Below are 115,343 nucleotides of genomic sequence, written 5' to 3' on the forward strand. Positions count from 1 at the left end.
CATTCGGGGCGTTAGCTCAGTTGGTAGAGCAGTTGACTTTTAATCAATTGGTCGCAGGTTCGAATCCTGCACGCCCCACCAATGTAGAAAGGCGCCCTAAAGGCGCCTTTTTGCTATGCGCGATTCGTGTAGGATTTGAACCTGCTGCAGGTTCGAGTGGAGCGCAGCGACACAGCGTTGCTTCAGCAACGACCCGAAGGGCGAAGTCATCCTGCACGCCCCACCAATGTAGAAAGGCGCCCTAAAGGCGCCTTTTTGCTATGCGCGATTTCTGTTGTCGGTGGATGACGCTATCGCTTATCCACCCAACAATTCATCTCCCCTGCATCAATCCTGGCTGTCCTCTTCCGGGTCGCTAAACAACGCATCTCCCCTGCGGGCCTCCGTTAACCGCTGCGCCTGCTGATGAATCACCTGCCAGATTGCCTCCGCCGCGCTTGAAAGCGAGCGGTTTTTCCGTCTTACCAGCATCAGCTGGCGGTCAACAACCGGCGTCAGCCGCCTGACCGTTAACAAACTCCCTTCGGGTAAAGGCAACGCCAGCGCTGGCAGCACGCTTAAACCAATGCCCGCCTCCACCATCGGGAACAGCGTTGCCGGGTGGCCAATCTGCTGCACGATGTTCGCTTTGATGCCCATTCTTTGCAGCGCGTCGTCAATCAGCGGACGGCTGCCGGAGGCATAATCCTGCAGCACGAGATCCGTCTTCTGCAAAGCCTGCCAGGGCACGCAACGTTCGGCGGCTAAAGGGTGATCCGTCCGGCAGAGCAGTAAAAAAGGCTCGGACAGCACGGCTTCGCAGTCCAGATCGCTGGCCTGAATCGGGTCAATCACGATGCCAAAATCCACCTCTCCCTGACGGATGCTTTGCAATACCCACTGCTGCGGCCTGTCGTGCAGCACAAAGCGTATGGAAGGATGCTCTTCTGTCGCCGCCGCAATGCACTGGGGGATCAGATGCGCAGAAATTGTCTGGCTGGCCGCCACCCGCACCGTGCCGCTTAGCAGATGCCCAACGCTTCGCGCATCGAGCAGCGTCGAGTTAAGCTCTTCGAGCAGGCGTTCCAGCCGCCCTGCCAGCTGCTGCCCGGCGTCGGTCAGCACGACTTCGCGGGTGGTACGGTCAAGCAGCCTGACCCCAATCTCGTTCTCCAGCTCCTTTACGCTGTGGCTTACCGCAGACTGGCTGAGGCCGATGCGCTCCCCGGCGCGGCTAAAACTTCCCGCCTGGGCGACTGCTACAAAAATTTTTAACTGACGCAGCGAATAATTCATATATTTAATTCATCAATTCATTTAATAAATCAATTTTATTTCTTAAAGCGGCAAAAGCACAATAGCCGGACTCCAGTTTGAGGAACAACGATGAAACTCTTTCGCGTGCTCGACCCGTTTACACTGATTCTGATCGCTACCGTACTGCTGGCCTCCTTTTTTCCGGCACAGGGAAGTTTTGTTGGCTTCTTTGAGGGGCTGACCACCGCCGCCATCGCCCTGCTGTTCTTTATGCACGGCGCCAAGCTTTCCCGCGAGGCTATTATTTCCGGCAGCAGCCACTGGCGGCTTCACCTGTGGGTGATGTGCAGCACCTTCGTGCTGTTCCCGGTGCTCGGCGTGCTGTTCGCCTGGTGGGCTCCCGTCAACGTCAGCCCGGAAATTTATACCGGCTTTCTGTATCTGTGTATTCTTCCCGCCACGGTCCAGTCCGCGATTGCATTCACCTCCATTGCGGGGGGGAACGTCGCCGCTGCGGTCTGTTCGGCTTCCGCATCCAGCCTGCTCGGCATTTTTCTTTCACCGCTGCTGGTGGGCATGGTGATGCACGTGCATGGGGCGAGCGGCAGCCTGCAACAGGTTGGCAGCATCATGCTGCAGCTGCTGGTGCCGTTTATCCTCGGCCACCTCTCCCGCCCGTGGATCGGTGCCTGGGTTGCACGCAACAAGAAATGGATTGGCAAAACTGACCAGACGTCCATTCTGCTGGTGGTCTATTCGGCATTCAGCGAGGCGGTAACCCACGGCATCTGGCATAAGGTTGGGGCGGGTTCGCTGCTGTTTATCGTCGTCGTGAGCCTGGTGCTGCTGGGGATTGTGATTGCGGTAAATACGTTTATGGCGCGGCGTCTTGGCTTTAATAAGGCCGATGAGATTACGATTGTTTTCTGCGGGTCGAAGAAGAGCCTCGCCAACGGCATTCCAATGGCCAACATTCTCTTCCCGGTTGCTACCGTGGGGATGATGGTGCTGCCGCTGATGATTTTCCACCAGATACAGCTGATGATCTGTGCGGTTATGGCCCGTCGCTACCAGAGCCAGACGGCAAAAGCGGCGGCCGGGAATACGACCACCGCTAAAAGCTAAGTTCTTTTCAGGGGCTTCACCAGCCCCTCCAGCCCTTCCGTTTTGATGAGCAGCGTCAGCTTCATCAGCTCGCCAAGATGCCCGTGAGGAAACTCATCCTTGCGGGCAAACCACAGGAAGTACTCCTCCGGCACGTCAATCAGCACCCGCCCTTTGTATTTGCCGAAGGGCATTTCCGTATTGGCTATCTCGATAAGCTGCTCTTTATCCATCTTACTCACCCAGCAGGCGGATCATTTCCGCTTCGTCGATGACATCAATGCCCAGCTCCTGAGCTTTAACCAGTTTAGAACCCGCTGCTTCACCGGCAATCACCAGATCCGTCTTCTTCGACACGCTGCCTGCCACCTTCGCCCCAAGCGCAATCAGACGAGCTTTGGCATCGTCACGGGACATGATGCTCAGCGATCCGGTCAGCACAACGGTTTTGCCCGCAAACGGGCTGTCGATCTCTTCAGCTTTGATGACAACGGGCGCAGGCCAGTGGACGCCAGCAACTTCGGTCAACTGGCGGATAACGTCCCGGTTGCTCTCTTCGGCAAAGAAGTTAAAGACGTGCGTAGCGACAACGATGCCCACGTCCGGCACCTTCTGCAGCTCTTCGATGGAGGCCGCAGCCAGCGCCTCAAGAGTGCCGAAATAAGCAGCAAGACCAGCGGCTGTCGCTTCACCCACTTCACGGATGCCCAGGGCATAGAGGAAGCGGGCAAAGGTAGTTTCTTTAGCCTTCGCCAGCGCATCCACCACGTTTTGCGCGGACTTCGGTCCCATACGGTCCAGCCCGGTGAGCTTGCCCGCCGTCAGTTCGAACAGATCGGCTGGCGTGTGGACGTACTCTTTTTCTACCAGCTGGTCGATGATTTTGTCGCCCATACCGTCAACGTCCAGCGCGCGGCGGGAAACGAAGTGCTTAAGGGATTCTTTGCGCTGCGCGCCGCAAATCAGGCCACCGGTACAGCGCGTTACCACCTCGCCTTCCACGCGCTCTACGTCTGAGCCGCACACCGGGCAGTGCGTCGGGAAAATAATCTCCCTGGTGTTTTCCGGGCGCTCTGACTCCACCACGCCAACGACCTGCGGGATGACATCGCCTGCACGGCGGATCACTACGCGATCGCCGATGCGTAGGCCTAGCCGGTCGATTTCATCCGCATTGTGTAAGGTCGCGTTACTGACGAGCACGCCAGCAACCTGTACAGGTTCAAGACGAGCTACGGGGGTGATTGCTCCTGTACGCCCAACCTGGAACTCCACGTCGCGTACAAAAGTCATCTGTTCCTGAGCCGGGAATTTGAAGGCTACGGCCCAACGAGGCGCACGAGCGACAAATCCTAACGTCTCCTGCAGGGCAAGCGAATCGACTTTGATCACCACGCCGTCAATATCGAAGCCAAGCTTGGGACGATCCGCCTCTACCTGATGGTAAAATGCAAGCACTTCTTCCGGCGTGCTGCACAGGCGGATACGGTCGCTCACCGGCAGTCCCCACGCTTTGAACTGCTGCAGCCGCGCCATATGGCTGGCGGGCAGCTCGCCCCCTTCCAGCAGGCCGACGCCGTAGCAGAAGAACGTAAGAGGACGTTTCGCGGTGATGCGCGGATCCAGCTGGCGTAACGATCCAGCAGCAGCGTTGCGCGGGTTGGCAAAGATCTTCCCACCTGTACGGCGAGCATCTTCGTTGATCTTTTCAAAGCCTGCCTGCGGGAGGAAAACCTCACCACGGACTTCAACACGACGCGGAATATTCTCCCCGTGCAGCTTCAGGGGAATGGAGCGGATAGTTCGCACGTTGGCGGTAATATTTTCACCCGTGGTGCCGTCCCCGCGGGTTGCGGCGCGGACCAGAACCCCCTCTTCATACAATAAGCTGACCGCCAGGCCATCCAGCTTCAGTTCGCAGCAGAACGTCAGGGCATCGGTGCTTTTCAGCCTGTCCTGTACACGCTTGTTAAACGCCAGATAGCTCGCTTCATCAAAGACGTTATCAAGGGATAACATCGGTACTTCGTGGCGCACCTGCGTAAACACGCTAAGCGGCGCGGCACCCACACGCTGGGTTGGTGAGTCCGGGGTAATTAACTCTGGATGCGCCGCTTCAAGCGCCCGCAGCTCGCCCATCAGGCGGTCATACTCCGCGTCAGGAATTTCAGGGCTGTCCTGCACGTGATAGAGGAATTCATGATGGCGAAGCGTGGTTCGCAGTTCAGTGAGTTGTTGTTCGAGAGAGTCCATATCGCACCATCAATAGAAAAAACCCCCGACAGGCGGGGGTTTGGGGGAAACTGTCCGGCAGAGCATCAGGCGTTAGCCTCAACGACCTCGCGGATTCTGTCCTGATACTCGCGCATTTTTTGCGGCGTCATCATGCGGCGCTGGTCGTCAAGCACCACGCCACCCACTTCATCTGCAATATGCTGCGCGGACTGCAGCATCAGCTTAAAGTTTTGATGCGGGTCGCCGTAGGAAGGCACCTGCATAAAGATTGTCACGCCCGGCGTTGCGAAGCTGGCCATGTTTTCCGGATCGAATGAGCCAGGCTTCACCATATTCGCAAGGCTGAAGAGCACGGGACCGCTGCCGTCAGGGCTGAGATGGCGATGGAAAATGTTCATTTCGCCAAAGATAAAGCCCGCCTGCTGAATGCTGTTGAGCAGCACATCACCGTTAATGGTGCTGCCAGCGTGGGCAGAGACGTTCATAACGATAACGGTCTCTTTCGGCGCCTGACGAACTGGTGCCGCTGGCTCTGGCGCAGGTTGATGGACAACCGGCGCTGGCTGTGGCTCAGGCTGCTGAACCGGCTGCACGTTTACCGGCTGCTGGGGTTCAGGCTGATGAATCGGCGCTGGCTGTTGAACAGGCTCCACCGGCTGTACAACCGCAGGCTGCACGACTGGCTGCTGGCGCGGCATCTCAGGCACAGGCTGATGCTGTGGCTGCTGCTGCACTGGCGCCGCACGGCGAGGTTCAGCCGAAGCGTAAGGTGGCTCATACTGGTGCTGTGGCGCTTGTGGCTGACGAGGCATTTCCGGCTCGCGAGACACAGGCTCCTGCGCAGGGGCAACCCTACGCACACGCACTTCGCCTACTCCTTCATCTTCTTCATCGTCGGCGTCATCTTCTGCTTCGTAATCGTCACGTTTAGACTTCATACGCTTCAACGGGCGATCGCGGAAAACGGAAGAACGCTCCTTACGGCTGGTCCAAAGGCCATGAACCAGTAAGGCGATTATGGCGATCGCGCCAACAATGATTAATATCAGACGCAAATCCTGCATCATTATATTCTCTGTTGTTCTAACACCTTGCCAACGCGGCAAACATTTACTCACTAAGAGTATTTGCCCATCCGCTTAAGTGCAAGTACGTGCACGGTTTTCTCAGCATAAAGATGGCCTATTAATGGTTTTTTGCTGATTTTTCGACCATTTCTTAATACGTTTTTGCCAGGCGGCTCGGTTATGATGGGCGTGCCTGTCACTGAACCGACGTAAAGGAGTCTACTAAGTCTATGGTTTCAACTTCAGCAACCGCCCCAAAAAGCGGCGTTCACTATTTTTCCCAGGGCTGGAAGCTGGTTCGTGAACCCGGCATCAAGCGCTATGTGGTTTTACCGCTGCTGGTAAATATCCTGTTGATGGGCGGCGCGTTCTGGTGGCTGTTCACCCGCCTTGATGAGTGGATCCCGGCAATGCTTTCTTATGTGCCGGACTGGCTACAGTGGCTGAGCTATCTTATCTGGCCGCTGGCGGTCGTTTCGCTGCTGCTGGTCTTTGGCTACTTCTTCTCTACCCTTGCCAACTGGATAGCCGCGCCGTTTAACGGCCTGCTGGCAGAGCAGCTTGAAGCACGCTTAACCGGCGCAACGCCTCCCGATACCGGAGTCTTTGGCGTAATGAAAGACGTGCCGCGCATTATGAAGAGAGAATGGCAGAAGCTGGCCTGGTATCTTCCGCGCGCGGTAGTGCTGCTGATTCTCTATTTTATTCCGGGTATTGGGCAGACTGTCGCGCCCGTGCTGTGGTTCCTGTTCAGCGCATGGATGCTGGCGATTCAGTACTGTGATTATCCTTTCGATAACCATAAGGTGCCGTTTCGCGACATGCGCGTAGCCCTGCGTAACAAAAAGGTGACCAATATGCAGTTTGGCTCGCTGGTCAGCCTGTTCACCCTTATCCCCTTCCTGAATCTGGTGATTATGCCGGTAGCCGTGTGTGGCGCTACCGCAATGTGGGTTGACTGCTACCGTTCAAAACACGCCATGTGGAAGTAACGTATTCAGGAGCGGCATATGTCGCTCCTTATTCCTTCTTGCAATCCCTTATTTCCCTTCTACATATAGATATACGATTTCTTTACTTCCCCATAACGCCGGAGCAGGTATGCTGGTGAGGTTTCCCAAATTTCATACAGTTAAGGACGGGCTATGAGCAAGATCTATGAAGACAACTCTCTGACAATCGGTCATACGCCGCTGGTTCGACTGAACCGCATCGGTAATGGACGCATCCTGGCGAAGGTCGAGTCGCGCAACCCAAGCTTCAGCGTCAAGTGCCGTATCGGTGCCAATATGATTTGGGATGCCGAAAAACGTGGCGTGCTCAAGCCGGGTATTGAGCTGGTTGAGCCGACCAGCGGCAATACGGGTATTGCGCTGGCCTACGTTGCCGCCGCACGTGGCTATAAGCTGACGCTGACCATGCCTGAAACCATGAGCGTCGAGCGCCGCAAGCTGCTGAAAGCTCTAGGTGCAAACCTGGTGCTGACCGAAGGCGCTAAAGGCATGAAAGGGGCAATCCAGAAAGCCGAAGAGATTGTGGCAAGCGACCCGAATAAGTATCTGCTGCTTCAGCAGTTCAGCAACCCGGCAAACCCGGAAATTCACGAGAAAACCACAGGCCCGGAAATCTGGGAAGATACGGATGGCGAAGTTGACGTATTTATCGCGGGCGTCGGGACAGGCGGCACGCTGACCGGCGTAAGCCGTTACATCAAAAATACCAAAGGCAAAACGGGGCTTATCAGCGTTGCCGTTGAACCAACGGACTCCCCGGTTATCGCTCAGGCGCTGGCGGGTGAAGAGCTGAAGCCTGGCCCACATAAAATCCAGGGCATCGGCGCCGGTTTCATTCCAGGAAACCTGGATCTGAAGCTGATTGACAAGGTTATCGCCATCTCCAACGAAGAGGCTATCTCCACCGCTCGCCGACTGATGGAAGAAGAAGGCATTCTTGCCGGGATCTCTTCCGGGGCGGCCGTGGCCGCTGCGTTAAAACTTCAGGAAGATGAAGCCTTTACCAATAAAAATATTGTGGTTATCCTACCTTCTTCCGGGGAACGGTATCTCAGTACGGCGTTGTTTGCGGATCTTTTCACTGAAAAAGAACTGCAACAGTGATGCCAGCTTGTTAAAACTGACGAAAAAAGCACCCAAAAGGGTGCTTTTTTGTGGCATTCGTCAAAGTTTTACCCTCCTCAGGATTGCTTCACCCTGTCAGAACTGGTATTTAACCAGCAAATTATTTTGATGCGCGAAATTAATCGCTGTGGAATATAGCGTTGCTGAATCGATTTTACGATTTGGTTTAAGCCCGTTTTTCACTGCATAATGGTTAAGGACGAGCGAGACGCGAGCGGCCTGGCAACAAGCCATAGCACTTTTCGTGATTCTTGATGCATCCTGTGTCGCATAGAGTTAACGCCGACGCTAACTATACAGGCTAAAGTGAAGCCACCAGGCTAGACTTTAGTTCCACAACACTAAACCTATAAGTTGGGGAAATACAATGTTCCAGCAAGAAGTTACCATTACCGCTCCTAACGGTCTGCACACCCGCCCTGCTGCTCAGTTTGTTAAAGAAGCTAAAGGCTTCACTTCTGAGATCACTGTGACCTCCAACGGCAAAAGCGCAAGTGCTAAGAGCCTGTTTAAACTGCAAACGCTGGGCCTGACTCAGGGTACTGTTGTGACCATCTCTGCTGAAGGCGAAGATGATCAGAAAGCGGTTGAGCATTTAGTAAAACTGATGGCTGAACTCGAGTAAGTTCTGGGTTCTTCGTAAAAATCAGTCACAAGTAAGGTAGGGTTATGATTTCAGGCATTTTAGCATCCCCGGGTATCGCTTTCGGCAAGGCACTTTTGCTGAAGGAAGATGAAATTGTCATCGACCGGAAGAAAATTTCTGCCGACAAAGTTGAGCAGGAAGTTGAACGTTTTCTGAGCGGACGAGCGAAAGCCTCTGCGCAGTTAGAAGCGATCAAAATTAAAGCTGGCGAGACCTTCGGTGAAGAAAAGGAAGCGATCTTCGAAGGCCACATTATGTTGCTGGAGGATGAAGAGCTTGAGCAGGAAATCATAGCCCTGATCAAAGATAAGTTAGTCACTGCGGACGCAGCGGCTCACGAAATCATTGAAGGTCAGGCTACCGCTCTCGAAGAGCTGGATGATGAATACCTGAAAGAGCGTGCGGCCGACGTACGTGATATCGGTAAGCGTCTGCTCCAGAACATCCTGGGTCTGGCTATTGTCGATCTGAGCGCTATTCAGGACGAAGTTATCCTGGTGGCTAAAGATTTGACGCCGTCTGAAACCGCACAGCTTAACCTGCAAAAGGTGCTGGGTTTCATCACCGACATCGGTGGCCGTACCTCCCACACTTCTATCATGGCGCGTTCCCTGGAACTGCCTGCGATTGTGGGCACCGGTAGCGTCACTAATGAAGTGAAAAACGACGACTATCTGATCCTCGACGCGGTTAACAACAAAGTTTACGTTAACCCGACTAACGAAGAGATCGAGTCCCTGCGTGCCGTACAGCAGCAGGTTGCCTCCGAGAAAGCTGAACTGGCAAAACTGAAAGATCTGCCGGCTATCACGCTCGACGGCCATCAGGTAGAAGTTTGCGCCAACATCGGTACCGTTCGTGACATCGACGGTGCAGAGCGCAACGGCGCTGAAGGTGTTGGTCTGTACCGTACCGAATTCCTGTTCATGGACCGCGACTCTCTGCCTACTGAAGAAGAGCAGTTTGCCGCGTACAAAGCCGTTGCTGAAGCCTGTGGCTCGCAAGCGGTTATCGTACGTACCATGGACATCGGCGGCGATAAAGAGCTGCCGTACATGAACTTCCCGAAAGAAGAGAACCCGTTCCTGGGCTGGCGTGCAGTACGTATCGCCATGGATCGCAAAGAGATCCTGCACGCTCAGGTTCGCGCTATCCTGCGTGCTTCCGCTTTCGGTAAATTACGTATCATGTTCCCAATGATCATCTCCGTTGAAGAAGTGCGTGCACTGAAAGCAGAGATCGAAATCATGAAGGCGCAGCTGCGTGAAGAAGGCAAAGCGTTCGACGAGACTATCGAAATCGGCGTCATGGTTGAGACCCCGGCAGCAGCGACTATCGCTCGCCACCTCGCCAAAGAAGTCGACTTCTTTAGTATCGGTACCAATGATTTAACTCAGTACACCCTGGCCGTTGACCGTGGTAATGATATGATCTCGCATCTGTATCAGCCAATGTCACCGTCCGTACTGACTCTGATTAAGCAAGTTATTGATGCTTCTCATGCTGAAGGTAAATGGACCGGAATGTGTGGTGAGCTTGCAGGCGACGAACGTGCTACACTTCTGTTGCTGGGGATGGGTCTGGACGAATTCAGTATGAGCGCCATCTCAATCCCGCGCATTAAGAAGATTATCCGTAACACGAACTTCGAAGATGCGAAGGTGTTAGCAGAGCAGGCTCTTGCTCAACCGACAACGGACGAGTTAATGACGCTGGTTAACAAGTTCATTGAAGAAAAAACAATCTGCTAATCCACCGGATGCGGCCCAATTTACTGCTTAGGAGAAGATCATGGGTTTGTTTGATAAACTGAAATCTCTGGTTTCTGATGATAAGAAAGACACCGGAACCATCGAGATTGTTGCCCCGCTGTCTGGCGAAATCGTTAATATTGAAGATGTGCCAGATGTGGTGTTTGCAGAGAAGATTGTAGGCGATGGCATCGCAATTAAACCGACCGGCAACAAAATGGTTGCTCCGGTTGATGGCACCATCGGCAAAATCTTTGAAACCAACCATGCCTTCTCTATCGAATCCGATAGCGGCATTGAGCTTTTCGTTCACTTCGGTATTGATACCGTTGAACTGAAAGGCGAAGGTTTCAAGCGCATCGCCGAAGAAGGCCAGCGTGTTAAGAAAGGCGACGTGGTTATCGAATTTGATCTGCCACTGCTGGAAGAGAAGGCCAAGTCTACCCTGACGCCGGTTGTTATCTCCAACATGGACGAAATCAAAGAGCTGATCAAACTGACTGGTAGCGTGACCGTGGGTGAAACCCCGGTGATCCGCATCAAGAAGTAAGTTGACTGCTTAAATGAAAAAGGCACCCGATGGGTGCCTTTTTTGTTACTCGGGAAGAACCAGTTCGTCGTAATGGTGTTCCTGAGTCCAGGACATCACCTCAAGCACGCGTCTGGCGGCATCCCCGGCAGCATTAGCCACCGCCTGCCCTTCCAGAATGCGGCTCACCAACTCTGCACAGAATAAATCTCCGGTTCCTTTCAGGTCGGTCACCACGCGTGCGTGGTCGGTAATCTCGACCGATTCAGCGCTGACCGTAACCACTGAAATAGTGCGAGGGTCTTCACCCGGCGCACTGGTAATGACCACCCATTTTAGCGTATCGGAAAGCAGGCTTTTGGCTGCTTCGACCGCTTCGCTCAGCGTGCCACAGGGCATATCCGTTAGCGTTCGCAGCTCGAACAGATTTGGGGTGATCACGTTTGCCAGCGGCAGAAGCTCAGCGCGATAGGCTTCGGGAATGCCAGCCTTCACATAGACGCCGCTGTCGATGTCGCCGATGACGGGATCGACAAGAATACAGACATCAGGATGAATCACGCGTATTTCACGCAGCCACTGCGCGAGAAGCATTATCTGGCCCGGTGTGCCCATATAGCCCGTGGTCACCGCTTTGAGTTCACGCAGCGCGCTACGCTCTTCCAGCGCCCGCAGATACCCGCTGAACCACTCCTCTGGAATAGTACCGCCATACCAGGTGTCGTAATGAGGGGTGTTGCTGAACAACACCGTAGGCACCGCCATCACGCGCCAGCCGTGCTGTTTGATAGCCGGAACGGCAATGCTGTTTCCTACGCTGCCGTACACCACCTGGGATTGTACCGCCACGATATCAGCCTGCTGCGCCCTTTTTCCGTCATGAAAGAGGATCGACTGTATATCATTTTCCTGATCCATCTACTGCCTCCAGTCTTGCCTGAACCACAGCGCTGCGGGTTCAGATACCTGCGCCCTGGGAATAGCTCTCTTCGCCAAACACGCCGGTTGATAAATAACGGTCGCCGCGGTCACAAATAATCGCCACCACCACGCTTCCCGGGTTAGCCTGCGCCACCCGAAGCGCCCCGGCAACCGCACCGCCTGAACTTACGCCGCAGAAGATACCCTCGCTAACGGCCAGCCTACGCATCGTCTGTTCCGCCTCTGGCTGGGACATATCGATGACTTCATCGACCAGCTTCGGGTCGAAGATCTTCGGCAGCCACTCCTCGGGCCAGCGGCGAATGCCTGGAATACTACTCCCCTCTTCCGGCTGCAGGCCAACAATTGTGACTTTCTTTTCCAGCTCGCGCATAAAACGGCTGACCCCGGTGATGGTGCCGGTGGTGCCCATGCTGGAAACAAAATGGGTAATGCGCCCCTGGGTTTGCTGCCAGATTTCAGGGCCGGTAGTCGCGTAGTGGGCGTAGGGGTTATCGGGGTTGTTGAACTGATCGAGCACTTTGCCCTCTCCGCGTTCACCCATCAGGCGCGCCAGCTCACGGGCACCTTCCATTCCCTGCTCTTTAGTCACCAGTAGCAGCTCGGCCCCGTACGCCTGCATGGCAGCCTTGCGTTCCATGCTCATATTGTCGGGCATCAGCAGCTTCATGCGGTAACCCTTAAGGGCGGCAATCATCGCGAGGGCAATACCGGTGTTACCGCTGGTTGCCTCGATTAGCGTGTCGCCAGGCTTGATCTCACCGCGCTTCTCAGCTTCGACGATCATCGACAGCGCGGCACGGTCTTTCACCGATCCCGCCGGGTTATTGCCTTCAAGCTTGACCCAAATTTCGCTGCCGTTTGTCAGCCCAGTACGCTGGAGTTTCACCAGCGGCGTATTGCCGATTGTGCTTTCTAAGGTTGTCACTTGCTGTCCAGAAGATAAAAAAAGCGGCCACATGGGCCGCTATTGCGATTCGTGTAGTGCCGTAAACTTATCAGGCAGACTGCGCGAGGTCTACACCCTGAATACGGTTGTTGCCGTCGTAGAGGCGGGCGTGTTGCAGGCCGACGAACAGGCGCTCGCCGCGCACGGGGACGTGATTCTCACGCAGGACTACGGTAAGCGGTTCGTCGTACCAGCCCAACGGCTGTACAACCAGCTGCATGTAGTGACCGCGAGGGCTGATTTCCAGCACCTGGACGGGCAGCGGCGAATCCAGATTCGTACGGCGGCTGACGTCGACTTCCCATGGGCGCAGGAATAAATCGACCGGCCCCTGGTGCGCTGGCGTAAAGCCCAGCGGCCAGCGGTGTGCGCCAACGTGGAACTGGCTGCCGCGAATAGTGCCTTTCATGCGGTTAACTTCGCCGAGGAATTCCAGCACGAAGCGGGTCGCTGGTTCGCGCCATACGGCTTCCGGGGTATCTACCTGCTCGATATTCCCCTGGCTCATCACTACTACCCTGTCGGCGACTTCCATCGCTTCTTCCTGGTCGTGGGTGACGAAAACGCTGGTGAACTTTAGCTCTTCATGCAGCTGACGCAGCCAGCGGCGCAGCTCTTTACGAACCTGGGCATCCAGCGCGCCGAACGGCTCATCCAGCAGCAGGATTTGTGGTTCTACGGCCAGCGCTCGGGCCAGCGCCACGCGCTGCTTCTGCCCGCCGGAAAGCTGTGCCGGATAGCGGTCCGCCAGATGGGACAGCTGTACCATCTCCAGCAGACGGGTCACTTTTTGTTTAATTTCCGCAGACGACGGACGTTCGCGTCGCGGCAGCACGGTCAGGCCAAAGGCGATATTGTCGAACACGCTCATATGGCGGAACAGCGCATAGTGCTGGAACACAAAGCCAACTTTACGGTCACGGGCATGGATGCGGCTCACGTCCGTGCCGTGGAAGCTGATGCGCCCGCTGTTCTGATGCTCAAGCCCGGCGATAATTCGCAGCAGCGTGGTTTTCCCGGAGCCGGACGGTCCCAGCAGCGCAACCATCTGACCAGAAGGGATATCAAGAGAGATATCGTTCAGCACCTGGGTGCGACCAAAAGATTTCTTAATATTGGTAATATCAATGCTCATGATTTGCCTCCTGCTGCAGACGTTTTTCCTGATTATTCAGGCGCCACTGCAGCGCACTCTTTAAGAACAAGGTAACTATCGCCATCAGGGTCAACAGCGCGGCGGCGGTAAACGAGCCGACGGTGTTGTAATCCTGCTGGAGTAATTCAATCTGTAGCGGCAGCGAGAAGGTCTCGCCGCGTATAGAGCCAGATACCACGGACACCGCGCCAAACTCACCAATCGCACGAGCGTTGGTCAGCACAACGCCGTACAGCAGCGCCCAGCGAATGTTTGGTAGCGTCACGCGCTTAAACATCTGCCAGCCCGAAGCACCGAGCAAAATAGCCGCTTCATCTTCCTGGCTGCCCTGGCTTAGCATAACCGGGACAAGCTCGCGTACCACGAACGGACAGGTGACAAAGATCGTTACCAGCACCATGCCCGGCCAGGCGAACATGATCTGAATGTTATGCTCATCCATAAAGCCAGCCAGCGGGCCGTTAGATCCGTAAAACAGCAGGTAAACCAGACCGGCAACCACCGGCGACACCGCGAACGGGATATCCAGCAGCGTCAGCAGCAGCTGGCGGCCAGGAAAGTTAAAGCGCGTCACCAGCCAGGCCAGCAGGATGCCGAACACCAGGTTAACCGGCACGGTAATCAGGGCGATCATCACCGTCAGCCAGATGGCGTGCAGCATGTCCGGGTCAGCAATGTTTTGCAGCGCGGGCATCAGCCCTTTCGAGAAGGCCTGAGCGAAAATCGACGCCACCGGCACCACCAGCAGCAGAAACGAAATCAGCATGCCGATGCTAATCAGCGCCCATTTGCCCCAGTTAAACCCGGAGCGGCGATAGCTTTTCAATTCGGTTACGTCCGTCATCAGTGACCTACCACGCGCCGACCAAAGCGACTTTGCAACGTGTTAATGGTAAACAGCAGCAGCAGCGACGCGGCCAGAATGACCGAGGCGATGGCGCTTGCCGCCGGGTAGTCGAATTCCTGGAGGCGCACGAAAATCATCAGCGAGGTCACTTCCGTTTTCCAGGCGATGTTCCCGGCGATAAAGATAACCGCGCCAAACTCGCCGAGGCTGCGGGTAAAAGAAAGCGCCACGCCGGCCATCAGCGCCGGGGACAGCTCGGGCAAAATTACGCGACGAAAGCTCTGCCAGCGCGTTGCACCCAGCGTCTCCGCCGCCTCTTCATATTCCGGGCCCAGCTCTTCCAGCACGGGCTGAATGGTACGCACCACGAACGGGATGCTGGTGAACGCCATCGCCACCGCAATGCCCAGCCAGGTGTAGGTCACCTTAATGCCGAACTGCGCCAGCCACTCGCCGTACCAGCCGTTGACGGAAAACAGACCGGCAAGCGTCAGGCCTGCAACAGCGGTTGGCAGCGCAAACGGCAAATCCATCAGCGCGTCCAGCAGGCTGCGGCCGGGGAACTGATAGCGCGTTAAAATCCACGCCATGAGCATGCCGAACAGGCCGTTGAAGACAGAGGCAACGCCCGCAGAGAGCAGCGTGACTTTATAAGCGGCCACCACCTGCGGGTTGGAAATCACCTCCCAGTACTGAGCAAGCGTCATTTCGGACAGCTGCATAACCAGCGCGCTCAGCGGCAAAAGCAGAATCAGACAAACAAACAGCAGGCTGGTGCCGAGGCTTAAGGTAAAGCCCGGCAGCACGCGCTTAGTCGAAACAGCAAACATTACTTATGCCCCGCCGCGACCAGCTTGTCGAACTCCGCGCCGCTGGCAAAATGGGTTTTCATCGCTTCTGGCCAGCCGCCGAACTCATCTTCAACGCGGAACAGCTCGGTCTGCGGGAATTTGTCTTTCAGCTTGTCCATCACTTCCGGGCTGTTCACGCGGTAGTAATAGTCGGTGATGATGGTCTGTGCCTGCGGGCTGTACAGGAAGTTCAGGTAATCTTTGGCCGCTTTTTCCGTACCGTTGGCCTTCACGTTTTTATCAACCCAGGCTACCGGGAACTCCGCCAGGATGTTGACCTTCGGCACGACAACCTCGTAGCCTTCTTTTTCGTACTGCTTACGGATGTTGTTCACTTCAGATTCGAACGTGATGAGCACATCACCCAGATTACGTTCCACAAATGTCGTCGTCGCCCCGCGGCCACCCGTATCGAACACTTCGACGTTTTTCAGGAACTGCGTCATCAACTTTTCAGTTTTGGCTTTGTCGCCGCCGTCGGCTTTGTTAAAAGCCCCCCACGCGGCCAGGTAGGTGTAACGAGCGTTACCGGAAGTTTTCGGATTCGGGAAAATCAGCTTTACATCCGGGCGCACCAGATCGTTCCAGTCGTGGATGTTTTTCGGGTTGCCCTTACGCACCAGGAAAGCCATGGTGGAGTAGAACGGCGAGCTGTTGTTTGGCAGACGGCTCTGCCAGTCCGCCGGGATCAGGTTGCCTTTGTCGTGCAGGATCTGAACGTCAGTCACCTGGTTATAAGTTACAACGTCAGCTTTTAAGCCCTGTAATATCGCCAGCGCCTGTTTTGATGACCCGGCATGAGATTGTTTTATCGTCAGCTTGTCGCCGTTGTTCTCCTGCGCCCACTTCTGCTGGAACGCCGGATTGAGGGCGGCAAAAAGCTCGCGAGACACATCATAAGAGCTGTTGAGCAGCTCCGTGGCGTGGGCAGATCCCGCCAGCAGCGCCGAAACTACCAGCGCACTCCAAACCTTTTTAACTGAGCCGATCGCCATTGTGCACCCTTATAAATGTGTCATCTGTAGGCGACCAGTTTATTTATAACGAGCGGCAAAGCTGTAACGGTTTTATATACCGTTTGGTGATTTGCAATAAGAAAGGGATATAAGACAAAAGAACGGCGCAGCGGGCGCTACGCCGTGTTTGCAGGGTGGATAAGCGCCAGCGCCATCCACCATTCAGTTCTACAGGCTTAACAGCTTATCCAGCGAAGGGGCGAAGTAGTAGCCGCCGGTCACCGGCTTGGTGAAGCGCAGCATGCCGTCGCGCTTACCGTCCGTCTCGCCAAACATGCTCAGCAGCTGCTGTTCAATGTTGTGCAGGCGGGCACAGTAGGCGATGAAATACAGGCCGTGAGTGCCGCTGGCGGTGCCGTACGGCAGGCTCTGACGCACAATCTTCAGCCCTTTGCCGTTCTCTTTGAGATCGACGCGGCTCAGGTGAGAAGTCGCCGGACGCTCGTCGCCGTCAATCTCTTCGTTGGCATCTTTCGTGCGCCCGATCAGCATTTCCTGTTCGCCCACGCTGATGCGGTTAAGCTGCTTGAGGTTATGCTCCCAGCGCTGCACGAAGACATAGCTGCCACCGGCATCCACGCCTTCGTTGATCACCGCCACTTCACGGCGCGAATCTTCGCCCTGCGGGTTTTCAGTGCCGTCGATAAAGCCGCTCAGATCGCGCTCTTCTACCCAGCGGAATCCGTGCACTTCTTCTTCGATTTTCAGCGCGTCGCCGAAGGCCGCAAGCGCCGCCTGGGCTACGGAGAAATTGACGTCGTGACGCAGGGACAGGATGTGGATCATCACGTCATGCTGGGTTGCCGGTGCCAGACCTTTGCCCATCGGCGTGAAGTTCTTCAGCTCTGCCGCGCCTTCCCCGCCGCTCAGATCGCGCCACAGATCGTAGCCAAAGGCGACGACCGCGCCCAGCTTCGCATCCGGAAACTTTTCCTGAAAGGCATTCAGCGATTGGGTAAAGGTTTTGCAGCCCTGACGAACAGCGTCAAAGTCGCCCTGAATAGTCGCTTCCAGCCAGACGGCGGCACGACAGTGTTCCGGCAGAATGCCGGTTTGAGCCCGAGACATGATTCCTCCTGAAAAAACACGCGCCGCTTTGCGCGACGCTTATCGTCCAATGATACCCGATTCAGGCAGCGCCTTCTTGAGAAGGCGCAAGCCCAGGGCGGATTTATTTACGCCAGATAATTTTGCTGACGGTCCATTTTTTTAACAGATCGTCAGCGGGCATCAGATCCTGCGGACCGTGCCATTCGCCGCTGAACAGATAGCTGATGTGCTGGCTGTTCGGTGCTTTACACTCCACGCTGTCGGCATCGTCGCCGGTAGCTTTAGTACAGGCGCCAAACGCTTTGCTGTAGAGATCGCTGAACGGCGTGCCAATCTCAACGCCGCTTTCAGCCTTAACGTCTTTATCCATAACGTCAACGCGGCTCACCGTGCCGTTTTCGCCGTTGACGACAACCATCAGGGTTTTATCGTCCAGCGCTTCGAAGTAGCGTACTACGGTGCCGTTATCGGTTTTCATGCCGCTGCGCAGACGGTAATTATCATTAAGTCCTTCACTGACGGCTTCTTCGTTCATTGGCGTGCTGGCGTTAAGCCCGCCCACACCCTGCTCGCTGACTTCCAGCGAGGAACCAAACCAGCTCATGGGCGAGAGGCTTGACCAGTGCATATTAGAAATTGTCGAACAGCCGCTCAGCAGCAGCGGAACTCCTAACAGCATCAGGCGCAATGTTTTCATCAGTTCATCCTTTGTTTTGGCGTGATTACGGGCATTGGAGTACAAACTTTCTTAAAAGTGCCCGGTTATTCACTTCGTAACGCAAAGTAATCTTTCAGGCGACGGCTGGTCAACAGCCACCACAGGGCGTAGACGTCGCCGGTGAGTAAAGCGAGGCTCAGGCCGGTCAGCTCTTCCCCCTGCCCAAGCAGCACAAGTTGCCAGGCAAGTACCGCGATCTGCGCGACGACCAGCACCCAGCGCCAGACCTTCCATAGCCGTGGCCACAAATGGCGCCGCCCGCTAATCACAAAGGCCAGCGCGGCAGGCACGCCGGGCAGCAGACCCAGCCAGAAGTTATCCCTGTCCGGGTAGAACAGGCCGAGCAGCGCATCGCCCTGCTGGCGGGAAGCCCCCGCCAGCACCAGCAAAAACCAGGTACGCGCCTGAAACAGCAGAATCAACCAGAACAGAACGGGGGCTTTAAGGTGGCCGTGCACGTCGTAGTCAGAAGGTGGATAGGCTAAAGGCATTAATATTCTTGATCTTCTATCAGCCGTTTGCCCAGCATCACCACGTCCTGCTGCTCGTATTCGAGCTTCTCGTACATGCCGATCACCAGATCGTTTTCTTCGCGCACCATAATGTGAATTTTCGGGCAGCCACGGGCGATAAGTTTTTTCTCCAGGCGGCTTAATAAAGCATTCGCGATACCGCGTCCCCGGAATTCAGGGTGCACGCCCAGATAGTAAGCCGAGCCGCGGTGCCCGTCATAGCCGCCCATCAGCGAGCCGACGATTTCGCCGCCCACCTCCGCCACCAGAAACAGATCCGCATCGTGCTGTAGCTTACGTTCGATATCCATTTCGGGATCGTTCCACGGGCGCAGGAGATCGCAGCGCTCCCAAAGGGTGATGACCTCTTCGAAATCTTCCTGCCGAAAAACGCGTATTTCCATGGTATTAGCCGCTGTTAGCCCAAAACCCTGATTATGGCGGCAACCGGCCATTAAGCCAATATCTGCCGCAAAAGCAGCTAAAAAATGGCATACTTAGGGCAAATTAATGGATTGAAACGAAATGATATACATTTCGATCAAACGCCGGTCGTTAACACCCTGGCAATACGCTATAAATGCCAGTCGAACATTCATAAGATAAATAATTAGCCGCATGAGTAAAATTAAATCACTAACGCAACTCGCTACACGTCGTCAGGTGCTGCTCACTGGTCTGGCGGCGCTAACCCTAACCGGCGCAACCAGGGCGCTGGCAAGCCAGGAAAGCAAAACCCTTAAAACAACGACTAATCACAGCAAACCTGCAAAGAAATCAGGCGCTCGCCGCGTAGTAATGTTAGATCCGGGCCATGGCGGCATTGATACCGGCGCCATCGGCCATAACGGTTCGAAAGAAAAGCACGTGGTGCTGGCCATCGCCAAAAACGTGCGCAGCATTCTGAGAAACAACGGCATTGACGCAAAGCTCACCCGCAGCAGCGACGAGTTCATTCCGCTGTACGATCGCGTTGAGATTGCCCACAAGCACGGTGCCGATCTGTTTATGTCAATTCATGCGGACGGCTTTACCAGCCCGTCCGCAGCCGGTGCCTCGGTGTTTGCCCTCTCCAATCGCGGGGCGAGTAGCGCCATGGCGAAGTATCTTTCCGATAAGGAAAACGCCGCCGATGACGTGGCGGGCAGCCGGGTTAAAAACAAAGACCACTATCTACAGCAGGTGCTGTTCGATCTGGTGCAGACCGACACCATCAAAAACAGCCTGACGCTGGGATCGCATATCCTTAAGCAAATCAAGCCGGTGCATAAGCTGCACAGCCGTAATACCGAGCAGGCGGCGTTTGTGGTGTTGAAATCCCCGTCGATACCTTCTGTACTGGTAGAAACGTCGTTTATTACGAATCCGGGCGAAGAGAAGCTGCTGGGTACGACGGCGTTTCGTCAGAAGATTGCTCACGCCATCGCATCCGGGATCATCAGTTACTTCAACTGGTTCGATAATCACAAAGCTCACACTAAGCGCTAATCATGATGAATAAGCCCGATATCCACGCCGTTAAACAGTTCCTGATGCAGCTGCAGGACACCATTTGCCAGCAGCTGGCCGCGGCCGACGGCGCAGCGTTTGAAGAAGAGAGCTGGCAGCGCGAAGGCGGCGGCGGCGGGCGCAGCCGGGTGCTGCGGGGCGGCAATATCTTCGAGCAGGCGGGCGTTAACTTTTCCCATGTCCATGGCGAGGCAATGCCAGCGTCAGCCACCGCGCATCGTCCTGAGCTTGCCGGGCGCAGCTTTGAAGCGATGGGCGTTTCGCTTGTCGTACACCCGCTGAACCCTTACGTGCCGACCAGCCACGCCAACGTGCGCTTTTTCATTGCCGAAAAAGAAGGCTGCGAGCCCGTCTGGTGGTTCGGCGGCGGCTTTGACCTGACGCCGTTCTACGGCTTCGAGGAAGATGCGGTTCACTGGCATAAGACGGCCCGTGATATCTGCCTGCCGTTCGGTGAGGACGTCTTCCCGCGTTACAAAAAGTGGTGCGACGACTATTTCTTCATCCGGCACCGCAGCGAGCAGCGCGGCATAGGCGGCCTGTTCTTTGACGATCTGAACACCCCGGATTTTGACCACTGCTTCAGCTTTATGCAGGCGGTGGGCAACGGGTATCTGGACGCGTATCTGCCCATCGTCGAGCGCCGTAAAGCGATGCCGTGGGGCGAACGAGAGAGAGAGTTCCAGCTCTACCGCCGCGGGCGCTACGTGGAGTTTAATCTGGTGTGGGATCGCGGCACGCTGTTTGGTTTGCAGACCGGCGGTCGTACGGAGTCGATTTTAATGTCGATGCCGCCGCTGGTGCGCTGGGAGTACAACTACCAGCCGGAAGAAGGCAGCCCGGAGGCTGCCTTATATCGTGATTTCCTACCCGTCAGAGAGTGGGTATAGCTTTGCTGGTCGGATGACGCGTCGCTTATCCGACCTGCGAAACCTTGCCCGGTAGGGTGGATAAGCGCAAGCGCCATCCACCACAATCCCTTAAAGCGGAACGGTCTGCGCCTCAACAACCGCCAGCGCCACCATGTTAACGATGCGACGCACGGAGGCGATCGGCGTTAACACGTGCACCGGTTTCGCAACGCCCATCAGTACCGGCCCAACGGTCACCCCTTCGGAACTTGATACGCGCAGCAGGTTGTAGCTGATGCGCGCCGCTTCCACGTTCGGCATGATCAGGATGTTCGCGGAGCCTTTCAGCGGGCTGTCCGGCATGCGGTCGTTGCGGATGCTTTCTACCAGCGCGGCGTCACCGTGCATCTCACCGTCAATTTCCAGCTCCGGCGCGCGGGCGCGGACCATCTCAAGCGTTGCGCGCATTTTGCAGGCCGCTTTCGAGTTGGAAGAGCCGTAGTTAGAGTGCGACAGCAGCGCAACTTTCGGTTCGATACCAAAGCGGCGCACCGTTTCCGCCGCCAGCAGCGTGATTTCCGTCAGCTCTTCCGGCGTCGGATCGTCGTTGACGTAGGTGTCGGCAATGAAGGTGTTGCCGCTTGGCAGCAGCAGCGCGTTCATGGCGCCAGCCGCCTTCACGCCTTCGCGGTAGCCAAACAGTTTTTCCAGCACTTCGAAATGCTCGTGGTATTCACCGATGGTGCCGCAGATCATCGCGTCCGCTTCACCACGGTGCACCATGATCGCCCCGATGACGGTGGTGTTGCTGATCACCGCACGCTGCGCCTGCTCCTGGGTAATGCCGCGGCGCTTCATGATGTTGTAGTACTCGTTCCAGTACTCTTTGAAGCGCGGATCGGATTCGTTGTTGACGATCTCGAAGTCTTTCCCGGCGCGCATCTGAAGGCCAAGCTTCTTCAGCCGCATTTCGATAACGGACGGACGGCCGATAAGAATCGGCTTCGCCAGGCCCAGGGTAATCAGCTCCTGAGTTGCATGCAGCACGCGCGCCTCTTCACCTTCCGCCAGAACAACGCGCTTCGGATCTTTACGCGCCTGGGAGAAGATCGGCTTCATAAACAGGTTAGTTTTGTAGACGAACTCGGTGAGCTTCTCTTTATAAGCTTCGAAATCCTGAATCGGGCGGGTTGCCACGCCGGTATCCATCGCCGCTTTCGCAACGGCCGGGGCGATCTGCACGATCAGACGCGGGTCGAACGGTTTCGGGATCAGGTATTCCGGGCCAAAGGTTAGCTCTTCTTCGCCGTAGGCGGAAGCAACCACGTCGCTCTGCTCTGCATGAGCAAGCTCGGCGATGGCATGTACCGCAGCCAGCTTCATCTCTTCGTTGATTGCCGTAGCGCCTACGTCCAGCGCCCCACGGAAGATGAACGGGAAGCACAGCACGTTGTTTACCTGGTTTGGGAAGTCAGAACGGCCGGTGCAGATAATCGCATCCGGACGCACTTCTTTGGCCAGCGGCGGAAGGATTTCAGGCTCCGGGTTCGCCAGCGCCAGGATCAGCGGCGCACGGGCCATTTTCTTGACCATCTCCTGGCTCATGGCTTTCGGGCCGGAGCAGCCGAGGAAGATATCCGCCCCTTCGATAACCTCGTCCAGCGTGCGTTTGCCGTTATCGTCGATGGCATAGGCCGCTTTGGTTTCGGCCATGTTCTCTTCACGGCCCTTGTAGATAACGCCCTTCGAGTCGCAGACCACGATATTGTGCTTCTGCACGCCCAGCTGCACCAGCAGGTTCATACAGGCAATGGCCGACGCGCCCGCGCCGGACACCACCAGGCGCACATCAGAAATATTCTTCTCAACCACGCGCAGGCCGTTCAGCACGGCGGCGGTACAGATGATGGCGGTGCCGTGCTGATCGTCGTGGAACACAGGGATGTTCATGCGTTCACGCAGTTTTTTCTCGATATAGAAACATTCCGGGGCTTTGATATCTTCTAAGTTGATGCCGCCGAAAGTCGGTTCCAGCGCCGCAATCACGTCGATGAGCCGGTCCGGATCCATCTCGTCCACTTCGATATCGAACACGTCGATACCGGCAAATTTCTTGAACAGCACGCCCTTGCCTTCCATTACCGGCTTGCCCGCCAGCGCGCCGATGTTCCCCAGCCCCAGCACGGCGGTACCGTTGGAAACCACGCCGACCAGATTGCCGCGCGCGGTGTATTTGTAGGCTGCAAGAGGATCTTTTTCAATCTCAAGACAAGGTGCCGCAACGCCCGGCGAATAGGCCAGCGCTAAATCACGCTGGGTTGCCAGCGGCTTAGTCGGGGAAACCTGAATTTTGCCGGGGATCGGGAATTCGTGAAAATCGAGGGCACTTTGCTTTAACTGTTCGTCCATTAGGTCGTTCCTTTTCTGCTCATTCTCAGGGGTCGTTTAGGTCACGTAGTATCACGCCTGCGCGCTCACTAAACTTTGAACATGACCATACTATCAACATCCGGGGTCAAAATTGTTAGGGAATTATAGTGGCTATGTTACCGGATCGGCGGCAACGCCATGCCCGTCTGCTATGCTTTTTAGTTATGTATTTCATAAATTCCCGTCTGGAGTGACACGGAGCACGCCAGTAAGACATTGCATTTCAAGGAGATAAGCATGAATCAGTTAGACGCCATTAAACAGTTCACCACCGTGGTTGCCGACAGCGGAGACATTGAATCTATCCGCCACTATCAGCCGATGGACGCCACCACCAACCCCTCTCTGTTACTGAAAGCCGCAGGCCTTGAGCATTTTCACGGGCTTATCGACGACGCGCTGGCCTACGGCAAAAAGCGCGGCGGCACCCGTGAAGCGCAGGTTATGGAGGCGAGCGATAAGCTGGCGGTGAATTTTGGTGCGGAAATTCTGAAAAGCATTCCGGGCCGCGTCTCCACCGAAGTGGATGCCCGCCTCTCTTACGACAAAGAGAATAGCATCGCCAAAGCCCGCCGTCTGGTTGAGCTTTATGCGGAGCAGGGAATCGATAAGTCGCGCATTCTCATCAAGCTTGCCTCCACCTGGGAAGGCATCAAAGCGGCTGAAGAGCTGCAAAAAGAAGGTATCGACTGCAACCTGACGCTGCTGTTCTCCTTAGCCCAGGCCCGCGCCTGTGCTGAAGCTGGCGTGTTCCTGATCTCGCCTTTCGTGGGCCGTATCTACGACTGGTATCAGGAGCGCAAACCGATGGACCCGTACGTGGTGGAAGAGGACCCCGGCGTCAAATCAGTGCGCAATATCTACGATTACTTCAAGCAGCATAACTACACCACCGTGGTGATGGGCGCGAGCTTCCGCCGTACCGAGCAGATCCTGGCGCTGGCGGGCTGCGACCGCCTGACCATCGCTCCAAACCTTTTACAACAGCTCCAGGAAAGCGAAGAGCCGGTGATCCGCAAGCTGGTGCCGTCCTCGCAGGGCTTCCGCCGTCCTGAGCCGCTAACGGAAGCTGAATTCCGCTGGGAGCATAATCAGGATGCGATGGCGGTCGACAAGCTGGCCGAGGGGATCCGCCTGTTCGCCATTGACCAGCGCAAACTGGAAGATTTACTCGCCGCCAAACTTTAACAACACATGGGAGTGAAACATGTCATCTCGTAAAGAGCTTGCCAACGCCATTCGTGCCCTGAGTATGGATGCGGTACAAAAAGCAAATTCGGGCCACCCCGGCGCGCCGATGGGCATGGCGGATATCGCCGAAGTGCTGTGGAACGACTTTCTCAAACATAACCCGACCAACCCGGCCTGGGCGGATCGGGACCGCTTCATTCTGTCGAACGGCCACGCGTCGATGCTGCTCTATAGCCTGCTTCATCTGAGCGGCTACGATCTGCCGATGGAGGAGTTAAAAAACTTCCGTCAGCTTCACTCCAAAACGCCGGGCCACCCGGAAAAAGGCTATACGCCGGGCGTCGAAACCACCACTGGCCCGCTGGGCCAGGGGCTGGCTAACGCAGTAGGCCTGGCCATTGCCGAACGCACCCTGGCCGCGCAGTTCAACCGCCCGGATCATGAAGTGGTCGATCACCACACCTACGTCTTTATGGGCGACGGCTGCCTGATGGAAGGCATTTCCCACGAAGTTTGTTCGCTGGCGGGGACGCTGGGGCTGGGCAAGCTCATCGGCTTCTACGACCATAACGGCATCTCCATCGACGGGGAAACCGAAGGCTGGTTCACCGACGATACGGCCAAACGCTTCGAGGCCTACCACTGGCACGTGGTGCATGAAATCGACGGCCACGATCCGGAAGCGATTAAAAAAGCGGTTCAGGAAGCGCAAAGCGTTAAGGACAAGCCTTCTCTGATTATCTGCCGCACGGTGATTGGCTTCGGCTCGCCGAACAAAGCGGGCAAAGAAGAGGCGCACGGCGCGGCGCTGGGGGAAGAAGAAGTCGCGCTGGCGCGTAAACAGCTGGGCTGGAAATACCCTGCCTTTGAGATCCCAAAAGAGATTTATCACGCCTGGGATGCCAAAGAAGAAGGCGAAAAAGCGGAAGCGGCCTGGAAGGATAAATTCGCCGCCTATGCCAAAGCCCATCCCGAGCTGGCAGCCGAATTTAAACGCCGCATGGACGGCGAGCTGCCGGACAGCTGGCAGGAGACCACCCAAAAACTGATTGAAGACCTGCAGGCCAAACCGGCTAAAATCGCCACCCGTAAGGCCTCACAAAATACGCTTAACGTGATTGGACCGATTCTGCCGGAGCTTCTCGGCGGCTCTGCGGACCTTGCGCCAAGCAACCTGACCATCTGGTCAGGCTCTAAATCCATCAAAGAGGATATCGCGGGCAACTACATCCACTACGGCGTGCGCGAGTTTGGCATGACGGCGATTGCTAACGGTATCGCCCATCACGGCGGCTTTGTACCTTATACCGCAACGTTCCTGATGTTTGTGGAGTACGCCCGTAACGCCGCGCGTATGGCGGCGCTGATGAAGGCCCGGCAGATCATGGTCTACACCCACGACTCCATAGGTCTGGGGGAAGATGGCCCGACGCACCAGGCGGTTGAACAGCTTGCCAGCCTGCGCCTGACGCCAAACTTCAGCACCTGGCGTCCGTGTGACCAGGTAGAAGCGGCGGTGGCGTGGAAAGCGGCGGTTGAACGGCACAGTGGCCCGACGGCGCTGATTCTTTCTCGTCAGAACCTGGCGCAGATGGAGCGCACCCCGGAGCAGTTGAAAGCCGTGGCTCGCGGCGGCTACATCCTTAAGGACGGCGGCGGACAACCAGATATCATCCTGATTGCAACCGGATCCGAAGTGGAAATCACAATGCTGGCGGCAGAAAAGCTCTCTGCCGAGGGACACAAGGTTCGCGTGGTCTCGCTGCCTTCTACGGACGTATTTGATGCACAGGATGAAAGCTATCGCGAGTCCGTTCTGCCTTCGGACGTCAGCGCGCGCGTAGCGGTAGAAGCGGGCATTGCGGATTACTGGTACAAGTACGTGGGCCTGAAAGGCCAGATTGTCGGCATGACCAGCTACGGCGAGTCAGCCCCGGCCGACAAGCTCTTCCCGTTCTTTGGCTTCACCGTTGAAAACGTGGTGAGCAAGGCGAAAAAGGCGCTGGGGAAATAGTACGGCCCGGCGGATGACGCTGACGCTTATCCGCCCTACGGACACCTTGAAACCGTAGGTCGGTAAGCACAACGTCATCCGACATTATTACTTGGTCACCCAAAGCGTCGGCCACGCTCCGCTGCCGTGCCAGCCGTCGCAGGTTGGCTCTTCCGCATAGCGCACCAGCCGGAAACGCTGGCCGTCAAAACGCCAGCGGCTGGTTATCCCGCAGTCTCCCAGCCCCCGCCCTTTCGAAAGCGTCGTCAGCTCTTTGTTGCTGTCGTCATACCCCGCGTTCATCAACTCAAGGTCTGTGTCACCGGTATCCGGTATAAACGGCAGCCGGAGGTGGATCTGGCGGGCCACAAACGGTTTCTGACGCGAGACAATCCACGCGAGATCCACCACGTTGTAGGCGCCCGCCTCACAGCTAATCAGCATCAGGGCTTTTTCATCGCTAAGCGCAAATACGCGTACTTCACGGCGGGCCGGGTCAAGGGAGCACTGGGTGTTGTTCATGCGCCAGCTGCCGTAATCCAGCAAATCGTTGAGTTCTGCCTGAGCGAAGGGGGTCGGGGTGGGATTGGTGATAGCAACTTCTTTAAGCGCGGGTGCCGGAGGAACGCTCAGGGGAGGATCGTCACCCTTTTTAATCCACGCGGTTTCGCTACCCACGCGCTTTTGTTGGCTATCAATAAACAACAGCGCGGCTTTAAGCCCGACAAGAGAGATCGTCCCCTGTCCGTCCGCCAGCGTGATAGCGTTGGCATCGCCGATAGTCTCCAGCAGCGCGTTAATGGTTTCGGCATCGCCCGTCACCAGATGGTGCGACGTTTCCTGCCATTTCTCTTTATTCAGCAGCAGCGCTGCGCCGTCCACCAGCAAACGGGCGGCAATGGGCGGCGCATTGCTTTCGGCGGTAGCAAGGTTGCCCAAATCAATGCGCAAATTCACATCCGGATGCGCCCCGGCGCTGCGGGTCAGGGTCATCACCAGCCCCTGGTGAAGGCCGGTATTTCTCGCGCTGCAGAAGTTCTGGTTATTACAGGTGACCTGCCAGTCGGTAAAGGATTTTTGTGCCGGAGCCGCGACGGCGGAGGTCGCAAGAAAAATGCTGAAGAGAAGAAGCGATTTCATCCGGTAACACATGAGTGGCAAATATCCTGAGAAGACGAAGAGAAAAAAACGTACAGATTTTGGCGATATCTTCGGCTTCTCAGTGCGGTGTCTCAATCAGATTTATCGGATAGATTCATGCAAAAAATGATTAATCTAACCTTTTGAAAAATAGTTACTTTATTCCATGATGCCGCGTAATTGCAGCTGTTGCAGCAAGATTACCGTTTTGCCGTCGCGAATTTCACCGCTTTTGACCATCGCCAGCGCCTGGGTAAACGGCATTTCCAGCACGTCGATGTCCTCGTCCTCCACGCCGCCGCCGTCAAATTCACGCTGCGCGTCGCTGTATTCCGCCATGTAGAAGTGGATCAGCTCGGTCACGCCGCCGGGGGACATGTAAAGCTCGAACAGCTTTTCAACTTCGCCTACCAGGTAGCCCGTCTCTTCCATTGCCTCTTTACGGGCGCAAACCTCCGGCTCGTCCGCGTCCAGCAGGCCCGCACAGGTTTCAATCAGCATCCCGTCCGGATTGCCGTTAACCCATGTCGCGACGCGGAACTGGCGGGTCAGCACCACCGTTTTCTTTTCACGGTTGTAGAGCATCATGGTCGCGCCGTTGCCGCGGTCATAGACTTCGCGCTTATGGCGGATGGCTTCGCTGTTATTGCGGGACAGGTCGTAGGTGATATTGCGCAGGATGAAGTAGTTATCTGAGAGGATTTTATCTTTGATGACTTCGATTTGTATCGACATACGGTCTCCGCAGCGGATTAAGGGAGCCGATAATCATAAGCCGGAATGTGAGGTTTGTCTCTCTTTGGAATACGTTTGCTGACCCTCTCCCTGGAAGGAAGAGGGCCGGGGGAAATTAAAAACCGTTCTTCACTTCGCTCATATCCGGCAGCTTGTGCGCGATGCCCTTATGGCAATCCACGCAGGTCTGACCGTCTTTGATCGCTTTAGTATGCATCTTCGCCGCCACGGTTTTCTGCGCGGTTAAATCCATATAATCGAAGTTGTGACAGTTGCGGCACTCCTGGGAATTGTTGTTCTTCATCCTTCGCCACTCGTTTTGCGCCATCGCCAGGCGATGGTCGTCAAACTTCTGCGGCGTATCTATCAGGCCGAACGCTTTTGCATACAGCTCTTTGCTGGCCTGGAGTTTACGGATAATCTTCGGCCCCCACTCGTGCGGGACGTGGCAGTCCGGGCAGGTTGCCCGCACGCCGCTGCGGTTGTTGTAATGCACCGTCTCCATGTACTCCTGGTAGACGTTGGCACGCATCTCGTGGCAGCCGATGCAGAACTCTTCGCGGTTGGTCATCTCCATGCCGGTGTTGAACCCGCCCCAGAAAATAATCCCGGCGGCGAAGCCAATCAGCAGCAGCGTGCCCAGCGCCAGGCGGCTCGGGCGACGCCACCACTGCCAGATGCGGCGCAGCATGCCCGGCTTACGGTTTGCTTTATCCATATTGGCCTCTAGTTCCCAAAGCCTTTAGACGGCGTGAAGGTGTTTTCCACAATCGGCGCGGCGTCGGTCTGCGGCACGTGACACTGCAGGCAGAAGTAGCGGCGCGGGGCCACGTCGGCGAGCACTTTGCCATCGCTGTCCATAAAGTGCGTTGGGCTAACGCGAGGCGCGCCGGTAGTGCGATAACTTTGCACGCCGTGGCACGCCAGGCAGCGGTTGGTGTTTTTGCTGACCTGGTAGCCGTCCACGCTGTGCGGGATCATCGGCGGCTGGTTCACATAGTTCAGCGCCATGCGGCCCTGCTGTTTAGGCATATGTACCGTGCCGAGCTTAGTGCCGGAAACCTCCGGCGACTGGCTGAGATCCACGCCGTTGGTCGCCCACAGCGCCCCGCTCACCAGCAGGGTAAGCGCCGCCATCCACTGGAATAACATTTTGTTTTTCATGATGTCCCCTTAGACCTTCGCCAGCTTCACGGCACACTTTTTGAAATCCGTCTCTTTGGAGAGCGGGTCGGTGGCATCGAGCGTCAGATTGTTGACCAGCTGCGCCGCGTCGAAGAACGGCATGTAGACCAGCCCCTGCGGCGGACGGTTGCGCCCGCGCGTTTCAACGATGGAGATAATCTCACCGCGGCGGGACATTACCTTCACTTTGTCGCCACGGCGCAGATCGCGGGATTTCGCATCCAGCGGGTGGATGAACAGCACGGCTTCAGGGAAGGCGCGATGCAGCTCCGGCACGCGACGCGTCATGGTGCCGGTATGCCAGTGCTCCAGCACGCGGCCGGTTGACAGCCACAGGTCATACTCCTGGTCCGGCGACTCCGCCGCTGGCTCAAACGGCAGCGCAAAGATCACCGCCTTGCCGTCCGGCTTGCCGTAGAATTTAAAGCCCTCGCCCGCCTTCACGTAAGGATCGTGGCCTTCGCTGTAGCGCCACAGCGTCTCTTTGCCGTTCACCACCGGCCAGCGCAGGCCACGCGCTTTGTGGTAATCGTCGAACGGAGCCAGGTCGTGCCCGTGGCCGCGACCAAAGGAAGCGTACTCTTCGAACAGCCCTTTTTGCAGATAGAAGCCCAGCTCGCGGGATTCATCGTTAAGCTGATCTTCCGCCAGCTCGCTGACCGGGAATTTGCTGACGTTTTCGCTGGCAAACAGCACGTCGAACAGCGTCTTACCTCGGTATTCCGGCTTCTGATCCGCCAGCTCCGCAGGCCACACCTCTTCCACTTTGAAACGCTTCGCAAACTCCACCAGCTGCCAGAGATCCGATTTCGCATCGCCCGGCGCCTTAACCTGCTGTCGCCAGAACTGGGTGCGACGTTCGGCGTTGCCGTAAGCGCCCTCTTTTTCCACCCACATTGCCGTTGGCAGAATGAGATCCGCCGACAGCGCGCTGATGGTGGGATAAGGATCGGAAACGATGATGAAGTTACGCGGATCGCGCCAGCCCGGCATGCGCTCTTCGTTAATGTTCGGCCCGGCCTGCATGTTGTTGTTGCACATTACCCAGTAGACGTTGAGCTTGCCGTCTTTCAGCGCTCTGTCCTGGGCGACGGCGTGCAGGCCGACTTTCGCAGGAATGGTGCCCGCAGGCAGCTGCCAGGTGTTTTCCGCGATTGCACGGTGTTTGTCGTTGGTCACGACCATATCCGCAGGCAGACGATGTGAGAAAGTCCCGACTTCGCGGGCGGTGCCGCAGGCGGAAGGCTGGCCGGTTAACGAGAACGGGCCGCAGCCGGGCTTTGAAATCTTGCCGGTTAACAGGTGCAGGTTATAAACGAGGTTGTTCGCCCACACGCCGCGCGAGTGCTGGTTAAAGCCCATCGTCCAGTAGGAGACAACTTTCTTATTTGGGTCGGCATAGAGCTTCGCCAGCGCTTCCAGCTGGTCAGCGGGTACACCGCTCATCTCTGAGGTTTTCTCCAGCGTGTACTCCGCAACAAATGCTTTGTACTCGTCGAAGGTCATCGGGTCGGATTTATCAGAACCTGGATTCTTCGCCGCCTTTTCCAGCGGATGCGTAGGGCGCAGGCCATAGCCGATATCCGTCACGCCCCGGCGCAGGTTCACGTGCTGCTTAAAGAACGCCTCGTTCACCGCGTTGTTCTGAATGATGTAGTTGGCGATGTAGTTGAGGATGACCAGATCGCTCTGCGGCGTGAACACCATGCCGTTATCCGCCAGCTCGAAGCTGCGGTGCTGGAAGGTGGAGAGCACGGCGACTTCAACGTTGTCGCCGGACAGGCGGCGGTTGGTAATGCGCGACCAGAGTACCGGGTGCATCTCCGCCATGTTGGAGCCCCACAGTACGAAGGCGTCCGCCTGCTCGATGTCGTCATAGCAGCCCATCGGCTCATCCATACCGAAGGTACGCATAAAGCCCACCACCGCCGAGGCCATGCAGTGACGCGCATTCGGGTCGATGTTATTGGTGCGGAACCCGGCTTTGAACAGCTTCGCCGCCGCGTAGCCTTCCCACACGGTCCACTGGCCGGAGCCGAACATGCCGACCGATTCTGGCCCTTTGGCTTTGAGGCTGGTTTTGAATTTTTCTTCCATGATGTCGAAGGCCTGCTCCCAGCTTACAGGTGCGAACTCGCCTTCTTTATCAAACTTGCCGTCTTTCATGCGCAGCAGCGGCTGGGTCAGACGGTCTTTGCCGTACATAATTTTCGGCAGGAAGTAGCCTTTTACGCAGTTCAGACCACGGTTAACCGGCGCTTCAGGGTCGCCCTGGCTTGCCACGATACGGCCATTCTGCGTGCCGACCAGTACGCCGCAGCCGGTGCCGCAGAAACGGCACGGAGCTTTATCCCATTTGATTGCTTCTTCTTTGCCGACTACCGCGCGGGCCACTGAGGGCACGCTCAGGCCTGCCGCCGCTGCGGCTGCCGCGACGGCGTTCGCCTTCATAAAACTACGACGACTGAGTTTCATGGTGTTTCCTCACCTTGCTCATCCTGCTGGTGATAAACCAGCGACACCGCCAGCACGTTTGCAATGTTGCGTGCCGACTCAATTTGACGAAGCAGCACGTCGCTTTGTGCCGCCTCCATGACAACCACCAGCTTGCCGTGTTCGGCATCGCTGACGGCGACTTCGCTACCGTCCAGTTCGCTCAGGGCGGCGCTGACGGTGGCGATATGCTGCGGGTGGGCCTGAACGACCAGGCCACAGACGTGCCAGCTAGTTTGCATCGGCGTGCCTCATGGTTAGTGCGGATACCGGGCATCCGGAAATACAGCCGCCGCAGGCGTTACAGGCCGAGCGGTTAAGCTGAGGCAGAGAGATCCCCTGCGAAGAAGGTATGAACGTGATGGCCTGCGTCTCACAGGCGTCCTGACAGCTGCGGCACTCCACCTGGCTGTAGGCCATGCAGGTATCGCCGATAAATAGAGTGTGTTCCCAGGGGGAAGATTCCCGCGCGCTGAAAAGCTTCTGCGGACAGGCCTCTGCGCAGGCGTAGCAGAAGGTGCATTCACCCAGGTTGAAATCCACTTCGGGATAGCCGCCCTGCCCGCGCCGTAAAATTCGGGTTTCGCAAACCGGCAGACAGTCGTTGCAGCGAAGGCATTCGAGCAGGAAATGGTGTTCATCGCCGCTCCACGGAGGACGAAAAGCCGCCGCGCCACCGCGCCAGCTACCGGTTAATAATCCACGTCGGGAGAGTTCAGCCATTTGCCCGTCCTTGCTTCAAAAACGCCGACTATCGACCTGCAGCCGGCAAAGACATCACTGTTATATCCGCAGTTTTCCACGGGTTTTTATATGAGTGGTACGTTATGTGACAAAGGGGGAGTAGCGGCATCCCCCTAAAGGGGTAAATGCCGTTGTGGGATCAAAAAGGGGTACGGTTTGCAGCAAAGGAGAACACTTTAAGCAACAGCTGAAGGGACATAGATTCGGATACGGTTGTAAAACCAATGAAACAGTTCCGATCGCCCGCCGTTAACGGCAAAGTTTAGTTTTGGAACCCGTGCCGAAATAACGCCAACAAACATTTGAGCCAGCCCGGGTTTCTGGTACGTTTCGCCCACCAGTGATTTTCAGAGACTTTCGCCTTGTGATGCTGCAACGCTCGGTCCGGGCAAGCCTTGCCCGCGCCTTTTTCTATATTGTCCTGCTCTCCATGCTCTCCACGGGCGTTGCGCTGATCACGCTTGCCAGCAGCCTGCGCGATGCCGAAGCGGTGAACGTTGCCGGGTCGCTGCGGATGCAGAGCTATCGCCTGGGGTACGATTTACAGAGCAGCAGCAGCCGTATTGAGGAACATCTGGTGATTTATAACCGGACATTAGGCTCGCAGGCGCTGATTAATCCCGGCCGTATCTGGATACCTGAAGAGGTGCTCAAACGGTATCACGCCCTGAACGTAACCTGGGCCGAAATGGAACAGCATATCCGGCACGGGGATAAAGCCTGGTACGACGCGAACATCACGGCCTACGTGCAGCAAATTGATGAGTATGTGCTGGCTCTTCAGCATTACGCCGAGCGCAAAATGATGCAGGTGGTCGCCACGTCCGTCGTAGGCTTTATGGCTATCTTCACGCTGGTCTTTTTTACCCTGCGCCGCTTCCGCCATCAGGTGGTTGCTCCGCTCAACAAGCTGATGCTGGCCAGCGAATCTATCGAACGGGGTGAGTTCAGATTCCCGCCGCTCGATGTTGCCCTTCCCAACGAGATAGGCCTGCTGGCCCAGGGCTTCACGCGTATGGCGGATGAGCTGCAGCGGCTTTATCGCTCTCTGGAAGAAAAGGTCGAACAAAAAACGGTGAGCCTGCAGGAGGCAAATCGTACACTGGAGGTGCTCTATTCGTGCTCCCAGGCGCTTAGCGCAAGCACCATCGACCAGCACTGCTTTACGCAAATTTTGCAGCTGGTGCGCCAGAAAGAACAGGTGGGCTACCTGGAGCTGCAGGTTGGCGAGAACTGGCTGCTGCGGGAGGGGACGCAGCGCAGCGACGTGCTGTGGCAGTCGGTGCCGGTCATGCAGCAGGATCATGAGCTGGGGCAGCTGTGTTGGCAGGCTGCCGCTGGCACGCCGCCGCTGGCGCTGATGCAAAGCGTGGCGAATATGCTCGGGCGCGGGCTTTACTTCAACCAGGCACAGAAACACTATCAGCAACTGCTGCTGATGCAGGAGCGCGCGACAATTGCCCGCGAGCTGCACGACTCCCTGGCCCAGGTGCTCTCCTATTTGCGCATCCAGTTGACGCTGCTCAAGCGCTCGGTGCCGGAAGAGAATCACAATGCCCGGCGCATCATCGATGATTTTTCGCAGGCGCTGAATGACGCCTACCGACAGCTTCGCGAGCTGCTGACCACGTTCCGCCTGACGCTGCAACAGGCAGACCTGCCCGCCGCGCTCAGGGAGATGATTGCCCCGCTCCGCCAGCAAACGGATGCCGCTATCCATCTGGACTGCACCATGCCGACCCAGGCGCTGGACGCCCAGCAGCAGGTGCATCTGCTGCAAATTATTCGTGAGGCCGTGCTCAACGCGATTAAACACGCCGGTGCGCAGGACATTTCCATAACCTGCGCGACCTCCCCTGAAGGCGAGCACAGGGCATCTATTCTTGATAACGGCAGCGGTATCGCCAGCCTGAACGAGCCGGAAGGCCATTACGGTTTGAATATTATGCATGAACGTGCGGCCCGGCTGGGCGGCACGCTGACAATTTCCCGCCCCGCCGAGGGCGGGACGCTGATCTCGATAACGTTTCGTTCATCGACTTCAGACAATAACGATAATTAAAACGCAGGAGCAGCAATGAGTGAGCAACATGTCTGTGAGGTACTGGTTGTTGATGACCATCCGCTGATGCGGCGGGGTATCCGCCAGCTGCTGGAAATGGACGACAGTTTTAAGGTAGTGGCCGAAGCCAGCAGCGGCACGGAGGCAATAAGCCTTGCGAATCGCCTCAGCCCTGATTTGATTCTGCTGGATCTTAATATGAAAGGCCTGAGCGGCCTGGATACGCTGAACGCTCTGCGGCGAGAAGGGATCAACGCGCGCATTATCGTACTGACCGTATCCGACTCGAAAAGCGACATCTTCACGCTGATTGATGCCGGTGCCGACGGCTACCTGCTCAAGGACAGCGATCCGGAAGTGTTACTGGATGATATCCGGCGTGGAGCAAAGGGCGGCGAAGCGTTCAGCGCTCAGGTGGCAGAGTATCTGCATAATCGCGGGACGGAAAAGCGCGGTAGCGATCCCTTTGCTGCGTTGACGGAGCGGGAGCTGGATGTACTGCAGGAAGTGGCCCGCGGCCTGTCTAACAAGCAGATAGCAGCAGGGCTGCATATCTCCGAAGAGACGGTCAAAGTGCATATCCGCAACTTACTGCGCAAGCTTCAGGTGCGTTCACGCGTGGCGGCTACCGTGCTGTATTTCGAAAGCCGCGGGGTTTAACCCGTTGAATCCCCGGCGCGATGGGCTGTGGCAGGCTAAGATCATTTACATTATCTCCTCATTTTCTCCACGTTTGGGCAGGCGGATAGGGCTAAAGTGTCAACTGCCCCCCTAACGACAGTCTGAAGTGCTTACGAGGTCCTGACCAGATGGCGAATTTCTTTATCAATCGCCCCATTTTTGCCTGGGTGCTGGCCATTATTTTATGCCTCACCGGTACGCTTGCTATCTTTTCGCTCCCCGTTGAGCAATACCCGGACCTCGCGCCGCCTAACGTGCGCATAACGGCTAATTACCCAGGGGCTTCCGCCCAGACGCTGGAAAACACCGTCACCCAGGTTATCGAACAGAACATGACCGGCCTGGACAACATGATGTATATGTCGTCCCAGAGCAGCAGCACCGGCCAGGCCACCATTACGCTCAGCTTCAAGGCGGGAACCGACCCGGATGAAGCCGTACAGCAGGTGCAGAACCAGCTCCAGTCCGCGCTGCGTAAGCTGCCGCAGGACGTGCAGACGCAGGGCGTGACGGTGCGTAAGACAGGCGACAGCAATATCCTGATGATTGCCTTCGTCTCCACCGACGGCAGCATGGACAAGCAGGATATCGCCGACTACGTGGCGAGTAACATTCAGGACCCCATCAGCCGTATTAACGGGGTCGGGGACGTTGACGCCTACGGCTCGCAGTACTCCATGCGCATCTGGCTCGATCCGACCAAACTGACCAGCTACCAGATGACGACCCAGGACGTGGTCAATGCCATCAGCTCCCAGAACGCGCAGATAGCCGTTGGCCAGCTTGGCGGCACGCCGTCGGTTGATATGCAGGCGCTGAACGCGACCGTTAACTCCCAGTCGCTGCTGCAAACCCCGCAGCAGTTCAAAGACATCACCCTGCGCGTAAATCAGGACGGTTCGCTGGTCACGCTTGGCGATGTGGCAACGGTTGAGCTGGGGGCTGAAAAATATGACTACCTGAGCCGCTATAACGGCCAGGCGGCATCCGGGCTGGGCATCAAGCTTGCCTCCGGCGCCAACGAAATGGAAACGGACAAGCTCGCCCGCGCCAAAATCGAAGAGCTTTCGCAGTACTTCCCCCACGGGCTGGAAGCAAAAATCGCCTATGAAACCACGCCGTTCGTTAAGGCCTCCATCAAAGACGTAGTGAAGACCCTGCTGGAAGCCATCCTGCTGGTGTTCCTCGTCATGTATCTGTTCTTACAGAACTTCAGGGCCACGCTGATTCCGACCATCGCCGTGCCGGTGGTGCTGCTGGGAACCTATGCCGTGCTCTACTCTTTCGGCTACAGCATTAACACCCTGACGATGTTCGCCATGGTGCTGGCTATCGGCCTGCTGGTGGATGACGCCATCGTGGTGGTGGAAAACGTCGAGCGCATCATGAGCGAAGAAGGGCTGTCCCCCAGGGAGGCAACCCGTAAATCGATGGGCCAGATCCAGGGCGCGCTGGTGGGGATTGCGATGGTGCTTTCCGCCGTGTTCGTGCCGATGGCCTTCTTTGGCGGCACCACCGGGGCTATCTACCGGCAGTTCTCTATTACGATTGTGTCGGCGATGGTGCTGTCGGTACTGGTTGCGTTAATCCTTACGCCAGCCCTCTGTGCCACCATCCTTAAACCGCTGCACAAGGGCGAACACCACGGCCAGAAAGGCTTCTTCGGCTGGTTTAACAGGATGTTCAACCGTAACGCCCTGCGCTATGAAAGCAGCGTGGGCAAAATTCTGACCCACAGCGCCCGCTGGATGCTGATTTACGTGGTGCTGCTGGGCGGCATGGTCTTCTTATTCCTGCGCCTGCCAACGTCTTTTTTGCCGCTGGAAGACCGCGGCGTATTCACCACGTCGGTTCAGCTGCCGAGCGGCTCTACCCAGCAGCAGACGGCAAAAATAGTGGCGAAGATCGAGCAGTACTATCTCACTAAAGAGAAGGATAACGTGCTGTCCGTATTCTCGACCATCGGCGCAGGCCCCGGCGGGAACGGCCAGAACGTGGCGCGTATGTTCGTGCGCCTGAAAGACTGGGACGATCGCGACCCGGATAACGGCAGCTCATTCGCCATTATCGAGCGGGCCACCAAAGCCTTTAGTAAAATCAAAGAAGCACGAGTGATTGCCAGCAGCCCTCCGGCTATCAGCGGGCTGGGCAACGCCGCGGGCTTCGATATGGAGCTGCAGGACCACGGCGGCGCCGGGCATGACGCGCTGATGGCCGCCCGCGACCAGCTGCTGAACATGGCCGACAGCGAAAAGCTCCTGACCCGCGTGCGCCATAACGGCCTGGACGACAGCCCGCAAATGCAGATCGATATCGATCAGCGTAAGGCCCAGGCGCTGGGCGTTTCCATCGACGACATCAACGACACGCTGCAAACCGCCTGGGGGTCGAGCTATGTTAACGACTTTATGGATCGCGGCCGCGTGAAGAAGGTCTACGTGCAGGCCGCCGCCAAATTCCGCATGCTCCCTGATGACATCAACCAGTGGTACGTTCGCAATAAAGACGGCGGTATGGTGCCCTTCTCCGCCTTTGCCAGCATGCACTGGGAAACGGGGTCACCGCGGCTGGAGCGCTATAACGGCTATTCCGCGCTTGAGATCGTCGGGGAATCTGCGCCGGGCGTCAGTACCGGTACGGCGATGGACATCATGGAACAGCTGGTGAAAAAACTGCCGAACGGCTTTGGCCTGGAGTGGACGGGAATGTCGTATCAGGAACGCCTGTCCGGCGCTCAGGCTCCTGCTCTGTATGCGATTTCTCTGCTGGTGGTCTTCCTGTGCCTGGCCGCGCTCTATGAGAGCTGGTCGGTGCCGTTCTCGGTCATGCTGGTGGTGCCGCTGGGTGTTATCGGGGCGCTGCTCGCTACCTGGATGCGGGGGCTGGAAAACGACGTTTATTTCCAGGTGGGCCTGCTGACGGTCATCGGGCTTTCGGCCAAAAATGCCATCCTGATCGTCGAGTTTGCCAACGACCTGAATGCCCAGGGCCGCGAACTGGTCTCCGCCACGCTTGACGCCTGCCGCCAGCGTTTGCGCCCGATCCTGATGACCTCGCTGGCCTTTATCTTCGGCGTACTGCCAATGGCGACCAGCAGCGGTGCGGGCTCCGGCAGCCAGCACGCCGTGGGGACGGGCGTGATGGGCGGCATGATTTCCGCGACCGTGCTGGCTATTTTCTTTGTGCCGCTGTTCTTTGTGCTGGTGCGTCGCCGCTTCCCGCTCAAAGAGCCGCACAACGACTAGCCCGTCAGCTAACAGCAACAAAAAAGGCGGCCCTTTTCGGTCGCCTTTTTGCCGGTACATCTTCGAAATTTGCTGGTGTCTCTTACAGAAGTATTTCAATAAGAACATCCTGCTGTTGCTCGTCTGGTCAGATCATTTACGAAGCATATCTTCAATGAAATCTTTCCAGTTCCCTAGTTCATGCTCAATCATAACGGCCTCTCTTATAATTGCTTTAATTATACGCAATCTATTTTACGGTTGGAAGCCATTGTGAATAGCTGCTTTTATGACCGCCATCGCATATTAACGACTTTACGTATACCCCTAATCTTAACCCGTACTTTGGCGAATAATGTGACGCAGCACCTGAAACAAAATGTTGCTGTCAATTTCAGAATTTTTATAGAGAAATGTGGAAGCGCGTGCCAGCCAGAGTCTAAGCGGGACGGGGGACGTGAGCAGCCGAGTCAAAGAATGCAGAAGCTATTTAACTATGCAGTATTGGTTTATGTCGAAACTCATTAACGTGATGCTTTTCAATTACTGAAGAAGGATGCCGGATGCATAATTGATGAAATATTATTCGAAATGCAGCGCAACGGTTATATTATCTGAGGAAAAGAGTAGTAATCAGGTTATATTTTTCCCTGGCACTTTTTTATCATTTTTTAATCATGCTAATTATCTGATTAAAAATTCAGAATTTCGACATAAGGACTGAATCCCCGTGATCACCCTCTACGGCATTAAAAATTGCGACACCATCAAAAAAGCGCGCCGCTGGCTGGAATCTAAGGGCGTGGAGTACCAGTTTCATGACTACCGCACGGACGGCCTTGATGCTGAGCTGCTGAACAGTTTTATTGCGGAGCTGGGCTGGGAAGCGCTGCTCAATACCCGTGGCACCACCTGGCGCAAGCTGGACGAAGCGCGCCGCGAATCCATTAAAGACGCGGCAGGCGCCGCCGCATTAATGTTGGAAATGCCCGCAATGATTAAACGACCATTGCTCTGCGCGCCCGGGCAGCCTATGCTGCTGGGTTTCAACGAATCAAACTATCAGCAGTTTATCAACGAGGTATAGTGCTATGTCCTGCCCGGTTATCGAGCTGACGCAACAGCTTATCCGCCGCCCTTCCCTTAGCCCAGACGATGCAGGCTGCCAGGCGCTGCTGATTGAGCGGCTGCGCGCGATTGGTTTTACCGTCGAGCATATGGATTTTGGCGACACGCAAAACTTCTGGGCATGGCGAGGACAAGGGGAAACGCTGGCGTTTGCTGGTCACACCGACGTCGTGCCGTCCGGCGATGCGGACCGCTGGATAAACCCACCGTTTGAGCCCACTATCCGCGACGGCATGCTGTTTGGCCGCGGTGCCGCCGACATGAAAGGGTCGCTGGCGGCGATGGTTGTCGCAGCCGAACGTTTTGTCGCTCAGCACCCGAATCACCGTGGCCGCCTGGCCTTTCTGATCACCTCAGACGAAGAGGCCAGCGCTAAGAACGGTACCGTTAAGGTGGTTGAAACGCTGATGGAACGCCGCGAACGCCTGGACTACTGTCTGGTGGGTGAGCCTTCCAGTACCGAAGTCGTTGGGGACGTGGTGAAAAATGGTCGCCGCGGCTCGCTGACCTGCAACCTGACCATTCATGGTGTTCAGGGCCACGTCGCCTACCCGCATCTGGCGGACAACCCGGTGCATCGCGCCGCGCCAATGCTCAACGAGCTGGTCGGTATCGAGTGGGACAAGGGCAACGAATTCTTCCCGGCCACCAGCATGCAGATTGCCAACGTGCAGGCAGGGACCGGCAGCAACAACGTCATCCCGGGCGACATGTTTGTGCAGTTCAACTTCCGCTTCAGCACCGAGCTGACGGATGCCGACATCAAGCAGCGCGTCATTGCCCTGCTCGAGAAACACCAGCTGCGCTACACGATCGACTGGTGGCTGTCGGGTCAACCGTTCCTCACCTCACGCGGTAAGCTGGTGGATGCGGTAGTGAACGCCGTTGAGCACTATAATGAGATCAGGCCGCAGCTGTTAACCACGGGTGGCACCTCAGACGGACGCTTTATCGCGCGGATGGGGGCGCAGGTTGTGGAGCTGGGGCCGGTGAACGCGACCATTCATAAAATTAATGAGTGTGTGAACGCCGCCGATCTGCAGCTTCTGGCCCGCATGTATCAGCGTATTATGGAACAGCTCGTCGCCTGACGGGCCGTACAACTCAAAGAGGTACCGGCATGGAATGGCTCTCGCATTACTGGTGGATTATCGTTCTGGTGCTGCTGTTAGGCATCTTCCTTAACGTGATTAAGGACCTGAAACGTATCGACCCGAAGAAATACATGGCAAACAAGCCCGAGCTTCCCCCGCATCGTGACTTTAACGATAAGTGGGATGACGAAGACGACTTCCCTAAGAAGAAGCCTTAGAACGCGGGGTGGATAGACGTAAGCGTCATCCACCGACATAAGGTCGGGTGACGCAAGCTTACCCGACCTGCAACTGCTTAACGGCAGCTTTCAACGCCTCACCCTTCGGTTTATCAAGCAAAAGAAGTGCCTGTTCCGCTTCATGACGCATGGCGGCCAGCAGAGCTTTACGCCCGGAAAGGCGAAGCTTCTCGCAAACCTGCTCCGCTGTCAGCCTCGCCTCAACTCTTCCCCGCAGAGCATTCAGCGGCAGTTCGCTCGTCTGCAGCAGGCGGTTAAGCGAGCCGATACACGCCTCAACGGGGCGATGCGCAAAGGCAAAACCTGCAAGTTCGTGCCAGTCATCACCGTTTAACGTTGCCTCTGCGGACGGCAAGACGGGCAAAGGTTCGTCTATCCAGGGCTGCAGCCACGTAATATCCCGCGCCAGACGCTGCTCTTCGAAGCGGGTCAGCGCCTCACCCTCATCGCTTAACGGCAGGAGCGCCATCGCGGTATAGCAGCCGCTGCTTGCTTCCCGGTGGCTGCCCACCCGCACCAGAACAAATCCGCAGCTTTCCCAGAATCGCCATAGCTCACCGGTAAAGCCAAAGCTGACAGACAGATAATCAAAACCGCGCCGGGCGAGCGCTTTCGCCATGGCTATCATCCGCCCGCCAAGCTGCTGGCGCTGGCGCAGAGGATGCACGGCAATACGGCTTACGCGCAGCCCACGCAGGGTTGCCGCAAGCGGGCTGCCGCCATGCGCGGCCAGGGACTGCGCCACGAGATTTCCACGGGGCCGACGAAAGCCAGCCCATACGGCGCGGCTCAGATTTTCATCCAGCCCACCTTCTTCCACCAGCCAGGCTGCCCCGACGGTGTCGTCATCAGCGCCTGCCGCAATGAAATGCTGCCCTGGAGCGTCCAGCATTCTGCGCCAGTCCAGCGGCGAGGTGCGGTAGTGCGCCCCGGAGAGCAGGCGGTACATCTGCTGGATCTGCTCACCGTCACGCTGCTCTACGGCGTTAAGCTCGACGGCGCTACCGGTCACGGCGGTAACGTCCGCCTCATCGAACAGCAAAATCGCGTCGAGCAGGGTTTCCAGCGGATCGTTCTTCGCCCAGCGAATCGGCGTTGAAAGGCCGTAAAGCTTCAGATCCGCGATGCTGGCGCAGAACTTAAGCAGAAAGCCTCGCCCGGTGCCTTCATAGCCCTGTACCGTCGTGGTCAACAGGGTGCGGGGAAAGAGAGCGATAAGCCTGCGCAGCTGCGGTGCCGGAAGCGCTGCGGCCTCGTCGATAATCAGCCAGCCAGCCTCAGGTTTTTGCTGTTGGGACAGCAGGGCATCCGGCGCAACGAAGCTGAATTTATCCCCCGCGTGGAGTGCCAGCACGTCCGTTGCTCCCCGGGTGGGCGCAGTGACAATCGCTTTACCGGGAAGGCTGCTGACGAACATTCCCGCCAGCGCGGATTTTCCCCGGCCACGCGGCGCGGTCACGACGGCTACGCCAGACGTAAGGGAGCGGAGCGAAGCAAGGATATCCGCCTGCTCCAGCTCGGGCGCACCGTTCGCCGGTTGCCACTGCGGGCGGGCAATAAACTCGGGTAAATGCAGAGGATGATGCTGCTGCCAGACAAAAGATTCACCGTCAGCCACAACGCTGCGCCTGAGATGATTAACAAAGTTAGGCGTCGGGATGGCCTGCGGGCGGTCGCTCCAGCGGCAGGAGTCCGCATCGGGAAGCATAGGCCAGCGCGCCCAGTCAGGCACCAGCAGAACCAGCCAGCTGCCCGCTTTCAGCGTCCCCGTAACGGCAGCCAGCGCTTCGGCATCCAGCCCGTTGCGGGCGTCAAAAACGGCATGTAAAAATTCACGGCCCAGCAGCGTACGCACGGCAGATGGCGCGCAGTTCACGGGAAACTCCGGCGCTGCGCCAACCCACAGCCAGTCGCCGGGAAGCTGGCCGGCCACCGTACCGACCTGCTGGCTACACCATCCCGCCCCGCCTGCGATAACCAGCATGCGGCGAATGCCGCTGCGGGCCATTTCGGCTGTCGCCTGCCTTAGCTGTTCCATGCTCGCCTTCCTTCTCGCTGCGGCTAGCGAACGCTGTTGCCGAAGGTATTACACTGCGCCGGGTCGCCGCTGTCGAAGCCGCGTTTAAACCAGGTGTAACGCTGCTCGGAAGTACCGTGCGTGAAGCTATCCGGTACCACGCGACCCTGCCCCTGCTGCTGCAGGCGGTCGTCACCAATGGCCTCGGCGGCGTTGAGCGCTTCTTTCAGGTCACCCGCGTCGAGCACTTCCTGCTTCTGCATGCTGTGTCCCCAGACGCCCGCGAAGCAGTCCGCCTGCAGCTCCATTTTCACCGACAGATGGTTGCCTTCAACCTGCGAAGCATTTTGCTGCAGCTGGCGTACTTTCGGCTCGATGCCCAGCAGCTTCTGCACGTGGTGCCCCACTTCGTGAGCAATGACGTAGCCCTGGGCAAAGTCGCCGTCGGCGCCCAGTTTGGTTTTCATTTCGTCATAGAAGGAGAGATCGATATAGACGGTGCTGTCCGCCGGGCAGTAGAACGGCCCCATCACGGACTGCCCTGTACCGCAGCCGGTGCGCGTGGCGCCACGGTACATCACCAGCTTCGGCTGCTGGTAGCTACGCCCCATCTGCTGGAAGATTTGTCCCCAGGTGTCTTCCGTTGTAGCGAGAATGACCGAGGTAAATTTAGCCGCTTCGTCTTCATTAGGGCTGATGGAGCGCTGAGTGGTTTGCTGTGTGAGCGGCTGACCGCCGCCAAGCAGGGCCGAGAGATCGACGCCGTAATAGCCGGCCACAACCACGACAACCAGCAGGATCAGTCCGCCTTTACCCCGAGGGATACGAAACCCACCGCCGCCGCCTAAGCTCGGGCCGGAGGAATTATTTCGCCTGTCTTCTACATTGTCGCTTTCGCGACGACCTTGCCAACGCATAACCTACCCCATTATTCACAGCTTGTAATAGCTAGATCGTAGGTGGTTAACGGCCGGATTACCATAGGAAGGGAGCAGTGAAAAGGCCGAAAGTACAAAACACATTCGGCCTTTAAAAAACACGGTGGGGAATTAGTCGATTTCTACGCCAAGACGGCGAGCCACTTCTTCATAAGCTTCAACAAGCCCACCGAGGCTCTGACGGAAGCGGTCTTTGTCCATTTTATCCAGGGTCTCTTTGTCCCACAGGCGGCTGCCGTCCGGGGAGAACTCATCGCCCAGCACCACTTCGCCCTTGAACAGACCGAACTCCAGCTTGAAGTCCACCAGAATAAGCCCCGCGTCATCAAACAGCTTGCTAAGCACCTCGTTCGCTTTGTAGCTCAGCTCGCGCATGCGGGCAAGGTTCTGTTTGTTCACCCAGCCGAAGGTTTCGCAATAAGATTCGTTGACCATCGGGTCGTGCATCTCATCGTTCTTCAGGAACAGGTCGAATAACGGCGGATTGAGCTCGATACCCTCTTCAATGCCCAGACGCTTAACCAGGGAGCCAGCCGCGCGGTTACGGATAACGCACTCCACCGGCACCATATCCAGTTTTTTGACCAGCACTTCGTTGTCGGAGAGCAGACGCTCCATTTGGGTAGGAATACCGGCCTCTTCCAGCTTCGCCATAATGAAATGGTTAAACTTATTGTTCACCATCCCTTTACGGTCGAACTGTTCGATGCGGGCACCGTCTCCTGCTGACGTATCATTGCGAAACTCAAGTACCAACAGATCCGGATTTTCGGTGCTGTACACGGTCTTTGCTTTGCCACGATACAACTCAGCTTGCTTTTGCATCTTTCTTACTCCTGGTGAGATTTAACGATTAATTCCGCTAACTGGGGCTACGCACACGTTTGCGTAGGCTACCAGAAAAAAGGCCAGATTGCTCTGGCCCTTAAAGTTACTTGCTGAAAGCTGCCTGGAATACGGCAACCAGCGCGTCGTTTTCAGACTGGGTCAGCGTGTGCCCTTTCGGATCGATGAACTGCAGGCTGCTGCGGTTATCGAGGTCGCCAACCTGCAGCTTGTAGTCACCGCTGACCAGGCCCGGGTCTTTCGCCCCTAAGTCCTGCCAGGCGCTGTCAGACAACGGCTTGTAGGTGACGGCCATGCTGCCGGTGGAACGCGTGGAGTCAGTCACTTTCATGCCTGCTTTCTCAAGCGTTGCCGGTAAACGGCTCCAGACCACGTTGAACGGACCACGCACGACCAGCATCGGCAAGCCGGTGTCGTCTGCCGCGCTCTGGATATCCAGCTGCGTGGAGGTACGGCTGTCTTTGGCGTTCTGGCTGTCAGTCTGGACTTTATCCAGACCCGCACTGATGACGTTAAGCATCTGCGCGCTGTAGCGCTGCAGGGAAGCCGCGTCTGAGACCGGCTTGCCCGCCTGCTCCAGGTTCAGCAGCTTAACCACCACCGCCTGCTGATAGCCCTGCGGCTTCACGCTGATCTGGTAACGACCGCGATACTGTTCGTCTTCGTCAGCACGGTTCCACTGCACCCAGTCGGTCGAAAGTGACTGGCTTGCGTCATCACGCTTGTCGATGGTGTAGTTGTTAGACTGAAGAACGCTGACCACCTGCGGCCATAGCGTAGTGCCACGTGCGCTTTCAACCATCAGCGTAGCGGTGTCACCCGTGAACTGTGTACGGGCACCGTTCACCAGCGCCAGCGGTTGGGCTGGCGGACGGATGTCCAGCTGTTTGCCTACTGCGCCACTGCCGTTGGTAACCGGAACGTTATACTGACCGTTTTCCACCGGAAGGATCATACCCGCTGGAGCGTGCATATCTGCCAGAGGAGGTGCATCCAGATAGGATTCGTCGCCGCTAACCTGACGCTTATAGCGCTGGTCAGAACTGCATGCGGATAACAGCATGGCAAGCGACACCACTGCAACGGTTGCTACCATCGACTTCTGTACTGAGTAAGCCATCAAATCTCCCTAAACTTTACAGCAAACCCGCATGCTTAAGCGCGCTGATAATCACCGGACGACTGGCATCAGTCAGCGGCGTCATTGGCAGGCGTAAGGTATCGGTCGCCACAAGTCCCAATTCTCTACAGGCCCATTTCACCGGGATAGGATTGGGTTCTACAAATAGTTTGTTATGCAACGGCATCAGACGCTGATTGATTTCACGCGCTTGTGCAAATTGCCCATTGGCCGCCAGTTTACACATTTCCGCCATTTCACGCGCGGCTACGTTTGCCGTAACGGAAATAACGCCGTGGCCGCCGAGCTGCATGAAGTCCAGCGCGCTGGCATCGTCACCGCTGACCAGGATGAAGTCATCTTCAACCAGCTCTTTGATCTGGTTTACTCGCGTTAAGTTCCCGGTGGCTTCTTTGATACCGATAATATTTTTGACTTCCGACAGGCGGGCAACGGTCTCTGGCAGCATGTCGCACCCGGTACGGGACGGCACATTGTACAGCATTTGCGGCAGGTCGGTGCTTTGCGCGATGGCTTTGAAGTGCTGATACAACCCTTCCTGCGTTGGGCGGTTGTAATAAGGCGTCACCGTCAGACAACCAACGATACCGCTGTTATCAAAGCGTTTGGTTAGGGAGATAGCTTCGGAAGTGGCATTGGCGCCCGTACCGGCTATAACCGGAATACGCCCGTCCGCCAGCTCCAGCGTTAACATCACCACATCGCCGTGCTCGTCATGACTCAGGGTCGCCGACTCTCCGGTCGTCCCTACCGAAACAATCGCCGACGTCCCGCTGGCAACATGGTAATCAATCAGTTTTTTCAGGCTTGACCGGCAGATATTACCTTTCTCATCCATCGGTGTTACAAGCGCGACAATACTTCCCGTGAACATTGGCCATCCTCTGTGCAAACATGTCCCTCAATGGTACGTTTGGTACAGGATCAAAAGCAAGCCGCCAGGAGGCTCTACACGGTTGTATGCAGGATTTTTTTATGCTTTCCTTATGATCTCCCACCGATTCACAGGAAGAACACGTTTGACGCCTTCACCTCACCATTATTTGGTTATCACGGCTCTGGGTGCTGACCGCCCTGGTATTGTTAATACCATCACCCGCCATGTGAGCAGCTGTGGCTGTAATATCGAAGACAGCCGCCTGGCCATGCTCGGTGAAGAGTTCACGTTTATTATGCTGCTTTCCGGTAGCTGGAACGCGATAACCCTGATTGAATCGACGCTGCCGCTCAAGGGCGCAGAGCTGGATCTGCTGATTGTTATGAAGCGCACCGCGGCCCAGGACAGGCCAGCCATGCCCGCCACGGTCTGGGTACAGGTTGAGGTAACGGATTCACCGCATCTGATCGAACGCTTCACGGATTTATTCGACACACACCATATGAACATTGCCGAGCTGGTTTCCCGCACGCAACCCGCGCAGGAAAACACGCCGCCGCAGCTCTACATTCAAATCACTGCCCATAGTCCTGCGTCAGAAGATGCCGCAATTATTGAACAGGCCTTCAAAGCCCTATGTACAGAGCTTAAAGCACAAGGCACTATTAGCGTGGTGAACCCACAGCAAGATGATTAAAGACGGAGAGTAGTGATGAGCCCACTGAAAGCCGGTGACAGTGCACCGAAATTTAGCCTGCCCGATCAAGACGGCGAGCAAGTAAATTTGACCGACTTCCAGGGACAGCGCGTTCTGGTTTACTTCTATCCCAAAGCGATGACGCCAGGCTGCACCGTTCAGGCGTGCGGACTGCGCGACAACATGGATGAGTTGAAAAAAGCAAATGTTGAAGTGCTGGGTATCAGCACCGACAAACCTGAGAAGCTTTCGCGTTTTGCCGAAAAAGAGCTGCTGAACTTCACCCTGCTTTCTGACGAAGACCATAAGGTCTGCGAGCAGTTTGGCGTGTGGGGCGAGAAAACCTTTATGGGCAAAACCTACGACGGCATTCACCGCATCAGCTTCCTGCTGGACGGCGAAGGGAAAGTTGAAAAAGTGTTTGATGATTTCAAAACCAGCAACCATCACGATATCGTGGTGAACTGGCTGAAAGAGAACGCTTAGCTCAGCCAAAATAAAAAAAGCCGACTTCACGTCGGCTTTTTATTTTTTAAGGATGCTCGTCGTCCATGACCAACCCGTCCGGCCAGGCATGTACCACCGCTTTAATCAGCGTGGCAAGCGGAATGGCGAAGAATACGCCCCAGAATCCCCATAGCCCACCGAAAATCACCACCGAAAGAATGATGACCAGCGGATGCAGGTTAACGGCTTCGGAGAACAGCACCGGCACCAGCAGGTTGCCGTCCAGCGCCTGAATGATGAGGTAGACCGCAAACAGCGTCCAGAACTCCGGGCCCATGCCGAACTGGAACAGCGCTACGCACACCACCGGAATGGTCACCACAAACGCACCGATGTACGGAATCAGCACCGAGAAGCCCACCAGCACCGCCAGCAGCAGCGAATAGTTCAGCCCAAAGACGATGAAGCCGATATAGGTTGCGATACCAACCACAATCATTTCCAGCACTTTGCCGCGAATATAGTTGGTGATTTGCTGATTCATCTCCAGCCATACCTGCCCTGCCAGACCCCGGTTGCGCGGCAGAACGCGCCTGACAGCATTAAGCATCTGCTCTTTATCTTTGACCAGGAAAAAGACCATCAGCGGCACCAGCACCAGATAAATAGCCAGGGTTAACAGGCCAACCAGCGACGCCAGGGAGTATTTCACCACCTGATCGCCCATGCCGGACATACGCGTACGCGCGTTTTCGGCCATGGCATCAAGAATGCCCGCATCCACCAGCGCCGGATAACGCTTGGGTAAGGCGGCGGCAAAGTCAGAGAGTTTGTTCAGCATGCCGGGCATATCTCTTATCAGATAAATACCCTGCTGCCAGGCTACCGGCGCGACCACCAGCACCAGAATCATTAAAATGCCGACGAACAGAATAAGCACGATGCTCGTTGCCCAGCTTCGCGAACAGCCCAGGCGCTGCAGCCGTACCGTAGGCCACTCCAGCAGATAGGCCAGCACGATAGCCACCAGCAGCGGGGCCAGAAGACCATGGAAGAAAAAGAGGATGACAAATCCGGCGACCAGAATGACCAGCAGTGCGATGGCCTCCGGATCGCTGAACCGTCGACGATACCACTGCATTAACAACTCGAGCATACATCCTTTCCCTGACTGCTTTGTGCGGATCGCGATTGTATCGAAATGTCACAGGAAAGACTTTGCTTTTTACAGCCAATTCATACCATCCTGAAGAACGTTTCTTATTTCAGTGTTAAGATTTTCTTCAATTATTATGTCGCAAATTGTTCGTATCGCTTTACGAACAAAACCGCGCTTGGCGTGTCGAATTCAGACCTAGATCAAACAGGATAGTGGTTATGCTCAAGCAGTTGAAAAAAACGCTCGTTGCAACCCTGATGACAACATTACTCGCCGGAGCCGCCGTACCGGCCTCCGCGGATGTGGCCGATCAACTGCCTGACATGGGGACATCAGCAGGAAGCACGCTGTCAATCGGCCAGGAAATGCAGATGGGGGACTTCTACGTTCGCCAGCTGCGCGGCAGCGCCCCTTTGATCAACGACCCGTTACTGGTGCAGTACATCAACAGCCTCGGCATGCGGCTGGTCAGCCATGCGAACTCGGTCAAGACCCCTTTCCATTTCTTCCTTATCAATAACGACGAAATCAACGCCTTTGCCTTCTTCGGCGGCAACGTGGTGCTGCACTCTGCGCTGTTCCGCTATGCGGATGATGAAAGCCAGCTGGCGTCTGTTATGGCGCACGAAATCTCTCACGTGACCCAGCGTCACCTCGCACGTGCGATGGAAGATCAGAAGAAAAATGCCCCGCTTACCTGGGTAGGCGCATTAGGCTCCATCCTGCTGGCCATGGCGAGCCCGCAGGCCGGGATGGCTGCGCTGACCGGCACGCTGGCAGGGACGCAGCAGGGTATGATCAGCTTTACGCAGCAGAACGAGCAGGAAGCCGATCGTATCGGCATTCAGGTTTTGCAGCGCTCCGGCTTCAACCCGCAGGCCATGCCTACATTCCTTGAAAAGCTGCTCGATCAGGCGCGTTACTCCACCCGCCCACCAGAAATTTTGCTGACTCACCCGTTACCGGAAAGCCGCCTGGCGGATGCCCGTAACCGTGCCAACCAGATGCGTCCGGTGGTCGTACAGTCGTCTGAAGATTTCTACATGGCGAAAGTGCGTACGCTTGGCATGTATAACTCGGGCCGCAACCAGCTGACCACGGATATGCTGGACGCCTGGTCAAAAGGCAACGTTCGCGAGCAGCGTGCGGCATCCTATGGTCGCGCCCTGCTGGCGATGGAAGCAAATAACTGGGCGGAAGCCCGTAAGCAGCTCCAGCCGCTGCTGGCCGCCGAGCCTGCTAATCCCTGGTTCCTCGATCTGTCTACGGATATCGACCTGGGACAGCACAAAACCGCAGATGCCATTAACCGTCTTAAAAGCGCACCGGGCCTCAACCTCAATCCTGTATTGCAGCTGAACCTGGCCAACGCTTATGTTCAGGCCGGGCAGAACGCGCAGGCGGCAACCATCCTTAATCGCTACACCTTTGCACATCCGGACGACGTCAACGGCTGGGATCTGTTAGCGCAGGCCGAAGCCGCAGTGGGCAATCGCGATCAGGAACTGGCTGCGCGAGCGGAAGTGATGGCCCTGGGCGGGCGTCTGGATCAGGCTATCTCGCTGTTAAGCAGCGCCAGCTCCCAGGCGAAGCTCGGCAGCCTGCAGCAGGCACGTTACGACGCGCGTATCGACCAGTTCCGCGAGCTGCAAAAGCGTTTCCAACAATATCAGAAGATGTAACAGGAGTTTTTATGTCCGCAGGAGTAACGATTTACCACAATCCGCGCTGTTCCAAGAGCCGTGAAACCCTAAGCCTGCTCAAGGCAAACGGCGTGGAGCCAGACGTTGTGCTGTATCTGGAAACCCCACCGGATGCGCAAACCCTAAAGTCGCTGCTGAGCAAGCTGGGCTTTGCCAGCGCCCGCGACCTGATGCGCCAGAAAGAAGATCTGTATAAGGAGCTGAATCTGAAAGACGAAAGCTTATCGGAAGAGCAACTGATTCAGGCGATGATCGACAATCCAAAACTGATTGAACGCCCAATCGTGCTGGCGAACGGCCAGGCAAGAATTGGCCGCCCGCCGGAGTCGGCGCTGGAGATTTTATAGAGGCTTAGATTGAGCTGGCTTGTAGGGTGGATAAACAAAGTGTCATCCACCGAAAGTCACAGGCTGAGGATCTCTTTTACAAACGGTATGGTCAGCTTGCGCTGGGCGGTAATCGACGCCCGGTCGAGCTGGTCCAGCGTCATAAACAGCGTGCGCATTTCCCGATCCAGTCGTTTAAGCAGGAACCGACCCACATCTTCCGGCAGTTCAAATCCGCGCTGTTTGGCACGTAGCTGAAGCGCCAGCAGTTTGTCGTCATCGGACAGCGGCTGGAGCTTGTAAATTTGCCCCCAGTCGAGGCGCGAAGCCAGATCTGGTAGCTGCAGGTTGAGCTGGCGCGGCGGGCGATCGCCGGTGATCAGCAGGCGGGTTTTCCCCGATTCCAGAATACGATTGTAGAGATTAAAGATCGCCATTTCCCACAGTTCGTCCCCCGCCACGCATTCGATATTATCGATACACACCAGCGAGAGCTGCTCCATGCCGTCCAGCACTTCAGGCACAAACCAGGTGCGCTTATCCAGCGGCACATAGCCGACCGCTTCGCCACGCTGTGACAGTTCCGCACAGGCGGCATGCAGCAGATGGCTGCGCCCGCCCCCTTCCCGCGACCAGAAATAAATGTAGCCGCTGTGGTCCTGACGGAGCACGGACTGCAGGGCTGCGAGCAAAGAAGGATTGTCACCCGGCCAGAAGCTGGCAAAGGTTTCATCGTCAGGTAAATAGAGTGGCAGCGAAAGCTGTGCCGGCGTATTCAGAAGTACCTCAACCATAACAGGCAGAAAAACGCAGAGAGTTTATCACAGAATTGCGGCGCTGTAGAACCGGGCGGGCGCGCTGCCCGGCAGCAGGCCGACTTAAGGTATAACGTCGGTTTCTTTCGCGTCCAGCACCACTTCTTCCGGACGAATAATACTGATCAGCTTGAAGATTAAGCTCAGGCCCACGCCCACGATCGTCGCCAGCGCCATGCCTTTCAGTTCAGCCGCACCGATGTGCACTTTCGCGCCGCTGACGCCAATAATCAGGATAACGGAGGTCAGGATCAGGTTCTGCGCCTTGCTGTAATCCACTTTCGATTCGATCAGCACGCGGATACCGGAGGCGCCAATTACGCCGTACAGCAGCAGGGAAACGCCGCCCATGACCGGAACCGGGATAATTTGAATCGCCGCCGCCAGTTTGCCAACGCAGGACAGCAGAATCGCCAGAATCGCCGCCCCGCCGATGACCCATGTCGAGTAGACACGAGTTATCGCCATTACGCCGATATTCTCGCCGTAGGTGGTATTAGGCGTCGAGCCGAAGAAGCCGGAGAAAATAGTCGAGATGCCGTTGGCGAACATCGAACGGTGCAGGCCAGGATCGCGAATCAGGTCCTTTTTCACAATGTTCGCGGTAACCACAAGGTGGCCTACGTGCTCCGCAATAACGACCAGCGCCGCAGGCAGAATGGTAAAGATGGCGAACCACTCAAAGCGCGGCGTGTAGAAAGTTGGCAGCGCAAACCAGTGGGCTTCCACGATAGGCGTGACGTCCACAACGCCCATCGCGAAGGAGAGCGCATAGCCCGCCAGCACGCCAATCAGTATCGGGATAATCGCCAGAAAGCCCCGGAACAGAACGGAACCGAAAATCGTGACAGCCAGCGTCACCAGAGAAATGATAATGGTTGTGGAATCCGGGGAGGTGCCGTCCGCAGGCAGCAGACCTGCCATATTCGCCGCCACGCCCGCCAGCTCAAGGCCGATGACCGCAACGATTGCCCCCATCGCCGCCGGGGGGAACATCACGTCCAGCCAGCCGGTGCCCGCCTTTTTCACGATCAGCGCCACGATGCAGAACAGCACGCCGCACATAATAAACCCGCCGAGCGCCACTTCGTAACCCAGGGGTAAAAGCAGCAATACCGGAGAGATAAACGCGAAGCTGGAGCCCAGATAAGCCGGGATTTTGCCTTTACAGATGAAGAGGTACAGCAGCGTGCCTATGCCGTTAAACAGCAGCACCGTAGCCGGGTTAATGTGGAATAAGATGGGTACCAGCACGGTGGCACCGAACATAGCGAACAGATGCTGCAAACTTAACGGGATCGTTTGCAGCAAAGGTGGTCTTTCACTTACCCCAATAGCACGGCGGGTCATGTTGTTTTCCTCTGAGTGTTATTTTACGAACGTCGTGTTTTAAAACCAAAAAAAAGCCGACTTTCGAAGTCGGCTGCTTTTTTATTTTGTACCAAATATTTTGTCACCGGCGTCGCCGAGGCCCGGAATAATGTATCCGTGCTCGTTGAGTCCCTGATCGATGGACGCCGTGTACAGCTCCACGTCCGGGTGCGCTTTTTCCAGCGCGGCGATACCTTCAGGCGCGGCCACCAGCACCAGAACTTTAATGCTCGTACAACCGGCGTTCTTCAGCAGGTCGATGGTGGCAATCATAGAGCCGCCGGTTGCCAGCATTGGGTCAACCACCAGCGCCATGCGCTCTTCAATATTAGAAACCAGCTTCTGGAAGTAAGGCACCGGCTCGAGGGTTTCTTCGTTACGGTAAACGCCTACTACGCTGATACGCGCGCTTGGCACGTTTTCCAGCACGCCTTCCATCATGCCCAGACCGGCACGCAGAATTGGCACAACGGTAATTTTCTTACCTTTGATCTGGTCGATTTCTACCGGGCCGTTCCAGCCTTCGATAGTGACGATTTCGGTTTCCAGATCCGCAGTGGCTTCGTAAGTCAGCAGGCTGCCAACTTCTGAGGCGAGTTCACGAAAGCGCTTGGTACTGATGTCCTGCTCACGCATCAGGCCCAGCTTGTGTTTGACGAGTGGGTGTTTCACTTCCACGATCTTCATACTCTTTCTCCCCGAGATGTTGGCGTCCACAAAAAAAATCGCCGGATTATACCGCTTTTTAGCCGCTTCGCCACCGGAATTGGGGTTGATCGAGATCAACGGGACACGAAAGAGTATAGAGCAACAATATTCCATCCCGCCGCACAAGAGGCTCGCAAACGTTTGCCTCCACTGTTAGAATTGCGGCGTTTTTTATTCCAGACCAACCGATGGAACCTGAAGATGACCGACAAAACCTCCCTTAGCTACAAAGATGCCGGTGTTGATATTGATGCTGGTAACGCTCTGGTCGACAAAATTAAAGGCGTAGTGAAAAAGACCCGCCGCCCGGAAGTGATGGGTGGACTGGGCGGTTTCGGTGCGCTCTGCGCGTTGCCTCAGAAATATCGTGAACCCGTGCTGGTTTCCGGCACCGACGGCGTGGGCACCAAACTGCGCCTGGCTATGGATTTAAAACGTCACGACACCATCGGTATCGATCTGGTCGCCATGTGCGTGAACGATCTGGTCGTACAGGGTGCAGAACCCCTCTTCTTCCTGGACTACTACGCCACCGGCAAACTTGATGTAGAAACGGCGTCCAGCGTGATTACCGGTATCGCGGAAGGGTGTCTCCAGTCCGGCTGTGCGCTGGTCGGCGGCGAAACGGCTGAAATGCCCGGCATGTATCACGGCGACGATTACGACGTGGCTGGCTTCTGCGTTGGCGTGGTCGAAAAGTCAGAAATCATCGACGGTTCAAAGGTAGCCGATGGCGACGTGCTGATTGCGCTGGCCTCCAGCGGCCCGCACTCCAACGGTTACTCCCTGGTGCGTAAAGTGCTGGAAGTAAGCGGCACCGACCCGCTGACCACCGAACTGGAAGGCAAGCCGCTGGCGGATCATCTTCTGGAACCCACCCGTATCTATGTCAAAAATCTGCTTGAGCTGATTGGCGAAGTGGACGTGCACGCCATTGCCCACCTCACCGGCGGCGGCTTCTGGGAAAATATCCCGCGCGTTCTGCCGGACAATACTCAGGCGGTGATCAACGAAGCCTCATGGCAGTGGCCAGCCGTCTTCAGCTGGCTGCAAAAAGCGGGCAATATCAGCAGCCACGAAATGTACCGCACCTTTAACTGCGGCGTGGGCATGCTCATCGCCCTGCCCGCGCAGGAAGCTGACAAAGCCGTTGAGCTGCTGAAGGCGAAAGGTGAAAACGCATGGAAAATCGGTATTATCAAAGCATCCGATAGCGAAGAGCGCGTGGTTATTGAGTAATGAAAAACATAGTGGTGCTGATTTCCGGCAACGGAAGCAATCTTCAGGCGATCATTGACGCCTGCAAACAAAAAAAGATTCGCGGCACCCTTGCGGCGGTGTTCAGCAACAAGGCCGATGCTTACGGCCTTGAGCGCGCGGGCGAAGCCGGGATCCCGGCCCATGCCCTCACCGCCAGCCACTTTGCCGACCGCGCGGCGTTCGATCGTGAATTAATGCAGGAGATCGACGCCTACGCCCCGGATCTGGTGGTGCTCGCAGGTTATATGCGCATCCTCAGCCCGGCATTTGTGGCCCACTACAGCGGTCGCCTGATCAATATTCACCCTTCCCTGCTGCCAAAATACCCGGGCCTGCACACCCACCGTCAGGTGCTGGAAAACGGCGACGATGAGCACGGCACTTCGGTGCACTTTGTGACCGACGAGCTGGACGGCGGCCCGGTTATTCTGCAGGCCAAAGTGCCCGTCTTCGAAGGGGATGACGAAGACGAAATCACCGCCCGCGTGCAGCATCAGGAACACGCCATCTACCCGCTGGTCGTCAGCTGGTTTATGGAGGGACGCCTGGAGATGCGCGACAACGTTGCCTGGCTGGACGGGCAGCCGTTACCCCCGGAAGGGCATGCGGCGGAAGAGTAAACAAAAGGGCTTCGGCCCTTTTTTAATGCCTGCGCACAAGCGAGAGGAAGCAAACATCTTACTTTAACCTGCGACGTTGGACATTCCCTGCCAAAGCTCGCCATAATGATGATGCGACGGCATTTTTCGTCCACGAAAACGGAAGTGAGGGCTAATGGGTCAGGATAAGCTGTATATCGAAAAAGAACTGAGCTGGTTGTCTTTTAACGAACGTGTGCTCCAGGAAGCGGCGGATAAAATCAATCCGCTGATCGAGAGAATGCGTTTTCTCGGCATCTATTCCAACAATCTTGATGAGTTTTACAAGGTTCGCTTTGCCGAGCTGAAACGCCGCATTCTGATCAGCGAAGAACAAGGCACCGCCCCGAACTCACGCCATCTGCTCAATAAAATCCAGGCCCGCGTGCTCAAGGCCGATCAGGAATTCGACGGTCTGTATAACGATCTGCTGCTGGAGATGGCGCGTAATCAGATCTTCCTGATTAACGAACGCCAGCTCTCTGAGAACCAGCAAAACTGGCTGCGCCACTACTTTAAGCACTATCTGCGCCAGCACATCACCCCGATCCTGATTAATCACGACACAGATCTGGTGCAGTTTCTGAAGGATGACTACACCTACCTGGCAGTGGAGATCATTCGCGGCGACGATACCCGCTATGCCCTGCTGGAGATCCCGTCCGATAAAGTGCCGCGCTTTGTGAATCTGCCGCCGGAGGCGCCGCGCCGCCGCAAGCCGATGATCCTGCTGGACAACATTCTGCGCTACTGCCTGGACGACATTTTCAAAGGCTTCTTCGACTATGACGCGCTGAACGCCTATTCGATGAAAATGACCCGCGATGCGGAATATGATCTGGTGACCGAGATGGAATCCAGCCTGCTTGAACTGATGTCGTCCAGCCTGAAGCAGCGCCTGACCGCCGAGCCGGTACGCTTTGTCTACCAGCGAGATATGCCGGACGCGATGGTAGAAATGCTGCGCAACAAGCTGACCATCACCAACTATGACTCGATTATTCCCGGCGGGCGCTACCACAACTTCAAAGACTTTATTAACTTCCCCAACGTTGGCAAAGCCAACCTGGTGAATAAGCCGCTGCCGCGCCTGCGGCACATCTGGTTCGACAAATTCCGCAACGGCTTCGATGCCATCCGCAACCGCGACGTGCTGCTCTACTATCCTTATCACACCTTCGAGCACGTGCTGGAACTGCTGCGCCAGGCGTCGTTTGACCCGAGCGTGCTGGCAATCAAAATCAATATCTACCGCGTGGCGAAAGACTCGCGCATTATTGAATCGATGATCCACGCGGCTCACAACGGCAAAAAAGTTACCGTGGTGGTCGAGCTTCAGGCACGCTTCGACGAAGAGGCTAACATCCACTGGGCTAAGCGCCTGACGGAAGCTGGCGTACACGTTATCTTCTCCGCGCCGGGCCTGAAAATTCACGCCAAGCTGTTCCTGATTTCCCGCAAAGAAGGCGACGAAGTGGTGCGCTACGCCCACATCGGCACCGGTAACTTCAACGAGAAAACGGCCCGGCTCTATACCGACTATTCGTTACTGACCGCCGATGCGCGCATTACCAACGAGGTGCGCCGGGTGTTCAACTTCATCGAAAACCCGTATCGTCCGGTGACGTTTGATTACCTGATGGTCTCGCCGCAAAATTCGCGCCGCCTGCTCTACGATCTGGTGGATCGTGAAATTGCCAACGCGCAGAACGGCGAGCCTTCCGGCATTACGCTGAAGCTGAACAACCTGGTCGATAAAGGCCTGGTGGACCGTCTGTATGCGGCGTCAAGCTCCGGAGTGAAGGTTAATCTGCTGGTGCGAGGCATGTGTTCTCTTATTCCTGACCTGGAAGGGATCAGCGACAATATTCGCGTGATCAGCATTGTTGACCGTTATCTTGAGCACGATCGCGTCTATATCTTTGAAAACGGCGGCGATAAGAAAGTGTATCTCTCTTCCGCCGACTGGATGACCCGCAACATCGATTACCGTATTGAAGTGGCGGTAGCCGTACTCGATCCGCGTCTTAAGCAGCGGGTACTGGATATTATCGACATTCTGTTTAGCGATACCGTGAAAGCACGCTATCTCGATAAAGAACTCAGCAATCGCTATGTCCCACGAGGCAACCGCCGTAAGGTGCGCTCGCAGCTGGCGATTTATGACTACATTAAATCTCTGGAACAACCTGACTAACGCTATGCCGATAAAAAAACATGCCCCACGCCCGCAGGAATTTGCCGCGGTCGACCTCGGCTCTAACAGTTTCCACATGGTCATAGCCCGCGTGGTTGACGGCGCGATGCAAATCATCGGGCGCCTGAAACAGCGTGTGCATCTGGCTGACGGTCTGAATGTGCAAAACGAGTTAAGCGAAGAAGCGATGGAGCGCGGTCTTTCCTGTCTGACGCTGTTTGCAGAGCGCCTGCAGGGCTTTTCAGCGGAAAATGTCTGTATCGTAGGCACCCACAGCCTGCGTGAGGCGGTTAACGCGGAGGAGTTTCTCAAGCGTGCCGAACAGGTTATCCCCTACCCGATCGAAATCATCTCCGGTAACGAAGAAGCGCGCCTGATATTTATGGGCGTGGAGCATACGCAGCCGGAAAAAGGCCGCAAGCTGGTTATTGATATCGGCGGTGGCTCCACGGAGCTGGTGATAGGCGAAGACTTCGAGCCGATGCTGGTGGAAAGCCGCCGCATGGGCTGCGTCAGCTTCGGGCAGAACTTTTTCCCGCAGGGTGCCATCACGGCTGAAAACTTTAAGCGGGCGCGTCTCGCGGCGGTTCAGAAGCTGGAAAACCTTTCCTGGCAGTATCGTCTGCAGGGCTGGAACGTGGCGATGGGGGCATCCGGCACCATCAAAGCCGCCCATGAAGTGCTGATCAATATGGGCGAGAAGAACGGCATTATCACCCCCGAACGGCTGGAGATGCTGCGTGACGAGGTTCTGAAGTATAAAAACTTTTCGTCAATGAGCCTGCCGGGACTTTCTGAAGAGCGCAAAGCCGTCTTTGTACCTGGGCTTGCGATTCTCTGTGGGGTATTCGACTCGCTGGCCATCCGGGAGCTTCGCCTGTCCGACGGTGCGCTTCGTGAGGGGGTACTTTACGAAATGGAAGGCAGATTCAGGCATCAGGATATTCGTATCCGCACCGCGCAGAGCCTTGCAGACCAGTACCACATAGACAGCGACCAGGCTAAACGGGTGCTGGATACTACCGACAAAATTTACCAGCAGTGGGAGACGCAAAACCCGAAGCAGGCTAACCCACAGATGGCAGCCCTGTTGAAATGGTCGGCAATGCTGCACGAGGTGGGGCTGAACATCAACCACAGCGGGCTGCATCGCCATTCGGCCTATATCCTGCAGCACAGCAACCTGCCCGGCTTTAACCAGGAGCAGCAGATGCTTATCGCCTCGCTGGTTCGCTATCATCGTAAAGCGATCAAAATTGACGATTTGCCGCGCTTCACGCTGTTCAAGAAAAAGCAGTTCCTGCCGCTTATCCAGATCCTGCGCCTGAGCGTCCTGCTCAATAACCAGCGCCAGGCGACCACCACCCCGCCGACGCTGGTGCTTGAAACGGATGAGAACCACTGGACGCTGCGCTTCCCCCATGACTGGTTCAGCCAGAATTCGCTGGTGATGCTTGACCTTGAGCGGGAGCAGCAGTACTGGGACAACACGCCGGGCTGGAAGCTGGTGATAGAAGAAGAGGCGAGCCCGACGATTGCGGCTTAATGCCTCTGCTGCAACCCCGGCCCGCTACAGGCTGTAGCAGACCGGGTATTGAGTTTTATTCCGGGAGCGCCCGTCCGTTTTCGACCAGCCAATCCAGCGGCTGCGGATGGCCAATCAGGTAACCCTGCATATAATCAATACCTAACCGTAGCACCGCTTCCTGCACCGCTTCGCTCTCTACGTATTCCGCCACCACCTGCATTTTCTTCATTCTTGCCAGCTGGCAGATAGACTCGACAATCTGATAGTCCAGGCTGCTGGTGAGGATATTGCGGATAAAGCTGCCGTCAATCTTGAGCATATCCGCATGGATATCTTTCAGCCGCGCATAGCTCGCGTAGCCCGTGCCAAAATCGTCGATAGCCACCCGGCAGCCCATGCGCTGCAATGCGGAAAGCGTCATGTTCGCCTGGTCAAGATTAGTTAGCGAGTCGCTTTCCGTTACCTCAAAGATCAGCTGCCAGGGCTCAATATTATATTGCTTCAGCAGCGCCCTCACCTCCGCAGGAAGCTGGGCACGTCCGGCGGAGGCTGGCGTCAGGTTGATGGAGAAACGACAGCCGGGAAGCGATTCCCGGCACCGGTCCATAAACTGCAGGGTCGCCTCCAGCACCCAGCGGTCAATTTTCGACGACAGGCCAAATTCGTGGGCCACCGGCAGGAAACTGTCCGGCATGAGGATTGCCCCGTCGGCATCCTTCATGCGAATTAATATTTCGTGGTAGTAATCCCCACGGCTGCCCTGAATACGCTGCGCCATCAGGACAAAATCGCCGTTATCCAGCGCAACCTGAAGCCGGTTCATCATCGCCACTTTGTTTTTAACGGCTTTCTGAACCTGACCTGAACCTTGCTGCTGCAAATTTTCCGGGTGGGAGGACGTTAGCGACAGCTCCGCCATGGTGCTTAACTCACCGAGCAGCAGATACAGATGGCTGACGGGCTGGCGAACATAGCAGTAGCTGATCCCCACCTGCGGCTGAAGCGGCATACCATCCCACGTAAAGCGGAACTGTTTCACCCGCCGGTCAATAATCTCGATTCGCTCTTCGTGAGATTCACCGTTAAGCCGCACCACCAGATCGTGGCCGGAAAGATGATAAACCTTTTCATTCACGCGCAGATCCTGGCGCAGATGCTCGGCAAACTGCTGCTTGTACTGGATGCGTAACAACACGCCGTAGTTTCGTCCCAGCAGCTCAAGTTCGGGGATGGATAAATAGGCCAGGGTGGACCAGGGATGGCGGCTTAAATCACGGGTCAACGCGCGCAGATTCGGCATCTGCGCAATTGGGTCGATGAAGGCCACGCGCCTTGCTTTAGAGTGAAGGAAGCGCTGCCGCGTCGTCACGGCCGCCATGGTGTAAATGGTTAACGAAAACACGGCATAGCAGGAGGTCGCAATGGCAAGGTGCAGTTGAAAACCCATGTCGGGCAGCAGATAGTTGTGAAATCCGCTGCAAAGAACAATCAAAATGATCGACCAGAGTGTGGTGGTAAATAAGTAGCCAAAACGCATGGCCCCCCACAACATCACCGGCAAAATCAGCGTCAGGGTATAATCCGTTTTAAAAATTGACCCCGTCTGGCTGCTTGGCAGCAACAGTAAACTTACCAGCGTTACCAGCATGACTGCCCAAATGACAAATTCCGTTTTGCTTACCCCATGCTGTGCCTGAGCACGCATACGAGACCAGAAGACCAGCACAAAGCGCGGATGGCGTATGGCTCGAATAATGGTGTAGAAAAAGGGCATACCCGTCAGGCATCCCACCAGCACGGCCTGGAAATTAATCAGGGTGCGCGGCTGTAAAGGATTCTCTGTCACCATTTTCATGACCGGCTCATACCAGCCAAAAAACACCCCGACCTGATAAATAAACAGGAAAATCGTGGAGTTAAATAATACCAGCCAGAACATGCGTTGCAGAGTCAGTTGGATAACGCCAAAAATGATTGCGTTTCGACGCGGCACAAAGGCGCGGTAGCCGCTGTAGCTTAGGGCGATGGGAACAACAAAATGCACGGCGGCGAACAAGGCAATGAGTTCGCCTTTCACTGGAATGTAGCAAATGAGCAGCGCCAGCATAATACCCGGCAGGGACGCCCAGCCGAAGATTACGGTACAGGCCGTCATCAGCCCCAGCGGCATAAATATCAGGAAAACCCGCCCGCCGTCCATGACCGTATTGGAATTAAACCAGGCGGCCAGAGGAAGCAACAGGCATGGCAAAACGAGGGGCAGCGCCCACCATTTATTTTTATAAGTTTTGTACCAGTCAGCAAAGTGCATAGTGAGTCGCCAGAAATCCCATTAATATTGCCTGGGTGAAGGTCAGAAAGGATGCCAGCCTGCCTGCGCTAAAATGAAAAGGTTCAGATATGGAGTGAAGATTTTAGTTAGGGAAAGGGCATGAGAATTGATGCAGATCAATTTATGATGAAAGTTGCGTCAGGATCCAGAACATTCCAGGATACGCAGTAATAAAATATCGCTTTTCAAACTAAAGAAACATTTATATATCAGCCCGAACGTCTTGATTGACGCTCCTTTACACGATTACGAATTGACCCAGCCGCCGTGCTATGCCTAAATATCAGCGTCGCCCGCAGCTGTCGGGCTAACCCAGAGACCATTTGCGTGACACAGGTTACGAGTATGCGAAGACGACACCGGTTTAACGGCCGAATGACCCGCATTATTCTTCTTATCAGCTTCCTTTTCCTTTTTGGCCGTTTTGTCTACTCCTCGATTGGCGCCTGGCATCATCACCAGGACAAAAAAGCGGACGCCCAGCAAAGCAGCCTTTCCGTGGATAACACCAACCGGTAACCCGCCCCGTTAAGTAAAATAACGCTATAGCTACAGCGGGCTTTGTCACGCCTGTCGTTCATGAATACCAGACAAAAAAACGGGCGGCACATGGCCACCCGGATTATTTATGACGTGAGGCTTATTCCCACTCGATAGTCGCTGGCGGCTTGCCAGAGATATCGTAAACCACGCGGGAGATACCGTTAACTTCGTTGATGATGCGGTTGGAAACGCGACCAAGGAAATCGTACGGCAGATGCGCCCAGTGCGCGGTCATGAAGTCGATGGTTTCCACGGCGCGCAGGGAAACTACCCAGTCGTACTTGCGGCCATCGCCCATCACGCCAACGGAGCGAACCGGCAGGAACACGGTGAACGCCTGGCTCACTTTGTTGTACAGATCCGCTTTGTGCAGCTCTTCGATGAAGATAGCATCCGCACGGCGCAGCAGGTCGCAGTACTCTTTCTTCACTTCGCCCAGCACGCGCACGCCCAGACCTGGCCCCGGGAACGGGTGGCGATACAGCATGTCGTAAGGCAGGCCCAGCTCCAGACCAATTTTACGCACTTCGTCTTTGAACAGCTCTTTGAGCGGCTCAACCAGACCCATCTTCATCTCTTTCGGCAGGCCGCCCACGTTGTGGTGAGATTTAATGACGTGCGCTTTGCCGGTGGCGGAAGCCGCAGATTCGATAACGTCAGGGTAGATAGTCCCCTGCGCCAGCCACTTCACGTCTTCCAGACGCAGCGCCTCTTCGTCGAACACTTCAACAAAGACGCGGCCAATGGTTTTACGTTTTGCTTCCGGCTCATCGATGCCCGCCAGCTGCGACAGGAAGCGCTCTTCCGCAGGTACGTGAACGATGTTCAGGCCGAAGTGGTCACCGAACATTTCCATTACCTGCTCGGCTTCGTTCAGGCGCAGCAGGCCGTTATCCACGAATACGCAGGTCAGGCGATCGCCAATGGCGCGGTGCAGCAGCATAGCGGTTACGGATGAATCCACGCCGCCGGACAGGCCGAGAATCACCTTGTCGTTACCCACCTGCTCACGCAGGCGAACAATAGCGTCTTCGATAATTTTTGCCGGCGTCCACAGCGCTTCGCAGCCGCAGATATCCAGAACAAAACGCTCCAGCAGGCGCTGGCCCTGACGGGTATGGGTGACTTCCGGGTGGAACTGAACGCCATAGAAACGCTTCTCTTCGTTGGCCATGATGGCGAACGGACAGGTTTCGGTGCTGGCAACGGTTACGAAGTCAGACGGGATAGCCGTGACTTTGTCGCCGTGGCTCATCCAGACGTCCAGCAGCGGTTTACCGGCTGCGCTCAGGGAATCTTCGATACCGCGCACCAGCGCGCTGTCGGTTTTAACTTCAACCTGCGCATAGCCAAATTCACGCTCGTTAGAGGCCTCTACGTGGCCGCCAAGCTGCATCGCCATGGTCTGCATGCCGTAGCACACGCCGAATACCGGCACGCCTGCGGTAAACACATATTCCGGCGCACGCGGGCTATTTTGCTCGGTGGTGCTTTCCGGGCCGCCGGAAAGAATAATGCCGCTTGGGTTGAATTCACGGATTTGTGCTTCAGTGACATCCCACGCCCACAGCTCACAGTAAACGCCCAGCTCGCGCACGCGACGCGCTACCAGCTGGGTGTACTGAGAACCGAAATCGAGGATCAGGATGCGATGTTTATGAATGTTTTCCGTCATTGACGCTAATTCCGAGGCAAGTGAAACAGAGAAAGTAAATCGCCCGCATGTGCGGGCGATGAAGAATCAGGAGCCCATACGGTAGTTCGGGGACTCTTTAGTAATTGTCACGTCGTGCACGTGACTTTCCTGAATGCCCGCACCGCTGATACGTACAAATTCCGCTTTGGTACGCAGGTCGTCGATGGTAGCACAGCCGGTCAGGCCCATACAGGAACGCAGGCCGCCCATCTGCTGGTGAACAATTGCTTTCAGATGGCCTTTGTAAGCCACGCGGCCTTCGATACCTTCTGGAACCAGTTTGTCCGCCGCGTTATCAGTCTGGAAGTAACGGTCAGAAGAACCTTTGGACATCGCGCCCAGTGAGCCCATACCACGGTAAGATTTGAATGAGCGCCCCTGGTAAAGCTCGATCTCGCCCGGAGACTCTTCTGTACCGGCCAGCATGCCGCCAACCATTACCGCCGATGCACCCGCCGCGATGGCTTTTGCGATGTCGCCGGAGAAACGAATACCGCCGTCGGCGATGACCGGAATACCAGTGCCTTCCAGCGCTTCCACCGCGTCTGCTACAGCAGTAATCTGCGGAACGCCAACGCCGGTAACGATACGGGTAGTACAGATGGAGCCAGGGCCGATACCGACTTTCACCGCGCTGACGCCAGCATCAGCCAGGGCACGAGCGCCCGCCGCCGTTGCAACGTTACCGCCGATGATTTGCAGGTCAGGATATTTGGCGCGGGTGTCGCGAATACGCTGCAGAACGCCTTCGGAGTGGCCGTGAGAGGAGTCTATCAGCAGAATGTCCACGCCAGCGGCTACCAGAGCGTCGATACGCTCTTCGTTGCCTGCGCCTGCCCCTACGGCAGCCCCAACGCGCAGACGGCCCTGGTCGTCCTTACAGGCGTTTGGTTTACGCTCTGCTTTCTGGAAGTCTTTTACGGTGATCATGCCGCGAAGGTGGAACTGATCGTCAACGACCAGCGCCTTTTCAACGCGCTTTTCATGCATTTTTGAAAGCACCACGTCGCGTGCTTCGCCTTCTTTCACGGTAACCAGACGCTCTTTCGGGGTCATGTACACGCTAACAGGCTGATTTAAATCGGTAACGAAACGCACGTCGCGGCCGGTGATGATACCGACCAGCTCGTATTTCTCAGTGACTACCGGATAACCGGCAAAGCCGTTGCGCTCGGTCAGTTCTTTCACTTCACGCAGGGTGGTGGTTGGCAGCACGGTCTGCGGGTCGGTTACTACGCCGCTTTCGTGTTTCTTCACGCGTTTGACTTCTTCAGCCTGGCGCTCAATCGACATATTTTTGTGGATGAAACCAAGACCACCTTCCTGGGCAAGGGCAATGGCCAGACGTGCTTCGGTCACGGTATCCATTGCTGCGGAGAGCATAGGGATATTCAGACGAATAGTTTTGGTCAGTTGGGTGCCGAGATCCGCCGTGTTAGGCAGAACTGTGGAGTGAGCTGGAACGAGGAGAACGTCATCAAACGTCAGTGCTTCTTTGGCGATTCGTAGCATGGCAATATCTCAACCTGGGGTGAATGAGAACAGATAAAATATTGCCGCGGCATTATACAGAGCGTAATCGGTTGCATCCACACTTTTTTACCAAAAATCCTTGCCACTCGCGATATGGCAGGTACTATTGACCGAATAACCTGCTGATTTAAAATTTGATCCAGCTCACATGCCAATCGCAAATTCTCCTTCAATTTTTACCGTAAGCCGTCTCAATCAGGCGGTCCGTTTGCTGTTGGAACAGGAAATGGGTCAGGTCTGGATCAGCGGCGAAATCTCTAACTTCAGCCAGCCCTCTTCCGGACACTGGTACTTCACGCTGAAAGACGACACCGCCCAGGTTCGCTGCGCGATGTTCCGCAACAGTAACCGCCGGGTGACCTTCCGTCCTCAGCATGGACAACAGGTTCTGGTCCGCGCCAATATCACGCTCTATGAGCCGCGTGGCGATTACCAGATTATCGTTGAAAGCATGCAGCCAGCGGGCGAAGGTCTGCTTCAGCAGCAGTACGAACAGCTGAAACAACGCCTGACGGCAGAAGGCCTTTTCGAGCAGCAGTTTAAAAAAACGCTGCCCAGCCCGGCGCGCCAGGTTGGTGTGATTACGTCCAAATCCGGCGCGGCCCTGCATGATATTTTGCATGTACTGAAACGCCGCGATCCCTCTCTGCCGATCGTCATTTATCCCACTTCCGTTCAGGGCGCCGATGCCCCTGCCCAGATCGTTCGGGCAATCGAACTTGCCAACCAGCGCGACGAGTGCGACGTACTGATTGTCGGGCGCGGCGGCGGTTCGCTGGAGGATTTATGGAGCTTTAATGACGAACGCGTGGCTCGCGCTATTTTCGCAAGCCAGATCCCGGTTGTTAGCGCCGTAGGGCACGAAACTGACGTCACGATCGCCGATTTTGTGGCAGATTTACGTGCTCCCACACCTTCTGCTGCCGCAGAGATTGTCAGCCGTAATCAGCTTGAATTGTTACGCCAGATCCAGTCGCAGCAAACGCGTATGGAGATGGCAATGGACTACTATCTCGCCCAGCGGACGCAGCGATTCACTCGCCTCCAGCACCGCCTGCAACAACAACATCCTCAGCTTCGTCTGGCCCGTCAGCAGACCACGCTTGAACGTTTGCAGCAGCGCCTGAGCGTCGCGATGGAGAGCAAGCTGCGCCGTTCTGGCCAGCAGCAGCAGCGTCTGGCCCAGCGCCTGAATCAGCAGCAGCCGCAGGCTCGTATCCACCGCGCGCAGACCCGCATTCAGCAGCTGGAATATCGTTTGTCGCAGGTTGTAACGGCACGGCTAAGCAGCACCCGGCAACGCTTTGGAACGGCGCTGGCCCAGCTCGAAGCCGTCAGCCCGCTGGCAACGCTTGCCCGTGGCTACAGCGTCACAACCGCGACGGATGGCAAAGTGCTGAAGAAGGCAAAGCAGGTGAAATCCGGGGATACGCTGACAACGCGTCTGGAAGATGGCTGGGTGGAGAGCCAGGTCACCGGCATTACGCCGGTGAAGCCTGTACGCAAGCGTAAACCTGCGGCTAAAAGTTAGCGCTTACTGCGCGACGGGAACAAACTCGACGCGCTTTTTAGAAATCAATCCGTGGCCGTTCTGGCAGAAATAATCCACCGCGCCGCAGGCCTTCAACACTTCCAGCGGCTGATGGCAGTCCGGGCAGCGGGCTTCCAGTCTGAAATCCTGATTGCAGCTTTCGCAGTGGCCGCCGCCGTCGATTTCCTGCAGCTGCCTGTCGCAGATTGGGCAGTTCATGTCCATGACTCCTCCTCAAAGAAAACGGGAGCGCTTTGCTCCCGTTGTGTATTACTTGCTCTTCTTGATGTGCTTGATCAGACGCTTACGCTTACGCATCTGGTTCGGCGTCAGGGTATTACGCTTGTTGGCAAACGGGTTATCCCCTTCCTTGAACTGGATGCGGATTGGCGTCCCCATGACGTCCAGCGACTTACGGAAGTAGTTCATCAGATAGCGCTTGTAGGAGTCAGGCAGGTCTTTCACCTGGTTACCGTGAATCACTACGATTGGCGGGTTGTAACCACCGGCGTGCGCATACTTCAGCTTCACGCGGCGGCCGCGTACCAGCGGTGGCTGGTGATCTTCAGACGCCATGTTCATGATGCGGGTCAGCAGCGCGGTGCTCACACGACGGGTCGAGCTGTCGTAGGCTTCGCGTACTGATTCAAACAGGTTGCCAACGCCGCTGCCGTGCAGGGCAGAGATGAAGTGCACGCGGGCAAAATCGATGAAGCCCAGACGGTAATCAAGGGTCTCTTTCACCTGCTCGCGAACTTCGTTGCTGAGGCCATCCCACTTGTTGACCACGATTACCAGTGAGCGCCCACTATTGAGGATAAAGCCCAGCAGCGAGAGGTCCTGATCGGAGATGCCTTCGCGGGCGTCAATCACCAGCAGCACGACGTTAGCATCTTCGATAGCCTGAAGCGTTTTAATAACTGAGAATTTCTCAACGGTTTCAGTGATTTTGCCGCGCTTGCGCACGCCCGCGGTATCGATCAGCACGTATTCACGTTCGTCACGTTCCATCGGGATATAGATGCTGTCGCGGGTGGTGCCAGGCATGTCGTACACCACGACGCGGTCTTCACCGAGGATACGGTTAGTTAGCGTTGACTTACCAACGTTCGGACGCCCGACGATAGCCAGCTTAATCGGCAGATCCTGAGGATTGAAAGCCTCCTCTTCTTCTTCCTCTTCAGCCTCATCATCTTCGTTGACAATGCCGTTTTTCGCGTTGAATGCCGCCCAGTAGGCCGCATCTTCGTCGATTTGTTCTTCCGCTTCGCGCGGGTTCACTTCGTCGATGAACGGCATCAGCACGTGTTCGAGAAGCGTGGTGACACCACGACCGTGGGAGGCAGCGATTGGATGGATTTCGCCAAGGCCCAGGGAGTAAAAATCGATAACGGCCTGATCCGGGTCCATGCCATCAGTTTTGTTCGCCACCAGGAAGGTTGGCTTCTGGCGCGAGCGCAGGTGTTTAGCGATGGCTTCATCGGCAGGCATCAGGCCAGCACGAGCATCCACCATAAACAGCACCACGTCCGCTTCTTCAATCGCCAGCAGCGACTGAGCAGCCATATGCGTTTCAACGCCGTCTTCCGTGCCGTCAATACCGCCGGTATCGATAGCGATAAATTCGCGTCCTTCCACTTCTGCACGACCATACTTGCGGTCGCGAGTCAGCCCCGGGAAATCCGCGACCAGCGCATCACGGGTACGCGTTAAGCGGTTAAACAACGTGGATTTTCCGACATTAGGGCGCCCGACAAGCGCAACCACAGGTACCATTATAAAAGCCTCATTACTCAATAATTCATCATCAAACGACGCGCAAATACGCCGTTTCTTAAAAACAGGAAACGGCTCCCGGACTTAGGGAACCGTTTCGAACTTACAACCTGCTCAGGCAAGTTTAGCGTTTGATCGAGTACAGCGTACCGTCTTTCGCCTGAATCAGCAGTTTGTCACTGGCGACAACCGGCTCGGTCTGGAAGCCGGAGCCGTCCATTTTTTGCTGAGCAACAAAGCGGCCGTCGTCGGTGTTAATCCAGTGCATGTAGCCTTCGCTGTCGCCCACGACCAGATAGCCGTTGTACAGCGCAGGAGCGGTCAGGTTGCGGTGCAGCAGATCGCTCTGCGTCCACAGCGTCACGCCGCCTTCTGCGTTCAGGGCAATCACGCGGTCGCTCTGATCCACCAGGAAGATGCGGTTGGCATCAACGATGAAATCGTTAACCGAGCCCAGCTCACGCTTCCACATAATCTGGCCGGAGCGCAGATCCAGCGCGGTCAGGTTACCGTTATAAGCCAGCGCGTAAACCACGCCGTTAACGATGACTGGCGTCGTATCCACATCGCTCAGGCGATCGATTTCGGTCGCGCCTGTGGCCTGGGAAATACGCTGCTGCCAGATCAGCTGGCCCTGCTTCATCAGCACTGCGCTGACGCGGCCGTTGTCACCGCCCACGATCGCTGCGCCAAAGGCAACGGACGGAGCAGATTCACCGCGCAGGGAAAGCGCTGGCATATCGAGGTTGACGGTCCAGACAACCGCGCCGTCCGTTTCGTTCATCGCCTGCAGCTGGCCGTTGCTGGTATGAATCAGCACCAGGCCATCACTGACGACCGGACGGGACAGCACTTCACCCGCCGCTTTGCTCTGCCATGCAATACTGCCATCGGAAGTATTGAGCGCATAAACCTGCGCTTTTTCGCTACCGACGTAGACATGAGCACCATCAACCGTTACGCCACCGGAAAGCAGGGCCGGGCGATTGCTGGAGAAGAAACCGGTTTTTTCAGACAGATCAACGGACCAAACTTCTTTACCGTCATCCGCATTAACCGCCTTCACGGTACCGCGACGGTCCGCAGCATAGACGTTGCCGTCCTGCCAGGCCGGATGCAGGTTGGAATAGAAGTCACCAATCCCGCTGCCCACCGACGTGCTCCACACCTTTTCTGGTTCGAACTGATTTTCAACCGTTGGCAGCGGAGACATTTTAACAACATCTTCTTCGCCGCTGAACAACGAACAGCCGCTGAGCAGCGTCAGAGAAATCAAACCTGGCACAAGTAATTTACGCAATTGCATCGTGTCCCTCTTAGCTGGACAAATTATTGATTTTCATCTGCATCATTTCACGCAGTGCAGGAGAGGCGTCAGACTGAGCGCCTTTACTCCACGCTTCGCGCGCACCTTGCTTGTCCCCTTTGCTGAGCAGAGCTTCACCACGCATATCCGCGACGATAGCTACCCAGCCTTCACCTTTGATCCCATCCAGGGTCTTCAGCGCGGCGTCAGCTTGTTTTAATTGTACCTGGACACGCGCCAGACGCAGATTGATCAGCGCCTGAAGATTCGCATCTTTGGTTTTGCTCAGACCCTGCTGCAGCTGCGCCGCAGCTTTGGCAAGATCATTTTTATCGGCATACGTTTTTGCCAGCTCAAGCGAGGTCAGCGCACCGTAGGTGTTGTCCGTTGCAGCAGCAAATTTTTCAGCAGCGCTGAGCGTTGCCGGCTGATCGGCTTGCACATTACTGGTGACGGTCTGATATTCCATAGAGGATGCCATTGCGGAATCAGCCTGGTGGCTGCTCCAGTAGCGCCAGCCAACCAGCGCGCCAATGCCCAGTACGACACCAACCACCAGCGCTTTGCCGTTTTCGGCAAAGAAGCGTTTTACCGCTTCCATCTGATCGTTTTCGTTCTCGTAAATTTCCACGCAGTCCTTCTCCTTAACGATTAATCACCGGGGAAATTAACCCAGTAGCGCCTGCAGATGCGCCACCGTGTTTTGCTGTTCCACGGTTTGCTGCTCACCTGTACGCAGATCCTTCACAACGACCAGCCCTTTGGCCACTTCATCTTCACCCAGCACCAGCGCGGCGCGTGCGCCCCACTTGTCTGCACGAATAAACTGTTTCTTGAAGTTGCCGCCGCCATAGTTGGTCATCAGCTTCAGTGCCGGGATCTGGTCACGCAGCTGCTCTGCTAACAGCATGGCCGCTGCCTGAGTCCCCTGACCCGACGATATCAGGTATATATCGACAACAGGTTCTGCTTTAAATTCAGGGTTTATCGCCTGAACCAGTAAAACGAGACGCTCAAGCCCCATGGCGAAGCCAACAGCCGGTGCCGCACGGCCACCTAACTGCTCAACCAGACCGTCGTAACGGCCACCAGCACACACGGTTCCCTGGGAGCCAAGGCTGGTTGTGACCCATTCGAACACGGTACGGTTGTAATAGTCGAGACCACGTACCAGGCGCTGGTTCACGGTATAGGCAATTCCGGCGGCGTCAAGGTACTGGCAAAGGCCTGCGAAATGCTCGCGGGACTCGTCGTCAAGGTAGTCACCCAGCGCAGGCGCATCGTCTAACAGCGCCTGAACGTCAGGGTTTTTAGAATCCAGCACGCGCAGCGGATTGGTATACATGCGGCGCTGGCTGTCTTCGTCTAATTTATCTTTGAACTGCTCCAGGTAGGCAACCAGCGCTTCACGGTATTTCGCGCGCGCTTCCAGCGAACCGATAGAGTTCAGCTCAAGGCTAACATGCTTATCAATACCCAGCGCACGCCACCAGCGAGCGGTCAGCATGATTAACTCGGCGTCGATGTCTGGCCCCTGCAGGCCAAAGACTTCCACACCCAGCTGGTTGAACTGACGGTAGCGCCCTTTCTGCGGACGCTCGTGGCGGAACATCGGCCCGATGTACCACAAACGCTGTTCCTGATTGTACAGAAGACCATGTTCAATACCGGCGCGCACGCAGCCCGCGGTGCCTTCAGGACGCAGGGTCAGGCTGTCGCCGTTGCGATCCTCAAAGGTGTACATCTCTTTTTCAACCACGTCGGTGACTTCACCGATGGCGCGTTTGAATAACGGGGTCTGCTCTACAATCGGTAAACGGATTTCGCTATAGCCGTAGCTACCGAGTACCTGTTTGAGGATGCCTTCAATGCGCTGCCAGATGGCGGTTTCGCCCGGCAGGTAATCGTTCATGCCGCGAATGGCTTGAATATTTTTTGCCACGTTTGTTCTCTGTCGTTTTATACAAAAAATGAACCCGAAATCAGTTTCTTTGCTACTGCAAAAAAACCAGCGGGTTCAATCATACACGGGAAGCCTTATGCTTCCCATGTTTCGCGTTATTTTTCCAGCTGCTGGATGCTGATTCGCTGCTTCTCATCGAGCATGCTGGCCTTGGCACGAATGCGCGCTTCAAGCTGGGCAATCATATTGTCGTTGTCCATGCGCTCTTTCTGACGCACGCCATCTTCGTAGAAGCCGCTTTTTTTGTTGCCGCCGGTGACGCCGAGGGTGGAAACCAGCGCTTCACCCGGCCCGTTGACCACGCAGCCGATAATCGAGACGTCCATTGGCGTGATGATATCTTCCAGGCGCTCTTCAAGGGCGTTAACGGTGCTGATGACGTCAAATTCCTGACGCGAGCAGGTTGGACAGGCGATAAAGTTGATACCACGAGCGCGGATGCGCAGTGATTTCAGGATATCGAAGCCGACTTTGATCTCTTCAACCGGATCCGCCGCCAGAGAGACACGTAGCGTATCGCCGATCCCTTCAGAGAGCAGAAGGCCTAGGCCGATCGCGGATTTCACGGAGCCGCTGCGGAAGCCGCCAGCCTCGGTGATCCCTAAGTGCAGGGGCTGATCGATCTGTTTTGCCAGCAGACGATAAGATTCAACCGCGAGGAAGACATCGGAGGCTTTTACGCTGACCTTGAACTGATCAAAGTTAAGGCGATCGAGATGATCAACGTGACGCATAGCGGATTCAAGCAGCGCCTGAGGCGTTGGCTCACCGTATTTCTCCTGAAGATCTTTCTCCAGAGAACCGGCGTTCACCCCGATACGAATCGGAATGTTTTTATCGCGCGCGCAGTCGACAACCTGGCGGATACGCTCTTCGCTGCCGATGTTACCCGGGTTGATGCGCAGGCAGTCAACGCCGTATTCAGCAACCTTAAGGGCAATGCGATAGTCGAAGTGGATATCTGCAACCAGCGGGACGTTAACCTGCTGCTTGATCAGTTTGAAGGCTTCAGCTGCGTCCATCGTTGGGACAGAAACGCGAACAATGTCCGCTCCGACCCTTTCTAACGCTTTAATCTGATTGACCGTGGCTTCAACATCCGTGGTACGGGTGTTGGTCATGGACTGAACGGCGATAGGGGCCCCATCGCCGATTGGCACATTCCCGACGTAGATACGTGTAGATTTTCTACGCTGAATCGGGTTTTCGTTATGCATTACAAGTCTCCACAATTACACGTCTCGCCGATGGCGATTATTCCGCACTGACGGTCAGACGGGCAACCTGGTTAGTTCTGATAAAACGACTCAGATCGACAGGTTTACCCTGGAACTGAATCTGTACTGCTGCCGGGGCACCGATTTTTAACTTATAAGGTGCCTGACCCGTTAAATTTAAGTTGCCGTCTTTACGCTGCATGCCGCTGAACAGTTTTTTACCCGTTGCATCGGTCACTTCCAACCAGCAGTCCGCATTAAAATTCATCACCAGAGCGTTAGCATCCGCAGAAGGTTGCGTTGTAGCAGCCTGATCGGTCGGCAACGTTGTTGCCGCACCTGGCGCTGGGGCTGTTTGTGCGTTGTCTAGCGGTGCCTGGCTTGGGGAAACAACAGTGGAGTTATCCGCTGGCGTCTGCTGCGGCGCAGTCTGGGCAGTGCCGTCAACTGGCGCAGGCTGAGTCTGTGGTGCCATAGCAGGCGCAGGCTGAGCCACTGAAGCGTCAGGCGCAGATGCGTTATCGCTGCCGGTATTCAACGGGACAGATTGCCCGGCAGACGTGTTCCCTGCAGAAAGCTCTGCAGAGGACTGATCGGCCATGGTTGAGATTTCTTCCTGCTGCGCTTTGTGGTTTTGCCACCACCACGCGCCCGTCAGGCCAATGACCACGAACAGCACCAGCCAGGTGAAGCTCATTAACCAGCCGTCACGTTTTTTGCGACGCTTGCCCAGCGCAAAAGTCTGCATCGGGGTGACTTTTGCCGCCCTGACCGGCGCCTGTTTCTCCATCATCGGCAACAGTTCTTCCTCTGGAATATGAACCAGACGGGCATAAGAACGGATATAGCCGCGCAGGAAGGTAGACGCCAGTTCAGCAGGTGCTTTGTCGTCTTCAATATCCCGAACGGTAGAAACCTTCAGACATAACCGTTCAGCCACCGCTTGCTGGCTGAGACCGAGTTGCTCACGCGCATTACGTAAACGAACGCCTGTGGTTTGTGCTGCATTTGTTTCTTGAGTGGCTTCAGTATTCATTAGCTACAACTGCTGGTACGGTTCAATTGAGGAATTAGGCACGAGCCTGTATTGCAACACATCCGCTACGCTACAGTCACCCGAACCACGAGACTAATCTGGCACCTAAGGGGTAAACCTTCAGTCAATCACACCCGACATTGTAAGCATTGGGTAGAGGCATTGCCTCAGGCAGCGAACAGCCATACTACCGCTTCTGTTAACCATAGACTGCATTTACAAATGCTGTCGGCAACGTTTCACACTGCCCGCCCAAACGCCCGGCGCTAAACTGTTGTTGTGCGGCTACATACTGCCTTAAAGCGCAAAGAAACGCACCGTAATTATTGACCTGAATCAGGTACCGATTCACCTGACCCACTATTGGTTATGATTTGGCGTTTTTTTTTGCACCGGGCAGCGCAAACTTTACGCTACCCGGTCGTAAGTAGCTGCTTATCAGACTGCTTTTACATCAATTGGTTCACCCTGCATACGTTTGCGCAGGGTACGCTTGGTGCGGTCAATGACTTCACCCGCTAACTGGCCACAGGCAGCATCAATGTCATCACCACGGGTTTTCCGCACGATAGTGGTGAAGCCGTAGCTCATCAGAACTTTAGAGAAACGGTCGATACGGCTGTTGGAGCTGCGGCCATACGGTGCCCCCGGGAACGGGTTCCATGGGATCAGGTTAATTTTGCACGGCGTATCTTTCAGGCATTCCGCAAGCTGGTGTGCGTGCTCGGTACCGTCGTTGACATGATCAAGCAAGACGTACTCAACGGTGACACGGCCCTGGTTGGCATTGGATTTCTCCAGATAGCGACGCACGGCGGCCAGGAACGTTTCGATGTTGTACTTTTTGTTGATCGGCATGATCTCGTCGCGGATATCATCCGTCGGCGCGTGCAGGGAGATAGCAAGCGCAACATCAATCATATCGCCCAGTTTGTCCAGCGCAGGAACCACACCGGAGGTTGAGAGCGTTACGCGACGTTTGGACAGGCCAAAGCCGAAATCGTCGAGCATGATTTCCATTGCCGGGACAACGTTATTCAGGTTTAACAGCGGCTCGCCCATGCCCATCATCACGACGTTAGTGATAGGACGCACGCCGGTCTTCTTCTGTGCACCGATGATTTTCGCCGCACGCCACACCTGGCCGATAATTTCGGACACGCGCAGGTTACGGTTAAAGCCCTGCTGCGCCGTGGAACAGAACTTACACTCCAGCGCGCAGCCAACCTGGGATGAGACGCACAGCGTGGCGCGATCTTCTTCCGGGATATACACGGTTTCTACCAGCTGATCGGCAATCCTGATAGCCCATTTAATGGTGCCATCGGCAGAGCGCTGCTCTTCGGCCACTTCAGGCGCGCGAATTTCAGCGACCTCTTTAAGCCTGTTGCGCAGCACCTTATTGATGTCGGTCATCTCATCGAAGTCATCACTGCAGTAGTGATACATCCATTTCATGACCTGATCGGCACGGAATGGTTTTTCGCCCATTTCGGCAAAGAATTCGCGCAGTTGCTGACGGTTGAGATCCAACAGGTTAATTTTTTCAGACTTACCAGGCGCTACGGCCACAGGCGTCTGGGAGGTGACAGTTTGTTCAGACATAATTTTTTCCGGCCTCGTTGTTACACGTTACGGCCCCAGGAGGGTTAAAAAGAGACGCCCCGGAGAGTTGGCTCATCCGGGGCGCAGCATTGTACAAATTCTATGGCACGGATGCCATGACTGAAAGCGGCATCACTTAAATAAAGTGTAAAGACCGCTCACAGTGGACACCTGATTAACGGGTGCGAGGGCACACTTCGCCTTCTGCGAAGAAGTAGGCGATTTCGCGGGCCGCTGATTCCAGGGAGTCAGAACCGTGGGTGCCGTTCTCGGTGAAGCTGTCAGCGTAGTCTGCACGCAGCGTACCAGCCAGCGCGTTAGCTGGATTGGTTGCGCCCAGGATGTCACGGTGACGCTGAACGGCGTTTTCACCTTCCAGCACGCTAACAACGATTGGGCCAGAAGTCATAAAAGCAACCAGACCGTCGAAGAAAGGTTTGCCTTCGTGTTCAGCATAGAAACCCTGAGCCTGCTCGGAAGTCAGGTGCAGCATTTTAGCGCCAACAATTTTGAACCCTGCTGCTTCGAAGCGAGCATAAATGTTACCAATAACGTTTTTTGCCACCGCGTTTGGTTTGATGATGGAAAAAGTACGTTCAATAGCCATGATTACCTCTGTGTTTGTTCTGTTTGCACCGGGTTACCCGGTTATGAATTGGCGCAGATTATAATGAGCATCACGGGCGTTGCCTATGGATGGAGATAACATTTTTTTAAAATAAGACTAATATCGGCAACACTTTTAACCCGAACGGGCAAAAAACAGGGTTTACTCACTGCAAAGTAAAGTTCGCTGCGGCCACCTGACCCGCCTCGTCGAGCACCAGAATCTGATAGCGACCAGGATTTTCCAGGGTCAGCGCTACGCCGGGATGGTTATCCCCAACGGCATCGCCGTTTAAAAACCACCAGCGTTCACCCTGCCCTCCCTGACTCATTATGCGCAGCGAAAGCTGCGTCTGCCCGGGTAAGCGTTTTAAAATAGCGCCCTCGCGTACGCCTAACAACAACAAAGGCGTAACGTCATCTTTCTGCAAAGGAGGACAGGTCGGGGATGCAGGAGGCAAACGCGCGGCCCTGCGCTCCGCTGAAGGCAGCCACGGCTCCAGCGGCAGCGGCCAGAGAGAAATATTTCGCTCCGTTGCATCAGGGCAGTCTGCCGCCACCCGCTGACCCTGACTGTCCAGCCAGATTGTTTGTCGGGTCCCCTGAATACTTTCCTGTCCGGCTGCCTGCAGCGTAGGCGGCTCGCTTTTATCCAGCAGCCATCCCGAAAGCCTGCGGCGGCAGTTGCTGTCCCCGGCTGGCAAATTTTGTCCGCCGGGCCAGCATATCTGCCCTTGTGAAACTGACGCGGGGCGCGGATCGGTGGGTAAGCGAGCCTGCTGAATGCCTGAGGTTGACTGCAGTAAATTATTCACCTGATTAAGCAGCGGGACTGCGCTACCCAACCCAAACTGCCCGGCGACCGGCGTGCTGTCTGGCCGACCAGTCCAGACGCCGATAATGTAGCGGGAGTTAAGCCCGATAGCCCAGGCATCCCGGTAGCCATAGCTTGTCCCGGTTTTAAACGCCAGCGGCACTACGGCAGGTAACGAGGAGTCTGGCTGCGGCAGAGCTTCGCCAGCCAGAACTCTACGGATTATCCACGCCGCTCCCGGAGAAAGCAGCGGGCGGTCGACTAACGGCTGGCCCGGCTGGCCCGGCTGGCCCGGCTGGATGCGTAACTGCGCAGCCCGTCCATGGCGAGCAAAAGCGCTATAGGCGGCAACCATCTGGTCAAGACGCGCCCCGCCGCCGCCTAATATCAGAGATAAGTTAGGTTCACTCCCTGCCGGAAAGCGCAGATCCAGCCCGACGTTGCGTAATTTCGCGGCAAAGCGTTTTGGCCCGTAGGCATCCAGCACCTGCACCGCTGGCAGATTAAGAGAGCGAACCAGCGCTTCACTCATGCTGACCGGCCCGTGAAAGCCGGTATCAAAGTTTCCGGGCCGATAATCACCGAATCGTCGGGGAACATCCTGTAACAGGGATGACGCATGGATAAGCCCGTCGTCCAGTGCCATGCCGTAGACGAAGGGCTTCAGCACCGAGCCTGGGGAGCGAACAGCCGTAACCATATCAACGTGCCCGAAGCGGCTGTCATCGTTGATATCTGCTGATCCCACCCAGCCCCGCACTTCCATGGTCGTATGATCAACCACCAGCAGCGCCAGCGATGAACGGGGCGGCAGCTGCCCCTTCCAGTTCATCGCCACTTCTTCAAGCTGCCTCTGTAAGGAAGCATCCAGCGTAGTGGAAATTTTGCGGGCCTGAGTATGGCTGGCGATGTAGCGGGAAAACAGAGGTGCCAGCTGAGGCATCTGCCTCGGGGCTAACCAGACGGGTTCTTCCAGCGACTCGTTGACCTGCTTTGCTGTCCAGACGCCCTGCACTGCCATGCGACGCAAAACTTTGTTACGCGCGGCTTCGGCCCTTTGCGGCCAGCGGTCCGGGCGCAGGCGGCTGGGGGCCTGGGGTAAAACAGCCAGCAGTGCGGCATCTGAATAACTAAGCTGAGCAGGCGATTTACCCAGATACGCCCAGCTTGCCGCGCCAACGCCCTGCAACGTGCCGCCAAAGGGCGCGCGATTAAGATAAAGCGTCAGGATCTGCTCTTTAGAAAGGTGCCACTCAAGCTGCATTGCCCGCCAGACCTGACGGATCTTACCGCCGAAAGTCCGTGGATGCGGATCGAGCAGCCGTGCCACCTGCATGGTCAGGGTGCTACCACCCGAGATCACTTCCCCACTGCGAAGATCCTGCCAGGCCGCACGAAGGATTGCGAAAGGGTTGATCCCCGGATGATCCCAGAAGAAGCGATCCTCATAGTTAATGAGCGCTTCAAGATAGCGCGGCGAAACGTCGCCGAGCGTTACCGGATAGCGCCAGATGCCGTTCTCATCGGCAAAGCGCCACAAGGGGGTGCCGTCCGCTGCAACAACAACGCGAGCGGGGTGTACTTCCGCGAGAGGAAGTGGCCAGCATTTGTCTGCCAGCCACACGCTTAACATCAGTAACACCGGCACCACCGCAAAAAGATAGCGGCGGCGCCAGCGGGCCAATTTAATCACCTCAACACCGGATTACGGCAGAACCGTCAGCACGCCCGCGCTGGCACCCGTTGCCCGCCACTGCGGTACATACATGGATTCCACCTGCGGCACCGGAATGGTGTAGCTTCCCGGCGTAACGGCGCGGGCCAGATAGACCAGAGTGGCATGCTGACCTTCATTCAACGGGAGTGCGGCAACAAAGCGATCGTCACGGAACTCCATGTGCTGGATATCCGCCTGCTGCATCTGGTTCAGCAGCCCCTGCACCTCGTTGCTGCTTTCGCCAAGGCTGGCGCTGCTGTTGGCCAGGTTCTGGTTCTCAAGCTCCAGACCGGCAGGCAGCAGATCGACGACCAGCGCATCCGGCACGTTTTTATCTGCCCATACGTCCAGCCAGACCATTACCAGCTCACCGCTCTTCAGCGCAGAAACAGGTTTAGCATTGCCTTTGGCGTCCAGGAAATGACGCTCAACGTGCAGGAAATTACTGTAAGGCTGCGGGGCGCTCTGTGGATAACCCGCTGTATCAAGCCGTAGATAGAGGTTTGCCGCACCGGTATTGGTCACCTGCAGGGCAGAAAGGCGATCCGCATCCAGATTACGGGTCAGACTTTTTTCCGCTTTAAGCGGATCGCTGCTGAACGAAGTCTGAGCCTGCCAGTCGCCTTTCGCCGTTTGCCAGTTACGACCGGCAAGGAACAGCGAGTTGCTTTCCTGAGTAGAGAGCCAGCGCTGGCTGTAGGCCAGATCCGACAGCGTCTGCAGCAGTTGGTTTTGCTGTTCCGGCATCAGCTTGTTCTCTTCCAGCAGGCTTAGCATCATCGCTTTATCCCGCAGGTCGCTGCCGTAGTCCGCCATCCAGATACGCCGATCGTCACGTTTGGTTTGCAGCCCCAGCGTCAGGGCCTGCTGGCTGCGCGGCGCATCGCCCATCAGTTTTAATGCCACGCCAAGCTGCACCAGCGGCAGGCCTGCTTTTGCGGTTTCGTGATGCTGCCACAGCTCACGCAATGCGCCCAACGGCGCTTTTTGCTGACGAGCAAGCACCAGGCCCGCATAGGCCTGCACGGCAAACTTACTGGCTGCCGTATCGTCACTGTAACGCAGGGCTATCAGCCCCGGATCCTGAAGATAACGCAGCAGCCGCTGGTTGGCATTGTTCAGCGCATCGCTGTTAACGCTGTAACCCTGCTCGCCTGCCCGTACCAGGAAGTCGGTGACATAGGCGGTCAGCCAGTACTCTTCCGGACCTTCTTTGTCCCACAGGCCAAAGCCGCCGTTGTCCCGCTGCATATCCAGCAGGCGCCCGATCCCCACGTCGATAGCGCCGCGGCGCTGCTCGTCGCTGATGCCTTCAATACCCAATGCGGTAAGCTGGGCTCGATTGGTATAAAGCGACGGGAACAGCCCGCTGGTAGTCTGCTCCAGGCAGCCATAGGGATAGGCTTTAAGCTCACGAATATAGCGGGCCAGGTTAAGAGGTGGACGACCGCTTAGCAGAAGCTGGCCTTCAAGCGTTTTCGGAGCCAGACCTGAAAGATGCCCGGCTGAAATATTCCAGACCTCACCCGGTGCCAGAACCGCCCCGCTGTTTACCGTCTGGGCCGGGAAGGCCGGACGCACGCCCAGCTTCCACTGTTTCATCTGCGGCGCAACGGTTTCACCCGGCAGGTTAAGACCGGTTATCTCTGCGCTTAGCTCTCCGTCACCAAAGCCATCCAGCGCACGCACTGGAATAAAGAGAGTTGAACGAGCACCCGGCGCTAACTTCACTGGGAGTGAAGATAAAGCATCAAGAGAGAGCAAACCGCTGGTTTTAAGATTGACCGTGAGCTGCTGTGGTAAATCCGTCAGGTTAGTCAGATCCAGCGCCAGACGGCTGTTATCGCCGCTCGCCATAAAGCGCGGCGCGGCAAGTTCTGTCACCAGCGGGGCGGCTACGATGACTTTATTTTCGCTGTTGCCAAAACGATCGTCCGTCCAGGCCTGCGCCATCACGCGCAGTTCACCGTTGAAATCACCAATCGGTAGGGTGACCGTTCCCTCACCTTTATCATCCAGCATCACCGGCTGCGCCTGCTGGGCAATAATTGTGACGTGGTTAACCGGCTTCTTACCACCACGGCTTAACTCATCGCCTTCGTCGCCGTCACCACCAAAGCGAAGCGTTGCCAGCTTGCCTTCCCCTTCAATCACCTGACCATAAATATCGTAGAGGTCGGCGCCGTAACGTTTGCGGCCAAAGAATGCCTCCCATGGATCGGGAGTCTTATAATCGGTAATACTCAGCACCCCGCTGTCCACGGCAGAAAGCAGCACGTTGATTTTCTTCGGCGTCTCGCCGTTTTTCACGTTTGCCTTCACCTTCATCGTCAGCGTCTGGTTCGGGCGCATCTTCGCTGGACCTTCCAGGGCGATACCGAGGCGGCGATCTTCATCCCCCAACGGCAGATGCAGAATGCCCACGGCGCGCTTCGGCGTAGCGGCACGGTTTTTATCTCCGGGACGAACGACCAGCGTACTCAGGTATAAATCATGACGCTGCCAGCTTTTATCGACCGGGATCGAGATGTCCAGGCCTTCAGCCGGGACATCAATTTCTTTCCACCACAGCGGACCATCGCTGGATTCCACCATCGCATACCCTTTACCCGCAGCGGGGGCCGCGATATGCAGCTTGATCGTATCGCCCGGCTTGTAGGCAGGCTTATCTATTTTCAGCATGACGCGATCGGGGCGAACCGAGCCTGTACCGTCGCTGTTATCCTGCCAGCTGTAGCCTGCCCAGAAGCGCACGCTGCTGACTATCTCGCTGTCAGGAGCACGCACCTCAAGGCGATACGAGCCCCATTCGACCGGGAAAGAGACCCTGCCCGTTTCCCCGGCGGCGAGATCGACCTTCTGCTCGGCTTCAACCAGATCTTTTTGATCGTACTGGGACTGCCAGCCCTGCCCTTCTTCCCAGTTCCAGAAATAATCCCGGCGCTCCCGGATCAGACGGACATCCAGACCCGAAGCAGCAAGTTTCTCCCCTTTGGCGTTGGTAAAGACGATATCAAAGCCAGCGTTGCTGTCTTCATCAACAATTGGCTGGGTGCGGGTGGTGTCAGTGCGATAGTCATAAACCTCTTTGCTGGCAAACTGAGGACGAATGCCTGGCAATGCGTCCGTCGGCCAGATTGCCTGCTCCGCGCGGCGAGTGACGGGACGACCACCGGATTCCAGCAGGCTTGCCTGGAATACCAGACGCAGCGGCGAATGAACATCGGCCCATTGGCTCTCCGTACTGACCGTGGTATTCCCCTGCTCATCGAGCTGGAGCTGAACCTCATCGAGGCTGCGGGAAAGATTCTCTTCGTTGATGTCACCGAACTGGAAGCCAGGCAGTGCCGCAACGGCTTCACGCAGCGGACGCAGGAACAGCTGTCCCTGCAGGCTGTTGCCTGCGGCTGGCGCACCGTAGAGATAACGGCCGTTCACCTGGAAGGCAACGGCTTCGTCAGGGGCCGTCGGCTGCTGCCCGCTGGTGATACTGAGGGCCATACGCTCCGGCATAAAATCTTCAACTTTGAATGCCCAACTGCGTGGCTGGTTGTCCCCGGTATTGACCCGGACCTGCCAGTTGCCCGTCTGAACGTCGCTGCCCAGTGGATAAGAGAACTGATAAAGGCCATTTTCTGGCTGCCAGACCTGGGTTCTTGCCACCTGCCCGTCCGGTTTTACGACCTCCAGTTTTACCGGCTGGGCAGGCAAAGGCTTACCGTCACCGTCGCGCAGCAGCGCGTTTAAAATCACCGTTTCGCCGGGGCGATACAGGTCGCGCGGACCAAACATGAAGAACTGTTTGCTGTAGCCCTCTTCCCCGGCGATATCAAACTCCGCCAGGTCCAGTGCCGGACGGCTCAGGTCCAGCAGCGTGGTCTGTTCACCGCTACGGGCCAGTAACAACACGCCTTTGCTTATCTTTTCCAACAGCGCATGACCATCACCATCACTCTTCGTCTGCGTTACCGTCTGGCCTTTTTCATTAAGCAGCGTCAGCTCCACGCCTGACTGAGCGGCGCCGTTTTCCAGGCTTTGGGTGAAGACATCCAGACGATCGTGATAACGATGTAAAGAGACGCCAATGTCACTCAAGGTGAAGAGCGTCGCAGCGTTGCTGTAGCTGTAGTGCCCCGCTTCATTCATGATGGCAACGTAAACACCCGCCTGTTGCAAAGGCTTAATATCGCCCAGCGGCAGCATGATTTTTTCACGCGTATTACGCTGTGGATTGAGTTCGAACCGCCCGCTATAGACTAAATCAGCTAGCTTGAGCTGGTTTTCAGACTCCCAGTTGGAGACGGCGTTGCGGTACTCCCACTGGCTGACAAACGAGGCAAGCGATTCGTTTTTAATGCGGTAGAAATTGACGTCCACTTTGTCCACGTTCAGCGCCATGACGGGCAGGCCGGTAATAACCTTTGTGGGCAGCAGCGAACCCCTGCTGGCAAAGCCAACGCTAGGCTGGATATCGCGCGTGGCAATTTGCTTTTCGTAGTTGTTATCGAAGGTGTTTTTATTCAGTGCCGCCAGCCCGCTGTCGACGGTCAGCATCAGATTACGCTTCGGCTCGAGATGCCGCATACGCAGTTCTTTCAAATTCTGCGAAAGCTCCCAGGCGCCGTCAACTTTGCCGCTGGTTTTGTCCACCAGGTGTACTACGCGGGAAAAGTCCTGATCGGGATTGAGGGGGACAGAAAAAGTCAGCACCAGGGCGCTTGATCCATCCAGCTGAACTTCCGAGGCGTCCAGCAGCTTCAGCGGCTTTCCGGCAGAGAGTTGCGATAGCTTTTCAAGCTGTGCGGCGTCAGGTTTCTTCGCAGGGGCTGCGCTTTGCTTTTCAGCCGCAGCTGGAGGGGCAGAGGTCGCCTCAGAAGTGTTTTTATCATCACATCCTCCCAGCGCTAAAGCCGCCAATAAAGCCGCCGTGAGGCCAACTAACCGCATGTTTCTCATTTTTTATCCCTGGCCATAGCGGCCCACAATCCCAGAACGTAGGGAAAGTATTATGCGTGAAGCAGAAAAAAGCGAAAGCATAAAAGCCGCCCGATGCGGGATGTCTCGCAAACAGAAAAGTAACGGATGCAAACGGCAGAAAACTTATTTCAGAACTTCGAGTTATCTCGCGTGCCGGGCGATGCGCGCTTGTCGATTTGGTAAAAAGCGTCGACAATCCATAGGTGAAAAATAATTCGGAGGCAACTATGTCCACCTCTTACTTCGTTGCGGGCGACTGGCTCGCAGAACATATTTTTGATGCCGATATTCAGGTTCTGGACGCCCGTATGGCACCGGCAGGGCAGGAAGATCAGCGAAATATGAATCGTGAATATCAGGCAGGCCATTTACCTGGTGCGGTTTTTTTTGATATTGAAGCGCTGTCCGATCACACCAGTCCGCTGCCGCACATGATGCCACGCCCGGAAGCTTTCGCCGTGGCCATGCGTGAACTGGGGGTGAACAGTGATAAGCATCTGATAGTTTATGACGAGGGTAACCTGTTCTCTGCACCACGAGCCTGGTGGATGCTGCGTAGCTTTGGCGTTGAGAACGTGTCAATTCTGGCAGGGGGTCTGGCTGACTGGCAGCGCGAAGAGATGCCGCTGCAGCAGGGCGATGTCGAACTACCGGAAGGTGAGTTCGAGGTTAATTTTGATCCGCTGACGATCAAACGCCTGACGGATGTCCTGCTGGTCAGCCACGAAGGCACTGCCCAACTGGTAGATGCCCGCCCGGCTGCCCGTTTCAATGCGCAAATGGATGAACCGCGCCCGGGTTTAAAACGCGGGCATATACCCGGCGCGCTCAACGTGCCGTGGGGCGATCTGGTGGAGAATGGCCAGTTGAAAACCACGGATGAGCTGAGTGAAATTTTCGAACGTCAGGGCGTGAGCTTTGAGAAGCCGATAATTGCCAGCTGCGGCTCCGGCGTCACCGCTGCCGTGGTCGTACTGGCACTGACCACGCTGGGGGTGAACGGCGTCTCGCTGTATGACGGTTCGTGGAGCGAATGGGGAGCGCGTTCCGACCTTCCCGTCGAACCCGCGTAAACAGCTACCCCCTCGGTGAGGGGGTAACCTGTCAGATTATACGGTTCGTTTTGAAGTCGCGCAGGAAGCTGCCCCAGCGGCGTTCGTAGAACGGGGTGATATGGGCCATCATAAAGTGGCTAATCCCCTTCTCGCCTTCAGCGACCAGACAGATATCTACCGGCTCATCACCCGGTAAGGTGTCCGTCGCCACGCTACCCGTCTGGCGGATAATCGCGTCGACGTCGCCCTCGGCCTCGATTCCAATCAGCAGGTTCGGCTGCTCGTCGGCCTGCTCCTTAATGGAGCACAGAAAGGCCCGCTTCACCGTTTTCAGGCTTTTGAACAGCGTGGTCAGCGATTCCACCATCTGCGCCGGCGGCTCGGCAACTTCTGAAAGCAGCAGCGAGGCGCCGCCTTCGAGGATTTCCTGCTGGCTAAGCGGGTCACCTTCGCTGCTAATCAAATGGCTGATTTCTCGCGGGGTAAACTCTTTGCCCGTTGGCAGTTTGGCGTTCAGGAACAGCGTCTCGCCGATGGTCATTTCAAACAGGGTATGCACAGGCATCGCCACAAAGGCCTGCTGGTGGCTGATGGCCTGCTGTAACGCCTCTACGGAGGTGAAAAAAGGGATAACGGAGGTGCCGTCTTCTTTTTCCCAGTGCTGTAATTCAACCGCGCTATCTGCATCTATGGCCTCGCCTTCGGCCGCTTCGCCCGGCACCCAGACGGTGGACTCCAGCAGTACCCGGAAGAACGCCGGACGGTAGGCTGGCTCGGTTGCCGCCTGCTCCAGCAGGGTTTCAAGTTCGTTTTTTGGTTCTGACATTGTGGTTCCAGGAAAAGCATAGTTGTAGGGTGAACAGGCGCATTGCCCTCCACCACTTATCTGATAAAGCGGCGGATGGCGCATGCTTATCCGCCCTACAAAAAGGTGTTATTTACTCGTCAACAGGTTAGCAATTGCACGCACGCCCAGGCCGGTTGCGCCCGCTGACCATTGCTCTACCGCGGCTTTGCGATAGGTTGCGGAGCAGTCCACGTGCAGCCAGCCCTGATGGTAATTTTCCACGAAGTGGGAAAGGAAACCTGCTGCGGTGCTGGCACCCGCCGGGAAAGAGGCGTTGGAAGTGTTGTTCAGCTCGGCAAAGTTAGACGGCAGCTGGTTGCGGTGGAACTCAGCCAGCGGCAGACGCCAGAACGGTTCGTTCTCCTGCGCGGCGCTCGCCATCAGGCTGTTTACCAGCCCGTCATCGAAGCTGAACAGCGCATGATAGTCGTTGCCCAGCGCGGTTTTCGCCGCCCCCGTTAAGGTTGCGCAGTCGATGATCAGCTCTGGTTTTTGCGCGCTGGCGTCGATCAGGCCATCGGCCAGTACCAGACGGCCTTCCGCATCGGTGTTCATCACCTCGACGGTTTTGCCATTGCGGTATTTGATGATGTCGCCAAGCTTAAAGGCGTTACCGCTGACCATGTTGTCCGCGCAGCACAGGTATAGCTTAACGCGCTTGTTCAGACCGCGAGTAATCGCGAAAGCCAGCGCCCCCGTGATAGTAGCCGCGCCGCCCATATCGGACTTCATGGAGTCCATGAACGCGCTTTGCTTCATGCTGTAACCGCCGGAGTCAAAGGTGATGCCCTTGCCGACCAGAGCCGCGAAGACCGGCGCTTCAGGGTTGCCCGTCGGGTTGTAATCCAGCGCCAGTAAAACCGGCGGACGCTCAGAGCCACGGCCCACGGTGTGGATACCCATATAGTTCTGCTCGCGCAGATCTTCGCCTTTCGTGATGCGGTAAGAAACCCGATCGCAGGCTACATCACATAGCAGGTCCACCGCGCGAGATGCCAGTTGCTCAGGCCCCAGATCTTCCGCCGGTGCGTTGATGGTATTGCGAACCCAGTCGATGATTTTCAGACGGTTATCCAGCTCTTTCTGGTCAGCGTCATTCAGCTGCGCCCACTCAACTTTACGAGTGCCTTTTGGCGCGCGGTAGCCCTGCCAGAAGGCCCAGCTTTTCTCTACGTCCCAGCCCTCACCCGCCAGCTGAACGTGCTTCAGGCCCTGACCGTCGATTTTGCGCGCGGCGCGCTGAATTAACCCTAAGTCGTCTTTGCCGTTCAGGTGCAGGGTAATGCCTGCGTCATTGATACTGTAAGCGGCTTTTTCGCCCCAGCGCGCATCGGCAGGCGCGGTGGAAAGCGTGATTTTCATGGCTTCAGACATGTTGTTTTCCTTATATTTTTTTAGCACATGCACAATATGAAACGGGCCGCCTGAGGCAGCCCGCTTGGTTCAACTATTCTGCTTCATCTAACCAGACTAACAGAATCGCTTCCAGAATTTTTTCATTGGATGCGTTTGGATCGTCGTCAAAATCTTCCAGATCGCATACCCACTGATGAAGATCGGTGAAGCGCACAGTTTTCGGATCGAGATCCGGGCGGCTGTCGTACAGCGCTTCGCCGATTTCACGGCTGTCGGTCCATTTCAGTCCCATTAAGCCCCCGTTAGTGCTCGCGCGCATGGTTGATGGTGTAGCGCGGCATCTCAACAACCAGGTCTTCGTCAGTGACGCGAGCCTGGCAGCTCAGACGGCTTTCCGGCTCCAGACCCCAGGCCTTATCAAGCATGTCGTCTTCATCTTCCGTGCTTTCCGCAAGGGAGTCGAAGCCTTCACGCACAACGCAGTGGCAGGTGGTGCAGGCGCAGGATTTTTCACAGGCGTGTTCAATCTCGATACCGTTGCGCAGGGCCACGTCAAGAATGGTCTCACCGACATTCGCTTCCAGAACTGCGCCATCCGGACAAAGGTCCTGATGAGGCAGAAAAACAATCTTTGGCATGTTAAACCTCGTCCACGGAGTGGCCTTTCAGCGCTTTACGGATCGATTGATCCATACGGCGAGCGGCGAAATCCTGGGTTTGTTTGTCTACGTTTTTAATGGCTTGTTCGATCGCATCGGTGTCGTCACCTGCGGCGGCGGCGCTAAGCGCAACCATCGCGGCGTCGATTTCCGAGCGTTCTGCGGCGCTTAACAGCGCGGCATCCGTGGCTAACGCGCCCTGCAGGCTTTCCAGCACGCGGGCCGCGTCGACTTTTTGCTCCGCGAGCATGCGCGCTTTCACGTCATGCTCGGCAAAACTCATGGAGTCCTGAATCATGGTGGCGATTTCGCCATCGCTCAGGCCGTAAGAAGGTTTCACCTGGATAGACGCTTCCACGCCGGTGGATTTCTCCATCGCCGTTACGCTCAGCAGGCCATCCGCATCCACCTGGAAGGTGACGCGGATATGCGCACCGCCCGCAGGCATCGCCGGGATGCCACGCAGCGTAAAGCGAGCCAGAGAACGGCAGTCCTGCACCAGTTCACGCTCACCCTGTAAAACCTGAATCGACATTGCGGTCTGGCCGTCTTTGAAGGTCGTGAAGTCCTGCGCGCGCGCCACCGGAATCGTGGTGTTACGCGGGATCACTTTTTCAACCAGCCCGCCCATTGTTTCCAGGCCGAGCGACAGGGGTATGACGTCCAGCAGCAGCATTTCGCTGTCCGGCTTGTTGCCGACCAGGATATCAGCCTGGATAGCCGCGCCGATGGCGACAACTTTATCCGGGTCGATTGACGTCAGCGGCGTGCGGCCAAAGAACTCACCCACGCGTTCACGCACCAGCGGTACGCGAGTTGAACCGCCAACCATCACAACTTCCAGCACTTCCCCGGCTTCCACTGCGGCATCTTTCAGCGCACGGCGGCAGGCCAGCAAAGTACGTTTAACCAGGGCCGCAATCAGCTCGTTGAACTGTTCGCGCGTCACGGAGCCTTTCCAGCCTGCGACCTCAACGGGAGCGCTTTCTGCATCGCTGAGGGCAATTTTGGCGGCAATCGCTGCGTCCAGTAACTGACGCTGTACGCGATCGTCGCTGCGGTCGGCAACGCCAGCATGCTCACGCAGCCAGTCCGCGAGCAGATGGTCGAAGTCGTCGCCGCCCAGCGCGGAATCGCCGCCGGTAGCCAGCACCTCGAACACCCCGCGGCTTAAGCGCAGAATAGAAATATCAAATGTACCGCCGCCCAAATCATAGACCGCGATAACGCCTTCTTTGCCGGAATCCAGGCCGTAGGCAATGGCCGCTGCGGTAGGTTCGTTCAGCAGACGCAATACGTGCAGGCCAGCCAGACGCGCGGCGTCTTTAGTGCCCTGGCGCTGTGCGTCATCGAAGTAAGCAGGAACGGTAATCACTACGCCATCCAGCTCGCCTTCCAGCGCTTCGGTAGCGCGCAGGGAAAGCGCCTTGAGGATATCGGCGGAGATACGAATTGGGTTTAACAACCCCGCAGGCGTGGCGATCATCGGCAGACCGTTTTCGCTGGCTTGCAGTTTGTAGGGGAGATGCGGGTAACGTGCCTGGATATCGCTCAGCGAACGGCCCATCAGGCGCTTAACGGAGCTGATGGTGTTAGCCGGATCTGCCGCCGCTTGCGCACGCGCGTCCCAGCCGACGTTCAGGCCAACCTGCTGATAGTGGACGACCGAAGGTAACAGATGGCGCCCTTCGCGGTCCGCCAGCGTTTCGGCCTGACCACTGCGCACGGTGGCCACCAGGGAATTGGTGGTACCTAAGTCGATGCCCGCCGCCAGTTTACGCTGGTGCGGCGCGGCGCTCAGGCCGGGCTCACTGATTTGTAATAACGCCATTTTAGCTTCCAGTTAAAAATCGAGCAGCTTTTCTTCGAGTTGTTCTATTTGGCTGCGCAGTTTATCGAGAAAACGGAGTTTACGCACGGTATCCGCCGCCTGCGTCCAGTCCTGAGCAGCAAGCTGCTGCACCATCTGTTCGCTGCGGTCTTTCACCATGCGGTTAACATTGGTCGCAAAAGACTCAAGACGGTCAGCCGCTTTTGCCTGCTCGATATTATCAAGCTCTTCGCGCAGTTCGAGCTGCTCCATCAGAAACGCGGTATCGCGCACGGTATGCTGCTCGTTAGCGAGATCAAAACCATTGAGGGAGAGAATATACTCGGCGCGTAGCAGCGGGTGGCGCAGCGTTTGCCAGGCCTGGTTGATGGTGGCAGATTGTTGCACCGCCAACAGCTGTTCCGCCTGAGGGCGGCTGGCATATTTATCCGGATGGAACTGGCGCTGCAGCTCCTGGTAACGGGCAGCCAGCAGTTCGCGATCGACGGTGTATCCTGCCGGTAACCCAAAGAGGGTAAAGTAATCCATAACAGACTCGGGGTTAACGTGGTAAAGCGTCATCCCCCACCTGGGTGGGGGATGAGCTGAAGTCAGACGTGGAAGCTTTCGCCGCAGCCGCACTCATCCTTGACGTTCGGGTTGGTAAACTTGAACCCTTCGTTGAGGCCTTCTTTTACGAAGTCGAGCACGGTGCCGTCCAAAAATTGCAGGCTTTTACCATCGACGACCACTTTCACGCCTTTGTCTTCGAACACGGTGTCATCCACCATTGGTTCATCAACAAATTCAAGAACATAAGCCATACCAGAACAGCCGGATGTGCGCACGCCTAAACGCAGGCCAAACCCTTTACCGCGGTTGGCAAGAAAGGCATTCACACGAGCGGCAGCACTGTCGCTAAGGGTAATCGACATACAACAACCTCAATTCAACAATGATTATTTCGCTTCACGCTTGGTTTTGTAATCCGCGATAGCCGCTTTGATGGCGTCTTCCGCAAGGATCGAGCAGTGAATTTTTACCGGCGGCAGTTCGAGCTCGTCTGCGATATCGGTGTTTTTGATCGCCTGCGCTTCGTCCAGGGATTTGCCTTTTACCCACTCGGTAACGAGGGAGCTTGAGGCAATCGCCGAGCCGCAACCATAGGTTTTAAAGCGCGCGTCTTCGATGATACCGTCATTGTTGACTTTGATCTGCAGCTTCATGACGTCGCCACAGGCTGGTGCACCCACCATGCCGGACCCGACGCTGTCGTCGTTGTTATCGAAAGAGCCCACGTTGCGTGGATTCTCATAGTGATCAATTACTTTTTCGCTGTAAGCCATTTTTACTTCTCCTGAATCCGATACCGACGATTAGTGGTGAGCCCATTCGATGGAATTAATATCCACGCCCTGCTTAAACATATCCCACAGCGGAGAAAGGTCGCGCAGACGGCCAATGGATTTACGTACCAGCTCGATGGTGTAGTCGATCTCTTCTTCGGTGGTGAAACGGCCCAAAGAGAAACGGATGGAGCTGTGGGCAAGCTCATCACTCATACCCAGCGCGCGCAGCACGTAAGACGGCTCAAGGCTTGCAGAGGTACAGGCGGAACCGGAAGAAACCGCAAGGTCCTTCAGCGCCATGATCAGAGACTCGCCTTCAACGTAGTTAAAGCTCACGTTAAGGATATTCGGCGCGCCCTGTTCCAGGTCGCCGTTCAGGTAAACTTCTTCCATATCTTTCACGCCGTTCCACAGACGGTTACGCAGCGTGCGCAGACGGGCCATTTCGGACTCCATCTCTTCTTTTGCGATACGGTAAGCTTCACCCATGCCGACAATCTGGTGAACAGGCAAAGTACCTGAACGCATACCGCGCTCGTGGCCGCCACCGTGGATCTGAGATTCGATACGGATACGCGGCTTGCGGCGAACGTACAGCGCGCCGATGCCTTTAGGCCCGTAAATTTTGTGACCGGAGAAGGACATCAAATCGACTTTCAGCTCGCCAAGATTAATAGGCAGTTTGCCGACGCTCTGGGTCGCATCCACGTGGAAGATAATGCCACGCGCACGGCACATTTCGCCGATTGTCGCGATATCCTGCACCACGCCGATTTCGTTGTTTACGTGCATGATGGACACCAGAATAGTGTCGTCACGCATTGCCGCTTCCAGGGCCTTCAGGTCAACGATGCCGTTGCTCTGCGGCGCAAGATAAGTCACCTCGAAACCTTCGCGCTCAAGCTGGCGGCAGGTATCAAGGACGGCCTTGTGTTCGGTTTTAACGGTAATGATGTGCTTGCCTTTCTTCTGGTAGAAGTTAGCAGCACCTTTGATAGCCAGGTTATCAGATTCCGTTGCGCCTGAGGTGAAGACGATTTCACGTGGGTCAGCGCCCACCAGATCTGCGATTTGGTTACGAGCGATATCAACCGCTTCTTCTGCCTGCCACCCAAAACGGTGGGAGCGGGAAGCCGGGTTACCGAAGGTTCCGTCCATCGTCAAAAACTGCATCATCTTCTGCGCAACACGCGGATCGACAGGCGTGGTTGCAGAATAGTCGAGATAAATCGGTAATTTCATTGCTCTTAAGCTCCGTACATCACTTCAATACGAAGAATCAGGCTTAAAAGGGTGCAGCCATTTTTAGAAGGGGCGGATAAACACCCCTGACCTGATTCTAAAATTCTTTGCTTTCTGCTTATGCGCGCAGTTTGACGTCAATAGCGTCCTGAGAACGTGAACTACGATGGTTTTCGTTATGCTGACGGCCAGAAACATCCAGAACTTCCTGGTTATTAACCAGTTCACCCAGGGTGATGTTGTTCAGGAAGCCGGTAAGACGGTCGCTCAGGTCGCGCCACAGCGCGTGAGTCAGGCATTTATCGCCGCCCTGGCATCCGCCTTTACCCTGACAACGGGTAGCATCCACGGATTCGTCTACCGCACTGATGACTTCACCAACCGCGATGCTGCCTGCATCTTTCCCTAACAGATAACCGCCGCCTGGACCACGTACGCTGGCAACAAGGCCATTTTTACGCAGACGGGAGAACAGTTGCTCCAGATAGGAGAGCGAAATTCCCTGACGCTCAGAAATATCAGCCAACGGCACCGGACCCGATTCGGAGTTCAAAGCAACGTCCAGCATTGCGGTCACGGCATAGCGCCCTTTCGATGTCAGTCTCATGTCTTACTTAACCTCAGATAGCCCCTCGAGCCGGGGGTTTTTCAAAAATGTGATTGTCACATAGCAGGGCGCAAGTCTGACATTCCCGAGTAAATTGGTCAACTATTTAACCTAGTAATTTACTCAAGTATTATTTGCTCGATTTTTTGTCGCTTTCTATAGAGGAAAGCATGCCGCGCAGGATGTTAAGTTCCTGACTTTCCGGGCGAGCGCGGGTAAACATGCGGCGAAGTCGGCTCATCACCTGGCCTGGATGGTTTGGCTTAATAAAGCCGGTATTTTGCATTACCTGCTCCAGATGGCCGTAGAAACGCTCTAAATCATCCACCAGCGGATACTCTGCAACTTCGGCTTCCGGTTCGCCTTTTTCCTGAGAATCCAGCCATGCAATACGAACCTCATAAGCGAGGATCTGCACCGCCATCGCGAGGTTCAGCGAGCTGTATTCCGGATTGGCCTGGATCGCGACATGATAATGACACTTTTGCAGCTCATCGTTGGTTAAGCCCACACGCTCGCGGCCAAACACGATGGCAACCGGGGAGTTTTTCGCTTCGGAGATGCTTTGCAGACCACATTCGCGAGGATTAAGCATCGGCCACGGTAGCGTGCGGGAACGCGCGCTGGTGCCCACCACGAGACTACAGCCTGCCAGCGCTTCGTCCAGGGTATCCACGATTTTCGCATCGCCGATCACGTCGCTGGCACCGGCTGCAAGGGCGATGGCCTGGGAATCAGGCTTCACCAGCGGGTTAACCAGCCACAGGTTTGTTAGTCCCATCGTTTTCATTGCACGGGCGACGGAGCCCATGTTGCCGGTGTGGGAAGTCTCGACCAGCACAATACGTACGTTATCCAGCATGCTCAATTCATAGTCCAGGAAGAATATCGCGATATCCTATCATATCCCTGGGACATAATCCGAACGCTCTGCTATACTGCGCCCCGTTTTCCGTTCTTTAACATCCAGTGAGAGAGATACCGATGGGATCATTGCACCCGCTGCTCAACATCGCCGTGCGCGCTGCGCGCAAGGCCGGTAATTTAATTACCAAAAACTACGAAACCCCGGACGCTGTTGAAGCGAGCCAGAAGGGTAGCAACGATTTTGTGACTAACGTCGATCGTGACGCCGAGCGTCTGATCATCGAAATCATCCGCAAATCCTACCCGAACCACACCATTATCGCCGAAGAATCCGGCGAATTAGCGGGTAGCGAGCCGGATGTACAATGGGTTATCGATCCTCTGGATGGCACCACCAACTTCATTAAACGTCTGCCGCACTTCGCGGTCTCCATTGCCGTTCGCGTTAAAGGCCGTACCGAAGTCGCTGTGGTTTATGACCCAATGCGTAACGAGCTGTTCACTGCCGTTCGCGGCCAGGGCGCACAGCTGAACGGTTACCGTCTGCGCGGCAGCACTGCCCGCGACCTGGACGGCACCATTCTGGCAACCGGCTTCCCGTTCAAAGCTAAGCAGCACGCCACTCCTTATATGAATATCCTCGGCAAACTGTTCACCCAGTGCGCAGACTTCCGCCGCACCGGTTCCGCAGCTCTTGACCTGGCCTACGTTGCCGCTGGTCGCGTTGACGGCTACTTTGAGATCGGCCTGAAGCCGTGGGATTTTGCAGCAGGCGAACTGATCGCTCGTGAATCCGGCAGCCTGGTGTGTGATTTCACCGGCGGCCACAACCACCTGCTGACGGGTAACATCGTTGCGGGTAACCCACGCGTCGTAAAAGCAATGCTTGCTTCTATGCGTGAAGAGCTGAGCGAAGCGCTGAAGCGCTAATCCCGGTTTGCTTCCCCGCCCCGCAGCGGCTTCGGCTGTTGCAGGGCGGATAAGCACGGCGTCGTCCGCCAGAACTTCAGAAAGGCCTTATCCCCCGCACCACAGGTTGAGCACTCAGCCACATCACCACCGCCGCCGCAATCAGAATCAGACTTCCTGCTAATGCAAGCGTTGCCCAGCCAACCTGCCGCCACAGTACCGGCGATTTATTGCCGCTTATCTTCACGGCAAAGCTGCGGAAGCTGTGCACCAGCAGCGCAAGCCCGGAAATCGTTATCGAGGTGCCCGCCGCCATCGCCAGCGCCGACAGCACTCCCCAACTGAATACGCCAATTACCTTGCTGAACAGCAGCACCATAATCGCCCCGGAGCACGGACGCAGGCCCATAGAAAGCACGATCGTCAGGCGCGCCCGCCAGTCCTCTCCGGCAGCCAGCTGCTGCTCCGTTGGCAGATGCTGATGGCCGCAGCCACAGTTTTCGTGGTGGACGTGCTGCGGCGTAAAAGAAGTAAACTTCGGTCGGCTCAGCGCCTGACGTAATTTTTTCAACGCCCGCAGAGCGAGCATCAGCCCCAGCACGCCTACCAGCAGATAGCTCCCCTTTTCCAGCCAGAAGCTGCTCATATGCAGCTGCCGCGAAGGCAGCTGTAAAACGCCCAGCACCACCGTCACCAGCGCGATCGCCACCAGCCCCTGCAATAGCGAAGCTGCAAACGTCAGCTTAAGGCTGCTTCTCAGCCGGGAAGGATGGGTAGCAAGCCAGGTAGTAATCACAATTTTGCCATGCCCCGGCCCAAGCGCGTGAAGCACGCCGTAGACAAAGCTGAACGAAAGCAGAGACCAGCCCGCCCGCGCCGGGTTTTCCGCAACCTGCCGCAGCAGGCCGCTTAGCTGCTGATTAATGGTTTTCTGCCACGCGGCGCTATTGAGCAGGATCTGCGGCCAGAAGTGCCAGAGCATGTAAAGTCCCGCCGCGCTAATAAGCAAAAATAGCGCCAGCGGCCACAGGTGAAGCCAGCGGCGAGAGAGGGATTTCGAAGAAAGCATTACTGACATTGGATAATTACCTGCTGGGCAAACTGCTTGCCCAGTTCCATATCTTCCGGCGGCGCATCGGCCTTATCGAGCGACAGGGCAAACGCCTGCATATCCTGGGTTGGCCGCGGCGTTTTGACGGCGATTTTACAGCCTGAGGTTAACTCGTCGCTCAGGCGGGCATCCGTCGGTTTGTCATAGCTCATGTCGACAAAATAGGTGGGGTCGAACGTTGAGAAAGTATAGGTCTGCCCCTTCAGGGGCTGCGGGTGCGCCAGCGGCAGCACGAAAGTCAGCACCGCCTGATGGTCAACATTCTTCAGGCTATATTCCGTAGGGAGATTGTTAAATTTCACCTTTTCGCCGTTGTGCCAGAACTCGGTGAAGTAGTGCTGACCCAGCACGTTAGCCATGACTTCTGCGGCCAGCTTCTTCCACACGGGGGAGTCCGGCTTCGCGTCCCCGGCGTCATACAGTAGATCCGCTGAAGTGATTTCATCCATCGTCCAGACCATTTTCAGGCCGGTCATCTGGCCCTTATCCGCCATCACGGTAGTGACCAGCGAAATGAAGCTGTGCGGGTGTGCCAGCGCAGCGGGCGTCAGGAGCGCCGAAGCCAGCATGATAGTCCCTTTCGTCCAACCCGTTTTCACGTGCATATAACCCTTAGATCGAAAATTCTGTGAGCCAGTCAAAATTACGTAATTAAAAACCCCTGCCGCTACGATCTCCTGCAAAAGCTTTAGCTATTCTTAGCAATACTCAATTTAACTGGACCTGACGGATGATGACACTGCTCTCCCCACCACCATCTGTGCTTTCCAGTCCGCAGCGACGCTGCCATCTGCTGCTGATGCTTTACCTGCCGGGCCTGACGGTAACGCCGGAGATTCTGGGCAGGATTAACGGGGTGGACAGCAACAAAGCCCTGCAAGATATAGCCGACACGGGTGATGAAATCCAGCGTTATCACCGCCTGGCTATGATCACCGAGCCTGATGGCAGCTACCGGATAGAAGGCACTGCGCTTGACCGCCGCCTGTGTTTGCTGCACTGGCTGCGGCGGGGGCTGCGGCTTTGCCCGCATTTTGTTCAGCAGCACTTTGCCCCGACGCTGAAAGAGCAGCTCAGAAGGCAGGGCATCACCAAAGCGCTGTATGACGAAACCAATCTGCAGGCGCTGGTCAGCCTCTGCTCGCGGCGTCTGCAGCGCCAGTTCGACAGCCGGGACATGCAGTTCCTGAGCCTGTTTCTACAGTACTGCCTTCATCAGCATCAGCTCGGCGTTACCCCGGAGTTTAATGACCGGCAGCGGGAGTGGACGCGCTCACGCCCGGAGTTTCTGGCCGCGCAGGAGATCGCCCGCCACTGGACCCGCCGCGTTCGCCAGCCTGCCCATGAAGACGAACAGCTCTTCTTAGCCCTGCTGTTCCAGATGCTGCGCATGCCGGACCCCATTCGCGATAACCATGAACAGGATTTACGCCTGCGGGCGGCTATTTCGCAGACCATCGCCCGCTTCCGCGAGCTGGCAGGCATGGCCTTCAGCGATGAGCAGGGGCTGAGCGACCAGCTCTATATTCACCTGGCCCAGGCGCTGGACCGCAGCCTGTTTTCCATCGGCATCGACAACAGCCTGCCGGAGGAGATCACCCGCCTCTATCCTAAGCTGATGCGCACGACCCGCGAGGCGTTCAGCCAGTTTGAAGCTGATTACGGCGTGCGGTTTTCCGATGAAGAGATTGGTCTGGTGGCGGTAATTTTCGGCGCGTGGCTGATGCAGGAGAACGATTTGCAGGAGAAGCAGGTGCTGCTGCTGACGGGGAATAATCTTGAGCTGGAGCAGCAGATAGAACAGCAGCTGCGTGAACTGACGCTTTTACCGCTGAATATCAAGCACCTGACGGTACACGGTTTTCAGAAAGGGGGCGCGCCGAAGGAAGTGGTGCTGGTTATAACGCCCTACTCCACCAGCCTGCCTCTTTATTCACCGCCGTTGCTGCACGCCACGCTGCCGCTTGGGGAACATATGCAGCAGCGCATTCGTGAGATCCTTGAAGGTTAAACGTCGGATGGCGCTTGCGCTTATCCGACCTACGAAACCTATACCTGAACTTTAGGTCGCAGCACCAGCGCGGGCAGCGCCACCAGCGCCATAATCCAGAACATTCCGCCCTGCATATGCTGGTACAGGAAGCCGGAGAACATCGTCATCACGGCGATGCCGCCGCCCATCGCCACCGCGGAATAGACCGCCTGCAAACGAATCACCTCGTTGCCCTGCCGCGCCGAGATATAACGCATGGCGGCAAGGTGGCAGACGGTGAAGCTGCCGCAGTGGAGGATTTGCGCCACCAGCAGCCACGGCAGCTCCGTCGTCCAGCCCATCAGGCTCCAGCGGATAATGCCCGCCACGCCCGACAGCAGCAGCAGGTCGCGCGCGCTCCAGCGGCGGAACAGCTTGTTGCTCAGCGCAAAGATAACGATTTCCGCCACCACGCCCAGCGACCACAGATAGCCCACGGTTGAAGCGGAATACCCTGCGCCCTGCCAGTAAATGGCGCTGAAACCATAGTAAGCCGCGTGCGCGCCCTGAAGCAGCGAGACGCAGGCCAGAAAACGCCATGAGCTGAGCACCAGCTTCTTCCACGCCTGCCAGCCCGCCGCCTCTTTGTGGCGCGCTTCTCCCTGCGGCATCACCGAAGGCCGCAGCATCATGCCAATCAGCATCGACGCCACGCCAACGCTCAGCAGCACCAGTATCGCCTGGTAGCTGAACATGCTGACCAGCTTGCCGGTCATCGCCGAGCCAATCACGAAGGCCAGCGAGCCCCACAGGCGCACCCGCCCGTAATCCATGGTGATTTGCTTCTGCCAGGTACCTGCCAGCGCGTCCGTAAGGGGCACCAGCGGCGAGAAAAAGAGGTTAAAGCCAACCATCACCACCAGCAGCCAGGTCGCGGTCTGGCCGAACCAGAAGGCGATAGCAAAGAGTAAGGTGAGAAGCGCGAGGAGGCGTAAAGCAAAAACAAGTCGGGAGGGGTCGGTAACGCGGGGGGCTAACAGCAAACTACCAAGGAAACGAGCGATTAATCCAGCGCCCAGCAGCAGCCCTATCGTTTCGGGCGGAAGCCCTATCCCGGCCAGCCAGACGCTCCAGAATGGCAGGAAAATACCGTAGCTAAAGAAGTAGGTAAAGTAACCGAGCGCCAGCCAGCGCGTTGAATGCAAACTCATGATCCCTCCCGTTTTCGTGGCGCTAGTGTGGGGGAGGGAAACATGGCTTGCAAGCTTTCCTTAACAGCTTAATAACAGGCTTTGCTGAGACCGTTAATGTGCCGCACGCTGCGCCCGGGCCGTGGCTGCATCAGCATGTTGTTTCGCCATGCGGGCCTCAAGCACTTCCAGGCTCACGCCTTTAGTCTCCGGCACGTAGCGACGGACGTAGATAAAACCGGCCGCACAGATCGCGCCATACAGCAGGAAGCTCCCAGCCGCGCCCAGGCTGGCGTTGAGCAACGGGAAGGTATAGGTCAGCAGGAAGCAGGCCACCCACAGCGCCAGCGTCGCCAGAGACATCGCCAGGCCGCGAACCCGGTTAGGGAAGATTTCGGACAGCAACACCCAGGTCACGGGCGCAAGCGTCAGCGCGTAAATGGCAATCGCCGCCAGCACAAGGATCAGCACCGGCAGGCCCATAATCCCCAGGCCGTAGGCCGCGCCGATCAGCGCATAGATAACGGTCAGGCCCGCCGCACCGATCAGCATCAGCCTGCGGCGGCCAATCTTATCCACCAGCGGCAGAGCGGCAATCGTAAAGATCAGGTTGATAAGCCCCGTCGCCACGATGGATTTCAGAGTGCTGTTAATGTCGAAACCGGCGGAGGCAAAAATCTCCTGCGCGTAGTTGAAGATGACGTTAATCCCGCACCACTGCTGGAAGACGGCCAGCACCATGCCGATAATAATGATCGGCTTAACCTGAGGCTGCCAGAGCGCCGACCAGGAGACTTTCTGGTTGTCCTGATTAAGCGTTTGCTGGATCTCTTTTAGCGTCTCATCCGCATAGCTCTGGTTGCCGATGCGTTTGAGCATCTGGTGCGCACGCTCGTTTTTACCGGCGCGGGCCAGCCAGCGCGGCGACTCAGGCACAAAGAACATCAGCACCAGGAAGGCCACAGCAGGCACCAGCTCGGCCCCAAACATCCAGCGCCAGCCCACCTGGCCGTTCCAGGTCTGGGTAATCTGCTGCATGGTTGCCGATGCGGCAACCGGTTCGGCAATCAGCAGGTTAATCAGCTGCGCGGCCAGCACGCCAATCACGATAGTCAGCTGGTTAATCGCCACGAACTTGCCGCGCTTTTCCGCCGGGCTGACTTCCGCGATATACATTGGGCTTAGCGCCGAGGCCAGGCCAATCCCCACCCCGCCGACGATACGGTAAACGATAAACATATCGAAGTTTGTCGCCATCGCCGTGCCCCACGCCGAGGCGGTGAACAGGATAGCAGAGAGCATTAACGGCAATTTTCGCCCAAAGCGGTCCGCGCACCAGCCGGAAATCAGCGCGCCAAACACGCAGCCCGCCAGCGCCGAGCTCATTGCCCAGCCGGACTGCGCCGGGTCAGTAATGGAAAAATAAGCTTCATAAAACGGTTTCGCACCGCCGATCACCACCCAGTCATAGCCAAACAGCAGGCCACCGCAGGCGGCCACCAGACAGATGGTCCAGACATAGCCCATGTGTAGTTTCGTCTGCACAGTATTCATTGTGATTCCTCCAGCAGCGTCAGCCGCATGGTCTGCCGTTGTGTTTCACCCGTCGCCAGGGGAACAAGATGACCCGCCGCCGGACGATGGTGATCGTCAGGCGCATGGCTCATTGGCTCGAGGCAAAAAAAGTTGAAATCGTAGCCTTCATCGAAGGCAGGATCGGAGACGAACAGGAAGTAGCAGGGTGCCGGAGGATCGGTTTCCATTTGTACCGAGCAGCCCGCCTCCGGCCAGCAGATGCCTGCCGTGCCGTCCCAGCCTGAAAATCCGTTATTAATCCAGCGGCGGGGCAGCCCGTTCGGCTCTGTGAAATCGAGTTCTTTCGGCACCGCGTTCTGAAACTCCCCCGCCAGCCACTGCTCGCGTTCAAGCCAATAGCCTGACGCATGCGCCTGAAGGCGCGTCTGCGCCGTTAGCGGAAAATAAGGATGCCAGCCCAGGCCAAAAGGCAGGGTTGCGCCGCCCTCGTTGGTGACCGAAAGCGAAACCTCAAGCGAATTTTCAGTCAGCTGGAATACCTGCCGGGCGGCGTAGCGATAAACCCCCTCCCGCTGCTGAAACTCCAGCACCAGCCGGGTGGCCTCAGACGAGATACAGCGCCAGGCGTTAAGCCAGCCGTCGCCGTGCAGATAGTGGCTGTCCCACGCCACGTTGGGCTGCAGAACATAGTGCCGACCGTCAAAGTCGAAGCCGTTGCCGCTCACGCGGTTGCCAAAGGGCACCAGCGGAAAGCAGGAAGATTCAACGGCGATCCCGCTTTGCTTGCCCGGCCGCAGCAGGGGAACGCGCCCCTCCCCTTTCAGCCACCACCAGCCTTCGATGCTGCCGCCCTGCCCGGAAACTGCCAGCTCGAGCGATTCGTTACGTAAGGTGAAAAGTGCCATTGCCGCCTCGTTAGTCAGGGAAATTGATGACAACTTTTCCGCATTTGCCGCTGGCCATCAGCGCATAGGCTTCACCCGCCTGCGCCAGTGAGAACCGGTGCGTAATGGCGCTGCGCGGCCACAGTTTCCAGTCCGTCAGGTCGTGGGCGCATTTTTCCATGTGGTAAAGGCTCGTCACCCAGGATCCGATAATGCGGCGCTGGTGATGCATCAGGTCAGCGCTGACCTCGAACTCCACCTTTCCGGTTTCACCGATGTAAATCACCCTTCCCCAGTCGGCGGTGGACTGCAGCGCCAGCAGACGCCCGGCGGCATTTCCTGAACAGTCGAGCGCGACGTCCGCTCCACCGTGCGTCAGCTCTGCGATAATCTCCCCCAGGCCTTCGGTGGTGGCGAGATACCCGTGGTCCATGACGCCGAGTTTCTTCGCCATCGCCAGACGTTCAGGCTGCATATCAACGCCGATGACGCGCTTCGCGCCGCGACCCCGCGCCAGCATCATCGCCATCATCCCCACCGGGCCAAGCCCTACCACCAGCACGTTGTCGCTCCCTGAAACTTCCCCGCGCAGAATGCCTTCGTATGCCGTGCCTACGCCGCAGCTGATAAAGGAACCGTCTTCATAGCTGAGGGCCTCCGGCAAAAGAATGAGGTCTTTTTCTTCCGCCAGCAGATACTCGGCATGGCCGCCATCGCGCTGCCAGCCATAGGCTGCCTTTCCTGCTCCGGTGCAGGAAATCGGGAAGCCGCGGCGGCAGTTCGGGCAGAAACCGCAGCCGGAAATATGATAAACCAGCACCCGGTCGCCCTCTTTGAAGTGGCGACATCCCAGCCCCGTTGCGACTATCTGCCCGCAGGGTTCATGGCCGTTAATAAATCCCTGGTAAAGCGGTTTATCCGGGGCGGCCGCGGTGGCCCGATGCTGATGGTAGATGTAGTGCACATCGCTTCCGCAGATGCCCGATGATTTCATTTTCAGCAGCACCTGGTTAATCCCAGGCGTGGGCACCGGCACCTCACGAAGGTCGACGGTAGAATTTCCGGGTAAATAAGCGGCCTGCATTGTTTTCATAATTCCCTCTGCTCCGAATGTTGTAATTAAGCTTTAGCGTTTAGATTTATTGTTTCTTTGCGTAAGCAGGATGTTCGCCAGTACAGCCACCACGATGATGACGCCGCGAACCACCTGCTGGAAAAAGGAGTTGATGCCGAGCAGAACTAATCCGTTGCCAATCAGCGTGATAACCAGCACGTCGAGGAGCGTCCCGAACAGCGAGCCGCGCCCGCCGGACAGCGCCGTACCGCCAACGACTACCGCTGCAATAACATCAAATTCGAGGCCGTTTGCCGCACCGGCGTTGCCCGACCCCAGGCGGGCGGCAAGCAGAATCCCGGTCACGGCGGCCAGCAGGCCTGAGAGGGTGAAAATCATAATTCGTACCCGCCTGACGTTGATGCCGCACAGCTGAGCGGCGGTGGCGTTACCGCCAACGGCAAAGACCGAGCGCCCAAAGGCCGTTTTACGGCTGATAAACACAAAGGCGACAAACAGCACCATCATGATGACGGCGGAGACCGGCAGGCCGAGCACCTCGCCCCCCAGCCAGTCCAGCACCGGACTTTCATCAATCGGCACCGGCAGCGCGTTGGTCATGAACAGCCCCATGCCGCGCAGCGCACTCCATAGCCCCAGGGTGGCGACGAAGCTCGGCACGTTGAAAACGCCGCGCAGGACGCCGGCCAGCGTTCCCAACAGCGCCCCGAGCAGCAGAACCAGCAGGCAGGCGGCGGCGAGAGGAACGTGAAGCTGCAGTAAAAATGCCAGGCAGACGGAGACGAAGGCCACCATCGGCCCGACGCTGACGTCAATTTCGCCGGAGATAATAATCAGCGTCATCGCCCAGGCGGCGATGCCAATAGTGGCCGCATCGCGCAGCACGTTCATCTGGTTATTCAAAGAGATAAAGCCCGGCGCGTTCAGAGAAAACACCAGGTAAAGAATGGCTATCACCACCAGCAGGCCGATGACGTTGATGTGTCGGCTGACGAACCGGCTGGCTGAAGCGTGTCTGCCTTCGGGCAGGCTTAATGACGAAGCGGACATAGCGGTGTTCCTCAGTAGGATTTCATCAGTGCGTGGATAACAGGGCGGACATCAGGGCATCGACGCTGACGGGAGAGTGGAACTCCCGGCTGAACGTGCCGTGCTGCAGCAGCAGAATGCGGTCGCAGACCAGCGGCAGCTCTTCGACTTCGCTCGAAATAAACAGCACGCTTTTCCCTTCCCTGGCGAGATCCCGCACGATGCGATAGATCTGCTGCTTGGCTTCGATATCGACGCCCCTGGTCGGCTCATCCAGCAGTAAAATCTGGCTGCCCGCGTAGACCCAGCGCCCGATAACGACCTTCTGCTGATTGCCCCCGGATAGCGTGCCGATAGCCGTCTCGCTGCTGGCCGCCTTCACGCTCATGCGCTGCATGATGCCTTCCGTCAGGCTGCGAATGCGGCCCCAGTTCAGTACGCCCCTGCTGCTGACGAACTTACGGTTGGTGATGACGGTGTTTTCGTTCACCCCGAGCAGCGGAATAATCCCCGCCTCTTTGCGGTTCTCCGGCGTGTAGCCGACACCCCGCTGAAGCATCTGTGAGTAGTCAGGACGGGATATCGCTTCGCCGTTGATAACAATGTCGCCCGCTTCAAAAGCGGCCAGGCCGACGATAGATTTAAGAAGTTCGCTACGCCCCGCCCCCAGCAAACCGGCGATGCCCAGCACTTCGCCACGGTGGAGCGTCATGGTGATATCTTTGAGCTGCGGACTGCGGCGCAGGCCGCGAACCTCCAGCACGGGCTGGCCGCTCCCCGCACCTTCCGCCACCGACTGATACTCTTCGGCATCGCGGCCGAGCATCAGCGCCACTATGTGTTGGGTTGAGGTGTTGCCTATCTGCACGTCCCCGGCAATTTGTCCGTCGCGCATAATCGTCGCCGAGGTAGCAATGCGGCGGATCTCCTCCATCCGGTGGCTGACGTAAATCACCGCGATCCCCAGCGCGGACATCTTTTTTACCGCCTCAATCACCAGCTCTACTTCGGCATTGGCGAGCGAGCTGGTCGGCTCGTCCAGAATCACCACGCCGGGCTTCCCCTGCATGACCCTGGCGATCTCCACCAGCTGTTTCTCGGCCGGGCTCAGGTTCCCTACCAGCTCGTTGGGATCGACGACAACACCCAGGGCTTTCAGGCTGGCTGCGGCACGCAGGACCATTTGCTGTCGATCTATCATGCCGTTGCGGCGCGGCCAGTGGCCCAGGCAGAGGTTCTCGGCAACCGTCAGACCGTCGACCAGGCTTAGCTCCTGATAGACGGCCCTGACCCCCAGCTCAGAGGCCTGGCGGGTCAGCGAGGCGTCGCTGCCGCGAAGACGCGTACCGGCAAGCCAGACGTCTCCGCTGTCCAGAAATTCGCTGCCGGTCAGCATGCGGATAAGCGTCGATTTCCCGGCGCCGTTTTTGCCGAGCAGGGCCCTGACCTCCCCTTTGCACAGCCTGAAATTAACGTTATCCAGGGCTACGACGCCGGGATAACGTTTATTGCCCGCGGTGATTTCCGCGACGGGTAGCTCATCGCGCCGTTCGGTGGTTATCATATTCAGACCTCAGCAATGAACGGGATTATTACGGCAGGCCGTCAGCGTGGGTGATAAGCCACTGCTTGCCGTCTTCCGTCTTGTTATATAAATCCACCGGGACCTGAATAACTTTTTCTTTCGGCGGAGTTTTATTAATCACGCTGAGAGTTTGCGCGAAAACGGCGTTGCCCATTTTCTTGCCGGAAATATCCGCCACGGCTTTGAGCACCTGATTATTTGCTAATTCCTGAGCGATTTCGGTGGTCATGTCAGAGCCAAACACGACGATTTTCCCGACTTTATTTTGATTACGGACTGCTTTTACCGCGCCAAGCGTAGCCCCGCCTGACTCACCTAAAATGGCGTCAAGATCTGGCATAGAAACAATTAATTTTTCACCGATGGATATCGCTTTATCCAGAACCGTACCCTCCTGATTAGCTACAATCGCCATACCGGGAACCCTGGATTTAAGCGCCTCTTCAAATCCTTTGCGGCGCTGAACGCACACTTCGAAAGCCTCACAGTTAATAACGGCAATTTTTGGCGCGGTAATATTGTTGGCAATAAAATAATCCGCTGCGGAATTACCCAGCTTTTTACCGAATTCAAGAGGATCGCCAACCAGATAGGCGGCAATATATTTATCTACGCCACTGGGGCTAATACAGGTGTTATAGCAAACAACGGGAATGCCAGCGTCGCTGGCCCGGCGCACCGTTCTGCTGCTGCCGTTTTCAGAAACGGCGGAAAGAATAATGGCGTCTACGCTGCGGGCCACCAGCGTGTCAATAAATGAACTTTCTTTTGAAATATCTCCCTGGGCGTTGGTTTCAATTAGCTGCACTTTTACGTCGGCTGCTTTTGCTGAATCCTGAATGCCCTGGCGTACGCCCGCATAATACCCCTGGGTATCCAGGTAAATAGCGCCGATGGTCATTTCCTTTGGTGCCGCCATCCCTGAAAAAGAGAGGCTGGTCAGTATTAAGAGCAATAAAGAGGTGAACGCTGTCTTACTTTGTCGGGACATATTGTGTCTCCTGGTAAGGTAGAGGTTTATTATTGTTGGCGTTCCCGCTCGCCGGGCGGCTACTGCGATGGCCGCCCGGCGAACGAAGTCGTACACATCTTAAACATTTCCCCCTGCGCGACGGTCAGGCCGCTCAAAGATTTCAGTTAACGATGTTCAGTGAACCAGCCGTTCAAGGAAGGAGAACGTCTGCTGCCAGAGCGGCGCGTCAGGCCACGTCGGGTTAAGCTTTTCCAGTTCATTACGGGCTGCCAGCGATCCCGTAAAGTCCCCCAGCCCGGCACAAGCAAGCGTCTGAACAAACAGGCATTTCTCCCTGTGCTGCTGCTGAAGATCGCTGTAGAGCGACAGGAGGTCGGGCTGGGATACCGCGAAGAAATCAGCCTCCACCGTGGCGCCCGCCATATTGCTGGCCCACTCGTGCATATCCTTAAACAGCTGCTCTGCCGCCGACTGTTCGCCGAGCAGGCGCAGCGCCATTCCCTGCCAGAACAGGTAGCCTACGGGCTGGTCGTTGTAATAACTGTGCACGTTAATCGTCCTGTCCCCGGTTGCCGCCCGGCGCAGACAGCGCGTAGCCTCATCCTGCTGCCCGTCCTGCTGAGCGCAGACGCCAAGCCAGAACCAGATATCGTTATCCGTCTGGCCGGGCAGACGCCCTTCGCTAAGATTCTCCGGATAGTGAAGCGCGGCGTGGAGCAGCTTCGCCGCCTGCCCCGGCTGCTGGCGCTCAATCAGGCTCCAGGCGCGCAGCAGATTATTAAGGATGAACTGGCTGGTAATTTTCCCTTCTCCGCCCTCCCACGGGTGGAATTTTCGTGTGGCAAGGATCCTGGCGGCTTCGTCGGTCTTGCCGCAGTGGTTCCAGAGGGTAAGCAGCTCCGCTGTCATATCATCGCGCCCCAGCGCACAGGGCAGGTTGGCCTCCAGCCGCGCCAGGCGTACAGCCGGGTCGCCAGCGGTCAGCTTATCGAGCAGGTCACGCTCGAACAGCAGCCGTGAATCATCCGGCAGCAGGCGGCATGCCGTATCCAGACAGGTGGCGGCCAGCGGCGCATTGTTCTGCTTGTTCCAGGCATGGATTGCCAGACCGCGCCACGCATCGGCAAAATCAGGCTGTATCGCCGTGCAGCGCTGCCAGAGGGCAACGGCTTTTTCTTCGTTGCGCTTGCTGTAATGGAAGCAGGCCTGAAGATGGAGCGAGAAATAGCACTCGTCGATCTGCTCAAGCGCCGCAACCTCATCAAGCGTGTTCGGGAAGCGGACAAACTCTGGGAAAGCTTCACGAGCGAGGGCAAGCAGCGGCGCGCGTTCGGATTTTTTCAGCAGGCTGGCATGGAAATAGAGCGGCAGCGTACGCCGGATATCCAGCGCCTCAAGCACCTCAAGGGCCAGGTCCACTCTGCCCCAGCTAACAAGCTGTCCGGCGGTCGTCAACGCGTTGATATCCCGTCCGCCGCATAAATTTCGCCACTGCGCCAGACTGGCCGCGCCGGGATCGCTGTACCAGCTAAGCCAGCAGAGCGTGGGGTTCAGCGGATAATCCCTGAGGTGCTGCTCCCGCGCCAGAGAGGACTTTTCATGCTGGCCGCTTAGCTGAAGCAGCAGGTTTTCCAGACACAGTACGTCCTGGTTAGTCGGCGTAACGCGCAGGCTTTGGCGGCAAAACTCAATGCCTTCCGCGTAGCGGCCTTCGCGGGAGCACAGCCGCGCCAGGCCGTAAAACGCTGCCGCCTTGCTGTTGCCGCTCCAGGTGGCACGCCAGAAATCTTCTTCCGCCGCCTTCCAGCTTTCCTGACGCTCCAGAGCGCAGGCACGAATCAGGCTGGCCTGTCCGCACTGCGGATTTTTATTCAGACGGTGGGCACGCGCCAGCGCCTGGGTTGCGTAGGCCACGGTACGTGGGAAATCCGCACGGTTATATTCCAGCAGCGCCAGGGCGAGATTACAGCGGTAGTCCAGCGGATCCAGCTCAACGCCACGCAGGTAATAATCGAAAGGAGAACGGCTGGCATGGTGATACTGCTCAAGATGCTGACCAATGAACCACGCCTCGTCCACGCTGGTTAACTCAGCGGCGCTCAGCGGCGCTTTTGCCACCTCAGGCAGCGGGACCTCCGTCGGCTGATGCTCCTGATAAGCGATGACTTCGTTGCCCTGCTGGTCGCGGAGCGTCAGCTTCAGCCGCGCCGGGTCGATCGCCTTCAGCCTGCCGCGAAGCACTACGCCCGGGTCAAGCTCCACCGGACGGTCCAGCAGCGGCTCAGCGTTATTTTCCTCACAGATTGTCAGGTGGTGCCCGGTCAGAGGAGCAATGGTATAAATGCCCCATTCGACGCCATCCTCGCTGCGCTCGAGCTTAATGACCACGTCCCGCGACGCGTTCTGCACCATGCCCAGAGAGTGATAAGGCAGAAAATACTGCACGAAGCGCTTCTCTTCGAAGGCATCAAGCCAGGTGAAATCCGGCTGATTGTCCGCATAGATGCCGGTCATCAGCTCGATGTAAGGGCCATTTTCATCGGTCAGATTACGATCCCATGCCTGACCAAACTCGCTGTATCCCCAGCTCCACTGCTTTTTCCCCGGAGCAATATGGTGGTCGGCAACGTGAAGCAGGCCGCCGTCTTCGTCATGGCACCAGGCACCGACGAAGTCATACTCTGACTTTTCGGCCATGTAGGAGGTCGGTACCGGCACGTTTTTATAGCGCGAAATATCCACGCCCGCGGAGTAATCCACCTTGTAATAGGTGCCGGTGGCGATCGGGAAAGAAGAGACGGCTCGTTTACCGTGGTCAAACACGGCGGTGACATCCGGCGGGAAGACGCTCTGATGCCCGTCGCCGCCTTTCACCGCCGGGTTGGCCCACCACAGGAAATGGCGGGGAGTGGCGTTTCCGTTGTAGACGCGGCTGCCGATTTCCAGCGCGGCGCGATCCGGCCTGAGGGTGAAACCGGTCATAACCTGTAGCCCGTGCATCGGCTCGGTTTCCCCTACCCACACCGTTTTCGATCCCTCCTCCCCTTCCTCAATGCTGAAATCGACCGGCATGTAGGTGGTGGGACGGTGGTGCTGCGGCCAGTTAAATTCGATGCCGCCGGAGATCCATGGCCCCAGCAGCCCTACCAGCGCGGGCTTGATGACATCGTTATGGTATACAAAATCCCGCTGCTTAATTTTGTCCCACGCCCGGTGTACGCGCCCGCCCAGCTCGGGGAGGATCATGACCTTAATGTAGTCATTCTCCAGCCACACGGCCTGCCAGGTCTTCATCACTTTTTGTTCGCTCAGCGTATCAGTGACGCCGTAGGGATAGACCGCGCCGGAAGAGCCCTGGTAAACCCGGTTCTCCAGAAACATGGGGTGAATATCCTGCGGCCCGGTTTCGTACGTCGGGATGCTGACCTTTTCTTGCCAAACTTTTACTGATTCCATGTCGCCCTCAATATTAACAAAACATACTTAATTCACAGATTGAAGGCAGTCTAATGGACAGATACGTTTACGTTTTGCACAATCGTCACGCAATCAAGTAAACAAGGTTTAGTGAAATGAAGGTCTGCATCAGCAACCAGCACATCCGCAAATACAATAAAAACGTCATTCTGGAGCACCTGTACCGCGAGAAGCGCGCCAGTAAATCGACGCTGGCACGCCTGTCGCAAATCTCCATTCCGGCGATCAGTAATATTCTTAGCGAGCTGGAAGCAGAGAAACGCGTAAAGAATGTGCAGGAAGATAAATCCCTGCGCGGCCGCAGCAGCGGGACCTGGCTTATCGCCCCCGAAGGCGACTGGACGCTGTGCATGAACGTGACGCCTACCAGCATCGAATGCCAGCTGGCGAACGCCTGCCTGAGCCCAAAAGGCGAGTTCCAGCGCCATATCATCGAGGCCCCCACGCCGCAGCGTCTGCTGGCGGAGATCGAAAAGTGCTGGCATCGCTACCGTAAGGCATGGCCCGGCCCCGTCATCAACCTGGCGCTGGCGATCCACGGACAGGTCGACGCCGTGACCGGCGTGTCCCAGACCATGCCCCAGGCGCCCTGGAAAGAGCCCATTGAGCTTAAATACCTGCTTGAGGAAAAGCTCGGCGTCCGGGTGATAGTCGATAACGACTGCGTGATGCTGGCGCTGGCGGAAAAATGGCAGAATCCCGCCAGCCGTCAGGACTTCAGCGTTATCAACGTTGACTACGGCATTGGCTCATCATTCGTGATTAACGGGCAGATTTATCGCGGCAGCCTGTACGGCAGCGGGCAGATAGGCCACACCATCATCAACCCCGACGGCACGGCCTGCGACTGCGGGCGCTACGGCTGTCTGGAAACGGTAGCCTCGCTGACGGCGTTAAAAAAACAGGCGCGCGTCTGGCTGAAGCTACAGCCCCACTCGCCGAAGCTTAATCCTGAAACGCTGACCTCAAACCAGCTCATCGCCGCCTGGCACGAAGGCGACGAGCAGGTGAGCCGCTGGGTCGAAAACGCGGCTAACGCCATTGGCCTGAGCCTCTATAACTTCCTGAATATTTTGAATATCAATCAGATTTGGTTTTACGGCAGGAGCTGCGGGTTCGGGGAGGAGTGGCTGGCGATGATTAACCGGCAGACGGGCTTTAATCCGTTCGACCATGGGGATGGGCTAAGGGAGAATGCGACGCAGATCAGCTTCGGGCAGCTCACCCGGCCCCAGCAGGTGATGGGGATTGGCTATTTGTATGTGGAAGAGGAGCTAAACTCGCTCGCATAGAAAAGGCCGCTTTCGCGGCCTTTCAGGATCACAGGTATTTCGGTGGATGGCGCTATCGCTTATCCACCCTACAAGAGCCAGCAGTTCCGTAGGTCGGATAAGCGAAGCGCCATCCGACAAATCACAGAAATATTACGCGTATACCGGCAGTTCCGTAGGCCGGATAAGCGAAGCGCCATCCGACAAATCACAGAAATATTACGCGTATACCGGCAGTTCCGTAGGTCGGATAAGCGAAGCGCCATCCGACAAATCACAGAAAGCTTACGCGTATACCGGCAGGCGAGCGCAGATCTCAAGAACTTTGTTCTTGGTACGTTCGATTGTCGCTTCGTCGTTGATGTTGTCCAGCACGTCGCACATCCAGCCGGCCAGCTCGCGGACGTCCGCTTCGGTGAAGCCGCGGCGGGTTACCGCTGGCGTACCGATACGAATACCGGAGGTCACAAACGGGCTCTTCGGATCGTTTGGCACGCTGTTTTTGTTAACGGTGATGTTAGCGCGGCCCAGAGCGGCATCCGCCTCTTTACCGGTCAGGTTCTTATCAACCAGGTCCAGCAGGAACAGGTGGTTGTCGGTGCCGCCGGAAACGACTTTGTAGCCGCGATCCAGGAAGACAGCAACCATCGCTTTGGCGTTTTTGGCAACCTGCTGCTGGTAGGTTTTGAACTCTGGCTCCATCGCCTCTTTCAGCGCCACCGCTTTACCGGCGATAACGTGCATCAGCGGGCCGCCCTGCGCGCCCGGGAAGACGGCGGAGTTCAGCTTCTTGTACAGCTCTTCGCTGCCGCCGTTGGCGAGGATCAGGCCACCGCGCGGGCCAGCCAGCGTTTTGTGAGTGGTGGTGGTAACAACGTGCGCGTGTGGAACCGGGTTAGGGTAAACGCCCGCCGCAATCAGGCCAGCCACGTGGGCCATGTCCACGAACAGGTAAGCGCCAACCATGTCGGCGATTTCACGCATCTTCGCCCAGTCAACCACGCCGGAATAGGCAGAGAAGCCGCCGATGATCATTTTCGGCTTGTGGGCTTTCGCCTGTTTTTCCAGGTCCGCGTAATCGATATGGCCGGACTCATCGATGCCGTAAGGCACGATGTTATAAAGCTTGCCGGAGAAGTTTACCGGGGAGCCGTGGGTCAGGTGGCCGCCGTGCGCCAGGTTCATGCCCAGTACGGTGTCGCCTGGCTCCAGCAGAGTGGTGTAGACCGCGAAGTTAGCCTGGGAGCCGGAGTGCGGCTGCACGTTGGCGTAATCTGCGCCAAACAGCTCTTTAGCACGGTCGATAGCCAGCTGCTCTACCACGTCGACGTATTCACAGCCGCCGTAGTAACGCTTGCCCGGATACCCTTCAGCGTATTTATTGGTCAGCTGAGAACCCTGTGCCTGCATCACGCGCGGGCTGGTGTAGTTTTCGGAGGCGATCAGTTCAATGTGCTCTTCCTGACGTACTTTTTCTTGCTCCATAGCCTGCCACAGTTGGGCGTCATAATCGGCAATGTTCATTTCACGCTTTAACATTCGCATCTCCACTCAGCTAACGGTAAAAATTTTACCCCAGAAGGGGGCCCGGATTGGGCGACGGGCAACAGTGTAAACCGAATTGGTATCAGGGGATAGGGCTTGACAGAGGTTTTTACGCAAACGATTGGCTTGGCGTCCAGCAAGGGTTTGATGGCAAAAGGAGCGGCGGTGAAATCAGGATATTTCTTCATCAGCCGCATGCGAAAAATTCATTACCGTGAGGCCGGTAACAAAATAGACCCTTTACAACATAGCGGTATTTGCTTATAACATGCATATAAAATACAACTTATAGAAAAACCTTCGATAATCAGGAGCGCCTCATGCTTGATGCACAAACCATCGCCGTTGTGAAATCCACTATCCCCCTGCTTGCCGCTACCGGCCCTAAGCTGACCGCCCATTTTTACGATCGTATGTTCAGCCATAACCCGGAGCTGAAAGAGATCTTTAATATGAGCAACCAGCGCAATGGCGATCAGCGTGAAGCGCTGTTTAACGCGATTTGCGCCTATGCCACTAACATTGAGAATCTTGCGGTGCTGCTGCCTGCGGTAGAGAAGATCGCTCAGAAACATACCAGCTTCCAGATTAAGCCTGAGCAGTACGATATCGTGGGAGGCCACCTGCTGGCGACGCTGGACGAAATGTTCAGTCCAGGCCAGGAAGTGCTGGATGCGTGGGGCAAAGCCTACGGCGTGCTGGCCGGTGTGTTTATCAATCGTGAAGCCGAAATCTATCAGACCAACGCGGCGAAAAATGGCGGCTGGGAAGGCACCCGTGCTTTCCGCATCGTCGCGAAAACCCCGCAAAGCGCGCTTATCACCAGCTTTGAATTTGCTCCCGTCGACGGCCAGCCGGTTGCCGATTATCAGCCGGGCCAGTATCTGGGCGTATGGCTGAAGCCTGAAGGATTCCCGCACCAGGAGATCCGCCAGTATTCCCTGACCCGTAAGCCGGATGGCAAAACCTACCGTATCGCGGTGAAGCGCGAAGACCAGGGTCAGGTATCAAGCTGGCTGCACAACCACGCCAAAGTGGGGGATGAAATTTATCTCGCCTCCCCTGCCGGTGATTTCTTTATGGATGTTGCGCCGCAAACGCCAGTGACGCTGATTTCTGCAGGCGTAGGCCAGACGCCAATGCTGGCAATGCTGGATACGCTGGCGAACAGCGCCCATACCGCTCAGGTGAACTGGTTCCACGCGGCGGATAACGGCGACGTGCATGCATTTGCCGATGAGGTGGATACGACCGGCAAGAAACTGCCGCGCTTTGAGCGTCACATCTGGTATCGCACGCCAGCCGAAAGCGACCGTGCGCAGGCGAAGTTCGACAGCGAAGGCCTGATGGATTTACTGGCTCAGGAAGGGAAAATTAGCGCGCCGGAAATGCAGTTCTATCTTTGCGGCCCGGTCAGCTTTATGCGCTTTGCGGCGGAACAGCTGGTGAAGCTGGGCGTTGGGCAGGAACGTATTCATTACGAATGCTTTGGCCCGCATAAGGTGATGTAAAACCCCTGCTCTCTCCCCAAAGGGGCGAGGGCGAAAATTAAGGCCCTCTTCGTCAGGAGAGGGCCTTAAACTGTGAAATCAGATCGCCGCGTCGTCTTCTTCGCCGGTACGGATACGCACCACGCGCGCCACGTCGAAGACAAAGATTTTACCATCGCCGATCTTACCGGTTTGCGCGGTACGGATAATGGTATCCACGCAGGTATCGACGATATCGTCGGTCACCACGATTTCAATTTTCACCTTCGGCAGGAAGTCGACCATATACTCCGCGCCGCGGTACAGTTCGGTATGGCCCTTCTGGCGACCAAATCCTTTCACTTCCGTTACCGTCATGCCGGTGATGCCCACTTCTGCCAGCGCTTCGCGCACGTCATCCAGTTTGAACGGCTTAATAATCGCATCAATTTTCTTCATGATTTTCTCTGTTATTCCCGCACAACTCTCGTGTGCTGCAAGCATAGTAATCGGTTGCCCAAATTAACACAGACTACTCTTTAAAGTCATTGGCATCGAGTTCATGCCGGGAGAGTAGCTTGTAGAATTCGGTACGGTTACGCCCCGCCATGCGCGCCGCGTGGGTCACGTTGCCTTTGGTGATTTGCAGCAGCTTGCGCAGGTAGTTCAGTTCGAACTGGTTGCGCGCCTCGACAAACGTCGGCAGTACCGTGTTCTCGCCCTCCAGCGCCTGCTCCACCAGCGCTTCGCTGATGACCG

102 protein-coding genes, 1 tRNA gene and 1 other RNA gene (1 of these 104 only partly in view) are annotated in these 115,343 nt (G+C 56.5%); 34 read left to right on the top strand and 70 right to left on the bottom strand.

The window, feature by feature from the left end:
• Positions 1–5 precede the first annotated feature (5 nt).
• Positions 6–81, top strand: a tRNA-Lys gene (locus AAE045_RS13510).
• Positions 82–112: 31 nt separating this feature from the next.
• A non-coding RNA gene (locus AAE045_RS13515) (RtT sRNA) lies at positions 113–226 on the top strand.
• Between the two features lie 101 nt (positions 227–327).
• Here AAE045_RS13515 and AAE045_RS13520 read toward each other — a convergent pair.
• A complete protein-coding gene (locus tag AAE045_RS13520; protein WP_455548175.1) occupies positions 328–1,275 on the bottom strand; it encodes a LysR family transcriptional regulator in 948 nt (315 codons plus the stop codon).
• Between the two features lie 90 nt (positions 1,276–1,365).
• On the opposite strand from AAE045_RS13520, the gene AAE045_RS13525 reads away from it, so the two are divergent.
• Positions 1,366–2,361, top strand: coding sequence for a bile acid:sodium symporter family protein (locus tag AAE045_RS13525; RefSeq protein WP_455548176.1), 996 nt, complete (start codon positions 1,366–1,368; stop codon positions 2,359–2,361).
• On the opposite strand, the gene AAE045_RS13530 is transcribed toward AAE045_RS13525, so the two are convergent.
• The 3 genes from AAE045_RS13530 to zipA form a co-directional block, all read right to left on the bottom strand.
• Entirely contained in the window at positions 2,358–2,573 is a 216-nt protein-coding gene (locus AAE045_RS13530) for a DUF3820 family protein (protein WP_455425335.1), read from the bottom strand. The genes AAE045_RS13525 and AAE045_RS13530 overlap by 4 nt on opposite strands.
• A gap of 1 nt (position 2,574) precedes the next feature.
• On the bottom strand, positions 2,575–4,593 hold the full coding sequence (gene ligA, locus AAE045_RS13535; protein WP_455548177.1) for an NAD-dependent DNA ligase LigA: 2,019 nt from the start codon (positions 4,591–4,593) through the stop codon (positions 2,575–2,577).
• Between the two features lie 65 nt (positions 4,594–4,658).
• Positions 4,659–5,642 (bottom strand): cell division protein ZipA, encoded by a 984-nt coding sequence (gene zipA, locus AAE045_RS13540; protein WP_455548178.1) that lies wholly within the window; start codon positions 5,640–5,642, stop codon positions 4,659–4,661.
• Between the two features lie 230 nt (positions 5,643–5,872).
• Between zipA and cysZ the strand changes: the two genes are divergently transcribed.
• The 5 genes from cysZ to crr all read left to right on the top strand — a co-directional run bounded on the left by cysZ (position 5,873) and on the right by crr (position 10,727).
• Complete coding sequence (cysZ, locus tag AAE045_RS13545; RefSeq protein ID WP_455548179.1) at positions 5,873–6,634, top strand: sulfate transporter CysZ; 762 nt, start codon at positions 5,873–5,875, stop codon at positions 6,632–6,634.
• Positions 6,635–6,787: 153 nt separating this feature from the next.
• On the top strand, positions 6,788–7,759 hold the full coding sequence (cysK, locus tag AAE045_RS13550; RefSeq protein ID WP_455548180.1) for a cysteine synthase A: 972 nt from the start codon (positions 6,788–6,790) through the stop codon (positions 7,757–7,759).
• Positions 7,760–8,147: 388 nt separating this feature from the next.
• The gene (gene ptsH, locus AAE045_RS13555; protein ID WP_034459025.1) at positions 8,148–8,405 is read left to right on the top strand and encodes a phosphocarrier protein Hpr; all 258 of its coding nucleotides are present in this window, start codon (positions 8,148–8,150) and stop codon (positions 8,403–8,405) included.
• 44 nt (positions 8,406–8,449) lie between these two features.
• A complete protein-coding gene (ptsI, locus tag AAE045_RS13560) occupies positions 8,450–10,177 on the top strand; it encodes a phosphoenolpyruvate-protein phosphotransferase PtsI (RefSeq protein WP_455548181.1) in 1,728 nt (575 codons plus the stop codon).
• Between the two features lie 40 nt (positions 10,178–10,217).
• A complete protein-coding gene (gene crr / locus AAE045_RS13565) occupies positions 10,218–10,727 on the top strand; it encodes a PTS glucose transporter subunit IIA (protein ID WP_202304035.1) in 510 nt (169 codons plus the stop codon).
• Positions 10,728–10,772: 45 nt separating this feature from the next.
• Here the strand turns inward: crr and pdxK are convergent, their stop codons facing one another.
• From pdxK to AAE045_RS13615, 10 genes are all read right to left on the bottom strand, one after another.
• The gene (gene pdxK / locus AAE045_RS13570; protein ID WP_455548182.1) at positions 10,773–11,624 is read right to left on the bottom strand and encodes a pyridoxine/pyridoxal/pyridoxamine kinase; all 852 of its coding nucleotides are present in this window, start codon (positions 11,622–11,624) and stop codon (positions 10,773–10,775) included.
• 40 nt (positions 11,625–11,664) lie between these two features.
• Positions 11,665–12,576, bottom strand: a complete 912-nt coding sequence (gene cysM, locus AAE045_RS13575) for a cysteine synthase CysM (RefSeq protein WP_455548183.1) — start codon at positions 12,574–12,576, stop codon at positions 11,665–11,667.
• A 70-nt stretch (positions 12,577–12,646) separates the two neighbouring features.
• Positions 12,647–13,732 (bottom strand): sulfate ABC transporter ATP-binding protein, encoded by a 1,086-nt coding sequence (gene cysA, locus AAE045_RS13580; protein WP_455425343.1) that lies wholly within the window; start codon positions 13,730–13,732, stop codon positions 12,647–12,649.
• On the bottom strand, positions 13,722–14,597 hold the full coding sequence (gene cysW / locus AAE045_RS13585) for a sulfate/thiosulfate ABC transporter permease CysW (protein WP_455548184.1): 876 nt from the start codon (positions 14,595–14,597) through the stop codon (positions 13,722–13,724). Before cysW ends, cysA begins: the two co-directional genes overlap by 11 nt.
• The gene (cysT, locus tag AAE045_RS13590; protein WP_455548185.1) at positions 14,597–15,430 is read right to left on the bottom strand and encodes a sulfate/thiosulfate ABC transporter permease CysT; all 834 of its coding nucleotides are present in this window, start codon (positions 15,428–15,430) and stop codon (positions 14,597–14,599) included. The genes cysW and cysT overlap by 1 nt, the downstream gene beginning before the upstream one ends.
• Positions 15,430–16,446, bottom strand: coding sequence for a sulfate ABC transporter substrate-binding protein (locus AAE045_RS13595; protein WP_455548186.1), 1,017 nt, complete (start codon positions 16,444–16,446; stop codon positions 15,430–15,432). Before AAE045_RS13595 ends, cysT begins: the two co-directional genes overlap by 1 nt.
• Before the next feature lie 189 nt (positions 16,447–16,635).
• Positions 16,636–17,535 carry a Dyp-type peroxidase gene (locus tag AAE045_RS13600; protein WP_455548187.1) on the bottom strand — a complete coding sequence of 300 codons (900 nt, stop codon included), beginning with the start codon at positions 17,533–17,535 and terminating at the stop codon, positions 16,636–16,638.
• 103 nt (positions 17,536–17,638) lie between these two features.
• Positions 17,639–18,214, bottom strand: coding sequence for an RpoE-regulated lipoprotein (locus AAE045_RS13605; RefSeq protein ID WP_455548188.1), 576 nt, complete (start codon positions 18,212–18,214; stop codon positions 17,639–17,641).
• A 65-nt stretch (positions 18,215–18,279) separates the two neighbouring features.
• On the bottom strand, positions 18,280–18,726 hold the full coding sequence (locus tag AAE045_RS13610; RefSeq protein ID WP_455548189.1) for a DUF2919 domain-containing protein: 447 nt from the start codon (positions 18,724–18,726) through the stop codon (positions 18,280–18,282).
• Positions 18,726–19,151: a GNAT family N-acetyltransferase gene (locus AAE045_RS13615; protein WP_455425350.1), complete on the bottom strand. Its 426-nt coding sequence runs from the start codon at positions 19,149–19,151 to the stop codon at positions 18,726–18,728. Before AAE045_RS13615 ends, AAE045_RS13610 begins: the two co-directional genes overlap by 1 nt.
• 214 nt (positions 19,152–19,365) lie before the next feature.
• Between AAE045_RS13615 and amiA the strand changes: the two genes are divergently transcribed.
• A complete protein-coding gene (gene amiA, locus AAE045_RS13620) occupies positions 19,366–20,235 on the top strand; it encodes an N-acetylmuramoyl-L-alanine amidase AmiA (protein WP_455548190.1) in 870 nt (289 codons plus the stop codon).
• Between the two features lie 5 nt (positions 20,236–20,240).
• Positions 20,241–21,146: an oxygen-dependent coproporphyrinogen oxidase gene (hemF, locus tag AAE045_RS13625; RefSeq protein ID WP_455548298.1), complete on the top strand. Its 906-nt coding sequence runs from the start codon at positions 20,241–20,243 to the stop codon at positions 21,144–21,146.
• A gap of 90 nt (positions 21,147–21,236) precedes the next feature.
• Here the strand turns inward: hemF and maeB are convergent, their stop codons facing one another.
• Entirely contained in the window at positions 21,237–23,516 is a 2,280-nt protein-coding gene (maeB, locus tag AAE045_RS13630) for an NADP-dependent oxaloacetate-decarboxylating malate dehydrogenase (protein WP_455548191.1), read from the bottom strand.
• A 258-nt stretch (positions 23,517–23,774) separates the two neighbouring features.
• Between maeB and tal the strand changes: the two genes are divergently transcribed.
• Together tal and tkt are read left to right on the top strand one after the other, a co-directional pair.
• Positions 23,775–24,725: a transaldolase gene (tal, locus tag AAE045_RS13635; protein ID WP_455548192.1), complete on the top strand. Its 951-nt coding sequence runs from the start codon at positions 23,775–23,777 to the stop codon at positions 24,723–24,725.
• A gap of 19 nt (positions 24,726–24,744) precedes the next feature.
• The gene (gene tkt / locus AAE045_RS13640; RefSeq protein ID WP_455548193.1) at positions 24,745–26,742 is read left to right on the top strand and encodes a transketolase; all 1,998 of its coding nucleotides are present in this window, start codon (positions 24,745–24,747) and stop codon (positions 26,740–26,742) included.
• An 87-nt stretch (positions 26,743–26,829) separates the two neighbouring features.
• Here the strand turns inward: tkt and AAE045_RS13645 are convergent, their stop codons facing one another.
• The 7 genes from AAE045_RS13645 to napF all read right to left on the bottom strand — a co-directional run bounded on the left by AAE045_RS13645 (position 26,830) and on the right by napF (position 32,997).
• On the bottom strand, positions 26,830–27,873 hold the full coding sequence (locus AAE045_RS13645; protein WP_455548194.1) for a DUF1176 domain-containing protein: 1,044 nt from the start codon (positions 27,871–27,873) through the stop codon (positions 26,830–26,832).
• A gap of 147 nt (positions 27,874–28,020) precedes the next feature.
• Complete coding sequence (gene nudK / locus AAE045_RS13650) at positions 28,021–28,596, bottom strand: GDP-mannose pyrophosphatase NudK (RefSeq protein WP_455548195.1); 576 nt, start codon at positions 28,594–28,596, stop codon at positions 28,021–28,023.
• A 115-nt stretch (positions 28,597–28,711) separates the two neighbouring features.
• Positions 28,712–29,314, bottom strand: coding sequence for a cytochrome c-type protein NapC (gene napC / locus AAE045_RS13655; RefSeq protein ID WP_455548196.1), 603 nt, complete (start codon positions 29,312–29,314; stop codon positions 28,712–28,714).
• Between the two features lie 8 nt (positions 29,315–29,322).
• A complete protein-coding gene (gene napB, locus AAE045_RS13660; RefSeq protein WP_202304014.1) occupies positions 29,323–29,760 on the bottom strand; it encodes a nitrate reductase cytochrome c-type subunit in 438 nt (145 codons plus the stop codon).
• Positions 29,761–29,769: 9 nt separating this feature from the next.
• Positions 29,770–32,256, bottom strand: coding sequence for a nitrate reductase catalytic subunit NapA (gene napA / locus AAE045_RS13665; RefSeq protein WP_455548197.1), 2,487 nt, complete (start codon positions 32,254–32,256; stop codon positions 29,770–29,772).
• Positions 32,253–32,516, bottom strand: a complete 264-nt coding sequence (gene napD / locus AAE045_RS13670) for a chaperone NapD (RefSeq protein ID WP_455425360.1) — start codon at positions 32,514–32,516, stop codon at positions 32,253–32,255. Before napD ends, napA begins: the two co-directional genes overlap by 4 nt.
• On the bottom strand, positions 32,506–32,997 hold the full coding sequence (gene napF / locus AAE045_RS13675; RefSeq protein ID WP_455548198.1) for a ferredoxin-type protein NapF: 492 nt from the start codon (positions 32,995–32,997) through the stop codon (positions 32,506–32,508). Before napF ends, napD begins: the two co-directional genes overlap by 11 nt.
• A gap of 385 nt (positions 32,998–33,382) precedes the next feature.
• On the opposite strand from napF, the gene narQ reads away from it, so the two are divergent.
• The 3 genes from narQ (at position 33,383) to acrD (ending at position 39,006) form a co-directional block, all read left to right on the top strand.
• Entirely contained in the window at positions 33,383–35,080 is a 1,698-nt protein-coding gene (gene narQ, locus AAE045_RS13680) for a nitrate/nitrite two-component system sensor histidine kinase NarQ (RefSeq protein ID WP_455548199.1), read from the top strand.
• Positions 35,081–35,095: 15 nt separating this feature from the next.
• Positions 35,096–35,740 carry a nitrate/nitrite response regulator protein NarP gene (gene narP / locus AAE045_RS13685; protein ID WP_455425362.1) on the top strand — a complete coding sequence of 215 codons (645 nt, stop codon included), beginning with the start codon at positions 35,096–35,098 and terminating at the stop codon, positions 35,738–35,740.
• A 149-nt stretch (positions 35,741–35,889) separates the two neighbouring features.
• Entirely contained in the window at positions 35,890–39,006 is a 3,117-nt protein-coding gene (gene acrD / locus AAE045_RS13690; protein ID WP_455548200.1) for a multidrug efflux RND transporter permease AcrD, read from the top strand.
• A gap of 132 nt (positions 39,007–39,138) precedes the next feature.
• On the opposite strand, the gene ypfM is transcribed toward acrD, so the two are convergent.
• Positions 39,139–39,198, bottom strand: a complete 60-nt coding sequence (gene ypfM, locus AAE045_RS13695) for a protein YpfM (protein WP_087867655.1) — start codon at positions 39,196–39,198, stop codon at positions 39,139–39,141.
• Positions 39,199–39,715: 517 nt separating this feature from the next.
• On the opposite strand from ypfM, the gene AAE045_RS13700 reads away from it, so the two are divergent.
• Genes AAE045_RS13700 through AAE045_RS13710 form a run of 3 tightly spaced genes read left to right on the top strand, consistent with a single transcriptional unit; the run spans position 39,716 to position 41,425 of the window.
• Positions 39,716–40,072: an ArsC family reductase gene (locus AAE045_RS13700; protein WP_455548201.1), complete on the top strand. Its 357-nt coding sequence runs from the start codon at positions 39,716–39,718 to the stop codon at positions 40,070–40,072.
• A 4-nt stretch (positions 40,073–40,076) separates the two neighbouring features.
• Entirely contained in the window at positions 40,077–41,204 is a 1,128-nt protein-coding gene (gene dapE / locus AAE045_RS13705; RefSeq protein ID WP_455548202.1) for a succinyl-diaminopimelate desuccinylase, read from the top strand.
• 29 nt (positions 41,205–41,233) lie between these two features.
• Positions 41,234–41,425, top strand: coding sequence for a YpfN family protein (locus AAE045_RS13710; protein ID WP_034459091.1), 192 nt, complete (start codon positions 41,234–41,236; stop codon positions 41,423–41,425).
• A 58-nt stretch (positions 41,426–41,483) separates the two neighbouring features.
• Here the strand turns inward: AAE045_RS13710 and AAE045_RS13715 are convergent, their stop codons facing one another.
• From AAE045_RS13715 to dapA, 5 genes are all read right to left on the bottom strand, one after another.
• The gene (locus tag AAE045_RS13715; RefSeq protein ID WP_455548203.1) at positions 41,484–43,484 is read right to left on the bottom strand and encodes a tRNA(Met) cytidine acetyltransferase TmcA; all 2,001 of its coding nucleotides are present in this window, start codon (positions 43,482–43,484) and stop codon (positions 41,484–41,486) included.
• Between the two features lie 23 nt (positions 43,485–43,507).
• Positions 43,508–44,380 (bottom strand): KPN_02809 family neutral zinc metallopeptidase, encoded by an 873-nt coding sequence (ypfJ, locus tag AAE045_RS13720; protein ID WP_455548204.1) that lies wholly within the window; start codon positions 44,378–44,380, stop codon positions 43,508–43,510.
• Positions 44,381–44,512: 132 nt separating this feature from the next.
• A complete protein-coding gene (gene purC / locus AAE045_RS13725; protein WP_455548205.1) occupies positions 44,513–45,226 on the bottom strand; it encodes a phosphoribosylaminoimidazolesuccinocarboxamide synthase in 714 nt (237 codons plus the stop codon).
• Between the two features lie 106 nt (positions 45,227–45,332).
• The gene (gene bamC / locus AAE045_RS13730; RefSeq protein WP_455548206.1) at positions 45,333–46,367 is read right to left on the bottom strand and encodes an outer membrane protein assembly factor BamC; all 1,035 of its coding nucleotides are present in this window, start codon (positions 46,365–46,367) and stop codon (positions 45,333–45,335) included.
• Positions 46,368–46,383: 16 nt separating this feature from the next.
• Complete coding sequence (gene dapA / locus AAE045_RS13735; protein WP_455425370.1) at positions 46,384–47,262, bottom strand: 4-hydroxy-tetrahydrodipicolinate synthase; 879 nt, start codon at positions 47,260–47,262, stop codon at positions 46,384–46,386.
• A gap of 145 nt (positions 47,263–47,407) precedes the next feature.
• Between dapA and AAE045_RS13740 the strand changes: the two genes are divergently transcribed.
• Positions 47,408–47,962, top strand: a complete 555-nt coding sequence (locus AAE045_RS13740; RefSeq protein ID WP_455548207.1) for a glycine cleavage system transcriptional repressor — start codon at positions 47,408–47,410, stop codon at positions 47,960–47,962.
• Between the two features lie 15 nt (positions 47,963–47,977).
• A complete protein-coding gene (bcp, locus tag AAE045_RS13745; protein WP_455548208.1) occupies positions 47,978–48,448 on the top strand; it encodes a thioredoxin-dependent thiol peroxidase in 471 nt (156 codons plus the stop codon).
• A gap of 46 nt (positions 48,449–48,494) precedes the next feature.
• On the opposite strand, the gene AAE045_RS13750 is transcribed toward bcp, so the two are convergent.
• Positions 48,495–49,565 carry an AI-2E family transporter gene (locus tag AAE045_RS13750; RefSeq protein ID WP_455548209.1) on the bottom strand — a complete coding sequence of 357 codons (1,071 nt, stop codon included), beginning with the start codon at positions 49,563–49,565 and terminating at the stop codon, positions 48,495–48,497.
• A 221-nt stretch (positions 49,566–49,786) separates the two neighbouring features.
• Between AAE045_RS13750 and bepA the strand changes: the two genes are divergently transcribed.
• Both bepA and arsC read left to right on the top strand, forming a co-directional pair.
• Positions 49,787–51,250: a beta-barrel assembly-enhancing protease gene (bepA, locus tag AAE045_RS13755; RefSeq protein ID WP_455548210.1), complete on the top strand. Its 1,464-nt coding sequence runs from the start codon at positions 49,787–49,789 to the stop codon at positions 51,248–51,250.
• 11 nt (positions 51,251–51,261) lie between these two features.
• Positions 51,262–51,618 carry an arsenate reductase (glutaredoxin) gene (gene arsC / locus AAE045_RS13760; protein WP_455548211.1) on the top strand — a complete coding sequence of 119 codons (357 nt, stop codon included), beginning with the start codon at positions 51,262–51,264 and terminating at the stop codon, positions 51,616–51,618.
• A gap of 56 nt (positions 51,619–51,674) precedes the next feature.
• Here arsC and AAE045_RS13765 read toward each other — a convergent pair whose 3' ends face one another.
• From AAE045_RS13765 to upp, 3 genes are all read right to left on the bottom strand, one after another.
• Entirely contained in the window at positions 51,675–52,376 is a 702-nt protein-coding gene (locus AAE045_RS13765) for a DnaA regulatory inactivator Hda (RefSeq protein WP_455428326.1), read from the bottom strand.
• A 99-nt stretch (positions 52,377–52,475) separates the two neighbouring features.
• The gene (gene uraA, locus AAE045_RS13770; protein ID WP_202303994.1) at positions 52,476–53,762 is read right to left on the bottom strand and encodes a uracil permease; all 1,287 of its coding nucleotides are present in this window, start codon (positions 53,760–53,762) and stop codon (positions 52,476–52,478) included.
• 81 nt (positions 53,763–53,843) lie between these two features.
• On the bottom strand, positions 53,844–54,470 hold the full coding sequence (upp, locus tag AAE045_RS13775) for a uracil phosphoribosyltransferase (protein ID WP_455548212.1): 627 nt from the start codon (positions 54,468–54,470) through the stop codon (positions 53,844–53,846).
• A 222-nt stretch (positions 54,471–54,692) separates the two neighbouring features.
• Between upp and purM the strand changes: the two genes are divergently transcribed.
• The 4 genes from purM (at position 54,693) to ppx (ending at position 60,132) form a co-directional block, all read left to right on the top strand.
• Positions 54,693–55,730 carry a phosphoribosylformylglycinamidine cyclo-ligase gene (purM, locus tag AAE045_RS13780; RefSeq protein WP_455548213.1) on the top strand — a complete coding sequence of 346 codons (1,038 nt, stop codon included), beginning with the start codon at positions 54,693–54,695 and terminating at the stop codon, positions 55,728–55,730.
• Positions 55,730–56,371: a phosphoribosylglycinamide formyltransferase gene (gene purN, locus AAE045_RS13785; protein WP_455548214.1), complete on the top strand. Its 642-nt coding sequence runs from the start codon at positions 55,730–55,732 to the stop codon at positions 56,369–56,371. The genes purM and purN overlap by 1 nt, the downstream gene beginning before the upstream one ends.
• Before the next feature lie 154 nt (positions 56,372–56,525).
• Positions 56,526–58,586 carry a polyphosphate kinase 1 gene (gene ppk1 / locus AAE045_RS13790; protein ID WP_455548215.1) on the top strand — a complete coding sequence of 687 codons (2,061 nt, stop codon included), beginning with the start codon at positions 56,526–56,528 and terminating at the stop codon, positions 58,584–58,586.
• 4 nt (positions 58,587–58,590) lie between these two features.
• On the top strand, positions 58,591–60,132 hold the full coding sequence (gene ppx / locus AAE045_RS13795; RefSeq protein WP_455548299.1) for an exopolyphosphatase: 1,542 nt from the start codon (positions 58,591–58,593) through the stop codon (positions 60,130–60,132).
• A gap of 55 nt (positions 60,133–60,187) precedes the next feature.
• Here ppx and AAE045_RS13800 read toward each other — a convergent pair whose 3' ends face one another.
• Positions 60,188–62,425, bottom strand: coding sequence for an EAL domain-containing protein (locus AAE045_RS13800; RefSeq protein WP_455548216.1), 2,238 nt, complete (start codon positions 62,423–62,425; stop codon positions 60,188–60,190).
• 348 nt (positions 62,426–62,773) lie between these two features.
• Between AAE045_RS13800 and AAE045_RS13805 the strand changes: the two genes are divergently transcribed.
• Complete coding sequence (locus AAE045_RS13805) at positions 62,774–62,965, top strand: YfgG family protein (protein WP_455548217.1); 192 nt, start codon at positions 62,774–62,776, stop codon at positions 62,963–62,965.
• A gap of 121 nt (positions 62,966–63,086) precedes the next feature.
• On the opposite strand, the gene guaA is transcribed toward AAE045_RS13805, so the two are convergent.
• Positions 63,087–64,664 (bottom strand): glutamine-hydrolyzing GMP synthase, encoded by a 1,578-nt coding sequence (gene guaA, locus AAE045_RS13810; protein WP_455425382.1) that lies wholly within the window; start codon positions 64,662–64,664, stop codon positions 63,087–63,089.
• Positions 64,665–64,730: 66 nt separating this feature from the next.
• Positions 64,731–66,197 (bottom strand): IMP dehydrogenase, encoded by a 1,467-nt coding sequence (guaB, locus tag AAE045_RS13815; protein ID WP_455425383.1) that lies wholly within the window; start codon positions 66,195–66,197, stop codon positions 64,731–64,733.
• A 169-nt stretch (positions 66,198–66,366) separates the two neighbouring features.
• Here guaB and xseA point away from each other — a divergent pair, with 169 nt between their 5' ends.
• Positions 66,367–67,749: an exodeoxyribonuclease VII large subunit gene (gene xseA, locus AAE045_RS13820; protein ID WP_455548218.1), complete on the top strand. Its 1,383-nt coding sequence runs from the start codon at positions 66,367–66,369 to the stop codon at positions 67,747–67,749.
• Between the two features lie 3 nt (positions 67,750–67,752).
• On the opposite strand, the gene AAE045_RS13825 is transcribed toward xseA, so the two are convergent.
• The 11 genes from AAE045_RS13825 to AAE045_RS13875 form a co-directional block, all read right to left on the bottom strand.
• Complete coding sequence (locus AAE045_RS13825; RefSeq protein WP_202303984.1) at positions 67,753–67,974, bottom strand: zinc ribbon domain-containing protein; 222 nt, start codon at positions 67,972–67,974, stop codon at positions 67,753–67,755.
• A gap of 45 nt (positions 67,975–68,019) precedes the next feature.
• Positions 68,020–69,525 (bottom strand): ribosome biogenesis GTPase Der, encoded by a 1,506-nt coding sequence (der, locus tag AAE045_RS13830; protein ID WP_455548219.1) that lies wholly within the window; start codon positions 69,523–69,525, stop codon positions 68,020–68,022.
• Positions 69,526–69,649: 124 nt separating this feature from the next.
• Complete coding sequence (gene bamB / locus AAE045_RS13835) at positions 69,650–70,831, bottom strand: outer membrane protein assembly factor BamB (RefSeq protein WP_455548220.1); 1,182 nt, start codon at positions 70,829–70,831, stop codon at positions 69,650–69,652.
• 10 nt (positions 70,832–70,841) lie between these two features.
• Positions 70,842–71,462, bottom strand: a complete 621-nt coding sequence (locus tag AAE045_RS13840; protein ID WP_455548221.1) for a YfgM family protein — start codon at positions 71,460–71,462, stop codon at positions 70,842–70,844.
• Positions 71,463–71,498: 36 nt separating this feature from the next.
• On the bottom strand, positions 71,499–72,773 hold the full coding sequence (gene hisS / locus AAE045_RS13845) for a histidine--tRNA ligase (RefSeq protein WP_455548222.1): 1,275 nt from the start codon (positions 72,771–72,773) through the stop codon (positions 71,499–71,501).
• 116 nt (positions 72,774–72,889) lie between these two features.
• Positions 72,890–74,011 carry a flavodoxin-dependent (E)-4-hydroxy-3-methylbut-2-enyl-diphosphate synthase gene (gene ispG / locus AAE045_RS13850; protein WP_455548223.1) on the bottom strand — a complete coding sequence of 374 codons (1,122 nt, stop codon included), beginning with the start codon at positions 74,009–74,011 and terminating at the stop codon, positions 72,890–72,892.
• A 37-nt stretch (positions 74,012–74,048) separates the two neighbouring features.
• Positions 74,049–75,047, bottom strand: a complete 999-nt coding sequence (gene rodZ / locus AAE045_RS13855) for a cytoskeleton protein RodZ (protein WP_455548224.1) — start codon at positions 75,045–75,047, stop codon at positions 74,049–74,051.
• A gap of 438 nt (positions 75,048–75,485) precedes the next feature.
• Entirely contained in the window at positions 75,486–76,652 is a 1,167-nt protein-coding gene (locus AAE045_RS13860; RefSeq protein ID WP_455548225.1) for a bifunctional tRNA (adenosine(37)-C2)-methyltransferase TrmG/ribosomal RNA large subunit methyltransferase RlmN, read from the bottom strand.
• Between the two features lie 175 nt (positions 76,653–76,827).
• Complete coding sequence (ndk, locus tag AAE045_RS13865) at positions 76,828–77,259, bottom strand: nucleoside-diphosphate kinase (protein ID WP_202303976.1); 432 nt, start codon at positions 77,257–77,259, stop codon at positions 76,828–76,830.
• 166 nt (positions 77,260–77,425) lie between these two features.
• Complete coding sequence (gene pbpC, locus AAE045_RS13870; protein WP_455548226.1) at positions 77,426–79,765, bottom strand: peptidoglycan glycosyltransferase PbpC; 2,340 nt, start codon at positions 79,763–79,765, stop codon at positions 77,426–77,428.
• Positions 79,766–79,777: 12 nt separating this feature from the next.
• Entirely contained in the window at positions 79,778–84,745 is a 4,968-nt protein-coding gene (locus AAE045_RS13875) for an alpha-2-macroglobulin family protein (RefSeq protein WP_455548227.1), read from the bottom strand.
• Positions 84,746–84,993: 248 nt separating this feature from the next.
• Between AAE045_RS13875 and sseA the strand changes: the two genes are divergently transcribed.
• A complete protein-coding gene (sseA, locus tag AAE045_RS13880; RefSeq protein ID WP_455548228.1) occupies positions 84,994–85,839 on the top strand; it encodes a 3-mercaptopyruvate sulfurtransferase in 846 nt (281 codons plus the stop codon).
• Between the two features lie 31 nt (positions 85,840–85,870).
• Here sseA and sseB read toward each other — a convergent pair whose 3' ends face one another.
• The 11 genes from sseB to trmJ form a co-directional block, all read right to left on the bottom strand.
• A complete protein-coding gene (gene sseB, locus AAE045_RS13885) occupies positions 85,871–86,647 on the bottom strand; it encodes an enhanced serine sensitivity protein SseB (RefSeq protein WP_455548229.1) in 777 nt (258 codons plus the stop codon).
• A gap of 108 nt (positions 86,648–86,755) precedes the next feature.
• Positions 86,756–88,042, bottom strand: coding sequence for an aminopeptidase PepB (pepB, locus tag AAE045_RS13890; RefSeq protein WP_455548230.1), 1,287 nt, complete (start codon positions 88,040–88,042; stop codon positions 86,756–86,758).
• A 73-nt stretch (positions 88,043–88,115) separates the two neighbouring features.
• Positions 88,116–88,316: a Fe-S cluster assembly protein IscX gene (iscX, locus tag AAE045_RS13895; RefSeq protein ID WP_183270201.1), complete on the bottom strand. Its 201-nt coding sequence runs from the start codon at positions 88,314–88,316 to the stop codon at positions 88,116–88,118.
• A gap of 10 nt (positions 88,317–88,326) precedes the next feature.
• Positions 88,327–88,662, bottom strand: coding sequence for an ISC system 2Fe-2S type ferredoxin (fdx, locus tag AAE045_RS13900; RefSeq protein WP_034459208.1), 336 nt, complete (start codon positions 88,660–88,662; stop codon positions 88,327–88,329).
• A gap of 1 nt (position 88,663) precedes the next feature.
• Positions 88,664–90,514 carry a Fe-S protein assembly chaperone HscA gene (hscA, locus tag AAE045_RS13905; RefSeq protein ID WP_455548231.1) on the bottom strand — a complete coding sequence of 617 codons (1,851 nt, stop codon included), beginning with the start codon at positions 90,512–90,514 and terminating at the stop codon, positions 88,664–88,666.
• Positions 90,515–90,526: 12 nt separating this feature from the next.
• Positions 90,527–91,042, bottom strand: a complete 516-nt coding sequence (hscB, locus tag AAE045_RS13910; RefSeq protein ID WP_455548300.1) for a co-chaperone HscB — start codon at positions 91,040–91,042, stop codon at positions 90,527–90,529.
• A 62-nt stretch (positions 91,043–91,104) separates the two neighbouring features.
• On the bottom strand, positions 91,105–91,428 hold the full coding sequence (iscA, locus tag AAE045_RS13915; protein ID WP_202303968.1) for an iron-sulfur cluster assembly protein IscA: 324 nt from the start codon (positions 91,426–91,428) through the stop codon (positions 91,105–91,107).
• 24 nt (positions 91,429–91,452) lie between these two features.
• Positions 91,453–91,839 (bottom strand): iron-sulfur cluster assembly scaffold protein, encoded by a 387-nt coding sequence (gene iscU / locus AAE045_RS13920; RefSeq protein WP_455425400.1) that lies wholly within the window; start codon positions 91,837–91,839, stop codon positions 91,453–91,455.
• A gap of 30 nt (positions 91,840–91,869) precedes the next feature.
• A complete protein-coding gene (locus AAE045_RS13925) occupies positions 91,870–93,084 on the bottom strand; it encodes an IscS subfamily cysteine desulfurase (protein ID WP_455548232.1) in 1,215 nt (404 codons plus the stop codon).
• A gap of 118 nt (positions 93,085–93,202) precedes the next feature.
• Positions 93,203–93,691 (bottom strand): Fe-S cluster assembly transcriptional regulator IscR, encoded by a 489-nt coding sequence (iscR, locus tag AAE045_RS13930; protein ID WP_455425401.1) that lies wholly within the window; start codon positions 93,689–93,691, stop codon positions 93,203–93,205.
• A 130-nt stretch (positions 93,692–93,821) separates the two neighbouring features.
• Complete coding sequence (gene trmJ / locus AAE045_RS13935) at positions 93,822–94,553, bottom strand: tRNA (cytosine(32)/uridine(32)-2'-O)-methyltransferase TrmJ (protein ID WP_455548233.1); 732 nt, start codon at positions 94,551–94,553, stop codon at positions 93,822–93,824.
• 131 nt (positions 94,554–94,684) lie between these two features.
• Between trmJ and suhB the strand changes: the two genes are divergently transcribed.
• Positions 94,685–95,488 carry an inositol monophosphatase gene (gene suhB, locus AAE045_RS13940; protein ID WP_455428329.1) on the top strand — a complete coding sequence of 268 codons (804 nt, stop codon included), beginning with the start codon at positions 94,685–94,687 and terminating at the stop codon, positions 95,486–95,488.
• Between the two features lie 76 nt (positions 95,489–95,564).
• On the opposite strand, the gene AAE045_RS13945 is transcribed toward suhB, so the two are convergent.
• Positions 95,565–96,545, bottom strand: a complete 981-nt coding sequence (locus tag AAE045_RS13945) for a nickel/cobalt transporter (RefSeq protein ID WP_455548234.1) — start codon at positions 96,543–96,545, stop codon at positions 95,565–95,567.
• Positions 96,536–97,147, bottom strand: coding sequence for a DUF1007 family protein (locus AAE045_RS13950; RefSeq protein ID WP_455548235.1), 612 nt, complete (start codon positions 97,145–97,147; stop codon positions 96,536–96,538). The genes AAE045_RS13945 and AAE045_RS13950 overlap by 10 nt, the downstream gene beginning before the upstream one ends.
• A 161-nt stretch (positions 97,148–97,308) precedes the next feature.
• Between AAE045_RS13950 and csiE the strand changes: the two genes are divergently transcribed.
• Positions 97,309–98,589 (top strand): stationary phase inducible protein CsiE, encoded by a 1,281-nt coding sequence (csiE, locus tag AAE045_RS13955; protein WP_455548236.1) that lies wholly within the window; start codon positions 97,309–97,311, stop codon positions 98,587–98,589.
• Between the two features lie 38 nt (positions 98,590–98,627).
• Here the strand turns inward: csiE and AAE045_RS13960 are convergent, their stop codons facing one another.
• From AAE045_RS13960 to AAE045_RS13995, 8 genes are all read right to left on the bottom strand, one after another.
• Positions 98,628–99,761 carry a 3-phenylpropionate MFS transporter gene (locus AAE045_RS13960; protein ID WP_455548237.1) on the bottom strand — a complete coding sequence of 378 codons (1,134 nt, stop codon included), beginning with the start codon at positions 99,759–99,761 and terminating at the stop codon, positions 98,628–98,630.
• Positions 99,762–99,854: 93 nt separating this feature from the next.
• A complete protein-coding gene (locus AAE045_RS13965; protein WP_455548238.1) occupies positions 99,855–101,294 on the bottom strand; it encodes a sugar porter family MFS transporter in 1,440 nt (479 codons plus the stop codon).
• Entirely contained in the window at positions 101,291–102,181 is an 891-nt protein-coding gene (locus tag AAE045_RS13970; protein ID WP_455548239.1) for an aldose 1-epimerase, read from the bottom strand. The genes AAE045_RS13965 and AAE045_RS13970 overlap by 4 nt, the downstream gene beginning before the upstream one ends.
• A 10-nt stretch (positions 102,182–102,191) precedes the next feature.
• The gene (locus AAE045_RS13975; RefSeq protein ID WP_455548240.1) at positions 102,192–103,253 is read right to left on the bottom strand and encodes a zinc-dependent alcohol dehydrogenase family protein; all 1,062 of its coding nucleotides are present in this window, start codon (positions 103,251–103,253) and stop codon (positions 102,192–102,194) included.
• Positions 103,254–103,286: 33 nt separating this feature from the next.
• A complete protein-coding gene (locus AAE045_RS13980) occupies positions 103,287–104,285 on the bottom strand; it encodes an ABC transporter permease (RefSeq protein WP_455548241.1) in 999 nt (332 codons plus the stop codon).
• A 25-nt stretch (positions 104,286–104,310) separates the two neighbouring features.
• The gene (locus tag AAE045_RS13985) at positions 104,311–105,828 is read right to left on the bottom strand and encodes a sugar ABC transporter ATP-binding protein (protein WP_455548242.1); all 1,518 of its coding nucleotides are present in this window, start codon (positions 105,826–105,828) and stop codon (positions 104,311–104,313) included.
• A 28-nt stretch (positions 105,829–105,856) separates the two neighbouring features.
• Positions 105,857–106,768, bottom strand: a complete 912-nt coding sequence (locus AAE045_RS13990; protein ID WP_455548301.1) for a substrate-binding domain-containing protein — start codon at positions 106,766–106,768, stop codon at positions 105,857–105,859.
• A 228-nt stretch (positions 106,769–106,996) separates the two neighbouring features.
• Positions 106,997–110,278, bottom strand: coding sequence for a DUF5107 domain-containing protein (locus AAE045_RS13995; protein ID WP_455548243.1), 3,282 nt, complete (start codon positions 110,276–110,278; stop codon positions 106,997–106,999).
• A 116-nt stretch (positions 110,279–110,394) separates the two neighbouring features.
• On the opposite strand from AAE045_RS13995, the gene AAE045_RS14000 reads away from it, so the two are divergent.
• Positions 110,395–111,591, top strand: coding sequence for an ROK family protein (locus tag AAE045_RS14000; RefSeq protein ID WP_455548244.1), 1,197 nt, complete (start codon positions 110,395–110,397; stop codon positions 111,589–111,591).
• A gap of 264 nt (positions 111,592–111,855) precedes the next feature.
• Here AAE045_RS14000 and glyA read toward each other — a convergent pair whose 3' ends face one another.
• Positions 111,856–113,109, bottom strand: a complete 1,254-nt coding sequence (gene glyA / locus AAE045_RS14005) for a serine hydroxymethyltransferase (protein WP_455548245.1) — start codon at positions 113,107–113,109, stop codon at positions 111,856–111,858.
• Between the two features lie 102 nt (positions 113,110–113,211).
• Here glyA and AAE045_RS14010 point away from each other — a divergent pair, with 102 nt between their 5' ends.
• Both AAE045_RS14010 and hmpA read left to right on the top strand, forming a co-directional pair.
• Positions 113,212–113,382, top strand: a complete 171-nt coding sequence (locus AAE045_RS14010; protein WP_455548246.1) for a hypothetical protein — start codon at positions 113,212–113,214, stop codon at positions 113,380–113,382.
• A gap of 53 nt (positions 113,383–113,435) precedes the next feature.
• On the top strand, positions 113,436–114,626 hold the full coding sequence (gene hmpA, locus AAE045_RS14015) for an NO-inducible flavohemoprotein (protein WP_455548247.1): 1,191 nt from the start codon (positions 113,436–113,438) through the stop codon (positions 114,624–114,626).
• A 78-nt stretch (positions 114,627–114,704) separates the two neighbouring features.
• On the opposite strand, the gene glnB is transcribed toward hmpA, so the two are convergent.
• The gene (gene glnB, locus AAE045_RS14020) at positions 114,705–115,043 is read right to left on the bottom strand and encodes a nitrogen regulatory protein P-II (RefSeq protein WP_002438074.1); all 339 of its coding nucleotides are present in this window, start codon (positions 115,041–115,043) and stop codon (positions 114,705–114,707) included.
• A 73-nt stretch (positions 115,044–115,116) separates the two neighbouring features.
• Positions 115,117–115,343 carry the 3' portion of a two-component system response regulator GlrR gene (gene glrR / locus AAE045_RS14025; protein ID WP_455548248.1) on the bottom strand. It continues 1,111 nt past the right edge of the window, so only the last 227 of its 1,338 coding nucleotides appear in the window; its start codon lies off the right edge, out of view; it ends in the stop codon at positions 115,117–115,119.

This window comes from Dryocola clanedunensis, assembly GCF_038405435.1.
GTDB lineage: Bacteria > Pseudomonadota > Gammaproteobacteria > Enterobacterales > Enterobacteriaceae > Dryocola > Dryocola clanedunensis_A.

What these genes read in the sequence shown, in the direction of transcription:
- AAE045_RS13600 (WP_455548187.1), bottom strand. Translation starts at nt 17,535, where the DNA reads ATGTCTCGGGCTCAAACCGGCATTCTGCCGGAACACTGTCGTGCCGCC.
- AAE045_RS13965 (WP_455548238.1), bottom strand. Translation starts at nt 101,294, where the DNA reads ATGAATACTGTGCAGACGAAACTACACATGGGCTATGTCTGGACCATC.
- AAE045_RS13605 (WP_455548188.1), bottom strand. Translation starts at nt 18,214, where the DNA reads ATGAAAACATTGCGCCTGATGCTGTTAGGAGTTCCGCTGCTGCTGAGC.
- acrD (WP_455548200.1), top strand. Translation starts at nt 35,890, where the DNA reads ATGGCGAATTTCTTTATCAATCGCCCCATTTTTGCCTGGGTGCTGGCC.
- AAE045_RS13995 (WP_455548243.1), bottom strand. Translation starts at nt 110,278, where the DNA reads ATGGAATCAGTAAAAGTTTGGCAAGAAAAGGTCAGCATCCCGACGTAC.
- guaB (WP_455425383.1), bottom strand. Translation starts at nt 66,197, where the DNA reads ATGCTACGAATCGCCAAAGAAGCACTGACGTTTGATGACGTTCTCCTC.
- AAE045_RS13610 (WP_455548189.1), bottom strand. Translation starts at nt 18,726, where the DNA reads ATGCCTTTAGCCTATCCACCTTCTGACTACGACGTGCACGGCCACCTT.
- dapE (WP_455548202.1), top strand. Translation starts at nt 40,077, where the DNA reads ATGTCCTGCCCGGTTATCGAGCTGACGCAACAGCTTATCCGCCGCCCT.
- AAE045_RS13520 (WP_455548175.1), bottom strand. Translation starts at nt 1,275, where the DNA reads ATGAATTATTCGCTGCGTCAGTTAAAAATTTTTGTAGCAGTCGCCCAG.
- amiA (WP_455548190.1), top strand. Translation starts at nt 19,366, where the DNA reads ATGAGTAAAATTAAATCACTAACGCAACTCGCTACACGTCGTCAGGTG.
- ptsI (WP_455548181.1), top strand. Translation starts at nt 8,450, where the DNA reads ATGATTTCAGGCATTTTAGCATCCCCGGGTATCGCTTTCGGCAAGGCA.
- cysZ (WP_455548179.1), top strand. Translation starts at nt 5,873, where the DNA reads ATGGTTTCAACTTCAGCAACCGCCCCAAAAAGCGGCGTTCACTATTTT.
- pdxK (WP_455548182.1), bottom strand. Translation starts at nt 11,624, where the DNA reads ATGGATCAGGAAAATGATATACAGTCGATCCTCTTTCATGACGGAAAA.
- bcp (WP_455548208.1), top strand. Translation starts at nt 47,978, where the DNA reads ATGAGCCCACTGAAAGCCGGTGACAGTGCACCGAAATTTAGCCTGCCC.
- AAE045_RS13715 (WP_455548203.1), bottom strand. Translation starts at nt 43,484, where the DNA reads ATGGAACAGCTAAGGCAGGCGACAGCCGAAATGGCCCGCAGCGGCATT.
- sseA (WP_455548228.1), top strand. Translation starts at nt 84,994, where the DNA reads ATGTCCACCTCTTACTTCGTTGCGGGCGACTGGCTCGCAGAACATATT.
- arsC (WP_455548211.1), top strand. Translation starts at nt 51,262, where the DNA reads ATGTCCGCAGGAGTAACGATTTACCACAATCCGCGCTGTTCCAAGAGC.
- ispG (WP_455548223.1), bottom strand. Translation starts at nt 74,011, where the DNA reads ATGCATAACGAAAACCCGATTCAGCGTAGAAAATCTACACGTATCTAC.
- zipA (WP_455548178.1), bottom strand. Translation starts at nt 5,642, where the DNA reads ATGATGCAGGATTTGCGTCTGATATTAATCATTGTTGGCGCGATCGCC.
- AAE045_RS13970 (WP_455548239.1), bottom strand. Translation starts at nt 102,181, where the DNA reads ATGGCACTTTTCACCTTACGTAACGAATCGCTCGAGCTGGCAGTTTCC.
- bepA (WP_455548210.1), top strand. Translation starts at nt 49,787, where the DNA reads ATGCTCAAGCAGTTGAAAAAAACGCTCGTTGCAACCCTGATGACAACA.
- purC (WP_455548205.1), bottom strand. Translation starts at nt 45,226, where the DNA reads ATGCAAAAGCAAGCTGAGTTGTATCGTGGCAAAGCAAAGACCGTGTAC.
- AAE045_RS13945 (WP_455548234.1), bottom strand. Translation starts at nt 96,545, where the DNA reads ATGTCAGTAATGCTTTCTTCGAAATCCCTCTCTCGCCGCTGGCTTCAC.
- napA (WP_455548197.1), bottom strand. Translation starts at nt 32,256, where the DNA reads ATGAAACTCAGTCGTCGTAGTTTTATGAAGGCGAACGCCGTCGCGGCA.
- tkt (WP_455548193.1), top strand. Translation starts at nt 24,745, where the DNA reads ATGTCATCTCGTAAAGAGCTTGCCAACGCCATTCGTGCCCTGAGTATG.
- pepB (WP_455548230.1), bottom strand. Translation starts at nt 88,042, where the DNA reads ATGTCTGAAGCCATGAAAATCACGCTTTCCACCGCGCCTGCCGATGCG.
- bamB (WP_455548220.1), bottom strand. Translation starts at nt 70,831, where the DNA reads ATGCAATTGCGTAAATTACTTGTGCCAGGTTTGATTTCTCTGACGCTG.
- iscR (WP_455425401.1), bottom strand. Translation starts at nt 93,691, where the DNA reads ATGAGACTGACATCGAAAGGGCGCTATGCCGTGACCGCAATGCTGGAC.
- AAE045_RS13530 (WP_455425335.1), bottom strand. Translation starts at nt 2,573, where the DNA reads ATGGATAAAGAGCAGCTTATCGAGATAGCCAATACGGAAATGCCCTTC.
- bamC (WP_455548206.1), bottom strand. Translation starts at nt 46,367, where the DNA reads ATGGCTTACTCAGTACAGAAGTCGATGGTAGCAACCGTTGCAGTGGTG.
- AAE045_RS13825 (WP_202303984.1), bottom strand. Translation starts at nt 67,974, where the DNA reads ATGGACATGAACTGCCCAATCTGCGACAGGCAGCTGCAGGAAATCGAC.
- der (WP_455548219.1), bottom strand. Translation starts at nt 69,525, where the DNA reads ATGGTACCTGTGGTTGCGCTTGTCGGGCGCCCTAATGTCGGAAAATCC.
- purM (WP_455548213.1), top strand. Translation starts at nt 54,693, where the DNA reads ATGACCGACAAAACCTCCCTTAGCTACAAAGATGCCGGTGTTGATATT.
- ptsH (WP_034459025.1), top strand. Translation starts at nt 8,148, where the DNA reads ATGTTCCAGCAAGAAGTTACCATTACCGCTCCTAACGGTCTGCACACC.
- iscA (WP_202303968.1), bottom strand. Translation starts at nt 91,428, where the DNA reads ATGTCGATTACCCTTAGCGACAGTGCTGCCGCTCGTGTGAATGCCTTT.
- hscA (WP_455548231.1), bottom strand. Translation starts at nt 90,514, where the DNA reads ATGGCGTTATTACAAATCAGTGAGCCCGGCCTGAGCGCCGCGCCGCAC.
- cysW (WP_455548184.1), bottom strand. Translation starts at nt 14,597, where the DNA reads ATGACGGACGTAACCGAATTGAAAAGCTATCGCCGCTCCGGGTTTAAC.
- AAE045_RS13925 (WP_455548232.1), bottom strand. Translation starts at nt 93,084, where the DNA reads ATGAAATTACCGATTTATCTCGACTATTCTGCAACCACGCCTGTCGAT.
- AAE045_RS13980 (WP_455548241.1), bottom strand. Translation starts at nt 104,285, where the DNA reads ATGTCCGCTTCGTCATTAAGCCTGCCCGAAGGCAGACACGCTTCAGCC.
- ppx (WP_455548299.1), top strand. Translation starts at nt 58,591, where the DNA reads ATGCCGATAAAAAAACATGCCCCACGCCCGCAGGAATTTGCCGCGGTC.
- napC (WP_455548196.1), bottom strand. Translation starts at nt 29,314, where the DNA reads ATGGATAAAGCAAACCGTAAGCCGGGCATGCTGCGCCGCATCTGGCAG.
- napF (WP_455548198.1), bottom strand. Translation starts at nt 32,997, where the DNA reads ATGGCTGAACTCTCCCGACGTGGATTATTAACCGGTAGCTGGCGCGGT.
- hemF (WP_455548298.1), top strand. Translation starts at nt 20,241, where the DNA reads ATGAATAAGCCCGATATCCACGCCGTTAAACAGTTCCTGATGCAGCTG.
- AAE045_RS13710 (WP_034459091.1), top strand. Translation starts at nt 41,234, where the DNA reads ATGGAATGGCTCTCGCATTACTGGTGGATTATCGTTCTGGTGCTGCTG.
- ligA (WP_455548177.1), bottom strand. Translation starts at nt 4,593, where the DNA reads ATGGACTCTCTCGAACAACAACTCACTGAACTGCGAACCACGCTTCGC.
- AAE045_RS13800 (WP_455548216.1), bottom strand. Translation starts at nt 62,425, where the DNA reads ATGCACTTTGCTGACTGGTACAAAACTTATAAAAATAAATGGTGGGCG.
- iscX (WP_183270201.1), bottom strand. Translation starts at nt 88,316, where the DNA reads ATGGGACTGAAATGGACCGACAGCCGTGAAATCGGCGAAGCGCTGTAC.
- cysT (WP_455548185.1), bottom strand. Translation starts at nt 15,430, where the DNA reads ATGTTTGCTGTTTCGACTAAGCGCGTGCTGCCGGGCTTTACCTTAAGC.
- AAE045_RS13975 (WP_455548240.1), bottom strand. Translation starts at nt 103,253, where the DNA reads ATGAAAACAATGCAGGCCGCTTATTTACCCGGAAATTCTACCGTCGAC.
- AAE045_RS14000 (WP_455548244.1), top strand. Translation starts at nt 110,395, where the DNA reads ATGAAGGTCTGCATCAGCAACCAGCACATCCGCAAATACAATAAAAAC.
- AAE045_RS13750 (WP_455548209.1), bottom strand. Translation starts at nt 49,565, where the DNA reads ATGCTCGAGTTGTTAATGCAGTGGTATCGTCGACGGTTCAGCGATCCG.
- fdx (WP_034459208.1), bottom strand. Translation starts at nt 88,662, where the DNA reads ATGCCAAAGATTGTTTTTCTGCCTCATCAGGACCTTTGTCCGGATGGC.
- cysA (WP_455425343.1), bottom strand. Translation starts at nt 13,732, where the DNA reads ATGAGCATTGATATTACCAATATTAAGAAATCTTTTGGTCGCACCCAG.
- uraA (WP_202303994.1), bottom strand. Translation starts at nt 53,762, where the DNA reads ATGACCCGCCGTGCTATTGGGGTAAGTGAAAGACCACCTTTGCTGCAA.
- tal (WP_455548192.1), top strand. Translation starts at nt 23,775, where the DNA reads ATGAATCAGTTAGACGCCATTAAACAGTTCACCACCGTGGTTGCCGAC.
- iscU (WP_455425400.1), bottom strand. Translation starts at nt 91,839, where the DNA reads ATGGCTTACAGCGAAAAAGTAATTGATCACTATGAGAATCCACGCAAC.
- rodZ (WP_455548224.1), bottom strand. Translation starts at nt 75,047, where the DNA reads ATGAATACTGAAGCCACTCAAGAAACAAATGCAGCACAAACCACAGGC.
- ypfJ (WP_455548204.1), bottom strand. Translation starts at nt 44,380, where the DNA reads ATGCGTTGGCAAGGTCGTCGCGAAAGCGACAATGTAGAAGACAGGCGA.
- AAE045_RS13860 (WP_455548225.1), bottom strand. Translation starts at nt 76,652, where the DNA reads ATGTCTGAACAAACTGTCACCTCCCAGACGCCTGTGGCCGTAGCGCCT.
- glyA (WP_455548245.1), bottom strand. Translation starts at nt 113,109, where the DNA reads ATGTTAAAGCGTGAAATGAACATTGCCGATTATGACGCCCAACTGTGG.
- AAE045_RS13960 (WP_455548237.1), bottom strand. Translation starts at nt 99,761, where the DNA reads ATGAGTTTGCATTCAACGCGCTGGCTGGCGCTCGGTTACTTTACCTAC.
- sseB (WP_455548229.1), bottom strand. Translation starts at nt 86,647, where the DNA reads ATGTCAGAACCAAAAAACGAACTTGAAACCCTGCTGGAGCAGGCGGCA.
- csiE (WP_455548236.1), top strand. Translation starts at nt 97,309, where the DNA reads ATGATGACACTGCTCTCCCCACCACCATCTGTGCTTTCCAGTCCGCAG.
- AAE045_RS13985 (WP_455548242.1), bottom strand. Translation starts at nt 105,828, where the DNA reads ATGATAACCACCGAACGGCGCGATGAGCTACCCGTCGCGGAAATCACC.
- AAE045_RS13595 (WP_455548186.1), bottom strand. Translation starts at nt 16,446, where the DNA reads ATGGCGATCGGCTCAGTTAAAAAGGTTTGGAGTGCGCTGGTAGTTTCG.
- nudK (WP_455548195.1), bottom strand. Translation starts at nt 28,596, where the DNA reads ATGTCGATACAAATCGAAGTCATCAAAGATAAAATCCTCTCAGATAAC.
- ndk (WP_202303976.1), bottom strand. Translation starts at nt 77,259, where the DNA reads ATGGCTATTGAACGTACTTTTTCCATCATCAAACCAAACGCGGTGGCA.
- hmpA (WP_455548247.1), top strand. Translation starts at nt 113,436, where the DNA reads ATGCTTGATGCACAAACCATCGCCGTTGTGAAATCCACTATCCCCCTG.
- upp (WP_455548212.1), bottom strand. Translation starts at nt 54,470, where the DNA reads ATGAAGATCGTGGAAGTGAAACACCCACTCGTCAAACACAAGCTGGGC.
- AAE045_RS13875 (WP_455548227.1), bottom strand. Translation starts at nt 84,745, where the DNA reads ATGAGAAACATGCGGTTAGTTGGCCTCACGGCGGCTTTATTGGCGGCT.
- guaA (WP_455425382.1), bottom strand. Translation starts at nt 64,664, where the DNA reads ATGACGGAAAACATTCATAAACATCGCATCCTGATCCTCGATTTCGGT.
- crr (WP_202304035.1), top strand. Translation starts at nt 10,218, where the DNA reads ATGGGTTTGTTTGATAAACTGAAATCTCTGGTTTCTGATGATAAGAAA.
- purN (WP_455548214.1), top strand. Translation starts at nt 55,730, where the DNA reads ATGAAAAACATAGTGGTGCTGATTTCCGGCAACGGAAGCAATCTTCAG.
- AAE045_RS13525 (WP_455548176.1), top strand. Translation starts at nt 1,366, where the DNA reads ATGAAACTCTTTCGCGTGCTCGACCCGTTTACACTGATTCTGATCGCT.
- napD (WP_455425360.1), bottom strand. Translation starts at nt 32,516, where the DNA reads ATGCAAACTAGCTGGCACGTCTGTGGCCTGGTCGTTCAGGCCCACCCG.
- ppk1 (WP_455548215.1), top strand. Translation starts at nt 56,526, where the DNA reads ATGGGTCAGGATAAGCTGTATATCGAAAAAGAACTGAGCTGGTTGTCT.
- AAE045_RS13645 (WP_455548194.1), bottom strand. Translation starts at nt 27,873, where the DNA reads ATGTGTTACCGGATGAAATCGCTTCTTCTCTTCAGCATTTTTCTTGCG.
- hscB (WP_455548300.1), bottom strand. Translation starts at nt 91,042, where the DNA reads ATGGATTACTTTACCCTCTTTGGGTTACCGGCAGGATACACCGTCGAT.
- maeB (WP_455548191.1), bottom strand. Translation starts at nt 23,516, where the DNA reads ATGGACGAACAGTTAAAGCAAAGTGCCCTCGATTTTCACGAATTCCCG.
- AAE045_RS13990 (WP_455548301.1), bottom strand. Translation starts at nt 106,768, where the DNA reads ATGGCGGCACCAAAGGAAATGACCATCGGCGCTATTTACCTGGATACC.
- AAE045_RS13950 (WP_455548235.1), bottom strand. Translation starts at nt 97,147, where the DNA reads ATGCTGGCTTCGGCGCTCCTGACGCCCGCTGCGCTGGCACACCCGCAC.
- glnB (WP_002438074.1), bottom strand. Translation starts at nt 115,043, where the DNA reads ATGAAGAAAATTGATGCGATTATTAAGCCGTTCAAACTGGATGACGTG.
- AAE045_RS13615 (WP_455425350.1), bottom strand. Translation starts at nt 19,151, where the DNA reads ATGGAAATACGCGTTTTTCGGCAGGAAGATTTCGAAGAGGTCATCACC.
- xseA (WP_455548218.1), top strand. Translation starts at nt 66,367, where the DNA reads ATGCCAATCGCAAATTCTCCTTCAATTTTTACCGTAAGCCGTCTCAAT.
- trmJ (WP_455548233.1), bottom strand. Translation starts at nt 94,553, where the DNA reads ATGCTGGATAACGTACGTATTGTGCTGGTCGAGACTTCCCACACCGGC.
- dapA (WP_455425370.1), bottom strand. Translation starts at nt 47,262, where the DNA reads ATGTTCACGGGAAGTATTGTCGCGCTTGTAACACCGATGGATGAGAAA.
- narP (WP_455425362.1), top strand. Translation starts at nt 35,096, where the DNA reads ATGAGTGAGCAACATGTCTGTGAGGTACTGGTTGTTGATGACCATCCG.
- cysK (WP_455548180.1), top strand. Translation starts at nt 6,788, where the DNA reads ATGAGCAAGATCTATGAAGACAACTCTCTGACAATCGGTCATACGCCG.
- napB (WP_202304014.1), bottom strand. Translation starts at nt 29,760, where the DNA reads ATGAAAAACAAAATGTTATTCCAGTGGATGGCGGCGCTTACCCTGCTG.